The sequence below is a fragment of the Clostridium bornimense genome (assembly GCF_018917145.1).
Lineage (GTDB): Bacteria > Bacillota > Clostridia > Clostridiales > Clostridiaceae > Clostridium_AN > Clostridium_AN bornimense_A.
This window is the reverse complement of the sequence record NZ_JAHLOD010000005.1, coordinates 1-106,558: the sequence shown is the minus strand read 5'-3', so window position 1 is coordinate 106,558 and position 106,558 is coordinate 1. Positions and strand designations below refer to the sequence as shown.

Annotated in this window: 101 protein-coding genes, 2 pseudogenes and 1 riboswitch; of the genes and pseudogenes, 18 read left to right on the top strand and 85 right to left on the bottom strand. The window is 28.0% G+C overall.

The genetic code is table 11. The features are described from left to right. Nucleotides 1-137, top strand: a pseudogene (locus KQI30_RS17000) (IS110 family transposase); the annotation flags it as partial. A 753-nt stretch (nt 138-890) separates the two neighbouring features. Beyond that, complete coding sequence (locus tag KQI30_RS03180) at nt 891-2,273, top strand: methyl-accepting chemotaxis protein (protein WP_216461730.1); 1,383 nt, start codon at nt 891-893, stop codon at nt 2,271-2,273. Between the two features lie 56 nt (nt 2,274-2,329). Here KQI30_RS03180 and gshAB read toward each other — a convergent pair whose 3' ends face one another. From gshAB to KQI30_RS03160, 4 genes are all read right to left on the bottom strand, one after another. Continuing rightward, nucleotides 2,330-4,627 (bottom strand): bifunctional glutamate--cysteine ligase GshA/glutathione synthetase GshB, encoded by a 2,298-nt coding sequence (gene gshAB / locus KQI30_RS03175; RefSeq protein WP_216461729.1) that lies wholly within the window; start codon nt 4,625-4,627, stop codon nt 2,330-2,332. A gap of 302 nt (nt 4,628-4,929) precedes the next feature. Next, entirely contained in the window at nt 4,930-5,562 is a 633-nt protein-coding gene (locus KQI30_RS03170; protein WP_216461727.1) for an alpha/beta hydrolase, read from the bottom strand. 72 nt (nt 5,563-5,634) lie between these two features. Continuing rightward, a complete protein-coding gene (locus KQI30_RS03165) occupies nt 5,635-5,913 on the bottom strand; it encodes a hypothetical protein (protein ID WP_216461725.1) in 279 nt (92 codons plus the stop codon). Nucleotides 5,914-6,005: 92 nt separating this feature from the next. Beyond that, nucleotides 6,006-6,239: a hypothetical protein gene (locus KQI30_RS03160; RefSeq protein WP_216461723.1), complete on the bottom strand. Its 234-nt coding sequence runs from the start codon at nt 6,237-6,239 to the stop codon at nt 6,006-6,008. 195 nt (nt 6,240-6,434) lie between these two features. On the opposite strand from KQI30_RS03160, the gene KQI30_RS03155 reads away from it, so the two are divergent. Next, on the top strand, nt 6,435-6,641 hold the full coding sequence (locus tag KQI30_RS03155) for a hypothetical protein (protein ID WP_216461735.1): 207 nt from the start codon (nt 6,435-6,437) through the stop codon (nt 6,639-6,641). 96 nt (nt 6,642-6,737) lie between these two features. On the opposite strand, the gene KQI30_RS03150 is transcribed toward KQI30_RS03155, so the two are convergent. The 4 genes from KQI30_RS03150 to KQI30_RS03135 form a co-directional block, all read right to left on the bottom strand. Further along, a complete protein-coding gene (locus tag KQI30_RS03150; protein WP_216461722.1) occupies nt 6,738-7,205 on the bottom strand; it encodes a chemotaxis protein CheX in 468 nt (155 codons plus the stop codon). Between the two features lie 313 nt (nt 7,206-7,518). Beyond that, nucleotides 7,519-10,278 carry a penicillin-binding transpeptidase domain-containing protein gene (locus KQI30_RS03145; RefSeq protein ID WP_216461721.1) on the bottom strand — a complete coding sequence of 920 codons (2,760 nt, stop codon included), beginning with the start codon at nt 10,276-10,278 and terminating at the stop codon, nt 7,519-7,521. A 197-nt stretch (nt 10,279-10,475) separates the two neighbouring features. Next, on the bottom strand, nt 10,476-10,613 hold the full coding sequence (locus KQI30_RS03140) for a hypothetical protein (RefSeq protein ID WP_216461720.1): 138 nt from the start codon (nt 10,611-10,613) through the stop codon (nt 10,476-10,478). A gap of 78 nt (nt 10,614-10,691) precedes the next feature. Continuing rightward, nucleotides 10,692-11,174, bottom strand: coding sequence for a flavodoxin family protein (locus KQI30_RS03135; protein ID WP_216461719.1), 483 nt, complete (start codon nt 11,172-11,174; stop codon nt 10,692-10,694). Nucleotides 11,175-11,308: 134 nt separating this feature from the next. On the opposite strand from KQI30_RS03135, the gene KQI30_RS03130 reads away from it, so the two are divergent. Continuing rightward, a complete protein-coding gene (locus tag KQI30_RS03130; protein WP_216461718.1) occupies nt 11,309-12,199 on the top strand; it encodes a DMT family transporter in 891 nt (296 codons plus the stop codon). 69 nt (nt 12,200-12,268) lie between these two features. Further along, the gene (locus tag KQI30_RS03125) at nt 12,269-13,546 is read left to right on the top strand and encodes an LCP family protein (protein WP_216461717.1); all 1,278 of its coding nucleotides are present in this window, start codon (nt 12,269-12,271) and stop codon (nt 13,544-13,546) included. Nucleotides 13,547-13,684: 138 nt separating this feature from the next. On the opposite strand, the gene KQI30_RS03120 is transcribed toward KQI30_RS03125, so the two are convergent. The 15 genes from KQI30_RS03120 to KQI30_RS03050 all read right to left on the bottom strand — a co-directional run bounded on the left by KQI30_RS03120 (nt 13,685) and on the right by KQI30_RS03050 (nt 31,942). Next, nucleotides 13,685-14,293 carry a class I SAM-dependent DNA methyltransferase gene (locus tag KQI30_RS03120; protein WP_216461734.1) on the bottom strand — a complete coding sequence of 203 codons (609 nt, stop codon included), beginning with the start codon at nt 14,291-14,293 and terminating at the stop codon, nt 13,685-13,687. After that, the gene (locus KQI30_RS03115; RefSeq protein ID WP_216461716.1) at nt 14,293-15,267 is read right to left on the bottom strand and encodes a WYL domain-containing protein; all 975 of its coding nucleotides are present in this window, start codon (nt 15,265-15,267) and stop codon (nt 14,293-14,295) included. Before KQI30_RS03115 ends, KQI30_RS03120 begins: the two co-directional genes overlap by 1 nt. After that, entirely contained in the window at nt 15,254-16,519 is a 1,266-nt protein-coding gene (locus KQI30_RS03110; RefSeq protein ID WP_216461715.1) for a helix-turn-helix transcriptional regulator, read from the bottom strand. The genes KQI30_RS03115 and KQI30_RS03110 overlap by 14 nt, the downstream gene beginning before the upstream one ends. A gap of 109 nt (nt 16,520-16,628) precedes the next feature. After that, nucleotides 16,629-17,852, bottom strand: a complete 1,224-nt coding sequence (locus KQI30_RS03105) for an RtcB family protein (protein WP_216461714.1) — start codon at nt 17,850-17,852, stop codon at nt 16,629-16,631. Between the two features lie 225 nt (nt 17,853-18,077). After that, on the bottom strand, nt 18,078-19,160 hold the full coding sequence (locus KQI30_RS03100) for a mechanosensitive ion channel family protein (protein WP_216461713.1): 1,083 nt from the start codon (nt 19,158-19,160) through the stop codon (nt 18,078-18,080). A 248-nt stretch (nt 19,161-19,408) separates the two neighbouring features. Continuing rightward, nucleotides 19,409-20,065, bottom strand: coding sequence for a TIGR00266 family protein (locus tag KQI30_RS03095; protein WP_216461712.1), 657 nt, complete (start codon nt 20,063-20,065; stop codon nt 19,409-19,411). A 38-nt stretch (nt 20,066-20,103) separates the two neighbouring features. Beyond that, nucleotides 20,104-21,360: a sensor histidine kinase gene (locus KQI30_RS03090; protein ID WP_216461711.1), complete on the bottom strand. Its 1,257-nt coding sequence runs from the start codon at nt 21,358-21,360 to the stop codon at nt 20,104-20,106. After that, the gene (locus KQI30_RS03085) at nt 21,350-22,033 is read right to left on the bottom strand and encodes a response regulator transcription factor (protein ID WP_216461709.1); all 684 of its coding nucleotides are present in this window, start codon (nt 22,031-22,033) and stop codon (nt 21,350-21,352) included. Before KQI30_RS03085 ends, KQI30_RS03090 begins: the two co-directional genes overlap by 11 nt. 68 nt (nt 22,034-22,101) lie before the next feature. Then, nucleotides 22,102-24,588, bottom strand: a complete 2,487-nt coding sequence (locus tag KQI30_RS03080; RefSeq protein WP_216461707.1) for an ABC transporter permease — start codon at nt 24,586-24,588, stop codon at nt 22,102-22,104. A 12-nt stretch (nt 24,589-24,600) separates the two neighbouring features. Then, nucleotides 24,601-25,266 carry an ABC transporter ATP-binding protein gene (locus KQI30_RS03075; protein WP_216461705.1) on the bottom strand — a complete coding sequence of 222 codons (666 nt, stop codon included), beginning with the start codon at nt 25,264-25,266 and terminating at the stop codon, nt 24,601-24,603. 99 nt (nt 25,267-25,365) lie between these two features. Further along, complete coding sequence (locus tag KQI30_RS03070; protein ID WP_216461704.1) at nt 25,366-26,790, bottom strand: polysaccharide deacetylase family protein; 1,425 nt, start codon at nt 26,788-26,790, stop codon at nt 25,366-25,368. A gap of 13 nt (nt 26,791-26,803) precedes the next feature. Continuing rightward, nucleotides 26,804-27,775: a glycosyl hydrolase family 18 protein gene (locus KQI30_RS03065; RefSeq protein WP_216461703.1), complete on the bottom strand. Its 972-nt coding sequence runs from the start codon at nt 27,773-27,775 to the stop codon at nt 26,804-26,806. 1 nt (nt 27,776) lies between these two features. After that, nucleotides 27,777-28,763: a polysaccharide deacetylase family protein gene (locus KQI30_RS03060; RefSeq protein ID WP_216461702.1), complete on the bottom strand. Its 987-nt coding sequence runs from the start codon at nt 28,761-28,763 to the stop codon at nt 27,777-27,779. Between the two features lie 20 nt (nt 28,764-28,783). After that, complete coding sequence (locus KQI30_RS03055) at nt 28,784-30,604, bottom strand: glycosyltransferase family 2 protein (RefSeq protein WP_216461701.1); 1,821 nt, start codon at nt 30,602-30,604, stop codon at nt 28,784-28,786. A 27-nt stretch (nt 30,605-30,631) separates the two neighbouring features. Then, nucleotides 30,632-31,942, bottom strand: coding sequence for a nucleotide sugar dehydrogenase (locus KQI30_RS03050; protein WP_301281797.1), 1,311 nt, complete (start codon nt 31,940-31,942; stop codon nt 30,632-30,634). Between the two features lie 317 nt (nt 31,943-32,259). On the opposite strand from KQI30_RS03050, the gene KQI30_RS03045 reads away from it, so the two are divergent. Beyond that, nucleotides 32,260-32,565, top strand: coding sequence for a FlxA-like family protein (locus KQI30_RS03045; protein ID WP_216461700.1), 306 nt, complete (start codon nt 32,260-32,262; stop codon nt 32,563-32,565). A gap of 198 nt (nt 32,566-32,763) precedes the next feature. Here KQI30_RS03045 and KQI30_RS03040 read toward each other — a convergent pair whose 3' ends face one another. The 7 genes from KQI30_RS03040 to KQI30_RS03010 form a co-directional block, all read right to left on the bottom strand. Further along, a complete protein-coding gene (locus tag KQI30_RS03040; protein WP_216461699.1) occupies nt 32,764-33,333 on the bottom strand; it encodes a CHAP domain-containing protein in 570 nt (189 codons plus the stop codon). Between the two features lie 136 nt (nt 33,334-33,469). Further along, nucleotides 33,470-33,727 carry a hypothetical protein gene (locus tag KQI30_RS03035; protein WP_216461698.1) on the bottom strand — a complete coding sequence of 86 codons (258 nt, stop codon included), beginning with the start codon at nt 33,725-33,727 and terminating at the stop codon, nt 33,470-33,472. Nucleotides 33,728-33,826: 99 nt separating this feature from the next. Then, nucleotides 33,827-34,288: a hypothetical protein gene (locus KQI30_RS03030; RefSeq protein WP_216461697.1), complete on the bottom strand. Its 462-nt coding sequence runs from the start codon at nt 34,286-34,288 to the stop codon at nt 33,827-33,829. Between the two features lie 201 nt (nt 34,289-34,489). After that, a complete protein-coding gene (locus tag KQI30_RS03025) occupies nt 34,490-36,388 on the bottom strand; it encodes an ABC transporter ATP-binding protein (RefSeq protein ID WP_253287359.1) in 1,899 nt (632 codons plus the stop codon). Beyond that, a complete protein-coding gene (locus tag KQI30_RS03020; protein ID WP_216461695.1) occupies nt 36,378-38,114 on the bottom strand; it encodes an ABC transporter ATP-binding protein in 1,737 nt (578 codons plus the stop codon). The genes KQI30_RS03025 and KQI30_RS03020 overlap by 11 nt, the downstream gene beginning before the upstream one ends. Before the next feature lie 50 nt (nt 38,115-38,164). Beyond that, nucleotides 38,165-38,596, bottom strand: coding sequence for a MarR family winged helix-turn-helix transcriptional regulator (locus KQI30_RS03015; RefSeq protein ID WP_216461694.1), 432 nt, complete (start codon nt 38,594-38,596; stop codon nt 38,165-38,167). A gap of 121 nt (nt 38,597-38,717) precedes the next feature. Further along, complete coding sequence (locus KQI30_RS03010; protein WP_216461693.1) at nt 38,718-39,074, bottom strand: hypothetical protein; 357 nt, start codon at nt 39,072-39,074, stop codon at nt 38,718-38,720. Between the two features lie 206 nt (nt 39,075-39,280). Here KQI30_RS03010 and KQI30_RS03005 point away from each other — a divergent pair, with 206 nt between their 5' ends. After that, the gene (locus KQI30_RS03005; RefSeq protein ID WP_216461692.1) at nt 39,281-40,069 is read left to right on the top strand and encodes a MerR family transcriptional regulator; all 789 of its coding nucleotides are present in this window, start codon (nt 39,281-39,283) and stop codon (nt 40,067-40,069) included. 183 nt (nt 40,070-40,252) lie between these two features. Here KQI30_RS03005 and KQI30_RS03000 read toward each other — a convergent pair whose 3' ends face one another. Next, nucleotides 40,253-40,474, bottom strand: a complete 222-nt coding sequence (locus KQI30_RS03000; RefSeq protein ID WP_216461691.1) for a YdbC family protein — start codon at nt 40,472-40,474, stop codon at nt 40,253-40,255. 504 nt (nt 40,475-40,978) lie between these two features. Here KQI30_RS03000 and KQI30_RS02995 point away from each other — a divergent pair. Together KQI30_RS02995 and KQI30_RS02990 are read left to right on the top strand one after the other, a co-directional pair. Beyond that, on the top strand, nt 40,979-41,569 hold the full coding sequence (locus tag KQI30_RS02995) for a hypothetical protein (protein WP_216461690.1): 591 nt from the start codon (nt 40,979-40,981) through the stop codon (nt 41,567-41,569). 66 nt (nt 41,570-41,635) lie between these two features. Beyond that, nucleotides 41,636-42,268: a hypothetical protein gene (locus tag KQI30_RS02990; protein WP_216461689.1), complete on the top strand. Its 633-nt coding sequence runs from the start codon at nt 41,636-41,638 to the stop codon at nt 42,266-42,268. A 253-nt stretch (nt 42,269-42,521) separates the two neighbouring features. Here the strand turns inward: KQI30_RS02990 and KQI30_RS02985 are convergent, their stop codons facing one another. Next, on the bottom strand, nt 42,522-42,875 hold the full coding sequence (locus KQI30_RS02985; RefSeq protein ID WP_216461688.1) for a TIGR04076 family protein: 354 nt from the start codon (nt 42,873-42,875) through the stop codon (nt 42,522-42,524). Between the two features lie 388 nt (nt 42,876-43,263). Between KQI30_RS02985 and KQI30_RS02980 the strand changes: the two genes are divergently transcribed. Beyond that, nucleotides 43,264-43,911 (top strand): YidC/Oxa1 family membrane protein insertase, encoded by a 648-nt coding sequence (locus tag KQI30_RS02980; RefSeq protein WP_216461687.1) that lies wholly within the window; start codon nt 43,264-43,266, stop codon nt 43,909-43,911. A 199-nt stretch (nt 43,912-44,110) separates the two neighbouring features. Continuing rightward, complete coding sequence (locus KQI30_RS02975; protein WP_216461686.1) at nt 44,111-45,544, top strand: alanine/glycine:cation symporter family protein; 1,434 nt, start codon at nt 44,111-44,113, stop codon at nt 45,542-45,544. Nucleotides 45,545-45,692: 148 nt separating this feature from the next. Here KQI30_RS02975 and KQI30_RS02970 read toward each other — a convergent pair whose 3' ends face one another. The 9 genes from KQI30_RS02970 to KQI30_RS02930 all read right to left on the bottom strand — a co-directional run bounded on the left by KQI30_RS02970 (nt 45,693) and on the right by KQI30_RS02930 (nt 54,249). Then, nucleotides 45,693-46,616, bottom strand: a complete 924-nt coding sequence (locus KQI30_RS02970) for a DMT family transporter (protein WP_216461684.1) — start codon at nt 46,614-46,616, stop codon at nt 45,693-45,695. A gap of 94 nt (nt 46,617-46,710) precedes the next feature. Further along, the gene (locus KQI30_RS02965) at nt 46,711-47,163 is read right to left on the bottom strand and encodes a metallophosphoesterase family protein (RefSeq protein ID WP_216461683.1); all 453 of its coding nucleotides are present in this window, start codon (nt 47,161-47,163) and stop codon (nt 46,711-46,713) included. A gap of 296 nt (nt 47,164-47,459) precedes the next feature. Next, entirely contained in the window at nt 47,460-47,624 is a 165-nt protein-coding gene (locus KQI30_RS02960) for a hypothetical protein (protein WP_216461681.1), read from the bottom strand. 235 nt (nt 47,625-47,859) lie between these two features. Beyond that, nucleotides 47,860-49,926: a family 43 glycosylhydrolase gene (locus KQI30_RS02955; protein ID WP_216461679.1), complete on the bottom strand. Its 2,067-nt coding sequence runs from the start codon at nt 49,924-49,926 to the stop codon at nt 47,860-47,862. Between the two features lie 74 nt (nt 49,927-50,000). After that, a complete protein-coding gene (locus KQI30_RS02950) occupies nt 50,001-51,698 on the bottom strand; it encodes an endo-1,4-beta-xylanase (protein WP_216461678.1) in 1,698 nt (565 codons plus the stop codon). A gap of 364 nt (nt 51,699-52,062) precedes the next feature. Next, nucleotides 52,063-52,224, bottom strand: a complete 162-nt coding sequence (locus tag KQI30_RS02945; protein ID WP_216461676.1) for a hypothetical protein — start codon at nt 52,222-52,224, stop codon at nt 52,063-52,065. Between the two features lie 195 nt (nt 52,225-52,419). After that, nucleotides 52,420-53,028, bottom strand: a complete 609-nt coding sequence (locus tag KQI30_RS02940; RefSeq protein WP_216461674.1) for an ABC-2 transporter permease — start codon at nt 53,026-53,028, stop codon at nt 52,420-52,422. Next, complete coding sequence (locus KQI30_RS02935) at nt 53,028-53,873, bottom strand: ABC transporter ATP-binding protein (RefSeq protein ID WP_216461672.1); 846 nt, start codon at nt 53,871-53,873, stop codon at nt 53,028-53,030. Before KQI30_RS02935 ends, KQI30_RS02940 begins: the two co-directional genes overlap by 1 nt. Nucleotide 53,874: 1 nt before the next feature. Continuing rightward, the gene (locus KQI30_RS02930; RefSeq protein WP_216461670.1) at nt 53,875-54,249 is read right to left on the bottom strand and encodes a GntR family transcriptional regulator; all 375 of its coding nucleotides are present in this window, start codon (nt 54,247-54,249) and stop codon (nt 53,875-53,877) included. A gap of 241 nt (nt 54,250-54,490) precedes the next feature. On the opposite strand from KQI30_RS02930, the gene KQI30_RS02925 reads away from it, so the two are divergent. Together KQI30_RS02925 and KQI30_RS02920 are read left to right on the top strand one after the other, a co-directional pair. Beyond that, nucleotides 54,491-55,390, top strand: a complete 900-nt coding sequence (locus KQI30_RS02925) for a hypothetical protein (protein WP_216461668.1) — start codon at nt 54,491-54,493, stop codon at nt 55,388-55,390. A gap of 13 nt (nt 55,391-55,403) precedes the next feature. Further along, nucleotides 55,404-56,180, top strand: a complete 777-nt coding sequence (locus KQI30_RS02920) for a hypothetical protein (RefSeq protein WP_216461666.1) — start codon at nt 55,404-55,406, stop codon at nt 56,178-56,180. Nucleotides 56,181-56,269: 89 nt separating this feature from the next. Here KQI30_RS02920 and KQI30_RS02915 read toward each other — a convergent pair whose 3' ends face one another. The 20 genes from KQI30_RS02915 to KQI30_RS02820 all read right to left on the bottom strand — a co-directional run bounded on the left by KQI30_RS02915 (nt 56,270) and on the right by KQI30_RS02820 (nt 77,334). Beyond that, a complete protein-coding gene (locus KQI30_RS02915; RefSeq protein WP_216461665.1) occupies nt 56,270-56,770 on the bottom strand; it encodes a GNAT family N-acetyltransferase in 501 nt (166 codons plus the stop codon). A 66-nt stretch (nt 56,771-56,836) separates the two neighbouring features. Then, complete coding sequence (gene amrS, locus KQI30_RS02910; RefSeq protein ID WP_367397824.1) at nt 56,837-57,754, bottom strand: AmmeMemoRadiSam system radical SAM enzyme; 918 nt, start codon at nt 57,752-57,754, stop codon at nt 56,837-56,839. Continuing rightward, nucleotides 57,735-59,132: an AmmeMemoRadiSam system protein A gene (gene amrA, locus KQI30_RS02905; RefSeq protein ID WP_216461664.1), complete on the bottom strand. Its 1,398-nt coding sequence runs from the start codon at nt 59,130-59,132 to the stop codon at nt 57,735-57,737. The genes amrS and amrA overlap by 20 nt, the downstream gene beginning before the upstream one ends. Before the next feature lie 157 nt (nt 59,133-59,289). Then, the gene (locus KQI30_RS02900) at nt 59,290-59,829 is read right to left on the bottom strand and encodes a GNAT family N-acetyltransferase (protein WP_216461663.1); all 540 of its coding nucleotides are present in this window, start codon (nt 59,827-59,829) and stop codon (nt 59,290-59,292) included. A 53-nt stretch (nt 59,830-59,882) separates the two neighbouring features. Then, the gene (locus tag KQI30_RS02895; protein WP_216461662.1) at nt 59,883-60,956 is read right to left on the bottom strand and encodes a hypothetical protein; all 1,074 of its coding nucleotides are present in this window, start codon (nt 60,954-60,956) and stop codon (nt 59,883-59,885) included. Nucleotides 60,957-61,058: 102 nt separating this feature from the next. Continuing rightward, on the bottom strand, nt 61,059-61,316 hold the full coding sequence (locus tag KQI30_RS02890) for a TfoX/Sxy family protein (protein WP_216461661.1): 258 nt from the start codon (nt 61,314-61,316) through the stop codon (nt 61,059-61,061). A gap of 26 nt (nt 61,317-61,342) precedes the next feature. Beyond that, complete coding sequence (locus KQI30_RS02885; RefSeq protein WP_216461660.1) at nt 61,343-61,663, bottom strand: hypothetical protein; 321 nt, start codon at nt 61,661-61,663, stop codon at nt 61,343-61,345. Nucleotides 61,664-61,916: 253 nt separating this feature from the next. Then, a complete protein-coding gene (locus KQI30_RS02880) occupies nt 61,917-62,339 on the bottom strand; it encodes a hypothetical protein (RefSeq protein WP_216461659.1) in 423 nt (140 codons plus the stop codon). Nucleotides 62,340-62,440: 101 nt separating this feature from the next. After that, complete coding sequence (locus tag KQI30_RS02875) at nt 62,441-64,279, bottom strand: DUF6020 family protein (RefSeq protein WP_216461658.1); 1,839 nt, start codon at nt 64,277-64,279, stop codon at nt 62,441-62,443. A 130-nt stretch (nt 64,280-64,409) separates the two neighbouring features. Beyond that, complete coding sequence (locus tag KQI30_RS02870) at nt 64,410-66,923, bottom strand: cation-translocating P-type ATPase (protein ID WP_216461657.1); 2,514 nt, start codon at nt 66,921-66,923, stop codon at nt 64,410-64,412. 130 nt (nt 66,924-67,053) lie between these two features. Beyond that, a riboswitch (NiCo riboswitch) is annotated at nt 67,054-67,150 on the bottom strand. A gap of 141 nt (nt 67,151-67,291) precedes the next feature. Continuing rightward, nucleotides 67,292-68,839, bottom strand: a complete 1,548-nt coding sequence (cls, locus tag KQI30_RS02865) for a cardiolipin synthase (protein ID WP_216461656.1) — start codon at nt 68,837-68,839, stop codon at nt 67,292-67,294. Between the two features lie 21 nt (nt 68,840-68,860). Next, entirely contained in the window at nt 68,861-69,868 is a 1,008-nt protein-coding gene (locus tag KQI30_RS02860; protein ID WP_216461655.1) for a putative ABC transporter permease, read from the bottom strand. A gap of 157 nt (nt 69,869-70,025) precedes the next feature. Further along, nucleotides 70,026-70,457, bottom strand: coding sequence for a cupin domain-containing protein (locus tag KQI30_RS02855; RefSeq protein ID WP_216461654.1), 432 nt, complete (start codon nt 70,455-70,457; stop codon nt 70,026-70,028). A gap of 9 nt (nt 70,458-70,466) precedes the next feature. Then, nucleotides 70,467-71,030, bottom strand: a complete 564-nt coding sequence (locus tag KQI30_RS02850) for a TetR/AcrR family transcriptional regulator (protein WP_216461653.1) — start codon at nt 71,028-71,030, stop codon at nt 70,467-70,469. A gap of 238 nt (nt 71,031-71,268) precedes the next feature. Next, nucleotides 71,269-71,862, bottom strand: a complete 594-nt coding sequence (locus KQI30_RS02845; protein WP_216461652.1) for a hypothetical protein — start codon at nt 71,860-71,862, stop codon at nt 71,269-71,271. A 174-nt stretch (nt 71,863-72,036) separates the two neighbouring features. Further along, nucleotides 72,037-72,597 (bottom strand): hypothetical protein, encoded by a 561-nt coding sequence (locus KQI30_RS02840; RefSeq protein WP_216461651.1) that lies wholly within the window; start codon nt 72,595-72,597, stop codon nt 72,037-72,039. A gap of 166 nt (nt 72,598-72,763) precedes the next feature. Then, on the bottom strand, nt 72,764-73,420 hold the full coding sequence (locus tag KQI30_RS02835) for a hypothetical protein (protein ID WP_216461650.1): 657 nt from the start codon (nt 73,418-73,420) through the stop codon (nt 72,764-72,766). Between the two features lie 365 nt (nt 73,421-73,785). Beyond that, nucleotides 73,786-75,105 carry an MATE family efflux transporter gene (locus tag KQI30_RS02830; protein WP_367397827.1) on the bottom strand — a complete coding sequence of 440 codons (1,320 nt, stop codon included), beginning with the start codon at nt 75,103-75,105 and terminating at the stop codon, nt 73,786-73,788. 191 nt (nt 75,106-75,296) lie between these two features. Then, nucleotides 75,297-76,664, bottom strand: coding sequence for a sensor histidine kinase (locus KQI30_RS02825; RefSeq protein ID WP_216461649.1), 1,368 nt, complete (start codon nt 76,662-76,664; stop codon nt 75,297-75,299). Beyond that, complete coding sequence (locus tag KQI30_RS02820) at nt 76,648-77,334, bottom strand: response regulator transcription factor (protein WP_216461648.1); 687 nt, start codon at nt 77,332-77,334, stop codon at nt 76,648-76,650. The genes KQI30_RS02825 and KQI30_RS02820 overlap by 17 nt, the downstream gene beginning before the upstream one ends. 510 nt (nt 77,335-77,844) lie before the next feature. On the opposite strand from KQI30_RS02820, the gene KQI30_RS17490 reads away from it, so the two are divergent. Continuing rightward, entirely contained in the window at nt 77,845-77,931 is an 87-nt protein-coding gene (locus KQI30_RS17490; RefSeq protein ID WP_367397826.1) for a hypothetical protein, read from the top strand. A 64-nt stretch (nt 77,932-77,995) separates the two neighbouring features. Here KQI30_RS17490 and KQI30_RS02815 read toward each other — a convergent pair whose 3' ends face one another. The 5 genes and pseudogenes from KQI30_RS02815 to KQI30_RS02795 form a co-directional block, all read right to left on the bottom strand. Then, nucleotides 77,996-79,669, bottom strand: a complete 1,674-nt coding sequence (locus KQI30_RS02815; RefSeq protein ID WP_216461647.1) for a metallophosphoesterase family protein — start codon at nt 79,667-79,669, stop codon at nt 77,996-77,998. Between the two features lie 319 nt (nt 79,670-79,988). After that, a pseudogene (locus tag KQI30_RS02810) lies at nt 79,989-80,174 on the bottom strand (PadR family transcriptional regulator); the annotation flags it as partial. Between the two features lie 135 nt (nt 80,175-80,309). Beyond that, complete coding sequence (locus KQI30_RS02805; protein WP_216461645.1) at nt 80,310-80,657, bottom strand: cupin domain-containing protein; 348 nt, start codon at nt 80,655-80,657, stop codon at nt 80,310-80,312. A gap of 214 nt (nt 80,658-80,871) precedes the next feature. Continuing rightward, entirely contained in the window at nt 80,872-81,570 is a 699-nt protein-coding gene (locus tag KQI30_RS02800; protein WP_216461644.1) for a tyrosine-protein phosphatase, read from the bottom strand. 2 nt (nt 81,571-81,572) lie between these two features. Further along, the gene (locus KQI30_RS02795; protein WP_216461643.1) at nt 81,573-81,824 is read right to left on the bottom strand and encodes a kinase to dihydroxyacetone kinase; all 252 of its coding nucleotides are present in this window, start codon (nt 81,822-81,824) and stop codon (nt 81,573-81,575) included. 411 nt (nt 81,825-82,235) lie between these two features. Between KQI30_RS02795 and KQI30_RS02790 the strand changes: the two genes are divergently transcribed. Together KQI30_RS02790 and KQI30_RS02785 are read left to right on the top strand one after the other, a co-directional pair. Next, on the top strand, nt 82,236-82,784 hold the full coding sequence (locus KQI30_RS02790) for a GNAT family N-acetyltransferase (protein ID WP_216461642.1): 549 nt from the start codon (nt 82,236-82,238) through the stop codon (nt 82,782-82,784). A gap of 103 nt (nt 82,785-82,887) precedes the next feature. Continuing rightward, nucleotides 82,888-83,097, top strand: a complete 210-nt coding sequence (locus KQI30_RS02785) for a cold-shock protein (RefSeq protein WP_367397825.1) — start codon at nt 82,888-82,890, stop codon at nt 83,095-83,097. A 113-nt stretch (nt 83,098-83,210) separates the two neighbouring features. Here the strand turns inward: KQI30_RS02785 and sdaAA are convergent, their stop codons facing one another. From sdaAA to KQI30_RS02695, 18 genes are all read right to left on the bottom strand, one after another. Then, the gene (gene sdaAA, locus KQI30_RS02780; RefSeq protein ID WP_216461640.1) at nt 83,211-84,113 is read right to left on the bottom strand and encodes an L-serine ammonia-lyase, iron-sulfur-dependent, subunit alpha; all 903 of its coding nucleotides are present in this window, start codon (nt 84,111-84,113) and stop codon (nt 83,211-83,213) included. 40 nt (nt 84,114-84,153) lie between these two features. Beyond that, the gene (gene sdaAB / locus KQI30_RS02775; protein WP_216461639.1) at nt 84,154-84,813 is read right to left on the bottom strand and encodes an L-serine ammonia-lyase, iron-sulfur-dependent subunit beta; all 660 of its coding nucleotides are present in this window, start codon (nt 84,811-84,813) and stop codon (nt 84,154-84,156) included. Between the two features lie 488 nt (nt 84,814-85,301). After that, nucleotides 85,302-85,619: a hypothetical protein gene (locus KQI30_RS02770; RefSeq protein ID WP_216461638.1), complete on the bottom strand. Its 318-nt coding sequence runs from the start codon at nt 85,617-85,619 to the stop codon at nt 85,302-85,304. A gap of 223 nt (nt 85,620-85,842) precedes the next feature. Then, on the bottom strand, nt 85,843-86,310 hold the full coding sequence (locus tag KQI30_RS02765) for an Imm30 family immunity protein (RefSeq protein WP_216461637.1): 468 nt from the start codon (nt 86,308-86,310) through the stop codon (nt 85,843-85,845). A 15-nt stretch (nt 86,311-86,325) separates the two neighbouring features. Further along, a complete protein-coding gene (locus KQI30_RS02760; RefSeq protein WP_216461636.1) occupies nt 86,326-86,571 on the bottom strand; it encodes a hypothetical protein in 246 nt (81 codons plus the stop codon). A 10-nt stretch (nt 86,572-86,581) separates the two neighbouring features. Beyond that, nucleotides 86,582-90,052 (bottom strand): RHS repeat-associated core domain-containing protein, encoded by a 3,471-nt coding sequence (locus KQI30_RS02755; RefSeq protein WP_216461635.1) that lies wholly within the window; start codon nt 90,050-90,052, stop codon nt 86,582-86,584. A 224-nt stretch (nt 90,053-90,276) separates the two neighbouring features. Further along, the gene (locus KQI30_RS02750; protein ID WP_216461634.1) at nt 90,277-91,185 is read right to left on the bottom strand and encodes a GNAT family N-acetyltransferase; all 909 of its coding nucleotides are present in this window, start codon (nt 91,183-91,185) and stop codon (nt 90,277-90,279) included. Between the two features lie 99 nt (nt 91,186-91,284). Further along, on the bottom strand, nt 91,285-91,545 hold the full coding sequence (locus KQI30_RS02745) for a CD3324 family protein (protein WP_216461633.1): 261 nt from the start codon (nt 91,543-91,545) through the stop codon (nt 91,285-91,287). A gap of 27 nt (nt 91,546-91,572) precedes the next feature. Next, complete coding sequence (locus tag KQI30_RS02740) at nt 91,573-92,616, bottom strand: hypothetical protein (protein ID WP_216461632.1); 1,044 nt, start codon at nt 92,614-92,616, stop codon at nt 91,573-91,575. A gap of 118 nt (nt 92,617-92,734) precedes the next feature. Then, nucleotides 92,735-93,997: a hypothetical protein gene (locus KQI30_RS02735; RefSeq protein WP_216461631.1), complete on the bottom strand. Its 1,263-nt coding sequence runs from the start codon at nt 93,995-93,997 to the stop codon at nt 92,735-92,737. A 10-nt stretch (nt 93,998-94,007) separates the two neighbouring features. Further along, nucleotides 94,008-94,991 (bottom strand): Gfo/Idh/MocA family protein, encoded by a 984-nt coding sequence (locus KQI30_RS02730; RefSeq protein WP_216461630.1) that lies wholly within the window; start codon nt 94,989-94,991, stop codon nt 94,008-94,010. Nucleotides 94,992-95,006: 15 nt separating this feature from the next. Then, the gene (locus tag KQI30_RS02725) at nt 95,007-96,179 is read right to left on the bottom strand and encodes a radical SAM protein (protein ID WP_216461629.1); all 1,173 of its coding nucleotides are present in this window, start codon (nt 96,177-96,179) and stop codon (nt 95,007-95,009) included. A gap of 16 nt (nt 96,180-96,195) precedes the next feature. Further along, nucleotides 96,196-97,278: a UDP-glucuronosyltransferase gene (locus tag KQI30_RS02720; protein ID WP_216461628.1), complete on the bottom strand. Its 1,083-nt coding sequence runs from the start codon at nt 97,276-97,278 to the stop codon at nt 96,196-96,198. Nucleotides 97,279-97,308: 30 nt separating this feature from the next. Further along, nucleotides 97,309-98,634, bottom strand: a complete 1,326-nt coding sequence (locus KQI30_RS02715; protein WP_216461627.1) for a hypothetical protein — start codon at nt 98,632-98,634, stop codon at nt 97,309-97,311. 28 nt (nt 98,635-98,662) lie between these two features. Beyond that, nucleotides 98,663-98,896 (bottom strand): acyl carrier protein, encoded by a 234-nt coding sequence (locus KQI30_RS02710; RefSeq protein ID WP_216461626.1) that lies wholly within the window; start codon nt 98,894-98,896, stop codon nt 98,663-98,665. Between the two features lie 22 nt (nt 98,897-98,918). Then, nucleotides 98,919-99,842: a 3-oxoacyl-[acyl-carrier-protein] synthase III C-terminal domain-containing protein gene (locus tag KQI30_RS02705; RefSeq protein ID WP_216461625.1), complete on the bottom strand. Its 924-nt coding sequence runs from the start codon at nt 99,840-99,842 to the stop codon at nt 98,919-98,921. Next, nucleotides 99,839-100,990, bottom strand: a complete 1,152-nt coding sequence (locus KQI30_RS02700) for a glycosyltransferase family 2 protein (RefSeq protein WP_216461624.1) — start codon at nt 100,988-100,990, stop codon at nt 99,839-99,841. The genes KQI30_RS02705 and KQI30_RS02700 overlap by 4 nt, the downstream gene beginning before the upstream one ends. A gap of 21 nt (nt 100,991-101,011) precedes the next feature. Continuing rightward, nucleotides 101,012-101,980 carry a radical SAM protein gene (locus KQI30_RS02695; protein WP_216461623.1) on the bottom strand — a complete coding sequence of 323 codons (969 nt, stop codon included), beginning with the start codon at nt 101,978-101,980 and terminating at the stop codon, nt 101,012-101,014. Between the two features lie 147 nt (nt 101,981-102,127). Here KQI30_RS02695 and KQI30_RS02690 point away from each other — a divergent pair, with 147 nt between their 5' ends. Continuing rightward, complete coding sequence (locus KQI30_RS02690) at nt 102,128-103,864, top strand: ABC transporter ATP-binding protein (RefSeq protein ID WP_216461622.1); 1,737 nt, start codon at nt 102,128-102,130, stop codon at nt 103,862-103,864. Nucleotide 103,865: 1 nt separating this feature from the next. After that, nucleotides 103,866-105,647, top strand: a complete 1,782-nt coding sequence (locus KQI30_RS02685; RefSeq protein ID WP_216461621.1) for an ABC transporter ATP-binding protein — start codon at nt 103,866-103,868, stop codon at nt 105,645-105,647. Between the two features lie 115 nt (nt 105,648-105,762). On the opposite strand, the gene KQI30_RS02680 is transcribed toward KQI30_RS02685, so the two are convergent. Then, nucleotides 105,763-106,296 (bottom strand): GNAT family N-acetyltransferase, encoded by a 534-nt coding sequence (locus KQI30_RS02680; protein WP_216461620.1) that lies wholly within the window; start codon nt 106,294-106,296, stop codon nt 105,763-105,765. Between the last annotated feature and the right edge of the window lie 262 nt (nt 106,297-106,558).

Sequence of the window (106,558 nt, the reverse complement as noted above, 5' to 3'; positions counted from 1 at the left end):
ATGATGAAGCATTAATTCACAAACATAAAAGGGCACTCGCACTAACTGGACGAAAACTTGTAAGATTGATTTTTTCATTGCTACGAAATAATCAACTCTATACCTCTAACGAGGTAGTTGATAAAGTAACAATTTAATAGTCACTTTTGCCGTTCGGTTCCCTGTAAAATTTTGGAATCAGAATGAGCTTTATTAAAGTTACCCTTTTTTTAATAAGACAAACTAGAAAATTTCCAATTTTAAAGTTTTTTTATCTTGACATATTACCAGTCGTCTTTCTCTAATTTTAAACTACATTTTCTATTCTACGCTTCTATAAATTACCTTGTCAAGTTTTTTTTGTAATTTAAAAGGTGCTGTATATTAATTATTGTAACAGCACCTTCTAATGGTTTATACAGCAACAATTTTATAACTATAAAAATTAAATTCTGTTTAATATCAAATAATAAGGTACATGGGAGATACAATTAAATAAATACTAAATGTATTTATAATAATATTAAACAAGATATTCTATAAATTCTTATAAATGGGTCTAAGAAAGAGTAATTCATAAACATTTTAAAATAGTTATTTCTAGTGCTATAATAAATCATCTTATTTTATTATAGCATAGAAAAAAATGTTTTACATAAAATAAAGTATTTTTGTATAGTTTTACAATTTTTTATTTTCTAAATGTGACTATATACAACAATATAAGTGTATTTTTTTATGCGTAATTCATATATATAAAATATTATTAAAATATTTTTTGTTTTTGATATATATATATATCAAAATTTGTTTTTTCTTTTATTTTATGTAGTTATTGTTAAAATTAAAGTTTTTTACTATATATCGATAATAAATTTAGGTACATATAATTTATATACGGGGGAGATATTATGGAAAGTTATAACTTATTAGAAAAAAACAACAGGAAAATAGATAAACAACTTTATAAGGTTTGTCTTATTTCATCAATAATGTTATTCTTAGATTTCATTTTTGTTTTATCTTACAAAGGTACAAAAATATTAAATTATAGAGATATGACGTTTTTTGTATCAAGTCTTATACTACTTTGTCCTATAATATATTACAAGCTTTCACTTGATAAAGAAAATTTTAAGAAAGTAGTTATCTATACTTTCAATTTTGCATGTATATTTGGTTATTTAACTATGTGGGTATTAATACCTTACTTATTAATTACACCACTTTTAATAGCTAGTCTATATTATGATAGCAAACTAGTTAAAAATCTATTGATATATGATGCAATACTAATGATTATATGTAATTTATTACAACCAATTTGTTTTGGTGAATATTCTCTTCACAGGTCTTATATGGAGGTTACCCATATTTCAGTGTATTTTACTATTCAATTAATTATTGTAGGAGCCTTAATTATATATAATACCGAAAATTCTAAAGAACTTTTATTTAAAAGTCTTGAGTCAAATAAAAATCTTGAATCTATGATTAGAAATACAAATGGGTTGATTACTACTCTTAATACTTCATTATCAGTTCTTAGTACTAGTGTTTCTGATTCTAAATGTTCAATGGAATATATTCGTAACACAATACAAGAAATATCATCTAACTCATACGATATACTAGATTCTGTTATTCTAACAGACGATTCAGTAAATGATATAATTTCAGATATTGATACTACTTTAAGCAAAAATGAAGAAATTCATTATTACAATTTAAAAATAACGAACATATCTAATAAGATAAAAGGTAAGTTCGATAATATATTACCTTACTTTAATAATATAAAGAAATCTATACAAAATTCTAAAGATAATATTGAATCTTTACAAGATAAAGCAGTGCTAGCTCTTGAGGCAATAAAACTAGATTCATTAGATACTAATAATGCTATAGAATATGGGAAAAGGGTCATGGAAATAACAGAAGAAATCAAATCTACTTTAAATCAAATTACTAAAGAATTTTTTGCTGTTATAAACGAGGTGGAGAAGTCTACTAATAGTTTTGATAAAGTTTTTTCTGTACAATACGAAATTATTAATCATTTATATGCTATACATGAAATAATGAACAACTTACATTCCAAAGGATTCCTGATAAAAGATAATATGAGTAACTTAAAAACAATGAATGAAAAGATAAATGAATCATTGATAAAAATTACTAAAAATATTGAAACATTAAGTTCTAATTTTTCTGATATATCAGATCAAGTAACCTATATAAATGATAATGCTAGAAAAATTGGAAATCATAAATTAATGAGAACTGTAAATTAAATTATATAGTTAATGGTGGTGTCGAAGAAATGAGTGTGACACCACCATTAAAGTTATTATATCAAATTTAATAACTTTAGTATATGAACAGCTATATTTCTTTCTTTTCCTTTGTATGGAAAACTATGAATATGGATAGCCGGATTAAAGTTTAATTCAATTATTGAATAGTTAGACTTAGCATTATTATAATCTTCAATAATCATATCTACACCACAAATTTTAGCCTTAACAGCTTTTGCAGAATTTACTGCTATTTCCTTAAATCTTTCATCTATTTCGTCTGTATAATCTATACTGTCACCACCAGTGCTAATATTGGAATTTTCTCTTAGGTAAACTACTTCTTTATCAGTAGGTACATAATCAAAATTCTTATTTTGTTGCGCTAGAAACAATTCTGCATTAGAATCTAATCTAATCTTTTCTAAAGGTGTTCTATATTTAATTCCTCTCAAGGAATCTTTATTTTTCTCTTCTACTAATTCTTTTATAGAGTGTTTGCCATCACCAATAACATTTGCAGGAACTCTATGTAATATTCCTACTACTTCATCACCAATTACTAAAAATCTATATTCTTTTCCTTTTATAAACTCTTCAATAAGTACTGTATCATCATGATTAAAAGCAATCTCTAAAGCCGTAACTAAATCTTTTCTATTTGCTCCTTCTGTAAATATACTTATTCCTGAACCAAAATTAGTAGACTTTGGCTTTACAACTATAGGCTTATTTACAAACTTTCTAGCAACATCATCAATATCATCTATAGATGTAATTTCAATTCCTTTAGGTACATTGATACCACTATCTTGTAATACCTTTTTTGTGACTACTTTATTTTCCATAATAAGAACTGATATATAGTTATCAGCTGCTGTTTTTGTTGCTTGTTTTACATATTGTTTTATTCCATTATTCTCTAGTAAAATAAAATTATCATTATTATCAATAACTTTGGTTATTATTCCTCGCTTAATTGCTTCTTTCATAAGTATTTGAGTAGATAATTCTAAATCTTTATATCCACATAAAGTAAATCTATTTTTATAAGCTAAACTCTTATATTTAAGTGATAAATTTAAATTAGCATTAACATATCCTTCTTTTTTAAACTTTTCTCCCATTCTATATGCATAAGTTAATTTACTATCTTTAATTCGATTTATAATATCATCAATAATTTTATCTTTACCTAAACATAATACATCATTTATCTTCTTAATTTTAATTAATATATCCATTGCCCATTTTTCTTTTGAAACAGACTTACCATTATTCTTTAAAACTACATCATTTTGACCATTGTTAGCAATGAGATTCTTATTTTCAAGAGCTTCTTTTTGCCAGTCTTCACAATAATATTCATCATCGAGTAATGAAAATATATTAAATATTTGTAAGAAGTATAAATCGTTTAATGCTATTCCGCCTTTTTCAAATGGATTTATATCAATGCTTCTGTATTCAATATAGTTAATTCCATCTTCTGTAAGAGACTTGAAAAGATCCTTATTATCTTTTGCCTTCAATCTTACAGGATTATACAACTCTTTATATGTATCTATTATCTTATCATCTATAAAAGACTGTATACTTGATATATATTCTTCAACAGTTTCATAACTTGGAAATAAATCGATTTTATTTTTATATCCACATTCACCATTTCTAAAAGATAATGCACCATTATTAGAAAAACTATCATGAGATAATTTTTCTAAATTCTTAACACATTCACATACATAGCTTTTATGTACAGCTGCAGTACCACCTAATATATAGATTAGCAACCAATTATATTTTATGTAACTTTTAGCAACTTTAAGATAAATGCTATTTTTGAATTCTTTAAAACTTATATTAGTATTATTAGTTTCATAAATTTTATATAAGAACTCCTCTGTAAATGAAAAATTGAAATGAATACCTGATATAAGTTGTTTTTTCCCACCATACTTTTCTAAAAGTCTTTCTCTATATCTAGTAGCATTTTCATCTTCGTCACCAAAGTTTGCAATTGGTATCTTTTTATTCTTTGATATAGCACATGGCATAGATTGTGGCCATAAATATTCATCACTTATTTCTGTAGCTACAATATCGTAAAGTGCATTTGTAAATTGGTATAACTCCTTAAGATCTTTAAAAGTAGGTGTTATAAGTTCAATTTGACTTTCTGAAAAATCTGTTGTTATATATGGATTTTTATTTTTATTCCCAAAAACTATTGGGTGTGGAGTAGAAGCTAAGTTTCCATCCTTGTCTATTCTTAGCATTTCACGCTCAATAGCATAATTTCCTGACAATAATTCTTTATTCGTAAACAATTCTTTGAATTTTTTTAACATTTGCTTTCACCTTTTCCATAATAAATAGCATTATTTTTATAAAATTAGCATTATATAAGTTATAGTTATCAATATTCTATTATATAGATACTTATCTATATATTATAAATGAAACTATGTTATTGTACAATAAATTAGATAAACCTTAACAATATGTTTCACAATTTATATGCAATCTATTCTAATAGATAGGCTTAAGGTTATAATAAAAAGTGTGATGATAATAATTTCTAATCTCATCACACGTAACATCTTAAACTTATGTATTATTTCTAAAGTATATCTAAATACAAATAAATTTTCTATATAGTATCTTTTAAAAACTTGTCTACTTCCATAATAGACCTTTTGAGCATATCGATACTAAGAAATACATCACAGCATTCTAGACTATGATTACCATTTTCTATTTTAATTACTTTTATATTTTCATCTTCAAACATTTTATCAATATGATACTTATTAATCATTGGGTCATTAGTACCTGTAATTACTAATGTTTTATAGTTTTCCTTATTTTCATATGTAGCATCAACTGGTGTTAGTAAAATATGTACTTGTTCAAAATCATCAAATTGATTACATATTCTTGTTATTACCACTGTTCCTATACTTTTTCCAATAAAAACAAGCTTTTTGTATCTTTTATTTAATATTGATTCAATAGCTTCTATAGTTTCTTTCAGTAAATTGCTAATTTCTTCATCATTATTTGTATCAAGAGGTTTTTTTGCTATTTGAAAACCATATTCGATAGAAAATATATCAAATCCTTTATTAATACATAGCTTAGATGTAAAATTCAATAAAGGCTTATCCTTTGTATAACCCATGCCAGGTAATATAATCGCTAAAATATCACTATTTTGATCTATTAATAAGTTTTCTAGTGATACACCCCAAGTAGAAGATATTTTTACAATTGTTCTTTCCATCTAAAACAACTCCTTAATTTAAAAAGGCTTATATGCAGTTAACTGAAATAAGCCTTTTTATCATTAAATCAATTATAGTATTTTTCTTACATAAAAACCATCATTATAGATATCTTTGTCGTATCTAATCTCAATATTGTCAATAATTTCTCTGTCTTCTTTACTAAAAACGAAGTTAATATCATTAATTTTTTCCACATCATCCTTTTTACCTTTAAAACTTATAGATATTTGATATGCAGGTTTGCCACATCCTCTAAAAGGCTTAATTCTAACATAATCAGCACTTGTGTCTTTTAATAATTTTAATAATGCTTCTTTTACTTTCTCATCAAATTTTATATTCAACATTATCCCCCCAATAAATTAATACTATTTAGGATATATCACATATTACATGAAATAGTATAATAATTTATAGCATGCTAGTATTATATAACTTGCTATTTATCCTTTTTCTCAACTTCTTTAAAATTTTCAAGTAGTTTACTATCGCTATTATATTTATCCATTACATATTCATCATATAATTGATCTTCATTTGAAAAATCATCATCAATTTTAAGATCTTTTAAATCTTTAGCTATATTTATTGATGACGGGTCACTTTCTTCCATATGACTCAAATTGTTTTTATGACTTTCTAGAATTTCTAATACTTTATGTTTTTCTTTCATTTTATATCACCTCTTATGAGGTTATTCTTTGTTAATTACCTGTCTTTTTATACTATATCACTTTATGCTCTAGATTATTCCCAATTAATAAACTTTTAACAAAACAAGCATCTTTTACTTTATTTTTATTGAATTAGTCTATTAATATAGTTAGTTTAATAAAATATATTGAAGTATTTATGGAGGTATATTATATTGACAAATAAGAAAGGCAAAGCTAAACCTAATAAACCTAAAAAAGTAACTGTTATAACTTCTGAAAAAAGAATAAAACCTAAGAAAGAAACTATACTTTTGGAAATAAGAAAAGACGAAATTTTAGGAGACTTTTATAACGGCTTTGAAGTTATAAAGCCTGTTAAACATTATGGCAAATACTATGTATTAGTAAAAAATAAATAGACAATTGAATAAAATAAGTATTTGTAGGGCAACAGGTATTATATACTATATTTTGTCTATGTTCTATTAAATACCTGTTCCCTAAATACTATATGATTATGCTACTGGAGCTTCTAATGCTATATTCACTTCCATTAGCATATCTTCTATTCCCATTTCTAAAGATAATACTTTATCAACATTTGTACTAACTGATACATCACCATGAATTAGTACTGGTGGTGAAATATCTATACCTATACCGCTATTTGCAAAATTTGTAGCAGCATTAGCTGTTAACATATTAATAAGTTCTGAAACAGCACTTTTAGACATTTCATCTAGAATATCTACAGGCATTCCCATCATCATTTTTGATGCAATACTTTTAGCATCATCTTCAGATAATAGGTAGATAATATTTCCTTTTATATCTCCTATTATACTTATAACTATACCTACTCCTTCTCCTTCAATTATTTTACCTTTTAGTGCCATTCCTTTTTTCTCTACATTATTTATGCCTAATTGAGGCATTATATTATTAAAAGCTTCTAATATCAAATTTATATGATTTGCATCCACAATTATCCCTCCTATTTTTGAATATATAATAATTATCGTGTAAATTTAAAGTTAACTTAATATTAATTAATATTAATTATTTTTTATTTACTTAATATAGAAAGAATACTATTGTTTTTTGTCATAGATTATTCATTTTGTGTTATATATTTTTCAACAACTTTTGAATTCTCACAGTAAAGATAACGTTTCCTATGCCCTATTATAGTAAATAATCTTATAAACAAATCAAATTTCAAATTAATTTCATCACCATTATACGCAAAAAACCAGTAGATTTGATCTACTGGCTTATAAAATTTATTTAATCCATTCAGTTATTAGTATCAGTGTTATCTTTATTACCATTAAAATATGCATCCATAACAGCATAATTAATTGATCCGTTTTCTTTACCAAAGTGACCATTAAATACTACGGATACCACAACTATTTCAGGATCTTCTACTGGTGCAAAAGTTGCAAGCCATCCATAAGCTTCTCTGTCATAACTTGCTTGATCATTATCAAAAGTAGCAGTACCAGTTTTACCAGCAACAGTTACTCCTAATTTGCTAAATATTCCATTTAATTCTGCATTTCCGCTGATAACTTGCTTAAGTCCCTCATTAATTGTACTCATTATTGATTTATCAAGATTAAGTTGATCTAATATTTCTGGTTGTTGTTCAAATACTACATTATCAGAAGCATCGGTGATTTTATCAAGTAAATGAACTTTATATCTTGTTCCCCCATTAGCATAAGTTGCATAAGCTGATGCTAATTCTAAAGGGGTTACGTTTGTAAGACCTTGCCCGATAGCTGCATTATATGAGTTGAATTTTGCAGTTATTTGAGAATACCCATTGGAAATAATTTGACCTTTCATAAAATCCATTAAAGATAAATACTCTGAATTAGAAATATTTCTTCCTTTATATAAAGGATCATTAGCATTCAATTTTTTAAATAACTTAGTTAAAACATTACTATCAAAGTTTCCTGTCTTAACTTGTCCAAGTATAACATCCCTTGCCTCTTCTCTTAACTTTTTAACATTATCACTTAATCCATCAGTTTTAAGTGATAAATCAAAATAAGGATAAGTATAACTATATTTTCCTTCTGTATATTTTCCAGTCTTTAATCTATTTACTATGTTAATGTAGATAAGAGGTGCTTGACTTTCTACTGCAGAGTAATGATTATAAACTTGACCAAAATTTTCACTTATTTCTATTCCTGTTGAAGTAATAGCATTTTTATTTTCAGGATCAGCTCCAATTCCAAATCTCCATGCATAAGCAGCAATACCATTTTCCGTATAATTAACTTTAAATTCGTCACTACTTTTAGCTTTATCAATATTAGCAAATTTTCCATAAAGAAGTCTTGAAGTTTCCATGAAATAAGCATTTGAAGATTTAGCTAACGCGCTTACAATATTCATATTCCCAAGATACCCGTCTTCAGGGAACGGTCTATTAAATCCATCACCATCATAATAGAAACCAGCATCTTTTACAGTAGAACTAGTAGTAATTACACCTTCATTTAAACCAGCATAAGCAGTAAATGTTTTAAAGGTAGATCCAGGTGGTATTAATGATTGAGTAGCGTAGTTAACCATTGGTTTTGCAATCATATCTTTTAAGTCTTCCCTTTGCTTATTTTCATTCATTGGAAAAAGACCATCAAGATACGTCATACCATTTAAACTGTTGCTCGGATCGCTTGTAACTATAGTTTTACCAGACCATCCTTTTTCTTTAATAAAGTTTTCGTAAAACTCATTAGTAAATCCGTAATATTCATTATACTTTTCTTTACTTAATCCATTAACTTCTGCAAAGTCATTAGGATCAAAAGTGGGTTGTGACACCATTGCAATTACTTCACCTGTCTTAGCGTTTAATGCTACAACGGCACCTCTATCAGGCATTGTAGTTTTACCAGTTGTTCTATTTGATCTAGGCTTTTTCATATTTTCTTCTAAAGCATTTTCGGCAGCTTCTTGTACTTTCCAATTCACAGTTAAATGAACATTTTGACCTTGATATGATTCTCTTTTTGCTAATTCAGATATAGCTCTACCAAATCTATTTACTTCTACTATTGATGCACCTTTAGAACCTCTTAATCTATCTTCAAAAGCTTCTTCTATTCCAGATGCACCTTTTGTATCCGTACTAGCATCATATCCTTTTTCTTCATTTTTCTTATCATCATTTACTTTAGAAACATATCCAATAAATGCTGCCCCCATTTTTTTGAATGGATAAACTCTTTGTGGCTTTGTTTCAATATTTATACCAGGCATTGTTTCTAATTGTTGTTCAAAGACAAAAGCAATATCTCTATCTAAACTTGAGGCAATTGTAACAGGTTTATAACCTTTATAACTTTGTAACTTTATTGCATACTTTACAACTACCATTCTTCTTTCATCTTCTTTTGAATATACACCTGTTGGTATATTATACATCTCTTTTGAAGTTAAAAAATCATATGTATCTTTTGCATTATATTTTTCAGCTTCTTTAATAATCTTTTTTGTTTGCTTATCATCTAACTTTGAATAATCTTCATCATACTTTTTATTTGCTAGATGATCCATAAGACTTATATCTATTTTAAACTGCCTTTCTTGAAGTTTACGTCCTTCATCGTCAACGGCATTAAATTGAAATTCATAATTATCTCCATTTAGTTTAATTGGAAAATCATCATCGATATCAAGGTTATTTTCTTGTAATATCTTAAAAACCTTTTTCATAGTGTCATAAAACTTATCTGTACTTTCTTCAGCTTCAGTAAAAGTAAGTGCAAACATTTGTTTATCATAAGCTAGTAACTGACCATCTTTTGAAATAATATTTCCCCTTGGAGCTTGTTCCTCCACAAGTCTATGAGAACCGCTTTTAGCACTTTCACTATAATATGTGTGATTACGAACTTGTAAATTAATAAGTCCCATTCCTATATATGCACATATTAGTACTACTGAAATTTTTAATGCTCCATATCGTGTTATAGATTTTTTGAATTTGTGTCCGTAATTATCATTTCTTATTCTATAACTATTTTTCACTTTAATTTCTCCTTATAGTATTTTTTGTTATAACAATAATATTATAACAATAATATGAAATTAATAGAATATAATTTTTATCATTTTTTGTAACTTACAAAGAAAGTGTTTTTACGAAACAAAGTAGTTCATTTTTTAGTAAAAAACTGCTCTATAGTGAACGCAACTAGTAAAAGTTATCAAAACTCCACAGTCAACTATACAAGATTAGATAACATTACAAATCCAGTTAGTACAATTCCAATATTCCTTTCCCATTTATTTCTATGTTTGGTGCCATCTATAATTAATACTATATCAATAATTAATGTTAATAATACCAATAAAATTATCATAAGACTCACTCCTATAAATCCATATATTTTATTAAAAATCATCTTATTCATATAGCAAGACTATCACTTGTTCTATATTTAATATAATTCTATTACCTTATTTGCAATACGTTCACCAAAAACTTCAAACATATATTTACTCTTTTCATAATTTTCTTTAGTTGCTACTGGTCCTAGATGTAAAAATGGTTGTCCTAAGGCTGAACCTCCGGAATATACCAACATTCCTTTTACCATTAAGTGATTTATAATAGTTAACATACCTGTCGCAGCTCCACCTTGAATATAGTCCGCAGTAGCGAATACTGCACCGATCTTTCCCTCAAGATTGTAGTTTCTTGATTCATCAAACCACTTTTTCATTTGCCAACAAGTATTCGCATAGTATATTGGTGTGCCAAAAACTACCGCTTTACTTTCATTCAAAAAATTTTCATCAATATTATTTATATCAAATACGCCTACTTCAATATTGTTAACATTTTTCATACCTTTTGCTACTATCTCGGCCATTTCTTTAGTTTTACCACTCTTGGTAAAATATAATATAGAAATTTTCATAATACATCCCCCTAAATATTGTATTTACTACTATAATTATATCACCTTGTTTAAATATTTTTTGTATTAGCTTAATTTTACAAAAGTAATATATTATAATTATAACAATGACTTTATACCTTAGGAGGATTTTTATGAAAAACAAAAGATTTTGTGGAAGCATCTTGCTTACTTTAACTGCTTTAATATGGGGAACTTCTTTTGTTGCTCAAAGTGTAAGCAACAATTATATTGGCTCTTTTACTTTTAATGCTATTAGATTTCTAATAGGAGGTATTGTGCTTATCCCAATAATATTTACTGTAAATAAGTTTAATAAAAAAGATGATAAAATTGATAAAAAACATGATTTATTTCTGGGTGGATTTTTATGTGGAATTGCTTTATTTATTGCCAGTACACTCCAACAATTTGGTATATCTTCAACATCAGTAGGTAAAGCAGGTTTCATAACTGCTCTTTACATAGTAATAGTTCCATTTCTAGGTGTATTCCTGAAAAAAAAGCTATCTTTTAAAACTTGTATTAGCATTTTAATTTCTATTATTGGACTGTACCTTCTATGTGTAAAAGAGAATTTTTCTATTGGAAAAGGAGATATACTAGTGCTTTGCTGTGCCTTTTTCTTTGCTATTCACATTCTTCTTATTGATTATTTTTCTTCCAAAATAGATAATGTTAAATTATCTTCTATACAATTTTTCGTAGCTGCCATTTTATCTATAATTTTTATGTGCATTTTTGAGAATCCTAAACTTTCTTCAATATTATCTGCATGGTTTCCAATATTATATGCTGGTATTCTTTCCTGTGGTGTAGCATATACCCTTCAGATTATTGGTCAAAAAAATACTGATCCAACGATAGCATCTTTATTACTTAGTTTAGAATCAGTTTTTGCTACTATATCAGGTTGGCTTATTCTTGGTCAATCCTTAACTTTTAGAGAACTTATAGGATGTATTTTAGTATTTACCGCAATTATATTGGCACAACTTCCTAATAAAAAAAAATATAGTCAATGACATATTTTTTATGCATTTAACATTAATTTAGTGTATTATAATTATGTTTGAAGAAATGGTGGTGAATTAATGAATAAGAAAAATAGAAAGAAAATGAGAAAATTTACTAAAGTAATTAAACGATTATTTCTTTTATTTTTAATATTAGTCTTAGTGGGCTTTGTATGGACTTATGTAAAATTATCATCTTTGAATAATGGTAATGAATCAACAGCTACAGCTAAAGCCAGTTTAAAAGATCCAATAAATATACTTATATATGGAATGGATAATGTGCCAGGTTCTCCAGCTAGTAGAACTGATACTATTATGATTATGCATTATGATCCAAAAACAAAAGATACCACTTTAGTTTCTTTACCAAGAGACACAAAAATTTCTCAAGATGTTTACGAGCCTCAAGTAATAGGAAGAACTGCAAAACTAACAGAAGTACATTATGATTCACAACTTGCTTATGATATTAATACTGCTCGTGATAACTTAATTAATACAGTAAAGAACTTTTTTGGAATTTATAATATAAATTATTATGTATCTATCGATTATAGTGGATTCTCATCAATCATTGATGCTATTGGTGGTGTAGACGTAGTACCAAAGTATAATATGAAATATCATGACCCTGTAGATAATTTAGTTATAGATTTTGATAAGGATAAAAAATATCATTTAAATGGCGAAGATGCACTAAAATTTGTTCGTTGGAGAAAAAATGATGCAGGTATTGATAGCGGCGCTGATGGTAGTGACTTAGGACGTATTGATAATCAACGGTATTTTATTGATTGTCTTATCAATGAACTATCTTCTCCATTAGGAATGATTAAAACGCCAATACTTATTAGTAAAGGCTGTCAATATGTAAAAACTGATCTTCCTGCTAACAAAATCCTTATATATGCTTTATCTATACTGAAATCTGGTAGCGATAGTTTAACTTCAGAAACACTAAAAGGAACAACAAAATATGTAGATGGAGCTGATTACTTTATTTATGATTCTACCGGGAATAAAGAAATTATTGATTTGCTAAATGATGGTGAAAGTGAAAGTACTGTAGACATAAATAAGGATAATATATCCATAAAAATCATAAATTGTGCTGGTGAAGATGGTTTAGCAGGAAAGTTAAAAGAAAAGCTTGCAAATAATTATGGATATAACCGAGATAATATCATAACAAAAACTGGTTCTTCTTTAGAAAAAACTAGTTCAATTATTGTAGATAGTAGTAGTTCAATCTCTGATTTTGATTCATTATGTGATGAAATAGGTATTGAAAATATATCCACTAAAAGCGGCTATGACAGTGACATTACAATTATCATAGGTAATGATTATTGATTGAAACTATATATTTCCCATAAATATACAAATGTTAAAACAAAAGGACATACGGCAACAGTAACTTTATATCACCTGCCTTATGCCCTTTTTTTATGTACTATATTCCTCAATCTTCAACATTCATATTTATTAATTCTACTTTACTGCTAATAATATAAATAAAGAATATTCCACAACTTCATCATCTATATTTTTCATTCCGTTATAAAATGTATATGATGTAACACTTTTAAAACCAACTTCTTTTATAATATCTCTTAACCATTTCTGATTAAATCCATTATGACCATTAAAATCTTTTTCATTTTTATGAAATCGTCCATCTTCTTCATTGAGGTCTACAATACATAAAGCCCCATCTTCATTTATTAGATTATATAACTTATTAATTAAATTCTTAACATCAACTATATGATGTAACGCCATTGAACTATAAATAATATCATACTTTTCCTTTATCGATACATTATTAATATCACAACATTTAGAGTTAATATTTTTTAAGCCTAAATTACAAATTTTCTTATTAACAATATCAATCATTTCTTCTGAGCTATCTATAAGCGTTATATTTTCCATTTTATCAACTAAGTTAAATGAAATAAGTCCTGTACCACATCCAAATTCCATTGCATTTTTTCTATCCAGTCCATTCAAGTTTGATAACATTTCTTCTGATATTATCTTTGCCCTTTTGATTCTTCTAGGAGTATCCCATTCCTTTGCAATATTATCAAAATACATCAATCCACATTCCTCTCAATAGCATTTTTTACTCTTTCTACAATCTTTTCTTTAATAGTAGTAGGCTGTAACACTGTAATGTATGATCCTAAACTTAGTATCTTGCGTATTATTTCTTCTTCCTGAAATGTATAATAATACAAGGTGATTTCATAAATATTATCTTTTAATATCTTACTAGTTCTTTCATAGGATGCAAAGGTCATAAAACATCTTTCCATTGCTTGACGTTGATCTTTTACTTGAAAAATAATAGGCTCCCTACAACGTTTATCTTTTCTTAATTTCTTATATATTTCTCCTCTTTCTAATTTACACTCATTATTATTTGCAATTCTTATATTAGACATAGATGAAAGATTAACAATAACTACTCTTTCTTCCTCAATGTAATACATGGCTATTCTCAATACATTACTTCTTATGTCATATTCTATTTTAAGAGGCATAGCTCTCTTATTTTTACAGCTTTTATTATCATATATTATTTCTTTATTGTTTTTTATAGCGTTTAATAAAACATTAAAATTTTCAATAGGATATTTACTTTTAAAAGTATCCTCTATGTTAGTTTTTTCAATTATAGAGGTAATATCAATTTCTTCATCGATATCTAATTCTTTATCTAGTTTTCTTGCTAAGTCTTCTCCTAACAATTCTCTACACACCGTATCCTTTAACATTTCATTTATCCATATCTTCTCAACTCTTGTAAATCGTATAGGAACTTTTCCTCCTACAGAGTAAAACTTATCTTCTTTCTTTTCTAATAGATTAAAATTATCATTACTTTCATATTGATTCAGCATTAATCCTTGAAAAGATTGTTGATTTTTACCGATGACTTTTTCATCATATTCTCCATCATTAATAATCTCAATTATTTTCTCTTCTTCTAATCCAGATACTGATGAATTTAATATTTTAGTTATTAACGAAAAATATCTGTTTTTACTTTCTTCAAATAGCTCCATAATTTTTTAATACCTCTATCCAATCATATTTAATCTTCTTTTTAAGCCATTTAGGTTCTAATATAGTGATATAACCACAATATTCACGAAACCAAGGTATCATTTCCCATGAATCATTAACTTCTAAATTAAAATAGTATTTTCCTTCAATAACTTCCATTTTATAATTTATCAGTTCACTTTTTATTTTATTCAATATATACTTTTCTTCACTTTTAACATTTACAACAAAACGTAGTTTCTCATAGCATCCATCTCTATTATTAGGAACGGCAGACCAACTTTTATTCATTGTTTTTTTATATAATTCATCTTTATTAATTATTTTTTGATCACCTTTTACAATCTTTAAATCCGATATTCTATCCATTCTAATATTTATACATTTACTTTTGTTATTAAAAGCTATTATATATAATCGTCCTTGCTTTGTATCATATCGTATTTTATATGGATATAATATTTCTTCTTTATCAGTATTTCTTCTTTTTATTGTAGACTTGTACTTTATTCCAAAGCCTTTACTGATAGCTTTAATAATATTCCATAATATCTCTTCTTCTATAATTGGATGGCAATGAAGATTTTTATACTGAAATATTTCTTTAAAATCCATAGCAAGTTTTCTTTCCTGAACTATATATTTCTTTAAAGTTTCCTCCACATAATAACCAGCTACAATAGGCATTTTTATGTTTTTATACAAACTTATAACATAATATAGTCTCTCTAACTCATCTTCTGAAAGAGATTTTAATACATCATTTGCAATAGAGTAAAAATGTGTTCTACCTACCTTTTCTATCTTTATAATACCCAGTTTTTCTGACATCTCTCTCAATTTTCTTTCTATAGTTTTACTTGAAATATTATCTATACTCCAACGAGAACTTAGATTATTTTCTATATCATTTAAAGCCTTTTTATTATCATCAATAATTGATAGTATATAAAAATATAATAGCAAAGATGTTTTTGTAAAGCTTTTATTATAATAAGTATTTACTAGAAAATTTTTGTTGTTAGTTATTGGATCGTAGCTCAAATTTAAAAGTTTATTCCTTCCATCCTTATCTATTTTTATAAAGTCCTTTTCTATATATTGACGTATTCTTCTTAGTTCATAACTTATCTTCCTAGAACTTAATGTAGTTTTTTCCTCAAGTCCATCTAAAGAAAAACATCCATACAAAAATATACTTCTAAGAATAACTCTTATATTATCATAATGCTTTATAAAATCGCTGAACATATAGTACTCCTCTTTTCAATCTATGAAACTTAGATATATACATTAACATAATTATACAACGCCTTAACCATATTGTGGATTCTCGTAAAGTTTTTCACCTAAAAATATACTATTTGCTTGCCTTAAAATTATAGACAGGTTTTATTATTTCAATGTCTTTAACAGTTTCATCAAGATATTTTAAAATCTCATCCATTGACTTATAAGCCATCGGTGCTTCATCCAGAGTATATTCATTTATTGATGTAGTATATATACCTTCCATGGATCTCTCAAACTCTTCTAAAGATAATACTTCTTTAGCCTTCTTTCTACTAAAAACCCTTCCAGCTCCATGAGGGGCAGAATAATTCCACTGTTCATTTCCTTTTCCTTTGCAAAGTATACTTCCATCACGCATATTAATTGGAATTAATAACTTCTCATTTTCATAGGCAGATATACTACCTTTTCTTATAATATTATCTTTAAAATTAATATAGTTATGAACAGTATGAAAGAACTCAAAATCATCTAATTTCATATTAAAAAGTCTATCTAAAATAATATTAGCTATTGTTTCTCTATTAAGTGTTGCATATTCTTGACAAATTTTCATATCATGTAGATACTCTTCACGATATTTTCCTGTTAAAAAACATAAATCTTTTGGATATTTTGGCATCAAATCTAAATATTCTTTTTGTAACTCTTTTAGTGCACTTTGTATCTCCTTTCTTCTCCCTTCTGACTTATATTTTAATATTAATTCATCACGGTCTTTAAAATATTTCTCCTTGCCACTGCATAAATCTATAGCTAATGATTGATAATATTCTGCCACTTGCTTACCAAGATTTCTACTTCCAGAATGAATTACTAAAAAATACTCTCCTTTATCATTTTTATCTATCTCTAAAAAATGATTTCCTCCACCTAAAGATCCAATAGCTCTTTCGATACGGCGTGTTTTATTAATTTCTCTAATACATTTAAGAGATGCCAATTTTGGAAAGTTTGTTACCTTTCCTTGATGCACTTCAATTCCACATGGTATATATTTTCTTATTATTTCATCTAACTTTCTAAAGTTAATATCCACTTTTCCTAATTCAACAGTTAACATACCACACCCAATATCAACACCAACTATATTCGGAATAACTTTATCGCCTAAATTTGCAGTAAAACCAATAACACATCCAGCACCAGCATGGGTATCTGGCATTATTCTTATTTTACTTCCTTGTACAAAACTTTGATCACATAATGTTTTTATTTGACTTTTCGCTTCTTCTTCTATCGTGTCTGTAAAAACTAATGCGTCACTATACTGTCCTTTTATTTCTATCATTATAATTCACCTTTCCTCTGTTAAGTTATATTTTAGAATATATTGTATCAATATTACAGACAAAAACATTGCAATATTTAATAATTAGTTTTATTAGTAATATAATAAATAGGAACATCTGTTTGCATATCGATGTATTTAGTGGTAGAATTTATAAATGAATAAATGATTTTCCAAGAAAAAGTATAAAAGGTGAATTTATAAAATTCACCTTTTATACCATATCTATTTTTCTGTATTTTTTGATGGATCTGAAATATAAATAGTTTGACTTGGAAATGCAATTTCTACGCCTTCACTTTCTAATATCTTCATAATTGCTATATTAATCTTTTCTTTTTCTGCTAAATATTCAACCCATTCACTTTTATTAATATAAAAATTTAAAAATATATTCAAGCTACTATCACCAAAACTATCAAAATGACATATTATAGAGTCATTGTCTACTTCCTTACTTTTATATAACATATCCCTTATTTTATCTACTACAATTGTAATTTTGCTAATCTCAGTTTCATATGATATACCAACAGTAAATGTTGCTCTTCTAGAATCACGTCTTGAATAGTTAATGACTGGATTACTTGACAGTTTTGAATTTGGTACTGTAATTATTGCTTTATCAAAACTTCTTATTTTTGTTGTTCTAAAAGATATATCTTCTACTATTCCAACACCAAAGTCTGTTTCTATATAATCACCAATAGAAAATGGTCTATCCGCTATAATAATCAATCCGCTAAATACATTAGTAAGATAATCTTTTGCAGCTAAAGCTATAACTGCTGAAAAAACACCAAAACTTGCAACAACTACACTTATATCGTAATTCCATGTTTGAAGTATTAAAGTAGCTCCAATTATCAACACAATAAGCTTCATTAATCTTGAAATTAAAACGCTGGCACCTTTATCAAGATTAAAGTTAAATATTCCTTCTGCACGTTCTAAAATAATGGAATTAACATCACAAAGATTCTGACCTGCCCACACAAATATACAAATATTAATGCTTATATATACTTTATTAAAAATATTACGTTTTATATAATCAAAGGTAAATGGAAATATGTATAGTGCAACAAATACACCAAACACTAAAACAATAAATATTAATGGTTTTTCTATTGCGGAAACTACCTTCTCCTTTATTCCAAGTCTAGATCTACTAGGAAATTTTAAGATAATTTTAAGAACCAATTTTACTACAAATTTACTTAACGCTAATGATACTATAAGTATTAAAATAGAAATTAATATATTTATATTTTCTCTTGAAAATAAAAAGTCAATAATATCCATCATGAAAATTCTTATCCTCCTTAGAAATCTTAATGATTTCACAATTCAACTTTTCTTAAGTGTATCTAATTTATTGTCATAATCAACACTACAATCCCCATATTCATGACCATCCATCATAATTTCACTAATCTTTATTTTATCCATAGGTTTCGGATAAAATCATCTATCCATTAATTAAACTATTCTATATACAATTTTATATTTTCACCATCTAAGTCCTTAAATTTTTGACGATTTTACACGACTCCTTACTTAGACTGAGATTGCATAATGTTTGCTGGATTTCTTGTTTGCAACCATATCTCTCCAGGTCCTTGAAATTTACATACCAATCCTTCGCCACCAGCTATTGATCCAAAGAAACCTGTCGCTAGTTCTGTAGTATATCTTAAGTTGCTATCCCATAATACTAAATGATTTGAATCAACAATATATGTTTCTCCATCATAAAGTGTTTTCTTATGAATAGCACCATATGAACTTATAAAAAGTGTACCCTGTCCCATAGCCTCCATTTGTATTAATCCTTCACCTGATAACATTCCATTAAGTCCACCTGATTTAGTTCTAACTTCAATTTCTGATGTAGAAGCTAGAAAACTGGATTTACCTAATCTATAAGTTTTACTTCCATCCATTTCTATTATTTCAATATCTCCAAGAAATTGAGGAGCTAATAGTAACTCACCGTCTGCCTTCGCGGTAAAATGTTGTATAAACATTGATTCTCCTGAAAACAGTCTACCTAAAGTTTTACCTAACCCTCCTGTTTTAGCTTTAATATCAAATACATCACTCATAGATACCATAGCTCCGGCTTCTACTGTGTACTTATCCCCGATTTTTGCATTAATTTTTAATACTTTATTTGTATTTCCATACATCAGTTGAAATTTCTCTTCCATTAATAATTAACCCCCTTTTGTATATTATATCATGTAAATTACTTCCTGAAAAAACTAATTATAAAAGCGGTTCCTTTTCCTTCCTCGCTTTCAACTTTAATTTCCCCATCTTGTCCTTCTATTATAGTCTTAGCTAAAGATAACCCTATACCAATACTTTTAGGATCTTTACTACCTTCGCCTTTATAAAACCTTTTAAAAATGTTCTTTTGCATTTCCTTAGGTATACCTTTACCATTGTCTCTAATATAAACTTTAGTAATTAATTTGCCATTTTCAACTTCAATTTCTATTTTTCCACCTTCTTTTGTATTTTCAACAGCATTTTTAATAATATTAGTAAAAGCCTCTGCAAGCCAATCTTTATCATGAAGTACCATTGATTGTACATCTCCGGAAACTATAATTTCTTGATTTTTATTCTTTATAGTTTCTTTAAGTGGTGAAATTGCAAGTTTTATTGTATCTTCTAGCGATTCTAATTCTCTATGAAAAACTACAGCTCCAGCTTCTAATCTACCTACTTTAAGTAAATTCATAATAAGCCATTCCATCCTGCTAAGTTGTTCATCACACTTATTTAGAAAATTTACTCTATCAGTATACGGCATATCTTCATTTTCTTTTAATAAGTCATTTAACATTATTAGTGATGCTAGTGGCGTTTTTAATTGATGTGAAATATCAGAAAGATAATCCTTTAGGTTTTCCTTTTCCTTTGTTAATAAATTTATAGAATTATTTACTCTCTCACCCATATAATTTAATGATGAAATTAATATTGCCATATCACCTTCATCGTAATTACCATCAATACTTTTATACTCTCCATAAGACATAGCTGAAACTCTATTTACTATTTCATTCATATTAATATAAATTCTTTTAAGCTCCTTTATGTAAAATAAATATAAAAGACTTAAAAAAAGAATAAAAACTGTCCCAAATATAATAAATAGTTTCTTTTCTAAATAATTGCCTACCTCATTTGTACCTTTGGACATTTCTTCACTGTAACCATAACTTCTAAGTAACTTTTTTGCTTCATTAAACTCATCTTTATTATGTTTTTTAGGTAATTCTTTTATAATATCAGCTACATCTATATCCTTATTAAACTTTGAAATAATAATTGTATTATTCTCAATAATTTTTCTATTAATATCTTTAGTTATTAAAATAGCACTAGCACCAATAACTATAATAGATATTACTAATAAATAAAAATATTTTTTTGTTATTCTTCTTACTTCTGGATTCCTATACAGTGCCTTAATGCTCATATTAACTTTCATCACCAATCCATCTATAACCAATACCACGAACAGTTTCTATATAAGTTATAGTATCATCTTCACCTAACTTTTCTCTAAGTCTTTTTATATACACATTTAAAGTCTTTTCTTCAACAAAGTTTCCTTCCACATCCCAAAGCTTTTCTAAAAGCTGCTTCCTTGTTAATACATTACCCTTATTTTCTATAAGCATTAACATAAGTTTATATTCTATTGAAGTTAATTGTAATTTATATTTTCCCTTATACACTTCATATTTTAACGGCAATACAACCAAATCTTTACATACTATTTTATTAGTAATATCCTTATTGAAACTTTTTCTTCTAACTACTGCATTTATTCTAGCTATAAGTTCCCTTACTCTTATAGGTTTGGTTAAATAATCATCTGCACCAAGATCCAGTCCTAAGACAACATTTACTTCTTCATCACATGCTGTTAAAAATATAATTGGTATATCACTTTTACCTCTTATTTCTTTGCAAAATTCATAACCATTACCATCTGGTAATGCTACATCAAGTAAAATAAGATCCAAACTTTCAGAACTTTCTATACTTCTTGCAGAACTTAATTTATTTGCAACAGCAACGTCATGTCCTTCATTTTTTAATGAATATTCTATTCCCATTGATAAAGTTTCATCATCTTCAATTAACAAAATTTTCATACATTCACCTCATTTATATTATAAAGCATATACTAAAGGGCTGCAAAATTTTGCAGCCCTTTTCCTTATTATTCATCGTCGCTTATTCCTTCAACTACTGTTAATTTACTTAACCTTTTCAATGGTATTAATGTAGACAAATATGTTACTAATATTGCCACAACTATTGAAAGTGAAAAAACTAAATATGGGAACTTAAAAGTAAAATCACCTAATTCACTACCAGAATTAATCATCATCTTACTAAGAATTACTGATAATATTCCACCAACTATAGCTGAAATTATACCATATAATGTTCCTTCTAAAATCACTGTTTTCTTTAATTGCTTTTCAGTCATTCCCATAGCTTTTAATGTTGCAAATTCCTTTTTTCTCAATAATAAATTAGTCGAAATAGTATTAAAAATATTTACTACAGATATTATTGTTATTATTATAATAAAGCAATATACGAAAAACTCAACTTGGTTATATACACCATTTATTTCATCTATCTCTGAACCGAAATCACTGTAATTGAATTTGTCTGAATTTTTATCAAAATATTCTATTGCATTAGCTCTATTTTTTTCATTATCAAACTTAAATCTAATATCATTATAATTAACTTTTTCAAAAGTATTATCATAAACGTCTTTCAGACAATACAACCCTATCCCAGATTCTTCATAAGATCCCATAAATGGATCTTTGTTTAATATAGCAACTACTGTAACTTCAACATAATTATTCTCAATTTCATTCTTTATAGTATTATCATCTTTACCATTTACGTCAACTTGTTCATATATCTTAATTTTATCTCCAACTTTATAGTTAGTTCTACGAATAACTTTCTTATCTCCATTTTTATCTCTAGAACTATATCCATCAACTAAAATTACACCATTATCTTTTAATTTATTATAATCAATTTCTCCATCTACAACATAATCTTTTGCTAAATTCAATTCTTTACTACCTTCACAAGCATTAATATCAAATAATAAATGACCAAAACCATATTTACTATATATACTACTTAATTCCTCATCTTTATTTACAAACTTATCAATAGGAATTAACTTTCCTTCCGCTCTGTTAAATATTTTATAAATAGAAGAGTAAGATATATCTTTTTCTAGTTCATTTATTTCCTCAGTGGTGAAATAATCATTACCTAATCTTGTAACTGAAGAATCAAAAGCTATCCGCATAAATTGATCCTGAGTAAGTTGTTTTGCAAAATACATAAAATTATAGAATACATTAAATATCACTATTGATATAGTTAAAGCTAATAAAGTAACTATAAATCTCATAGGAGTTCTTCTTATATTTTTATATGCCATACTTCCTTCAATACCAAAAACCTTAGTAATTATTCTGGCTTTTCTTCTTTTAATTTTTCCAATGCTAATTTCACTCTTATTTTTCATTGCATCCACTGCAGTGATTTTCTTTACCTTTTTTACTGGAGCAAGCAATGATAAAAAGATTGTAATAGCTACTAAAATTGCTGTAACTAATATAATTACAGGATAAAAATTTATTGTAAGCTTAGTTAACATAACGTTATCACCTAGGAATATTTTTATTCCAAACTTTAAAGAAAAGAATCCTATAATTACACCAATTGGTAGAGCACAAAGCCCCATTATTGCTCCTTCTTTATAAACAATTCTTTTTATTTGCTTATTTGTAGCACCCATAGCTTTTAATATTCCAAAGTATCTAATTCTCTCAATTACAGACATATTAAATGAATTATATATAACTGTCATAGTACACACCATTATTATTGCAATTACAAATATAGCAATATTCTTAATTCCTCTATTTGTATAGCTATTTCCACCATTACCTGTTAGATATAGTAATTGACTATTATCATTTTTGGTTCCTTCTTTTATTTCTACATTTGCATCCTTTAATACTTTATTTATTATCTTTTGTTTGTTTTTTTCACTTTTTAAATTAACATATACAGTATATTCATCTTCCTTATTTATCTTATCTAAATATCCACTAACATATAGTAGATTATCATTATTGCTACTAAAACCATCTAATTTAACAATACCTACTACCTTAAAGTCTTTTTCTACTCCTTCTTCGCTTTTACCCTTTAGAGTATCACCAACATTAACATTAAGCTTTTTCTTTGTCATTGAATCAATGACTATTTCATTATTACTTTTAGGAAAACTTCCTTCTACTATTTTTCCACCATAAATTTTATCGTAATAGCCCTTATCACCATAATTACCAACTACAATTTTATATTTACTATTTTCTATACTATATTGAATTTCACTATCTTGTACTACTTCACTATTTTTTATTTCTACGTTATTTATTACCTTCTCCGCTTCATTACCTGAAATATCAAGCATAAATTCAAAATCTGCAGCTTCTCTTTCACGATCTATCATTGAATCCCTAAAACTTAATATAAATGTACCAATCGCAAAAATTAAAATAGTTGCTAGTGTAATACCCAATATCGTTAAAGTTGTTCTCTTTTTATTTTCTTTCATATATCTATAAGATATATCACTATAGTTTTTCATAAAAACCACCTCCTATTCTACTACTTTTCCATCGGCAATTTTTATGATTCTGTCAGCATTTTCAGCTATTCCCAAGTCATGTGTTATTACTATTGCAGTTTGATTATATTTTCTTATAGAAAACTTAAGCATCTCCATAATTTCTTTTGAAGTCTCACTATCAAGATTTCCTGTAGGCTCATCAGCTAAAACTATAGACGGCTTATTTATTAATGCCCTAGCAATTGCTACCCTTTGTTGTTGCCCTCCAGATAATTGTGATGGTAAATGATTTTCTCTATTTTCAAGACCTAATGTTCTTATTAAATCCTTATAGTACTCTTCATCAACTTTTCTGTGATCTAATAACGCTGGCATCTTTATATTTTCTTCCACTGTTAATACAGGAATTAAATTAAAAGATTGAAAAACAAATCCTATCTTTCTTCTTCTAAATATAGCAAGTTCATTTTCCTTTAAACTATAAATATCAGCACTTTCTATTAAAACTTTACCCTCTGTTGGTCTATCTACGCCCCCTAATTGATGAAGTAATGTACTTTTACCAGATCCACTAGTTCCTATTATTGCAACAAATTCTCCTTTTTCTACTTTTATATTAACATTACTCAATGCTTTAACTAAGTTGTCCTTTTTACCATAAGTTTTTCCTAGATTCTTTGTTTCTATTACTATCATGTTTTTACCCCTCTCATTTATCTTATGTTATTATAATATATCTTCTTTATTACTGTAAGATTAAAGGGATTATTACAAATTTGTAATAATCCCTTTTTATTAATTTAATAGTTCCCCTACTGTAACTATTTCATAACCTTGATTTTGTAAGTTTTCAATAACTCTTGGTAACGCCTCAGCTGTATGTTTCCCGTCTAATATATGTAGTAATGTTATTCCACCACTTTTGCTGTTATTAATCATATAATCTACAATTTCATCACTACTTACGTTAGCCTCCCAATCCTTAGGATCTATACCATAAAGAACTATATCCTTATAACCACAACTAGCTATAGTTTGTCCAACTTCTTCATCAATTATGCCTCTTGGAGTCCTTAAATACTTACTAGGTTCTTTATTAATAGCTTTAGCTATAACTTGATACCCTTTGTTAATTTCCTTTTTCAACTCCTCTGAACTTATAGTATTTACATCCTTGTGACTATAAGTATGATTTGCAATTTCATGACCTCTCTGAGATATTGTATAAGCTAAGCTAGGATTTTCTTCCACTCCTTCACCTATTAAAAAAAATGTAGATTTTATATTATATCTATCAAGAATATCTAATATCTCATCAACAGTATCATCACTTGCCCAATCGTCAAAAGTTAAAGCTATTTTCTTTTCATCTGTTTTATAATCTTTAATAATATTGTATTGATTACAAGGTACATCTATTTGCTTTTTAGGTTTATATTGTTCAACTTTTCTTTTTTCATACAAATCAATTAAATCATCTAAAGAAATTGCTTTATAAGATTTTTCTTTTATTTTTTCAGCAAAATAACTAATGTACTTATATAAATCTGGATTAGAATCTAAGTCTAAAAGTACTAAATTACCACGCTTTCTTTTTTCAAGAAACATTTTTCCTAAGTACTGTTCATCTTCATTAGATAAATCAGTAAATCTTATTGTAGGATTAATGATATATTTATATCCGCAATCCTTAGCAACATCTTTTACTTTTTTATTTATATTATCTTTTCCAACTCTAAGATACTTACACTTTTCTTTTAATACCTTTTCTATTGCTTCTCCTGATCTTTCTATTTCTTTAACTTTATTTTTATAACTTTCTTTTGTTAAGTCAGCACTTGTTAAAGTACTATTTTCAATTTTGTGACCATCGCTTATTATTGCTTTTGCTAGATTACTTTCTTCACTAACTTTAATTCCAGATGCAAAGAAAGTAACTTTTAGGTTATTATTCTTTAACTCTTTTAGTAGCTTTGACAATGAGTCTTCATTTCCCATCCCTTGGATAACTATACTAATAACTTTTTTATCAGTTATTGCACAAGATATTTCATCACAATTAGAAACTTTTATATTTTTATCAACTTTACTAATAACATTTTTACTTACATTTGTAACTTTATCATCCTTAAGAGGATACTTATCTTTTGAACAAGATGTTAATATCATTGTAACTATCATAGATATAACTATAATAGACACTAGTTTTTTATTTTTCATACTTTCTCCTCTTTTAAATATTTCCTCCTAATCTCCATATAGAAAATTTATATATACCTTTTGACTTAGCTATATTCATCCATGACTTTATAGTTTCATCATCTGAATACCATACTTCACAAAAATTATTTTTTTCATCTCTATAGCTAAAAGTTAATGCATCACTTTCTTTAGCCCTAGTAATATCTACAGAATTCCCATTCCTTATTTGGGTAATATCATTTCTACTTAAGGACTTATATTCTCCATTGTCTAGCCATTCTGCACCACTTAATGAAAAAGCTAATTGCAAGTTCTCAAGTTTACCTTTAAATTTATTGCATACGCTTTCTACATAATCTTTGTCAGCTTTAGGACCAGGTTTTGTTTTATTACCATAAAGATTGTACACCATAACTATATATTCATATTCAGTAGGAAACTTTAACTTATTAACTGGAGCTGATGATTGTAATACCACCCTTAACTTTTTACCTTTGTTAGCTAATTTAGTTCCCACTTCGTCAATAAAAGATATATATTTCTTCCAATCACTATCTTGGATTTTTTCATAGTCCAACTCAATTCCTTCAATGATTTTGTCATCTGCAAGATTCAATAGTTCTGCAATATGCCTTTCTTTTTTATCGTTACTATTTAAAATACTATGAATTACATCACTATCTTTTTCTATAGAGTTATCTTCGTTAATAACATCATTCACTACTGTAATATATAATTTGTCATATTCCTTCGCCAAAGTATCTATATTGCTTGAAAAACTTTCATTCTTATATAGTAAACCATCTTTATTAAAGTACACTCCAAAATACGAAAGATTATCCAAATGATGTGAAGAATTTCTTGCTTCCTCAATTCCCCCTTGAAAATCCCAATCAACAATCCAGCCATGGAAGGTTACTTTTCCGTTACTTTTATTAAGATTACAGCCTATTATAGTAATAAATAATGCTATACATAAAACAAGTCCGATAAATCTTTTCATATTACTCCTTATTGCTATCTATTGATTCATTAATTTTTTTTAGTAGCTGATCTCCTGACCACCCTTTTTCAACTCTTATTCTTGTTAAATCATACTTAGATTGATTTTTAGTATTATAACAATCCCCTGTTCTATTAATAACAATATCAAAATACTTTTCTATATTTTCTTCGTTTACCCTTTCCACAGAATCTGTAACTTTGTAGAACAGTTTATCTGAAGGCATTATCATATAACATTTAGGCATACCATTTAAAACTTTATTGTATATTTTATTCATTTCATCATAGTCCCAATTTATTCTCTTTCTCATTTCGTCTTCTGTCTCAATAGGGACATTATCACCATCTCTTAAATAATCCATTAAATAATGATTATATGTGGATTTTTTAGTATCAACACTATTAGAATCAGTATCCTTTCCTTGTACATTTATATATTGAAATCTATATCCACTAGTACCAATATCAAAGTAATCATCATTCTTCAGTTTCTTCAAATCTGATGTGGTTAAATAACTTCTATTTCTACTTGATAAATATCCAGCATAATTCATCGTTATTGCCTTATAATTATATTTTTGCAATACCTTTTTTGTCATTTTTGTAGAAACTTTTGTACCATCTTCGAATACTAAAAATAGCGCTTTATCTGGTAATTTTCCATCATGTTCATAGTAATTTATCACATCATCAATACCTATAGTCACATAACCATCTTTATAAAGAGCACCCAATTGATCCCTAAGCTTTTCTTCTGATATATTCTTTTTCCCATCGCCTAATGATGAATAAGAAATCATAACAAAGCCATCTTCTTGATTCCACAACTTTTTATTAGGTTTTTTATATTTTTCATTAAATAAAACTTGTGAAAATGCACATACTACTACAAAAACGCATATTAACGATTCTAATATTGTTCTAAAAACTTTTCTTTTTTCTTTCCCCTTAACATACTGATTTATAGTTAAATTATCTTTTTTCACAATTAACTCCTCACTAACTATTATTCATTGATACTTGCTGATACCTTAGTTTTCTTACTCTTTCTCTTTTCCTTCTTCGCTTTAGCTTCTAAATCTTCCTTAGTATCTCTAGTTCCCCAAGTAGACTTCCAAAAAGTCACACACGCTATAGGCATTTGCCATATCAAAATAAGTTCATAAAAGATACAAAACCAAATTCCATAAAGCCAGACGGAACTTTTTCTGAACCATAAATACACAAAGCTCATTAAAAAGCTCATTAATACTATTCCTAGTAAAAACACTAAAGGAGTTATTTGATAATATATTGGTATATAAATAAAATTATATAAGAATATTATTGGAGCTAAAATAGGCACTAAAAATCCTGCATAAAAGGATATTGCTTGAAAAGGTTCCTTTTTCCACATAAAACTACCTGCTCGCAAGGATTCTCTAAGCCATGATCTTTTCCATCTCATTTGTTGTTTTAGAAAAACCTTAAATTTAGACGGAACTATTGTCGTACATATTGCATTATCTTGATATACTGTTCTGTGCTCCTTTAATATAAAATTTGTCATACTTCTATCATCACCAAAAGTAGCTGGTTGTCCAAAAAACTTTTGATTGAGCCAATCCTCTTTATACTTTTCAACTAACTCCTTCCTATAACAAGAAAGTGGTCCTGATAAACATGTTACTGCATCAAAAATTGATTCAGCAGCTTTTATTATACGAAAAGAAATGTAATATCTTACAGCTTGCATTTTAGTAATATAATTTGTCCATGTATTTTCAACATCTGTTCTTCCTGTTACACCGCCGACCTTTGGATCTACAAATGGTTTTACAATATTTTTAATAGCATCAGGTTTTAAAAAGCTATCAGAGTCTACAAAAGTTACATAATTATGAGAAGCTACCTCTACACCTTTTACTAAAGCTATACGCTTTCCACCATTTTGTTTCAAAGGTAAAAGTCTTACTCTTTTTGCAATATTATATTGAGGATATTTATTTTTCAATTCTTCAATAGTTTCTTTAATTCTTTCGACGGAATTATCATTTGAGCAATCATCAACTATAATAACTTCTAACTTGTCCATCGGATAATCTTGATCTACACAACTAGTTATAGTTTTGTGTATCCATCTTTCCTCATTAAAACAAGGAATTATAATTGAAACCTCTGGTGTAAAATCAAATTCAGCCGTTACAGGCTTGTACGCACCTCCAAAAATATATCTAGTAACTAAATATAGTGCAGTTATCAGACTATATCCATATAAAACTGGCTGATAAGAAAAGAATTTAATGCTCTCAAATCTCATAAATACAATATTAGCGATTATTAATATTGTGAAAATACTGGAAATCACCAAATTAATTGGCCATTTTCTTTTAGAAAAATATGATTTCAATGTATTCTCAAATAGAAATTCTACATACCTATATTCTTTACTGCTATTTTCATCATTAATCATTGCAATTGCTCTAATCTTGACCCTTCCTTCAAATCCTTCTGGCATATTTCCTTCACTTAAATTAAATTTTAACAATAAAGAATCTTTTCTCTTTATTTGGGCAATGTCATCTTTTTTTAGTTTTATAACAACTCTCTTGTAAGATATTTCTAAAATTTCTCCTCTAATTATTTCCTTTTCTCTAGTTTTAATTTTTACACTTATAGGATCATGACAAATATACATATCGCTACTGTCTTCCCACTTATTAATGTTACATTTTAACTTTTTAACATTTTCTTCATTATCCAGAATATGATTTAAAACTATACCGCCCTCCTTAGGCTTTAAATAAATTTCTTCTTCGTTTTTCTTCTTAGTAAGTATTTTCTTCACCCCATCTCCCTTTGGTATACAAATACTTTATAATCTCCAATATGTTATTCCTCTATCTTCTACGTCCTTTTTATTATAGATACCTTTTAAATCTACTAAAGTCTTTCTATCATCAACATATTTTTTCTCTAATTCATCTAATGATATGTTTTTGAATTCATCATGTGCTACTGCTACAACTATTGCATCAACATTATTTATTTCATCATAATCCACTAACTCAATATTATAGCTCTTATAAGTTTCATTTCTATCAGCTACTGGGTCATACACGAATACATTGATTCCATATCCTTTTAAATAATTAATTATGTCTACAATTTTCGTATTTCTAACATCGGGGCAATCCTCCTTAAATGTTATACCTAATAAAGCAACTCTTGCTCCCTTAACTACTTTCCCTAAACTGATTAATTGTTTAACTACTTCTAATGCTACATACTTTGACATTTCTTCGTTTACTTTTCTTCCTGAAGCAATTATCTGTGAGTCATACCCAACTTCTTGTGCTTTATATATTAAATAATAAGGATCTACTCCTATACAATGTCCTCCAACCAATCCTGGCTTAAAATCAACAAAATTCCATTTTGTTTTTGCTGCATTTAATACAGCATTAGTATCAATATTCATATCATTAAATATGATTGATAATTCATTCATAAAAGCAATATTTATATCTCTTTGAGAATTTTCAATAACTTTTGCAGCCTCTGCCACCTTAATACTTTCAGCTTCGTAAATTCCTGCTTTTATTATTGACCTATAAACTTTTGAAACTTCATCTAAAGTTTCCTCATCACATCCAGATACAATCTTCACTATATCTGTAACCTTTTTAGTATTATCCCCAGGACTTACTCTCTCTGGTGAATATCCTACTTTAAAATCAGAACCATATTTTAATCCTGATATCTTTTCTAAAATAGGAACACAAACCTCTTCTGTTGTTCCAGGATAAACTGTAGATTCATAAACAACTATATCGCCTTTTGTCAAATTTCTAGCAACGGTTCTTGTAGCTTCCTCTACTGGCGTTAAATTAGGCGTATTATCCTCATTAATAGGTGTTGGTACTGCTACAACATAAAACTTTGCACGTTTTAACTCCTCTTCATCAAAAGTGAAATTTACAGAAGCATTTTTCAGCTTATCATCTCCAACATCTTTTGTTGGATCATAACCTCTTTTGTATAAGTTTATTTTCTCACTATTTGTATCAAACCCAATAACTTTAAAGTGATTTGAAAACTCTACAGCAAGAGGTAAGCCAACATACCCTAATCCAACTACTGCTAATTCTTCTTCTTTGTCTAGCATCCTTTCATATAATCTCATAAATTTTTAATACCCCCTTATATGATATTTATTACCTTACATGGGGAATTATACAATATTTACTTTATATTTACAAGTTAATTAATATTTAGTTAAACTTTTCTTAATATTTGTTCTATTTCCTGTAATATTTATAAGTGTTTTCAAATTTTATTATTTCTATTTTAATGATTTCTTTTTACGATTAAAAACAACTATTTCATTTATATTTACTTCACATAAACTTCATATCAATAACACAATAACATCATAAAACCGAAAAATTAAAAAACGATATATCAAATATACAATTATTATATTTTTAAGGAGGCATTATAATGCAAATAGGAAGTATTAATAGTAATTCTAACTATAGCGTTTCATCTACAAATTCCGAATCAACAATAAAATCATTAGAAACTAAAATATCAACTATTCAACAAGAAATTATGTCTTTATCTAGCGATGAAAGTTTATCTGATGATGAAAAAATCCAAGAATTACAATCACAATTGCAACAATTACAAAGTCAATTAGCTCAAAAACAATCTGCATCAGAAAAAACTTCAGAATCAAACAATACTGAAAATACAAAAAAAGATTCAGAAAAAAGTTCTAATTATCTACTAGATACTTATTGCTAAAATATTAATTCAAAAATTCAGGTTTATATAAAAATCGAAACTTTAATGCAAATATAAAAAAGGATGCAGTATTTTATCTTGCACCCTTCTATACATCATATAACAATATTACGAATAATAATCCTAAAATAAGTATTTAGTTATTTATGTAAAACTAATGCTGAATTTTTTAACTCAAAACTAAATATCTCTTTTCCCTTATTCTCCATCTTTTCTAAGCCACCCCACCGGCTTATTTTTCTCACCAACAAAATACTTATGATCCTTTTCCACTAGCTTATATTTTTCTCTTGACTTTCCCCAGATGTTTTGCTGAATAACTTCTATGTACTGATCCGTTACCTTTGTTATAATAGCAACATGTCCATATTTTGTAGTATTAAAAACAATAAGATCATCTTCCTTGGGCTTTACATTGTCGCCATTTCTATATTGAATCAAATCTCTTCGTTTATTTAACTCTCCTTGATTAACGTCTTCATCAAAAAAATCTTTCGCATTACCATACCCATCTGGCATGCTATGATTTTTAGCATCATAATAAAAACGTTTAACATACTCTACACATTGCCACTTATATCCATAATAGTATCCATTATCACTATAATGCTCCCCATAGGATTTAGTATATATCATACCATTATAATGAACATTAACTCCTTTGTACTGATCTATAATTTTACCCACTTTACTACTATCATAAAAATAAGTTATAGCCAATAATAAAGTTATTATTGATATAAATAATACTATATATTTTCTTTTCATAATTACCTCTCCAATTTTTATATTTTACATAATATAGATACTTAAATAGTAACATTTACGTTAATCTATGTATACACATTTACTATTATAAAAATATAAAAGAATGACTTCTTATTTAAAAAGCCATTCTTTTACCTTATGCTCTAATGATATTAATGTCTTCTAATACAGACAGTATATATCTATGAAGTCCTTTCCCTTCTAAACTATTAAACATAAAACCTACTCTTTTTATTTCCATTGAATCCTCAAATTCATAATTTATATATATATATCGTTCGCATTGATAAAGCCATTCTCTATATTCTTCGTTACAAAATTCATCTTCTCTTTTAGTAAAACTCTTACCAATTAACTTTAGTTCTTCCAATTTTTCTCTACTACTTTCATTCATATACTTCAACCCTTTTTTAATTCCTTTATTAATATCTATTTAAACAAATTGAAAATGATTACAGATATTTAGAATTACTTTGTGTTTATTTAAAATAAATTATCCATTATTATAATTATAGTTATCATTTTTCTCTTCTAGAACTTCATTTATTATTGGCTTTTCTTTTTTATCAATATCTTTATTTTCTTTCTTCTCGTCGTCTATTGTTACAGAACAACGTGAAATAATTGTATCTTTATCTGCAAAATAAAATATATTTCCATTTTCATATTTATCTTCCTTTGCATTAATTATTACAACAGAATCTCCCTCGTTAAAATTTATTTTTTCATTACTATTAGACAAAGAATTATTTAGAAAGTTGATAACTATTATATTAAAATCCCAGGTTTGTACCTCTATATAATTCATATCAAAATTTATGTGATTTACATGAGCTTTATAAAAATTAATATTAGTTTCAATAATATTATTACTCTGTTTCATTTCTGCTTTATTTTGAAAACATCCATTAAATATTACTACTAGAATTATTAAAATGCATATAACTTTTTTCATAACTTACACCTCTCAATATAAAATATTTATTATATTTTTGATGAAATTATTTTATAATCTTACATTTTTACTTCTAAATTTGAAATTATTCTTTGTGATGATCTACGTATCTTCTCAGTTTACAATAACATAATTATGATTATGTAAACTAAATTATTATATATTAATTTTAAAATAAAAAAAAGGGCTTTTAGCCCTTTTTTATGAAAGCTCAAAAGCTCCTGTATATAATTGATAATACTTACCTTTTTGTTCTATTAAATCATCATGACTTCCTCTCTCAATTATTCTACCTTGCTCTAGAACCATTATAACATCAGAGTTCTTAACAGTAGATAATCTATGAGCAATAACAAAAACAGTTCTTCCTTCCATAAGTTTATCCATACCTTCTTGAACAATTCTTTCTGTTCTTGTATCTATACTTGATGTTGCTTCATCAAGTATTAACACTGGTGGATCTGCTATAGCTGCTCTTGCAATGGCTAATAACTGTCTTTGACCTTGAGATAAACTAGCACCATCACCAGTAATTACTGTGTCATAACCTTTTGGTAAATGATGAATAAACTGATCTGCATTTGCAAGTTTTGCTGCTGCAATTACCTCTTCATCAGTAGCATCTAATTTACCATACCTAATATTATCTGCTATAGTACCTGTAAATAAGTGAGTATCTTGAAGCACTATTCCTAGTGATCTTCTTAGATCATCTTTCTTAATCTTACCTATATTAATACCATCATATCTTATTTTACCATCTTGTATATCATAGAAACGATTTATAAGATTAGTTATAGTTGTTTTACCGGCACCAGTTGCACCGACAAATGCTATCTTTTCCCCTGGTTTTGCAAATAAACTAATATCATGTAATACAATCTTATCTTCTTTGTATCCAAAATCTACATTTTCAAAAACTACATCTCCAAGCATTCTTGAGTAAGTAACAGTACCATCGCTATGTGGATGTTTCCAAGCCCAATTTCCAGTACGCTTTTCAATTTCTTCTATATCACCATTATCATTTATTTTAGCATTTACAAGTCTAACATATCCATCATCATCTTCCGGTTTTTCGTCAAGAACTTTAAATATACGTTCAGCACCAGCTAATGCCATAATAATTGCATTAAACTGTTGCGCTACTTGTGTTATAGGCATATTAAAACTTCTAGTAAGTTGTAAGAATGATGCTAGACCCCCTAGCGTAAGTCCTCCAACACCGCCTATTGCAAGTAAACCACCGACAATTGATGTCGCTACATAATTTAAGTGACCTAAATTACCCATGATTGGCATTAAAATATTTGCTAATGTATTTGCATTATTAGAACTTTCAAAAAGCTTATCATTTAAAACGTCAAAATCTTTCTTTGACTCTTCTTCATGACAAAAGACCTTAACTACTTTTTGACCTTCCATAAGTTCTTCAATATATCCATTTAAAACACCAAGATCTTGTTGTTGCTTAATAAAATATCTACCACTTTTTCCACCAAGAGTTTTTGTGATATACATCATAATAACGACCATAATAACAACAATTCCTGTAAGTGGAATACTGATAACAAGCATAGATACAAATACACTAACTATTGTAATTATAGATGATAGTAATTGTGGTAACCCTTGACTTATCATTTGTCTTAAAGTATCTGTATCATTAGTATATAAGCTCATGATATCTCCATGAGCATGAGTATCAAAGAATCCTATTGATAACTTCTCCATATGCTCAAATAAATCATCTCTAATAGCTTTTAATGTACCTTGAGAGATATTTACCATAAGTCTGTTATATAAATAAGTTGCTAAAACACCAGTGTAATATATTACTGCCATAACTGCTAACGCTTTTAAAAGTGGTGCAAAGTTAACAGTCGTAGTTTCTTTTAAGAATGGTGTTATATAATCATCAATTAATCTTTTTAAGAATAATGTACCAATTACATTAACGATAGAACTTAAGAATATTGATAACAAAACTATTATTGATTGAACTTTATATCCTTTAAATAAATATCCAAGCAATCTTTTTATAGTTTTCATTGGATTTGTAGATCCTTTTCCAGGATGATTTACTTGATTATTTTTCATTGTTATCATCCCCCTTTACTTGTGATTTATATACTTCTTTGTAAATTTCATTATTTTCTAGTAATTCTTCATGAGTACCAAATCCATTTATTTTACCATCGTCTAGAACAATTATCTTGTCTGAATCTTGTACTGATGATATACGTTGAGCAATAATTATTTTTGTTGTATCAGGTATAGTTTCTTTAAAAGCCTGTCTAATAAGTGCATCTGTTTTAGTATCAACAGCACTTGTTGAGTCATCTAAAATTAATATCTTAGGTTTTTTTAGTAATGCTCTTGCAATACAAAGTCTTTGTTTTTGTCCTCCAGATACATTACTTCCACCTTGCTCAATAAAAGTATCATACTTGTCTGGAAATTTTTCTATAAATTCTTCAGCAGAAGCTTGCCTACATGCTTTCACAATTTCTTCATCTGTAGCATCCTTATTTCCCCATTTCAAATTCTCCTTTATTGTTCCAGAGAATAAGACATTCTTTTGAAGCACCATAGAAACCGCTTCTCTAAGAGTTTCTATATCATACTCTCTAACATCAACGCCACCAACTTTAACAGAACCTTCTGTAACATCATAAAGTCTTGGTATAAGTTGAACTAATGTAGATTTTGAACTACCAGTTCCCCCAATAATACCAATTGTCTCTCCTGAGTTTATTGTTATATTAATATTTTCTAACGCTTCACTATCTTTATCATTTCCATAGCTGAAACCAACATTAGAAAATTCAATTGATCCATCTCTTATTTCATAAATTGGATTTTCTGGATTAGTTAAGTTACTTTTTTCATCTATAACTTCTATAATTCTTTCCGCTGAAGATTTAGCCATTGTAACCATAACAAAAACCATGGAAATCATCATTAAACTCATTAAAATATTTACTGCATAAGTAAATAAACTCATAAGTTCTCCAGTAGTCATAGTGCTTGATACTATCATTTTTGCACCAATCCAAGACATAAGCAAAATACAAGTATACATTGTAAATTGCATAATTGGCGCATTTAAAACTATTAATTTTTCTGCACTTATAAAGAAGTCACGAAGTACACTTGATTCCTTATGGAATTTTTTAATTTCATGCTCTTCTCTTACATAAGCTTTTACAACTCTAATTGCTGATAAGTTTTCTTGAACACTTGCATTTAAATCATCATACTTTCTAAAAACCCTCTTAAAAAGTGGATGAGCATTTGTCATTATAAAGTATAATGATACCCCTAAAACTATTATTGCTCCAACAAATATTAGTGAAAGCTTTGCATTAATATAAAATGACATAACCATTGCAGAAATAAGTGTAAATGGTGCTCTAACAAACATTCTTATTATCATTTGAAATGCATTTTGAACATTTGTAACATCTGTTGTAAGACGTGTTACTAATCCCGCAGTGGAATATCTATCAATATTGGAAAAAGAAAAATTTTGTATGTTATAATACATTTCTCTTCTTAAATTTCTTGCGAAACCTGTAGAAGCATTTGCTCCATATTTTCCTCCAAGAACTCCAAAAGTAAGAGAACAAAATGCTATAACTATCATCATTGAACCTATAATAGCTACATATTTCATATCCCCATTCCCTACACCATTATCAATGATTTTTGCCATTAGAAGTGGAATTATCATTTCCATAACAACTTCTAAAATCATAAAAATTGGTGTTAAAATAGTTGCCTTTTTGAACTCCCCTATATAACTCGATAATCTCTTTATCATATATTCTCCTCCTTTTGCTAGATTTATAGCTTTATATAAAAGAATTGTTTTTATTTTTCAATTCTCTTACTTAATCTGTTAAGTATATCCATGAATTTATCCAGTTCCTCTTTAGTTAATTCACCTTTTACATAGTCTTCAAAGTCCTCAATATCATTATGCACCTTGTTATGTAACTCTATTCCTTTATCTGTTAATACCAACTTTTTTAATCTTGCATCTTGCATAACAGATACTCTTTTTACATAACCATTTTTCTCTAGTAACGTGATGACACTTGTTACTGATGAACGTCTAATATCGAACTCTTCTTCTATATCCTTTTGAAATACATCACGTTTTTCCGACTCAAATCTTATAAATCCAATAATTTTACCCTGTATTCCTGTTACTCCATACTGAGAAACCTTATGATTTATAACTCTCTTAAATTTGTTTGATAGAATGTCTATCTCCTTACCTATATGCAACTCTTTATTCATATAATATACCTCTAAATATTTGTTAGATTCCTAACTAATTTTACTTTAATATTATTACTTTGTCAATGAATAAAGCTACAAGAAAAAAGCTGCGCATTAATATTAATACACAGCTTATAATTTATAGAATTATACTAATTAATAACATTATTATTCCATTGGCACTGATAGCTATATTACTAAAAGTAAGTGATACTGTAGTTTTTATATCATATCCAGCTCTTTTATCAATTTCTAGATTAGCATTATTGACTTGTTGTACATTACTACTACCTAATCCTTGTAATGATAATCCCATGGAATCCCCACTTATAGATGCCCCGATACCAAAAAACAATGATAATATTCCTTCAATAAATAAAATATCTTTCATATTATACCCTTTATAACTCTTTAATAATATAGCAATTAGAAGAGATAAGACTACTAAAAGAACAGTACCCATAATATACTTATAAATGCTTTTCCCATTTTTCATTGTTTTCCCCTTTCTCTATTATGCTTTTTTGTTAAAATATGCTATATATCGCAGTATATCATGCCCTTTAAATTCTTGCAATATATTACATTTCATAACTATAATTGCGTTATAAATATAAAGACTAATTTTCCTATTGACCTTTACGTAATGTAAAAGTTTATAATTAAATAAAGCTAGATAATTAATGTATTTAGGAGGTTAAAATGCTTACAATCGGAGAATTCTCAAAAATATGTAAAGTCAGTTCAAGAACTTTAAGACATTACGATAGTATAAATCTTATTAAGCCAAAGAAAATAAATGAAGATACCGGATATAGATATTATGAAATAGGTCAAGTTAAAGAAATGCTGTTGATTGAACGATTAAAAAAATACCAATTTTCATTAGATGAAATTTCTGAAATATTACACTCAAATCCTAATATTCTTTTGGAGAAAATTCTTGCTAAAGAAGAGCTTATTAAAAATGTAATTTCAGAATATAAAGAAATTGAAAAACAAATGATGGACGATATTGTAAGATTGAAGAAAGGTCTTGATATAATGTCATTTATAGAAGATATAGATATTAAGCTAGTAAATACAGAGGACGTTAACATTTTAAGTAGTAGACAAGTAATGGATGTTAATGAATATGGTAAATATATTGGAAAGTTATTTGAAATTGTAACTAAAAATGATCTAACAGTTCTTGGTGCTCCGATGTCTATATACTATGGATCAGAATTTGATGAAAATGCCAATGATACCGAAATTGCTATACCTATTAAAGAACATTTTAAAGGTACAAGAGTATTCCCTGGTGGATTATATGCTACAGCAACAATACAAGGTGGCTATAGCAATCTTTCAGCAGGATACGGAAAGTTAATTGACTGGATTAATAAAAATAATTATAAAAGTAATGGAGAATCCTATGAAAAATATATAAAAGGTCCCATAAATGGTAATGAAATTATTACTGAAATTTATATTCCAATTACTAAATAATTTAAGAATGAAGTAATGATTGATACAAATAACTTAGTACCTAAAATCAGAAGATAACTATAAAAGAATACTGTAAAAATTAAATTCTTAGGAAATAATTCAAAAGGAACTAAGATTTATTTACATCTCAGTTCCTTTTATTTTAAGCAATAACTACTATATCTCAATTGATTCCATCAAAACCTATATATCCATATTGGTAAGCACCTCTTTTAATGATTTCAATTCATCTACAGTAAGAGTAATACCTTTCCCCATTTTCTCATGTCCTGGAGCCCATTCTCTTAAATCATATTTAGCTTCTCTACCATTCCAACTTATAAGATTTAATTCTTTTTTCCACCCCTTAGCTGATTCTGATATTGATCCTAATTCTTTTTCTATTTCATATTTGATATCTGCCATTAGATGCACCTCCTTTAGATTGTATCTTTGCAATTAATAGTAATGAATCTATGTATCTATAATACTACTTTTACATCAATTCTTCATATTTACTTAAAGCTATTTCTTTAACTTATACGCCTTCGCTTTTTAAAGATTCAATATATTCATCAGATATAAATCTCTTTAGTCCTTTAAATATAGATATTTTGATTTATATTTTTATTGAACTTTTATGTTGTATAATGTAATATCATACATATATTTCATTGATGTTTTATTATATGACTCTTTTACACAAGAGTAAAGAAAGGATTCGATATGAGAAGCAATCTAAAATTTATCATATATAAACTTATCTTTATTATATTCTACTTTTTTACGTTGCACTTTTTTTACAAATCATATTATACAAATTTTCTAACATCATTTTTCTATTTTATGCTGTTTATAATTTGTCTTATTTCAACAATTTCATACTTTCTAATTTCACTTTATATACGATATAAAAGAGAACAATCATTTATGAACATATCATCTAAAATCTTGAAATATTCTTATTTATTTATAATAATCATCATAACATTAACATTCATATATAAAACATTTATATATGATAGTAAATATGAACCATATATTTTAAAAAAATTATCTCATCCTGAAAAAAATATTTATATAAACCTAAGTAATGATAATATTTATACAGATGAATTTAAAAATGTATTCAATGATATTTCTAATAAAGTTACTTTACCTAAGGATTTATATATTTCAGATAGCTTCAAAATATTTTTTAATAACCAAGGAACTATTACTTCAATTAATGGATTATTATATGGAAAGAATGAACGTGGTGGTACAGATAGTTTTTATATTAACTATAACTATAATAAAACAAAGACTATTTCTTTAACAATGAATAAAGATGTAAAAGCAAATTATAACAAAAAATATAGATTATATCCTTTTATCAATAATCTTAGTTCTCTCTCACTGAAATATGCAACTAGTAATTATGATTCACATACATATGGTATATCTTATTCTGGTGAAAGAACATTCTCTGCTAATACAAAAGGAATTGTATATATAGATTCAAAAGGAACTACAAAATAACCAACTAACTTATGTACGTCTTCAGTAACTGGCTATACTATTTCTTTATTTATTCCTAATCAAGAAATGATTGCTCCTTCTTTAAAATATATTATTACTGATAATATTGATACAACTGATGGTGAAATAACTACATCCTTGGATCGTTGCGACTTGTCAAATATTGAAAAACAAATATCTAAACCAGTAAATGATAATGAAGTTGAATTTAGATTAAATGATACTATTATCTACAAATTATTAACTAACGACCAGAGTTCTAATACTTACACTCTATGTAAATATAATCCTACTATTAACGAAAATACTATTATAAATAATGATATTCCCAAAATAGCTGACATAAATAATATTAACTTAACTTTTTTTAATGAGAACCTTGGATTTTTATCTGTAAAATCTGATAAAAAAATTCAATTACTTAGAACAGAAAATGGTGGTAAGAACTTTGAAACTATTTCCTTTGATAACATGCTTTCAAATTTGCTAGAAAAAGAATCTATGAATATCGCACCAATAAAACTAAGTGCACCTTATAAAGAAAGTTATCTTTTATATCTACGACTACAATCAGATCAAAGTTATTATAGCGATAAAAGCTATCTATTATGCCAATCAGAAGATAATGGTAAGACATGGTGTATTATTAAAAATGTTAATTTTGACTTACAAACAGAAAAGAAACTTATTGGAGGTTAACCCTATGTAGTATACTCTGCATAGGGCACCATTATGGGAATATCGAATTCTACACAATCATCAATACACTGCATATAACAATGAAATAAATTATCTCCATCTAGGTTATCAAGAAATAAATTATTTTGTTTTTCAACAGGTGTATGTATATTCTCTATAAATAGTCCTGCTTTTCTTGAATAGTTAACTCCGTCTTTATAATCACTTCCGCGACCAAATCCATCACTCCACCAAATTTAATTTTAGATCAATATTAAGATTCCCCAAAGAATTTGCCTTTATAGAAATTCTCATTTCCAAGATTCTTTGCTGTCAATCTAAAAATAACACAGCCATCCGGACATACAATGTCTTTACTATACCTACTACTTCCGCCTATGCTTTCCAAATCCCCACCACTTCTTACAGCCTCCATAGTTGGAAATAGTATCATCATTACCTTTGAACAAATTCCCTCACCTGCTTCATTTACAGGACATCCATAAGTACAAGTATACTTGTCCCCTATCTCTTCACCATTTCTGCAATAATGTTCTGTATGATCACTGTTAAGAAATCCTATAACTTCAATTTCAAATTCATATTCCTCATCATACCACTTTTTCATAATTTCCACCTTCCTTTATACTCTATACATTTTATCACTGTATTTACATAAAGTGTATATTTGTTTATAATTAAATCATTATCATATTGAAATTTAAGTGAGGTGAATAAATGCGATTAAATTATGAAAATCTGCTAAATATATTTCTATATATAACTTTTATAATATCGGCAGTTAGTTATTTAGCATATATCTTTAAAACAGAATTATCTCATGCAATTCAATATGTACTAATAAAGAATTTATTTCTTAAAAGACTGAAGTACTCTAAAATGCGACAGCCAAAGCAGTATATCAGTTATTTGAAATATGATATATGGAGATATTGTAGTCTATTTTAATTGAAATGAACCATTTAGAATAACATAAATAAAAAGGAGAGAAAAGAATGGATTTCATTTCAAATATGTTACAAAGTTTATTAAATATATTATTAGACTGCACTGGAGATTTGGGAATTGCTATAGTTATAATTACTCTATTAGTGAAGGTATTCCTAATGCCACTATCAATAAAGCAAAAAATATCTATGAAAAATCAACAAATTTTAGGAGAAAAAATAAACAAACTCAAAGAAAAATATAAAAATAATCCTAAAAAGCTTGAGTCTGAATTAAAAAAATACTCTAAAGACAGTTTAAAAGGAATGTTAGGTTGTACTACTCTTTTGCTGCAAATGCCGATAATTTATTCACTATACCATACGTTTGTAAAAATGCCTTATGGATATTCAACTATATTGGTTCCTTGGATTAATAATTTGAACTTACCTGATAACTTGTTTATAATTCCTTGTATATATACATTAATTGTGTTAGCTCCAAATTTGATAAATTATATTCCTTATTTTAAAGCTGCATCTAAAACTTCACCTAACAAAGAAATGATACTAACTACAGTTATAATCAGTGTTCTATTAACATTAAGGACTCCCGTTGCATTAGGTATATATTTCATAACAAGCAGTTTATATTCTTTTGTTGAAGATATTCTTTTTAAGACATATATTATCCATAAAAATGAGGCCATTGAATAATTAATCTACTAAATAGATGCTTCTACATAGTTTTCTTCACTAATGTATAATAATCTAAAAATTCCACCTATGCTTTACATATTATACTAATTGTGATATGATAAGTTAAATCTTAGAAATTCATAGTTTTAGGGCGATGTTGTCTACAATAGCTCTAATGCTATGAATTTTTTCTTTTACTGAAAAGGGGGAATACATTATGGATTTATTTTCAAAAGTTCTAAGTTCTATTGATGATTTTATTTGGGGACCAGTAATGCTTGTATTATTAGTCGGTACTGGAGTATTTTTAACAATAAGGTTGAATTTTCTACCATGGCGTAATCTAGGATACGCTTTGAAAAGTGTACTTAGTAAAGAAGCTCGTAGTAAAAATAGAGGTGAAGGTGATATTTCACCATTTTCGGCACTTATGACTGCCCTTGCAGCAACAATTGGTACTGGTAATATAGTTGGTGTAGCTACAGCTATGGTACTAGGTGGTCCTGGTGCTTTAGTATGGATGTGGATTTCAGCTTGTTTTGGCCTTAGTTCTAAATTTGCTGAATGTATGCTTGCTATAAAATATCGTGTAGTTAATGAAAATGGTGAAATGTCTGGTGGACCTATGTACACTATGAAACATGCTTTCAAAAATAAAAAAGTTGGTAATATACTTGGTTTTCTTTTCGCACTATTCACAGTCCTTGCTTCTTTTGGCATAGGTAACTTAACACAAGCCAATTCAATATCTGCTGCTCTAGAAGAAACATTTAATATACCTTTATGGATAACTGGTATTATCATAACTGTCCTTGCATTACTTATCATTGTTGGTGGTATCAAAAACATTTCTAAAGTTTCTCAAGTAGTAGTGCCAACAATGGCTGTATTCTATGTATTAGCAGGAATTTTAGTAATCTTATTTAATATAAAAAACTTACCAAGTGGAGTTGCTACTATTTTTAAAATGGCTTTTAGCACAAAAGCTGCAGCTGGTGGCGTAGGCGGAACTATTATGGTAAGTATGATGCAATCATTAAGATGGGGTGTTGCAAGAGGTGTATTTTCTAATGAGGCTGGTTTAGGTTCTGCGGCTATAACTGCAGCCGCTGCAACAACTGACAACCCTGTACGTCAAGGATACATAAACATGACTGGTACCTTTTTTGATACCATTGTAGTTTGTACAATTACAGGTCTTGCTATTGCAAGTTCCGGCGTTTTAGGAACATTAGATGCTTCTTTAGAATTAGTCACAGGATCTGCTTTAACAATAATGGCATTTTCCTCAGTCCTTGGAAAATTTGGTGGTATACTAGTTAGCATTTGCATCGTACTTTTTGCATTTTCAACTATTATTGGTTGGGAATATCATGGTGAAAAAGCTTTTGAATACTTAGTAAAGAAACCTAAATATTGCATCATATACCGTATCATCTTTTCATTAGTATCATATATAGGAGCAACAACAGCTCTTAAAGTTGTCTGGTCCTTCTCAGATATTATGAATGGACTTATGGCTATTCCAAATCTTATTTGCCTTTTAGTTCTAAGTGGTGTACTTGCTAAAGATGTTAAAGAATTTCAAAATATCATTATAGCTGAAAAACAAGAAAAAGACTCCTCCAAAACCTTGCAATCAAAAATTTAGAAAGTAGCTTTGTACTATAAAACCCTCTTAAAAATTAAGTTTAATTTTTAAGAGGGTTTTATTCTTGAAGTAAGCCATTCTTCTAATCACTTCTAGATTTAGTACGTAGAGCAACCTGCTTTAACATAATAATATAAAGCTAATAATTTTAATCCTGACATCTATATACCGCAAATATACCACTGCAAACTAACATTAATGATGCTAATAATTTAATATCAAAGATATTCTCTCCTAAAAATACTGCGCTTAATATTGCTCCGAAAACAGGTACTAAAAAGTTAAACATGGATATAACTGCAACCTTATTGTACTTTAATAATATAGTCCATATAGAAAATGCTACTGAGGATAATAATGCCATATAAATTAATAATATTATTGACTTAAAGTTAAAACCTACTAATTGTCCACCTAATCCATATCCTAAAATCACCAATATGAATCCTCCTATTGCTAATTGATATCCTGTGACAATAAACGCATCCAATTTTTGCGTAATCTTCTTACCATAAATTGAAAATATGGACAACGATAATGCTGCAAGCATTATTAACCCCTCTCCCTTAAAAGAAAAGGAACTTTTAAGTAGTGAACCGTTATTAAGATTTGCAAGAACAACACCTGTAAATCCTACAATGCAGCCCAATATCTTGCTTTTGTTAATCTTATCATTTTTATAAATAAAATGTGCCAATATAATACTAAAGAATGTACCTGACCCTGTTATTATAGATCCCGTTATTCCTGTAGTAAATGTCATTCCTATATAAAAAAATATGTACTGAAGGGATGTTTGTCCTAAACCCAAAAAAGAAATTCTAAGTATATCTTTTTTACTAAATGAAAATATACCTTTTTTCATCACTACTGCTATAGCAAGAACAATTAATCCTGCTAAAAAGAACCTTATACCTGCAAAAACAAATTTTGATGCTATATCATTAGTAGGTATATTAAATAGTTTGTATCCTATCTTTATACATGGATAAGCACTGCCCCATAAAAAGCAACATAATGTAGCTAATAAAACAATATTTCTTTTATTTGTATAAATTGATCTTGTATCCATTATCTTCACTCCAAAATAAATTGCTCTCTAACTATTGCAACATAAAATGCATCTAATATTAGTAACTACTAATCCTTTACTTGCAACAGCCTCTTCATTCTAAAATTATTTTCTCAACACTTATATTATCCTTATCTCCCTTTACTATTGCCATAGTAAGTGGCAACGAAAATCTTCTTCTACCACAAGAACCTGGATTAATAAAAGTTATACCTCTATAATTTTCCTCATTATATTTATGAGAATGTCCATATACAACTATATTTACATCATCTAATTTCTCATACTCTATGTCTTTTTTATCATGAACAACATATACTACAAAATCATCTAAATTTACTTTCTTAGATTTAGGTAAAGTACATCCCCAAGGATCTTTATCATTATTACCTTTAACAACAATTGTACCTGCAATATTTCTTAAATTATCTATAATTTCTTTTCCGCCTACATCACCACCATGAATAATATAATCGCATCCATTAAGGTTTTCTATTACTTCATTTCTTAAAACACCATGAGTATCTGATATTATTCCTAATTTCACTGCGACCTCTCCTTATACAAAATTTAAAAATGTTAAATCATTTAATGCATGTAGTATAATTGATAGTATTAAAGATTTTGACTTCATATCATAACAGTTTTATCTTCTTCATTGTTCCAAACAAAATGTGAAATCTTACCTTCAACTAAAAAAGCTTCGTGCTTTTATATTAATTTTGTATATTATATCATAAAGTATGATATAATATTAGTAAGGATTAAGGTCAAGTGTTATCGTTGACCTATAACTTAAATGAGTAATTTAAAGATCGAAGTAGCTAACTTTGCGAGGGTGAGCTACTTTTTTCTTTTAATATCATTATCTTCATTAACTGATATTTCAGCCTGAATTGAATCATCTTTTTTATCTACTCTAGTTGAAAATTTCTTTCCATGTACTATAGAAGTTAAGGCTATTATCGTAAATGATAATATAAAAAGTGCCTCGATAAACTCTGTCATGATATCACCTTCTTTCTATCCCTAATTGCTATAGGCAATTGATAACACCTGACCTTGAAAGAAGGATAACCCATATAAGTTTCCTTACATTAGTTATTATATCATAAATATGCCATTTATACCTTTTATCTCATCTAATAATAAATGAAGGTATCGCAAGCAAATTTTCATCTGCTAATGCGACACCTCCTTAAAAAAGACATCTTTTTATTTACTTAAATCAATAACAAACTTCTTAACTAAACTGCCATCCTGCTACATGATATCCTTCACCACGGAATACAAAGTATAGGTCATGTATATTACTTACTGATTTATCTAATGTTACTTCGACCTTTTTATATTGATCTTCATTTGAATCTGATGCAAGAGTTACAGTTAACTTTTTCGCATTTGATCCAAAGTTTACTGATTTTATACCTAACCAATCTCCTGTATTTATAGAATCTATTACCATAGATTTTTGTGAATTAGAATACTTAGTTTTTAATCCACCATTCCATGCCATTGTTGATGCATTAATATATTTGCGTCCATCTAAATTTCCCACACCATTAGTAATTCCATTATATGTGCCTTTAGCACTTAAAGTCTTACTACCTGTATTTACTGATAATTGATCTAATTGTACACAACGATATCCTTTTGTACTACCATAAGCTCTCTTTTCAAGGACTATAGTATGATATAAAATGTAATATTTCCCTTTGAATTCTATTAACTTATGATGATTGTTTCCGCCTAAGCCATTAAATTGAGAACCTGTACTAGCAAATAATTGTCCTTTTTGCTGCCATCCTGACATAGGATTTTTACTAACCATGTAATATATAGATCCTTTATTTACAGAACTTGTGCTAAAATTTGTGCAATATGAGTAATAGTACGTATCCCCAATTTTATTTATTTCACTATCTTCAAATAATCCTGCTGGACTCATTTTTACAGGATTTGATGCAAGACTTACCATATCATTACCTAATTTCACAACTCTAGCTGTACCTGGATTATTTTTATCTTTACCATCAGTTCCACCACCAAAATAAAGATAGCCAGTACCATCATCATCAACTAATACTGCTGGATCAAATAGCCATGGTACTTCTGATCCGGAACATCCTGGCGTACTTCTTGATACTAATGCTGAAGATCTTGGAGATTTCCAAGGACCCGTTGGCGAATCAGCTGTTAATACACCTATTCCGTTAGCACCATTAGCAAAGTATAAGAAAAACTTATATGATCCATTAACCTTCTTTTTACAAATAGATGGTGCCCATGCATTATTTGCCCACTTAGTAACTGCTTTTACATCTATAGAGCCTTCATCTCTCCAGTTAACTAGGTCTTCTGAAGAAATTACCTTTAAAGTATGCGTTGGATAAGAATTATTTTTAACATTCCCATTAGCATCATAAGCAATAACATCTTCTGTGCCATACACATATAATCTACCATTATATTCAACGGCAGTAGGATCTGCCATAAATCCTTGAGTTATTAATGGATTATTTCCTAAGGAACCATTTGATTCCTTAAAACTCTTTGTCAATGACAAATTAGAAGTATTTTTATCTTGTTTCGTTTTTGGAGAATATGGATCTTTAGCACTTGTCGTTGTTTTGAATCCATTTCCCCTTACAGGTACACTACCTATCTTATTCGCTGAACCATTTAATTTATCTACATACACATCAATAGATCCAAGATTATTCTTACTACTTGATGGGTCTGATTCACCTCCAGAACTGTCACTATCAGCAACTTCAAATTTCCATTGTTGATTTTTCTTATCTTTACCTAAAGTATATTGAATTACATTTGTTCCATCTTCTTTCTTAGCTCGCTCAGCATCTAGACCTCTTTTGGAATTACTAACTTTTGTAGCTATAGTATATACATTTTTTGTAGCTGTTGATTTTATTTCAAATTGTTGTGCCTTTCCTGAATAGGCACTATATATTTGTACATTTATGCCATCTTTATCAGTTCCATTTGCAATATCAATCATGTATTCTCCTAAAGCACTTTTTATTGTTACATATCCATTTTCAAGATTCTTTACATACCATTTTTGATTGTTAGCTTTTGTACCTCTTGATATATTTACATTTTGTGCATTTTTCGCTTTACTGTCTTTTACTTGTAAATACTTTTGTGCGTTTACATTCTTTATATAATACCATCCATCAGCTATTGTATTACTTGCTGCAAATGCAGTACTTGGTATATTTCCAATTAACCCTAACATCATAAATGTTACAATTAAATAATTAATAATCTTTTTGAATAATCTATTCATACATACACCTCCCCTTTAAATTTTATTATAAAGTTTCATATAAGTTACAATAATTTTGAAACATATAGGCATATTTAATAATTAGAACTAGCTTCAATTACAGAATAATACGCTTTTTTAGGCTTATTAATATCTGAAAACAATAAAGGATATCCGTTTCTTATCCATGATACATTATCAGATAATCCCCAAAAAGTTATACCAGTAATATTAGCACCATTCTTTTTCTTTCCATTAAGCATTTTCATTAAATCTGAATAATATTTTGCTTGCTCACTTTCCTTGGCATTTATACTATTTCCATCTCCAATTTTGACATCCAATTCAGTAATTTGAATTTCTAGTTTAGCATTTTTAAACTTTTCTACTGCCTCCCCAACATAAGAAACACTTGGCCATGTTAATCCAAGATGACTTTGCATTCCTACACCATCACAAAGAGTTCCATTTGAATTAACAAACTTAATCATATTTACTATCTTATCTGGAATTTGATATGTGTTGTAATCATTATAAAATAGCTTAACTCTATTACGAACTTTGTAATAGTTCAACATATCATTAGCATATGTAAATGATTTTTTAACTAAAGTAGATTTTTCTCCTTCATTTCCATAAATCTTAATCCAGTTAGAATTATTATTTGAACTATGTAGATATTCATTGACGACATCCCATGCATATACAACATCACTGTATTTGCTAGAATGAACATGTGCCATAACATTCTTTATATAATACTCAAGACGCCCATCCATAGTAGACTTGCTTACAAGCCCCTGACTATTTGAAAAATTATTCTTAAAAAACCAATCTGGAGTTTGTGAATGCCATACTAATGTGTGAAATCTAACACTTAAATTGTTATCTTTCGCTATTTGTAAAACTTTATCAATCTTTGCATAATTAATTTCTGGAACATATTGTTCTTTATAACCATCAGGAATTATATAGCCCTTTTTCTTAGCTTCTGCTACGGTTATCTTTGTTGGATTATATCCTAGTAGTGCATCTGGCTTCATTTCGTTTTCCATTGTTATACTATTATAATGTTTCTTAATAAACTCTAATGTCTTACTATCTTGTAATTGATTAAGATTTACTGCACTTCCCACTTTACCATAAGTATTACTATAAGCTCCTTTTAAGCTATCTTTAGAATATACGCTATTATTAGTAGAATTCGAATTATTATTTGAATTGCTATTAGAATTATTGTTATCATTCGAATTATTATCATTAGCTGATTCAAATTTCCATTCCTGATTTTTTTTATTTTTACCTAAAGTATATTGAATTACATTTGTTCCATCTACTTTTTTAGCTCCTGCAGCATCTAAACCTCTTTTACCACTACTAACTTTTGTAGCTATTGTATATACATTTTTTGTAGCTGTAGCTTTTATAGCAAATTGCTGTGCATTTCCTGAATATGCACTATATATTTGTACATTTGTATGATCTTTATTTGTTCCATTAGCAATATCAACCATATATTCGCCTAAAGCACTCTTTATCGTTACATAACCATTACCAAGATTCTTTACATACCACTTCTGATTATTTGCCTTTGTTCCTTTTGATATATTAACATTTTGAGCATTCTTAGCCTTACTATCTTTTACTTGTAAATACTTTTGTGCGTTTACATTCTTTATATAATACCATCCATCAGCTATTGTATTACTTGCTGCAAATACCTTAATTGACAAATTACTAAAAATACCTGTCAACATAAAGATTATTAAAATAAAGTTAATTACCTTTTTCATTCCATTTCCTCCTCATAATTTCATAAACTTTTTCTTAAACACAACTCTTGTTTACTATAGTGTATTATACTAACTCTTCTGTGTAGTTTGTGTGATTTTGTCGTAAATGCACATTTTCTACTCTTAAATGTACTATTTTATTAACTAAAATTAAAAAGATAGGTTAAAAGTAACTAATGACTACTTTTAACCTATCTACCTTTTTATTAATCCCTATTGATACCACGCTTAAGTTAACTATTAAAATATAATAAGCCAACAAAGATTTTTTCTTCATTGACTTATTATAAAATGACTATAAAATTTTTACTTCAACTCTTAACTAATATGTCCATTAACTTGCTATATAAACAATAATCCGTAGCTATTTCTTTCTATTTTGAATACCTGTAAAGATTAAGAAAAATCCAGAAAAAACTAATAAGAAATCTAAAAATTTAATTCCAACCAATAAACCTAAAGCTACAAGAACCACTCCTATTAATATTGATATCTTCCATGGAATTGCATCTATTTTTTCTAACACATTACGTCCCCCCATATAAATTATGTATATCTATTATATAATATTTTGTAACCCTTTTCTACTAAATTTTCTTTACTATCTAGCACCATATACTGATTCATAACACCTTATCTTGGAAGAAAAATAATTCATCTTAAGTTTCCTTACATAATAATTATATCATAAATATATGTTGATTAATTTAGATTATATGCTTTAAAATTCTTTCTTACTATATATCATCTTCGATACTTCTATAGAGCAAATAATAATTACTAACACTATCAATGGTAAAAAATAAAGAAATTTCATTATTACTTCTTCACTTGGCATAGTTATGTTAAACTCTGAAGCAAAAGTTAACAACAATGTAGGAATTACAAATAAGATAACCATAATTATCCTAGCTTTCTCTACGCCATACTTAAATATAAATGGAAAAGCAAATGATATAAATAAAAGACATACTGATATAACTGACATATTAGTTAAAAGCACTTCTTTAATATTTGTTGAAATTAATAGTCCTGCTATTGTTGAAAGAACTCCACCAAGAAGAGAAATACAAATGGTAAGTAAATACCTAGATATTACTATAGTATCTTTTGATATAGGCATAGTTAACGCATATCTTTCCCAGTTTGCTTTTTCATCATAAGAAATTGCAGTCACAGGTATTAGCAGTGTCACCATTGCAATTAACCCTGATAAATAAGATATATCCTTATTTCTAATTCCCATAAAAAACCATAGTGCTATTAAAAAAATATATATTAATCCTTGTTTCTTCAAATTAAGTATATCTTTTAAAAGTAATCCCTTCATTATTCTTCCCCCTTCACAAAATATAACATTATATCTTCAATATTTACTTTATCGGTTATTATGTTATTAGATATCTTTTCCTTCAACGCTAATGCTTCAATTCCAAATCTACTTTTTCTTCTTCCGATGATAGCAGATTTATCTATAGTTGAATATTCAGCCTCTGAGCACTTAATAATTGTATATTTATCTAATAACTCATCCTTAATTTCACTTAATATAATTTTTCCATTATGAATAAATGTAATATAATCACAAATTTTTTCAAGGTCACTTATGATGTGAGATGATATAAAAATGCTGTGGCTTTCATCTTGAATAAAATCTAAAAAAACATCAAGAATTTCATCACGAACAATAGGATCAAGACCGCTAGTGGCTTCATCTAATATTAACAATTTGCTATCATGAGAAAGAGCAACGGCAATAGATAACTTCATTTTCATTCCTCGGGAATATTCTTTCACTGGCTTTTTTAATGATAATGCAAACTTATCTAAATACTTCATATATTTTGTTCTATTCCAAGTTTTATAACAATTATTCATTACTTTATCTATTTCTTTAGCATTTAAATTTTCTGGAAAACTACATTCATCCATTACCACACCTATATGCTCTTTTAGTTTTTGATTTCTAGATAAATTAGTTTGTCCAAATATTGTTACTTCTCCACTATCTTTCTTTATCAAATCTAGAATTGCTTTAATTGTTGTACTTTTACCTGCTCCATTTTCACCAATAAACCCCATAATACATCCTGCTGGAAGAGTAATATTAATATTATCCAATTCAAACTCAGGATAATGCTTTGATAAATTTTTTACTTCTAATGCATTTTCCATACTAATCCTCCTCATAAATAATTGAAATCATTTCTATTAAATCCTGCAATGATAAATTACATCCCTTGGAAAGTTCAATAATACTTTGCATATGTTCTTCAATTTTTCTCAAATTATCTTCTCTAATAAATTCTGTATTTTTCCCCGATACAAAACTTCCTTTTCCTGTGATAGAAGTTATAAATCCATCTCTTTCTAGTTCTTCATAAGCACGCTTCGTCGTTATTACACTGATTCGTAATTCTTTTGCCAATAGCCTCATAGATGGCAATGGATCTCCTTCTTTTAATTCTCCAGATATAATTTTTGATTTTATTTCTGTGTAAATTTGATCGTATATTGGTTTACCACTAGAATTGCTAATTATAATATCCACAGCTTTTTCTCCTTTATATATATTGTATATATTCAATATATACAATATAAACTTTCTTGTCAAGGCCACTTATATAAAGAAATCTCTGTATGACTTATTATCCTACAGAGATTTTGCTCATTTTAATTAAACTCTATTTTGTATAATTGATAGCATATCACTTTTATTTTTCTATATATATGTTATATAATTAATTGCATCTATTTACAATAATTACCATAAATCTGAAAGGATGATATTTTTGAAAAGAATACTTACTATATTTTTTATAATTACTTTTACTATTTTACTTAATGGTTGTTTTAACAATGGAAACTTAGATGAAGGAGAATGTATAGGTCATGTTACCTTAGAAAACATTCCTGATAAGCTTCTTAATGAAAAAAAGGATTATGATACTGTCATATCTATTGGTTTAGAAAACGTTATAAGTAAAAGATCCTATACGATACGATTAACAAAGGATAACTCTTTTTATCAGAAATTAAGTATTCCGGCTGGAACTTATTCAGTTAATTCAACATATTTTTATTCTAGAAACTACAAAAACGTAGAAGTTGCTTCTAGAGCTAAAAAAGTAACTTTTACTAAAGATAATGAAAGTTTCATAAATGTATACCTTCTTAATGGTGATAATTTAGTTAATCTATCAACAAAAGAAACTCCTTCTGATAAGATACTTAATTGTGATAAATTCTCAAATATGATGCAAGTTAATGGTAAAATTTTTTCTATGTTTGATATCTTAAATTATATTCATTTTAATTGTGATAAAAATATTTCACCTCATGAAGAAGTGACCTTATATACTGAAGATCATACTATATCCGTTACTCTCTTTAATGCTGAGGATTATCCACAATATTGGAATCAATGCAAGGTGAAATCAATATCAGCAAGAAGAAATAATGTAGTTTTTAGCGGTGGTTTAAATGTTGATATGACTATACCAGAAATTGTTCATGCAAAAAAAGGTATCTATGGGAAACCCGATAAACTTAGCGGAAATATCTTTTGGAATTCCGATTTAAGTTCAACAAGAATAATTTATAACGATAGTAATACAGGTAATTCAATAACCATAAATGCAAATACTTCGAATTATATAGCAAACATTACATTTGACTTTCAACAATTCTAATGAGGAGGCTATTATGAATATTCCATTAAAAATTATTAAAATAAATATACTATCTTTAGTTGCTATACCATTTTTACTAATTAGTGCTATAACGAAAATAGTTGTAACAATTGTAGAAAACCTTCTTCTAATTATTGGTATAGCAGTTTTAACACTGGTTACAGCCTTCGTTTTTGAATTTTTAAGAAATCCTGGTACAATACTACGATTCCTTATCTTTATTGCAATTTTTATTGTTATTGCAGCTATATTTATATATATAATGTCAATTATATTCACAATGTTAGTTGGAATCTTTTCCATGATAACATCATTTTTATTACAAGTGCTCGAATTTATATCCGATATAACCGCCACCATATATGGTAAAATAGTTTCTATTTGTTCTTATGATTACAACATAATTTATAAAAATTACGGAAGTAAAATAAAAAGCAATTCTTTCTGCTTTTGCTATACCATAACATATATATTAAATAAGCTAATTATATTCATTCTATATAACTCTATCTTTATATTTATTCTAGGCGCAATAGTAACATTTATTACCCCTATTATTCTAATTGCCTCTAAAATAAATAAAGATTTTGGTATTAATCTATTCAGCTTCTTGCAACTATTTCATTGGTATACATTACTATATGGAATTGTAATATACATTATTGCACTAGGTGGTTTATCACTAATAATAGTAAAGCTTGGTATAGATGTATCAAAACGGATTGAAGAATTTAAAGATTTAATAGATGACTATACTGAAGAATTGAGTGCTACTATCGATGTATCATAAACTTGCAAATTTAAATAATCTAAAGCTAATAAATTTCAAACCTCTGTTTGAGAAAAGAGGTATAGCTACTTACCGTACCTATACCTCTCTTATCTCCTAATTTCCTTTTCTAAAATATATTTAGAATCATATTTATTCATAGGATTTTCAATTTTTACAACATGAAATCCGCACTTATTAACATAAAAATTATGATTTCTTGTAGAAAAACCTGGTGTTTCAGTACGCCATATAATAGTATCTGGATACTGACTTTCAACAAACTTCCAAATCTCTTGACCTATTCCTTTGTTTTGCACCTTAGGATCTATAAATATATTACCTAAAAAGTTTTGATGTGTCTCATTATTTATCCATAGGATAATGCAACCTATTACTTCATTATTCAAAGAGATTTTATAGGCAGTGGAATCCTTATGTAACCCAAACTTTTTAAGAAGCTCTCCATTATCGTATCCCTCAGGTCCACCTTCTAATTCATTTAGGTGAATTTTTGTATCTTCATCAAATGCTCTTTTCATTATTGGAGTTAATATCTCAATATCTTTTTCCTCTAAAATTTCAAACGTTAGTTCATTAAATCTTTTCATAATACACTCAACCCTTACATATTATTTTGTTATATTGTACCATAAAGAAAAAGATAGATGTAAAATCTATCCTTCAACACAATATTTGTACTCTTCTTCACTTAAATTTCCTAAATATATATTATCTAAATATTTTTTTAGTAACTTATAACTTTTTCTCATCTCTTCTAATGGTGTTGGTGGTTCCTCCATCTTGTATCTTGGAAAATATCTTGAAACATGTAGAGGTATTGATTTGTCTATAGAACTTAAAAACTTAGCTATTTCTAATAATGTTTCATCATCAGTATTTTCTTTTGGTAATAACAAAGTAGTTACTTCTATATGCTTTTCATAATCATTAGCTATCTTTATCGTTCTTTTCACTTCTTCTATAGAACCAAAGCAAAGTCTTCTATAATAACTATCATCACCTTTTAAATCTATATTTAATGCATCTATATATGGTAATAATTCTTTTAAAGGCTCTTCACTAATATATCCATTAGAAACTAATACAATTTTATGATTTTTATCAATGGACTTTATTGTTTTCGCTACATCTAATACATATTCAAACCATATAGATGGTTCATTATAAGTAAAAGCTAATCCAATATTATCTTTAATATTTAATGACATCTCTGCCATTTCTTCAGGTGAAATATACTTACTTTCAGCCCTATATTGAGATATACTATAGTTCTGACAAAATGAACATTTAAAATTACAACCAAAGGATCCAACTGACAATATTTTACTTCCTGGATAAAACTGATACAGTGGCTTCTTTTCTATAGGATCTATAGCTATTGATGTAACTTCGCCATAATTTAAGGAATATAATTTAAGTAATCCATCGTCATCTTTATTTGCCTCCCTAACATTACAAGCTCCTCTATGTCCCTCTCTTATAAGACAATTATGTGGACATAAGCTACATCTAATCTTTCCATTTTCCTCTCTATAATATAATGCTTCTTTCCTAGTCATCTTCCACTTCACTAAACCTCTCTACCATGAATCTTTCCAATGTATATTCTTCATTTGGTAGTATATTACCTTTGCTAATAGCAATTTCTACTTGCTTCTCCTTAGTATCTATCCCTTCTAGATTTGGTAAAAGTAATCCCTTTTTATTGCCACTTGTTACAATTACTCCATATTTTGATGGATCTAATTTATCAAAAGTTGTTTTCTCTGGAGTATATAATAAATCTACTGATATATCTACCTGTTGCAGTTCTTCTTCTGTCAATGGATGAAATCTTGGATCATCAAGGGCAGCGCTAAGGGAATTTCTAATTATTTCTTCTCCAACACAACTAGTAACGGGATAAATAGTTCCTATACAACCTCTAAGTTCACCATTTATTTTTAATGAAACAAAGACACCTTTTTTATCACTTAATAGTCCTTCATCTTTTATATCATTGATATCAACAATAGTTCCATTAGTGAAATATCTATCTAAATTTAATCTAGCAAGAGATGTATATATATTGCCACCTTTTAATCTTTCTTTATGCTTACTTTTTCTTTCTACCATTAATTCATCAAGTAAGTTTCCACTACCTTCACTAAACTGAAAAATGGAATATCCAACGCCAAAATTACCTTCATAACTAAAAAACTTGCTATTAACAGTAGAAGTATTTATTATTCCAGCTAAAATATATAATGATCTTAATCCACATTGACCGGCTTCTGTAATAAGTTTTTTATCTATGTTAAAAATATCTTTCATTTTCCCCTCTGATAATATTTTTATAAGTAAATTGTCAAATTCTCTACCATGAGGATTATATGGATATGGTCCATTTTCTATAAGTGTATGAGATAAATCACCTGATGCTATAACTGCTACTTTTTTATCTAATTTTTCAATTGCAGTTCTTATTGATATTCCAAATTTCAAAAGCTCTATTGGTGACAACATACCATAAGTTATATGAACCAACTTATGATTTCTTTTTTTATCAGCATAATATAATGGAACCATAGCACCATGATCAAGATTTAAATCTATATTGTACAATTTTGATGTTTTTTCATCTATAGATGCCACAGCTATTTTATTCTCCGAAGCAACTTCTATAATCTCCTTTGTCAAGGCTAAATCTATATCATAGGTCAACGTCACCTCTGGAGCCTCAAAATTACTGAAATCACCACTAATTGTATCTGTATTAATCATTGCAACGGCATCTCTAAATACTGTACCATGAGGAGTAATTATAACTATAGTCTCTGCATCACTTTGCTCTATTATATCCCCTACCTTTCTACAGCTTTCTATAGTTTTACTAACTTCTTTTTCTGCACCTTTTCCCACTTCAGGAATTATTATCGGCGGATGTGGCATTAAAAAATAATCTATCATCTTATCACCTCGTCATTATTTCCACAATTAAGTTAATCTCTACTTTTTAATTAAAAATTATCCTTATTAGTATATCCTATGAATAATTTAATATAAAAAAAGATAGCATTAAAACTATCTTTCGTCTATCTTTAAGTTATATGACACAAACCATATTTTACATCAAAATATATTCTAGCTGACAATCACAAGGCTCGTCTTCTACTAACTTTTTATTATATTCAATAGCTTCAACACAGCCAACAGCTTTGTAAAACTTTTGTGACTCCTCAGATGAATGAGAAGAAATATATAGTTTCTTAGCACCTAGATCTTTAGCTCCATCACAAGCTATAGAAAATAACTGCTTTCCTATACCATTGCCTCTATATTCATATGATGTATGTAAACTGGATAATTGTAAATACTGATTTTCACTTCCGAAAAATTTATTTTCAACAGATGCAAACCCCACTAAAGAACAATCACAAAATGCTCCCAATACTACTCCACCAGTTTCAATTGTATTAATTAGACATTTTACTAAGAAATTGTACTCATTTTCTCCCCATTGCTCTATAAATGAAATATCCTTTAAAATCCATTTATTATTCTCTTTTCTCCAGCATTTTTTAACTTCTTGATATCTATTAAAATCGCTAAATAATGATAGTTTAATATCTTCTTTATTAAGTTTTTTATACACTACTTTTTCCAAAATTCATACCACCTATTAATATTATTCATAATTATACTAGTTCATAAAGTACCTCATTTATCTATTGGAAAACCAACTCCAAAAGCTGTTCCCAAGGATATACAAACAGAGTTTGGATACTCCGAAAATGCAGCTGCCATTGCTGTTCCATCATGAACCATAGTTATTTTATATTCTGTTCCTAATTTCTTATATAAAACTTCTTTCAAATGCTTCTCATAATTATCAGCAATTAGTCTTAGTTTGCCATAGCCGCCTCTATTTTTAAGTTTTCCATTTTCCACATAATTAGCTATACTTATTACTATTTCTTTACCTAATTCATAATTATTTTCCATGCAAAACTGAATTGTATTAGTAATACAATCTACTATATACTGATCCTCTTTTTTAGCTTCAACTTCTTCCTCTAATTTAGTATTAAACTCCCATGTAACATACTTAGATTTTATCTTTTCTAATGTATGAACTTCATTAATACCACTTTTATCAACACTTATTATGCTTCTTTTTATGAAGCTTTGTCCAAAATCCAAAGCTAAATTATATTTATTATCTTCTATAGTAGTAATATATTTTGATAACCCTCTAATGGCTGCTTCTGCTGGATTCTCTACCAAAATAATATTATAGCCTTCTTTTTCCAATTTAAAAACTTCATTTATAGCATCTTTTAGTATCTTTCCAAATTTATTATTGGCAAGACCTCCCACCAAAATAACATTTTCTATCTTAGACCAGTACTGCCAATGTTCATCTTGCCAATCTATCCTCTTTAACCTATTTTCTTTTTCACCTTTCTTTAATGTTAGTAAAATCACTCCTAGTCGTCTTCCAAATAACTTTAAAATATTTATAGCTAACTCTCTAATCGATTCATTATTACTTTCTAAACAACTTGTAAAATTTTGTGGTAATTTAGCTTCCTCTATACTTTGTAAATCTAATCCTAATTCTTTGCTGTTTTTCTTAATTTCTTCTATAAACAACTTTGTTGAAAATAATTCTAAAGCAGATTTTCCTTTAATATCTTCATCTACTATATGTTCTGGTACCTTTTCTATTATAAGTTTATTTATTGACACATTAGGAGATAAAAAATTATCTTTTATAAAAGGATTTTGCATATTATATTCCCCCTCTAAAATATCCTAGATAAATAATACTTATATAAATTATATCCAAAAAATATAGAATTATAAACTCAAATCCACCTTATATCTTTCTTCTTAAAGTTTTTCATTATTATAAAATTCTCTAAGTTCATTTTTCTTATCTTGAGATAAACAACTCTTTTTAATACCCTCTATAGCACCTTCTAAAGCATATAATCTATGTATACATGCCGAAGGATCTATTGATTTTATTCTAAGCCATGCTTCCTTACTACCTATAGATTTAAGCTCTTCATATGATGTAATTCCAACTTCATTTAGTTGTTCTTCTAATACCTTTCCAATATTATTTAATTTTAATAAGTCACCCATCCCTGTTTCTCCTTCACCTAAATTTATTATTTTAACAGCATTGATTGATATAATATATTTCCAATAGCAGTAGAAATACATGTAATACACATAATATAAATTACCTTAGAGCTAATCTTAGATATACTTTTTACTTTGTATACCGAAATAACTATGATTACTATTACTACAATACTAAAAAATAATTTTGTAAAGTCATTAGCATCTATTACTCCTCTACAAATATCATCTGTTGAGCAACTACATCCCAAAATATTAATTAGTACTGTTTCATTCAATATTCTGTATGGTATATATAATATCGGTAGAATTGCTAATTGCCAAAATAATTTCACAACCTTTCGCATTATCTATACCCCCATATACAACCCTTTACCATATCATAATACAAAAGTCTCAGTACTACTGTCTTATTTACGAACGCTTTCATCTATAAAATCCACTGCTTCATTTTTCTTCTAAATACTTAACATTACAAAATTCCGAATTAAACTCATTACTTCCTATACTCATAATTATTACCTCCAATATAAAAGTATAGACTAGCTTCATTTTAAATCCACTAGTCTTTTTTAATCTATTTTGTCATATTAATTTATCTTAACTTTCCCTATTACTTAAATAGTTTTTGTACCATTCTCTACCTGAGTTCCATTGAACATTGTTGCCATCTTCTCCTAGAATGTCACAACAAGCTACTGCCATAATATATTCTTTTAACCCATCTTCATTACTTTTATTAAATTCATTAAGCATATATTCTAAAGCACCCTCACTGGAAACAATATCAGCATATTCTTTCTTATTATTTGATATATATTCATATGGATTTGATGCTAATTGCACATTAATATTACTTGTGCTAATAATTTTACTTAAGTTTTTTTCTACAATACTATTTTTTGTCTCATTACTCTTTTTACACCCCACTAATGTAAGGAGCAAAATAAACATTAAACAAAATATACTCATTTCATTAAATTTCTTTTTAATTTTTGATCCCTCCTGAAATAATCGTTTCATACTTAGAATTATAACACACGTTCCATATTTTTACATAGAATTTCTATTATTAAAAAAATAAAAGACAAGCCCTAGTAACTATAGGTACTTGTCCTTATTTTTTAAAGTTTATTTTTAGATAATGAATTTAATAATAACGGTACTAAAGCACAATTTGCAAAAATATATGGCATAGCATATCTAAAATAAGTATTTGCCGGTGATGCAATACAAATCAATACTGATGCATATAACGGCATTAACACTATAAGATATTCATTCTTTTTAAATATAATAAGATATACTCCCATCACTAACAAAATCCATATGCCAAATCCAATATTTGATATTAATCCTATAAACGGTATATGAGGAAATATTCCTTGATATACTACTAAGTTATCCCTTAATCCTTGTAAATCATTATAACTGTAATCAACTAAATTGTCTTTTGTTACTCTTGAATCATACTTATGGTAAGTATACCACTTTATAGCATTAGGATAGAAATACCCATAAGTATTGTTTATTGTTGCTTCAACATAGGTCCCTGGATGATTTTTTAATCCTCTATACCAAGCTTTAAAATATTCTTTTAAATCTTCACTGGTAGCATATTTATTATATTTATTTTTAACTGGATCAGAAAGTTCTGGCTGATACCTCTCTGCTATAGTATCATAAACCAAAATTTTATCTATCGCCTTTTTATCTTCTTCTGATACCTCATCTCCATGTTCTTTTACATATCTCGCTGTTTGCTGAAATGGTATAGATAACATTTCTCTAATACTACCACTGGTAATTTTAAAATAAGGTAATATAACCTTAGAATAACACGTTGTTAACGACATAAATATTACCAATATTGTTATAGTTTTAGCCATATTCTTTTTACTATAAAAAATTATGAATGGAAAAGATAAAAGTATTACATATATCCCATTATTTCTAAACAATGAAATTAATAACAATAAAAAAATTATAGCTATAGCTTTAATATTGGAAAGTTTCTTCTCTTTATTGAAGGTTACAAAATCATAAAGAAATATTACATACAAAACCATAAACGAGGTATAAATAGTATCTTTCACTGCTGACATAGCATAAAGCGGGAACATCGGTACTAAGGAATATATCATTAAAAGAATTAATCTAACCTTAAGGGATATTTTTACTTTCTTAAGATATTTTATAGTATAAGCTAACGTTGATGATAATATTCCAATTTGAATTATGGAGTATATAAATAATCCAAAATTATCACTACCAAATAACCTTCCTAAATTTATACATCCACCTAACAATAATGTATGAACTACAGGATGGTGATTAGTAAGATTAACATTTTCATCTAGCTTTATTACACCTTCTGCATATTTCGTATCAACATTATAAAACTGCCTAATTTGAAAACTAGGATCTGGTGACAAAATCACTGGATAAAAAGCTATTATATAAACAAGCCAAAATGTAATCATAATTATAATACTTGATAAAAACGGCTTTTCATCAATGAACTTTAATATTCCTTTTAATTTTCCCATAGTTTCTAATTTGAAATCTTCAACTCTTATATTCTGTATTTTAATATTTATAAAGTAAAAAATTCTTTTAAAAAACTCATAAAATCCAATATATATAATTATTGAAATTAAAAACATTCTTAAGCTTCCAAATACCAACTGCCAAGAATTTGTCTTTTCATAACTAAATCCCAATGTCATGAATATAGAAAAAATCATTGATAGAATCTTTTGTAATATATTAATATTATATCCTCTTGATCTTTTGTAAAATAAAATTAACATACCACTGATAATGCAAACAGTCATTAGCCCCACTCTAAAAGGATTCTGAATTTTGGTTAAATCTAAATAAAACTTTTCTGGGTCTAAACAAATTGCTATCGTAGTAAATAACACCATTGTATACATTATTATTTTGTCTTTTAACTTCATAGTATCATTCTCCACAAAATTCCATATAAAATCTACCTTTACTATTGTATCAGATTATTGTTAAGATTTATATTAACATTTCTTAATATTTTATGAAGAAATATAGTCAATCTACAAAATTAAATTTGTATTACCTATTTTTAATAAACTTTATTATCTCATACCACATAATAGAGAAGATTGATATTACTAATGCAATTACTACTTCACTTATAGTTAATGGTGCTAATTTCAATATTAAAGATATAGGTGTATAGAAAAGTATCACAATGGAAGCTATTGTTATCACAATAACACTCCATATTACTTTATCCTTTCTAAGTTTAATAAATGACTTATATGCATATTCCGTATTAGAACTATTTACTTGAACTAAAAGTAAATTTGAAATCATTATTATTAGAATAGCCATTGACCTTGCTACCTCAACTGGAGCATTATATCTCATTAAATAAATATAATATATACCAAAAGAAGCAATAAAGAGAACAATACCTTGTACTATACTCTTAAAAAGTAATTTTGCTGTTAAGATATTCTCACTAGAATTTCGTGGTGTCCGTTCCATTATGGAATCTTCTGCTGGTTGCCTTTCAAAAACAATTGAACAGGTTGGATCTATTATTAATTCCAGTAATACTATGTGAACTGGCAATAACAATAGCTGATTAGAACTAATATCAAGTAATGGCGCTAAAAGCGATGATAACGCTATTGGTATATGAATAGTAAATACATATCCTATTGCTTTTTTGATATTGTCATATATTCTTCTACCATCCTTTACTGTATAAACTATAGTAGAAAAATTATCATCTAATAATACCAAATCTGCTGCTTCCCTAGATACTTCAGAACCACGTTTTCCCATAGCTATACCAATGTCTGCTTTTTTTAAAGCCGCTGCATCATTAACACCATCACCTGTCATTGCTACAATTTCTCCATTATCCTGAAACGCTTTAACAATTCTCCTTTTATGCTCTGGTATAACTCTTGAAAATATACTTACACCTTTAACCTTTTCTTTAAGTTCTTCATCACTTAATTTATCAATCATTTCCCCTGTAATTATATTCTCGTTACCAGCGATACCTACTTCTTTTGCAATAGCACTTGCCGTCATTCCATTATCACCAGTTATCATTACGACTTTAATACCAGCATTAGCACAATTTTTAATATCTTCTTTTACAGTGTCCCTTGGAGGATCTTGTAATGCTACAAGACCTAAAAAGTCTAAAGAGCATCCTTCTAAATTTTTAGGTATATCACTTTCATTTTCTATTATCATTTTTGCCACTGCTATAACTCTTAGACCTCTTTTTGACATTTCTCTCATCTTACTACTTACGCTTTTTCTTACCTTATTATCTAAATTGCACAATGCCATTATTCTTTCTGGTGACCCTTTAGCCGCAATGATAATATGTCTATGTTTTTTCCAAACATGTCCCATCATTTTGCTCTCATTAGTAAAAGAATATTCCTTCACTAATGTTCCACTAAAAAGCATATCCTTTGTAATATGATTTCTTTCACAATACTCTATCATCGCCTGCTCCATAGGATCATAAGGATCTATTTCACACGCCATTCCCATAGCTTTATTAAAATCTTCTATATCAGTATTAAGAGTCCATATATCTTTTACTTTCATTTTATTCATTGTTATTGTACCAGTCTTATCTACGCAAAGCACAGATACAGCTCCTAATGTTTCCACTGATGGCAATTTTTTAACTAAAGAATTTTTCTTTGCTAATCTCCATGCTCCCATAGATAAAACTACTGTTAATATAACTGGAAATTCTTCTGGTATCATAGCCATTGCTAAAGTAATAGCTGATAATATACTTTCTATCAACCTATCTTTGAAATTACATTCTATTAAATTCATATAGGTAATTATAACTACTAACATAAACAAAAAAACAGCTATATATGCACAAACTTTAACTAATACTGCCACTTGTTTTTTTAACGGTGTTATTTTCTCTTGTGTTTCCGATACGCTTTTCCCTATCTTCCCATACTCTGTTTCAACACCAATCTTATCTACCTTAATAACACCACTACCTTGAGTAACCAATGTCCCTGCATAACAATAATTTTTCTTTAAATATTCATCGTTACTATTAGTGATTACATCTTTCCATACATTTATTGGTTCTCCTGTTAATGATGATTCATCTATACAAAGATCATTAGCCTTAATAATATACCCATCAGCTGGTACTTTCACACCTTCAGAGATAATCACAAAATCCCCAGGGACTAAATCTTCACTTACGATATCAGTTTCTACCCCATCTCTAATGACGGTAACCTGTGGAGCAGATAAATCTCTAAGAGCCTTTAGCGTTTCATCTGTTTTCCATTCTTGTACAACATCAATGGTAATAACAGCTACTACAAATATCAACATTACTATTCCATCTCTTGGTTCCCCAAGAACAAAATAAATCATTGCAGCTACCAATAATAATAAAAACATTGGTTCTCTTAATACCTCTAGGATTTTAACAATAAAATTCTCTTTCTTTTCTGGTACAATATTATTTTTTCCATACCTTTCTTGCAATAACTTAGCTTCATTACTAGTTAAACCAATAATTTCTACTGATTTTTTTAGATTTTGCATAAAAGTTACCTCCATCTTTTTTCTAGTTTTCTATCTAGAAATTTGGGTTTGATAGCTCTATGGCAATGCATAAACTTAGTTCTTTAGGAGAAAGTATTGTTCCATAAACAAAAATGCCTGTGGAACAATATACTGTCCCACAGGCATCTTTTATGTCCTGTTGCCCAAAATAAGGCCCGGCTCCATGAATAAAATTCTTATTCATCGGCTTGATCAGTTTGTACTGTAGCTTTATATGCAGTGCAAAGAGATTATACATTATACTATGCCGACATTATTTAAAATTCTACTAAAACTTTAAATTTTATCATAAACCGCTATTTATTTTTACTTATAGATTTGTACAAACAAAATTGTATACATAATGTTTACATCAGTGGAGCAAATAACTTTAACACATGCCCCTCCAATCTATGGAATAATGAAAAATTCTTATAATCTTCTAAAGTCATTTCCTTGCACTTTGATAATGTATCTTGAAAATCTTCTTCGATGTCTTTTATCACAGGGCATTTAAACATATAAGCTGCACATTCAAAATGAAGATATAAGCTCCTATAATCTAAATTAATTGTACCAACTACTGCTTTTTCGTTATCTGAAGTAAACACTTTTGCATGGACAAATCCAGGGATATATTCATATATCTTTACACCACTTTCTAAAAGTTGAGGATAATGATTATGTGCTAACGCAAACGCCATAGGCTTGTCCGGTATATGTGGTAAAATTATTTTTACATCTATACCTCTTTTTACTGCATAAATAAGTGTTGTTATCATCTCATTATCCAAAATTAAATATGGCGTCATAATATGGACATATTCTTTAGCTGTATTGATTATATCCATATAAACATCTTTTCCAACATTATCATCATCAAAGGGGCTATCTCCATATGGAGTAATAAATCCTCCACTACAATCTTCTACAGTAACATTACTTTTATTTAGATATTTATCATAGTTTTCTGGCTCCTTTTCAGTAATATTCCACATCTGTAGAAACATCATTGTAAATCCTCTTGCTGCTTCTCCTGTAACCATGATTGCAGTATCTTTCCAATGTCCAAATCTTTCAATACGATTTATATATTCATCACCTAAATTAATACCTCCAGTAAATGCAACTTTACCATCAATAACAAGAATCTTTCTATGGTCTCTATTATTTTGATATGTTGACAATACAGGCATAATAGGTGAAAACATCTTAGCCTTAATTCCAAAAGACTCTAATTCTTTCGGATATGAATATGGTAACATTGCAAGACAACACATACCATCATACATTACTCTAACTTCTACACCTTCTTTTACCTTCTTCTTTAAAATTTCTAGAATACTATTCCACATATAACTTTCTTGTATTATAAAATATTCTAAAAAAATAAACTTTTCTGCTTTCTCTAATTGAGAAAGTAATTCCTTAAACTTATCTTCTCCTAATGGAAAATAAGTAATTTCCTCACTTCTATATGTTGGGTATCCTGCAATATTTGAAATATAATGACATAAGTTTGCCCCTTGAATAGAAATTTCTTTTATTTTACTAATTATTTCTGCATCTTGTTTTAAATAAGGCGCTGTCTCTTTTAAAATATTTTGATGCTTCTTATTAAGAAGTTTTGCCGTTGATTGTATATGAACAAAAAGATAAAACAGACCTCCAAATACCGGTATTAATAATACTGGTATTATCCAAGCCAATTTATATGCTGGATTACTTTTGCTATTAATAATAAATAACGTTATAATTGCAGATATTACGGTAAATCCTCCATAAGTATATATGTGATATTTACTTAACCACTTAAAAGTAAATAATAATACACCTAATTGAATAAGAATCAATGAAATTACTATAATTGTTCTTCCATATATTAAACGCAACGTATTTTTCTTATTTATATCCATTGATTTTTATTACCCCTTTCTTTAAATATCTTGTCCTTTTTCTAAGTCTTTTACCTCATTCATAGCTTCTTCATACTTTTTAGCCCTTGCTCCTGGATTTCTACGTAAAATATTTATAGAATGAACAAAAGCCTTATTTTCCATTTTGCTAACATGATTTTCTTGTTTCTTTATCTTTGCAAGGTATTCAATTAATTCTGCTTTGAACTTTTCATATTGTTGCGTAGATTTATCAGCAACATTTTCTAACTTACCAATATATTTATTTATATTTTCAGACATAAGCTCTAAAACTTCTGCTTTTCTACTATTACTTCTTTCAAGATTCTTCTCAAAAACTTGTCTTCTACTCAATTTCCTAAGTTCACTCTTCTCTTGATTAATAAATACTTTTTCTTTAAACTTCTCTTCTATCTCTTTCACATCTTCATTAATAAAAGCTGCCATTACCTCAAGTCTCTTCTTAATATGCTTAACTGTTTCTCTGCCTTCTGTAATTCTTGCCAAAGTGTCCTTTAAATCTAAGGCATCGTTAACAGATTGTACAATATCTATAGTAAATGCTACAATAATACATAAAATAATTATCTCACAAATAAGCTCCGGTATCAGTAAAACCACATATTCTATCGGTGGATGAATTACTTTTACCATTAATATCGAGAATGCCCCCCATGCAACAGAACACAAAAGACATATATGACCTTGAAAATTAAAAGCTTCATCACTATAATCCCAATACCTTACATGAAAAATCTTTTCCATTAAAACTCCAGTAAAATACTCTAAAGTTGTAGCTGCAACCATTCCAAAAATAAATACTAAAAAAATATTACTTCTCACAGGTATAGTAGCTATTAAAATTATAATTGCACCAAATCCATATATAGGTAACATCGGTCCTCTTAAAAAACCTCTGTTGATCCATTTCTTACTTTTAACTGAAACATAACATGATTCCCAAATCCAACCTACAAAACAATAAATGAAAAAAAATAATAACCACTGATTTAATGAATATCCTTCCAAAAAATCATCCCCTTTCTACTGCAAAAATACTAAGTTATGTTAAATATTATACCATTTAACTTTAGAATATAAAGGCTATGATTAATGAACTTTAACATATTCACTAATATCAGTGTATTATTACATAAATTTATATATCTCTATAATAGTTTTACTTTTACATATAACCATCTGAAACATTATAATTTATTAATGATCCTTCCCTTCCTTGTATCACCATAACTAATAAATCATTATGGGAATTATTTCTCCATCTTCTTTTAGCTTTGGTACTAATTCTAACAATAGACCCTTCTTCTACTGGTATTATCTCATCATCTATTATAAATTCACCATTTCCTTTTATAACAACATATATTTCCTCGTTAATTTTATGCTTATGATCAAAAGGTATTTCACAGCCAGCTTTTAATACCTGAATTGACATTTCAATGGATGTCATATCTAATGCTTCTCCCACAAAGACTTTTCCTGGTATTTTAAATTTTGCTAGTGGGTGATAATATTCATATTGATCTAATTCATCATACTTTCCTAAATTGCCAATTGAATACCTTTCAGTACTTTTTACTATTTTAACCTCTTTCATAATATCCTCCTAATATATATTCTTCAATTGATCTCTTAATGTCTCAAATATTTTAATATCCTTTGTTACCCTATAATACATTACATAACCCTCAAATAATGCAAAAGCCTTCTTTGCACTATCCTCTAATTGTTCTTTTGATATACCAGAAAACTCTAACACATTTGAAAAAACTAATATTAGCTTCATCATTGGTATTGAATATGATTGTACAACTTCTGGATCTAGAAAAGCCATTTCCGATGCTAATGTTGCAAAAGGACACCCATAATATTTTTCATCTTTAGCGTCACTTATTATATCATCTATTAAGTTATCTATAAATTCTCTCCAGGTTTTATCTTTTGAAATTCTAAGAATCCAACTGCCAATTTTATTTTTATAATATTCCGCTACCTCTATAGCCAGATCCTTTTTACTTTTAAAATGATAGTAGAATGAACCTTTCGGTAATTGTGTCTCTTCTAAAATTTCCTTTATGCCAGTATTGTTATATCCATTTTTAAAAAACAGTTCTGCAGCACATTCAATAATTCTTCTTTTGCTTTTCTCACCCTTTGTAACCTCTTCCATAAAGCACCTCCTAATATTATAATAGACCACTCGGTCTATTATTTCAATATTTTTACATAAAAAAATAAGATAGAACAAATGCCTATCTTAAAATATATCTAAAATCCCTTTTAAGCTTCTTCTACCTTCTCATATGAAACATCTACCTTTTTCATCAACATTTCTATCTATCAAATAAATGATGAATATTAAAAGCCATCTCATCTCCCTGAACTTTTTCTCTGCACTTTTATAGATACTATACATTAAAAAAAATACTTGCCAAAGTGGCATTTATGAAATCATTGGTTACATAGGAGTTATCACCAAATAGTAATCCATAGTTACCATAAAATCGATTAAGCATTAATATTATATAGTAGTTTATCTGACTAATTTCTATATATGCACTAAATAAAGGAAGAATGGCATTTGAATTGGATATAATATATGCTAATGTTGGTACTACAGAATTATTAACGCTATAATTATTAGATAAAACACATTTTATAAAATCATCTGCATCATCATCATCATGTATTTTGATATCATTAAAATTATCTACATTACCTTTCTGATACTCATTTATATATAATCCAATAAAAAAAAGATATGGTTCTATCTGTAAACACCCACCATGTATGTTATTGAAAGTAAGTGGCTCTGCAGCATTATATGTTTTGCTTGGGTCACCATTATCATTAAAACAAAGGAAAAAATATAGTCTGTTATTATTTCTATATATAATATTACCATTTCCAATTATAGGGTTAACATTTCCTAAAAATTCTGCGCAAGGAGGTAACTTGAAATCTTGAAATTTACATTTGCAATGTTTTTTATTCTTCTTCACAAACTCCTCCTTATAAATTAATTTTTAATATTGTACTATCTTATCTATAAATATGTTTTCACTTACAAATACTTGCTTAGTTTCTTAAATTATTGTACATAATAAAAGGAACTATCTCTGACAAAAAACATTTGTCATTTAGAGATAGTTCCTATATAAAGCTTGAATAGTATTTTATTTTACTTTTTCATAGACTATCGGATCAACAAATCCAAAAGTTATCTTTCCATTCTTTCTAAATACTTCACTAACATACATTTTATCATCTTCTATTTTTTCTTTTAAAGTAAATTCTGTTTCTGGAGTAAAGTTACTAATACTCTCTCCTTCAAATATTCCATTACTTTCTTCATATATCATAGGGTTAAACTTCATAGAAATTTTTAGATCTTCAAAATTTATTATCAACTTCTCATTATCATTTCTAAAATCTTCTTTTTCTATATTCTTTGGAATTTCATATGAAGTTAAAACAACATTATTACTCTCATCAAGTGTAAACAAGAAAAGATGCGGTAAACTGTTTTTAAAATTTCCATTTTCATAATAGCTTTCTTCAATAACAAAATATCCATTAAAACCATCAGGTAAATTTTTTATCTTGTCATTACATATACCATTAATATGCTTTGCACTTGGATGAAGTTGCTTACCATTTTCCATCTCACCTTTTATTTGGTTGCTATTATCAAATGTTCCACATAACTTACTTACAAATAGGTCTAATTTATTCATGTCTCCCTCTCCTCTTGCTTTAGTAATATTAGTATTGTATGTTCCCTAACTTAGGGATATACTCTCTTTTTAATATTTTGTCTTCATCCAATTTTCACTAGTTAAATTTAGCTGTCCTGCCCCAGCGCCATTTTTACCATTTAATTTTTCCTTTAATGTAGATGGATCATCCATTTTCTGTAGAAATAGCACCATTGCTAGTTAATCCAAACTTATATCCTTTAGACTTTAGTGATGATGATATCTTTGTTGGAATTAGTTTTTTAAGTTCATTTGCATTTTCAGAATCCATAACTATATTGTATACATGTGCATTTTCGCCTCTAAGTCTTGGCATACGATCTTGAGAATCTTTATAGTAATTATGATGTAATGTTATCTCTAAATCTTTATTATCAGCTGCCATTTCGTTTGCACCAATTAAATGAGTTTTCTTTTGAGGGGATGATACTTTCATTATCTCATCTTTAGTTAATCCCTTTTCTCTTATTGCTGCATACATAGGATAGCTTGACTTGTTATTTTCTAATTCATCGAACATAGCTTTCATAAATTCTGGATTTGAATCACCTGACAAGAATTTAGACCATGAGATTGTTAATCCCGTAGTTCCTTTCTTAGAATCTACTACTCCATCATATACCTTTCCAAAAGTACAATGATCTATCCAAACATTATTACATTTTTCTAGTGTTATGTAATCCCAGTCATTTTTATCGTAATTACCTTTAGTTGCTTCATCCCATTCCCAAAGTTCATCAAATTGTATATTTCTAATTACTACATTTTTGGATCTTTTAATTGTTATACCACCATTAGTCAATTTTGATCCGTTTTTTGAATATATAGTAAGTCCATCAAAACCATCAACTTCAATTTCACTTACTCCTGTTTTCTTTAATACAGTATGAGTCTGAGGCTTCGCATTCTCTTTAAAAGGTGCTACCTTTGCCTCACTTGGTATAACATTCCAACCTAAGTCAATATAATTTGCAATTTCAATTACTTTTATTTTAGAATTTTTCTTTAATGCTTGTCCGAGTTCTGTTGCATTAGTTACTTTCTTGTTACAAATCTACTTGTTACATGTTAAATACTACTATAATTTAACTATATTTTAACTACATTTTGCTGTTTTGTCAATAATTTTGTCATAAATAGTGCCTGATTTACCAAATTTCTGTATATTTACTTAATTAAATTCAATTTATTTTCTTGTCTACCCTTCCAAGTAAGATAACACACACATATTATAATAGAAACAAGTGACGATATTGGTGCCGCAAAGCCTAATTCAAAAAGAGTTACCCCTGAAATCTTACTTATTAGTAATGTTAATGGGATTCTAAAACCAAACGTAGCTATTAAGCTATGTATAAGCGAAATTGTAGATTTTCCAAGACCACTTAAATATCCATTTATACAAAATACAAAGCTTACCATTACACAATCAATAGAATAAGACATTAAATACTGACTTGATACTTTTATTACTTCTGTATCATTTGAAAATAGAGAAGTTATTGTTTCTGGATAACTCATAGAATATATCATTGATATAACATCAAAAATCAATGAATATGTTATTCCATAACGAAGTACTTTTTTTGCTCTTGCAGTTTCCCCTGCTCCGATATTTTGTGCTGTCATTGCTGATACGGCAGCTCCAAAAGATGTAGGTGGAAGCATAGCAAATACAATAATCTTTTCAACTACTCCAACAGCAGCTGAAGCAACTAATCCCATAGTATTTATTACAGCGGTAATAATTAAGAATGATACATTAACTAATGCATCTTGCAATGCTAACGGAAACCCTACTTTTAATATTAAAATAACAGATTCTTTATCTAATCTGAAATCTTCTCTTGTAATTTTAAAAGTAAATCCTTTTTTAATAATATAAAATAATGCAATTATAAAACTTAATCCTTGTTCTGAAACTGTAGCAATTGCAGCACCAATAGCTCCAAGCTTAAAAACACCAACTAACACAATATCAACAACAATATTGATTATGCAGGCTATTAATACAAAATAGACTGGTGTTTTAGAATCTCCTAACCCTCTAAAAATAGCGCTTACTGCATTATATCCAATAATAAATGGGATACCTAATGTACAAATAATAATATACTCCTTTGTATATTTAACTGCTTCCATCGGTGTATGCATAAGTGTTATAGCTCCATTAGTAAATAACAGCATTATTGGTGTTAAAACTATAGCAATTAATATAAATAGAACTGTCAGTGACCCTATGGCTTTTGCTGCTTCGCCATGATTCTTCTCTCCTATTCGTCTTGCAATTAATACTGTTCCACCCATTGAGATACCAAGTATTATACCTGTTATAGTTTGCATAACCTGACTTCCAATAGCTACAGCAGAAACAGCTGCAGAATCTGCAAATTGACCCACCACAAATAGATCTGCTGCTCCATATAAAGCTTGCAATAAACTTGCAAATAAAAATGGTATTGCAAACTTTAATAACGTTGTACTTATTTTTCCTTTTGTTAAATTACTCCTCCTAATTTCCTCCTATTTTGCCTTTTCATAAAAGTCTCTAAAGTAAAAAAGCTGGATAAGTTAGTAAGTCTCCACTTACCATCTTATCCAGCGTATAATTCTAAAAATTAGTACACCCTCCGATGAACAAGAATTATTGTACAAGCATTCTTAAAGTATGTCAATATTTAAATATACTTATCATTAATTTTAATACCTATAATAAACTCAAGATCCTTACCTTTTAATTTGCATTCTAAAAATCCATCATGTTCCTTAACAATCTCTCTCGTAATAGATAATCCTAGACCACTACCATTTTCACTTCTTCCCTTATCTCTTTTATAAAGACGCTTAAAAAAGTTATTAAGCTCTTGTTTACTTATTTCTTCTTTCGGAGTGTTTTTTATAGTAAATACTCCATATTTAACGCTACTTACCAATGTTTCTTTTATGGATACTTCCACCTTTGAATTTTCTTTTGAATACTTTAATGCATTACTAATCAAATTAGAAAATGCTCTAGATATCAGTGTTGGATCTCCTAATATTAATAACTTCTTATTATATAAATTAACATCTAACTGTAAACCTTTTTTTATAAATGACGATTCTTCACAATTTACTAGCTGCAATACTAATTCATTTAAATTTATATCCATTTTTTCCATAGGCCAGTCATTAGAATTCAACTTTGAATACTGAAAAAAATCTTCTAACATAGTTTTTAAATAAAAACCTTTATTATTTATTATTGAAATATATCTTTTCAATTCTTCTTCATCTTCATATACCTTTTCTTCAATCATTTTTGAATATCCAAGAATTGTAGTAAGCGGTGTTCTTAAATCGTGGGCAATATTAGTTATAAACTCTTTTTCCTCTTCTTCTTGATTTTGTAACTTATCTACCATATTATTTATATTATCTGCCAGTTCACTAAGCTCATTATTATATTTTATAGGTACTCTTGCTGATAAATCACCTACAGCAACTTTATTAACAACGTTACTAATAGTGGTTAAATATGATACTCTACCTACTATAAGTAATAAAAAGATTATTACTGAAGAAATTACCCATATATATAACATATTCATATCATTAAATACATACTTTTCATTTATATATACAACATAACTTTCATCATTAATTTTCATTATATTAATTGCAGAAAATTTATTGTTTTGCACCGTTAAACCTGTTCCTTCTTTAATTTTCATATCAAATTTATTTATTGGAATTTTACCGGTAGAATATTGTACTATTCCCGTTCTATCAACAATAAAAATTCTATCACAGTCTTCTAAGTTTCTTTCATTTCTTTGAAGATTTTCACATACTTCATTTTCATTATTACTATCAATTTTTAACTGACTTCTTATAAATTTAACATCTTCACTATTGTTTTTCATTGCTAATTCATTAATATGCCCTTTTGTTAAAGCAATTTTTCTATAAATACCTGCTCCAACCATAGACATTATCATTCCAACAGTTACAGCGATTACTATTGCTATTACCAATTCACCTTTTAATTTAATTATCCTTTTCAACCTTATAACCAACTCCCCATATTGTCTTTATGAAAATAGGGTCTTTTACCTTATCCCCAAGCTTTTCTCTTAAGTTTCCAATATGAGTTATCACAGTATTATCATTTTCAACATATGTATCTTTCCAAACTTTGTTATAAATCATTTCAGAAGTATACACTCTTCCTGGATGTTCCATAAGTAAAAGAAGAATTTCAAATTCCTTTTTAGTAAGTTTAATTTCGCCTTTATCTTTAATTACTTTATACTGATCTTTGTCTATAGTTAGCCCCTTATACATTATTAGTGAATTTTTATAATTAATATTATTGCCTCTTCTTAATATAGCAGTAATCCTAAGAGAAACTTCCACTAAATCAAAAGGTTTAACTATATAATCATCACATCCTCTTTTAAAAGCAAGAATTTTATCCATTTGCTGTCCCTTTGCTGTTAACATAATAACTGGTACACTAGAAAATCCTCTTATCTTTTCTAGTACAGTAAACCCATCTATTCCTGGCATCATTACATCTAAAAGAATAAAATCTATAGTATTTTCTTTAAACACTTTTATTCCATCTTCTCCATTAAATGCAGTATATACCTCGTAATCTTCTTTAAGTAAATACTCCTTCATCATAAGCGCAATATCTTTATCATCTTCAACAATAAGTAACCTACTTTTCATAACACACCATCCTTAACATAAGATAATTATAATATTAAGTATCTTCTATTATCAATATAAGGGTCCTTTTACATTTTATTCTTCTTTGATAACCATAATTTTACATAAGAATTCTCTAGAATCTATAATATAAAAATAAAGAAAAAATAAAAAATATACGTGTTATTTAATGTCACTTCTTATCCAAAGCATCTTTGCACTAATATCATATAGATAATAGTTCCACCACCCATACTTATAAACATATTTTTTTCATTTATGCAATATAATAATAAAAAAATAGCAATGAATTCTGGCAATCCATGAATAGAAATTCCATAAAATAAATGACGTGAATTTACCATTAGAGTTAAAAAAACGTATGCACAGGATCAAATGATGTTAATAACAAATTAACAGTAACAAATTCCATTGACCCGGCAAATATAAAACAACTAATGATAATAGGATAAATTATTGATACTTTCTATAAATTCAAAGAATTATACTTTAAACGAGGGAGATTCTTTAATGTTTGATTCAGCTATAAATCACACATATATTAACAAAGAGGATACAATGGTTACTTTCATTATTATTAATTTTTACCCAACATAAAAAGTAACAACTATCCTCCTAGTTATTACTTTATTCTTATAAATCATCATATTTATTATTGTATTTATTGAGCTATAGACTGAACTTCCGCTACGTAATTATGATATAATACTAAATCATTGTCATTAAGATCACTCTTTTCTAACAATGCATCTATTAGACCTGCCAATTTCAAAGAAATTAATTTACCTATAGAAATATCTTCATATATAATTGAATCTAAGAAACTTTTTATGTATTCTTTTTTAATCGCTATTGCTACAATACCAAGCTTTTTCTTATACTTATTTACTATTTCTAATATTGCAGCAGGTATTACCTTTCCTTCTGCAATTATATTTCTAACTAATCTCATTTCATCAGAATAGACTTCATCACCATTATAAACTTCCATAAGACAATATTGAACCACATCCATTAACTTAATATCTTTTGTAATATAAATATTTCTCATTTCCTCTGTTACTGACATTATAAAATCTTTTGCTGCGTTCTTTGTAATATATGTTGAAGAATCATCAATATTGTATTGTTTTAAAGCAATTCTAATAAAATCAGCTATAATAGGATTTGTTAATTCAATTTTATTTATAATATCGCACAAACAAATTTTTTCTTTTGTAATATTAGCTAATAAAACGCTTTGGAATAATGAAATTGCCATATCAGGAATTCCATCTTTTAAAAATTCTTTAGCATAATCTTTAAAGTTATCATTGCCCTCTATTTTCTCTATAAAATCACTTTTTATTACAATACTATAATTGTTCTCTATTGTAACAATTCTTATTGGCGATGGTGATGTTGAAAGAGATCCTGTCATAATATCAAAAAGAGTATTTCCTTCTTCTGTGGTTATAGAAGCTACATCTTGTCCATGAAAATGTCCTGTAAACATATATCTCATTCCTGCATTAGCAAAGATTCTTGACGCTTCTTCCCACCCCTCTACTAAATATGAATGAAAAATCTCTCCCTGTCCTTTAAAATGCTCTATTATACCATGATGCATCATACCTATGACTTCATCGCCAGCATTTTTACCAACTTCTATTTGATCTACAATCCACTGAATAAGCTCCTCTCTGAAATATCCCTCTGTAGCTTGTTCACTTGGATCATCACCATAAGTTCCGCTGTCAATAGCAATTAGTCTATATCCACTTTTTAGTTGTACTACATAAGATAAAGATTCTTCATGTATTGCTATTGCATCACTATAACCATATCTACTGTATATTCTTTTGAAATCTTTAGCTAAAATAGTATCAACAGGAACTCTTTTATCCTGACTTTTATTCTTTGGGTCCTCAATAAACATGCAAGCTTCTGGATTATTAATATCATGATTTCCATTTATAACAAAGACTCTAATACCATTTTCTAATAGAACATTAAGTTTCATTGATAACATATCATGTGCTTCCTTTTCGGAATCCTTTGTTAAATCACCAGTTATCAATACAACTTCCGGTTTTGCTTCTATAATCTTACTTAATGCTGCATCGAGAATTTTCTCACTATCTAATAACATTTTTCTGTCATTACATAAATATCTTTTAAAATTTTCACCTTGTTTCTTTAATAAAGTTTTTGGAAATAGGTGTATATCACTAATTATTGCTAATCTAATTCCTTCACTAATTTTTCTTGTATTATAAATATCCTTTGATGGAGTTTCAACTATAGGAGTTTGGGTTAATAAATCTGAGTGACATCTCTCTACTATTTGTTCCATAGGCATCTCCTTTTGTAATTTATTTTTCTATAGCACCATATTAAATAACAATTGTTTTTTCTATGTTTCATTTTTGTTAAATCTTAATTAAGTTTTAGAAATACATTTGTCGGTAATAATTAAAAGATGTCTATGTATTAAGTAACAAAATGTTTTCTATAGATGAGATATATTATGGTATGATTTTTGAAATTTAAGAATATTGATAAAAATATGTGTCCCCAGGGGACACATATAATCCATGTTTTTATAAACGAAACCTTTTTATTATCATTATTAAAAGCAGTTTTACAAATATATTTAACAATTAAATTAGCAGAGTGGAATTGATCATTTCACTTTTCTGTAATCGTAATATTATAAGGTATATTGTACCTTCCGATATTTCACCAAACCCGTATTTGCTAAGTTTCTTAGATATTTCATATGCATATGTCTCTTGTTTATTAATAATCTCTAAAATACATCCTTCTAGCATACCTTTAAGCATTTGTGATGGTATCACTTTATCACCTCTAACAAAGTATCCTGTATTGCAATATAGTCTATGTTGTAATACAAGATACCCCATTTGTAAATATTGTGCAAAAAAATTAGAGCAGTCAAATGTCTACTCTAATTATACATATTTATTTAATTATCACTTAACTATATTTATTCTTTTTCCACCAAAAGCATGTATTGTTCTAGTACCTGCTTTAACTCTTCCATGATGAGGTGTTCCCTTCGGTATAAAAATTTCATCTCCAGGATTTAATACATGCTCTTCACCATTAAAAATTTCAACATATTGACCAGCAACACAAACAGTATACTCATCAAATTCATGTATCTGTTCTTTTGATTCTCTATCAGAATAACATGTCCAAATAGCCATTTGACTACCATCTTTTCCTTCGTAATAATATCCTTCAATATCTTTTGTATTTTGCTGATCACTATCAATATGATTTATTTCACTTTTCATAAACTCAGGGAAATCTTTCATAATATAACCTCCTCACATTATCTACTTAGAAACTATATACAAAATTAATATCTAGCCATTCGTGTTATGAATTAAAAATAAAACTTCACTATAATTTTTTCGATGAACATAAATATAATATTGGTAAAAATACTTCATATTTTCCCCTATACTACCTACTCTACTTCTAGAAGTATCAAATCCCGATGACGTAGTTCTATTAACTGTTTTGATATCATAAAATTTCGCCTTTCATAAAACTTATCAATTTATTTTTTAATTTACTTATTTCTTCATTACTTAATCCAATTTCAAAAAGATATTCTTCTATTGAATTGTATTTATTAAAAAACATATCTAAAAATTTATTCATATGTTCTGGTTTAGGCGTTACAATATTTATATCTACATTCTTATTATTCTCTGAAAATAACTTTAACAGATTACATAAATATTCTTGTGAAATTTCATAATTAGCTACAATATCATTTCTAGAAACTCCTGCTAACAGTAATAGTAAGGCTGAGATTATCCCCGTTCTATCTTTTCCTGCCGTACAATAGTAAAGAACACCACCTTCTACATTTACAAGTACCTTCATTACTTCTAATATCGTTTTTTTATCATTAATCATATTAAAATATGAAATTGGCACCGATTCAGCATCTTTTGGTATTCTACCATTACCATATATCCTACAATGATAATACTTAAAATTTTCATTAATCTTACAATCGCAAGGTTCGTTTTTAACTTCATCATCACTTCTTAAATCAACAATAGTACTTATACCATTATCTAATAAAAAAACTACGTCTTCTTCTGATAAACTTATTAATGCATCACTACGTATAAATACATTATTCTTGCCTTTATATCCCCCTAAATAACGTGTATTATCTGTACAAGATAATAGAGATTTTACTTTAATCATCATTAACCTTTAAGACCATTTGCTTGTCTTTCCATATTTTCTATAACAATATCATAAATCTCCCCTAAAGATGCACAATACTCAACTACTTTCCATGGAGTGTTTGTATGGAAATGTATCTTTATTAATTCTTCATCTCCCACTGCAAGTAAGCAATCTCCCTTGATATTTTTTGTTATATATTCATTAATATCATCCTCTGAAAGATTTTTTCCTTCAATTAATAATTGTGTATCAAATTTGTATTCAATCATTATTATCCTCCTACATTTTTCTATTTTAAATTTAATATTACAGATATTATAACATATTTACTAGATTTTATCATTTCCATATGGAGGTGTCCATTAACAAGTGAAAAGCTGTTAGCGATACCTCCTTTTATTACAACACAAGATAGAGCACAGGTTAGATGGCACATGGCACAAGTATAGATTCCTACTCCAAGCTACATGAAGGTGCAACCTTCATTAGCCCCCCGTAATGGTTCTGTTCTATATCAAATATAAATATCTTAATGAAACTAATCTACTCTACACTTCTATTTTACTAAAAAAACTGCCGCACTCTGATCTCTAACTTCTTTGTGCTACAGCCCCTAAATATGGTAAAATATTTAAGACTACTATGTTAAATGCAAATGTAACATAAGGAGGCTGAATATAATGGGGTTTAAAGCTAAAAAAATTGTATTAAAAGATGGTACCGAATGTGTTTTAAGAAGTCCAAATAAAAATGATGCAACAAAAATGATTGAATATCTAAAAATCACCTCAGACGAAACAGATTTTATGACAAGATATCCTGAAGAAATTAATCTTACTGTTGAAGAAGAAATAAAAATCCTTACAGAAAAGTCAAACAGCAATGATAGTCTAATGATTGCGGCTTTTATAAATGGTGATCTTGCCGGTAATGCTGCTATTTATTGCGATAATAATTATCTGAAACTTAAACATAGAGTAAGTTTTGGTATCTCCATCAAAGAGAAATATTGGAATCTTGGTATTGGTAATACTCTTATAAAGGAAATTCTGACACAATGTAAATTAATGGGCTATGAACAAGTAGAACTAGGTGTCTTTTCTGATAACTATAAAGCTCGATCTATATATAAAAAACATGGATTTGAAGAATGGGGCATTATTAAAAATGCATTTAAACTTAAAAATGGAACATATCGTGATGAAATTATAATGGGAAAAATATTTTAATTAATGATGACTTTTATTAATTTTATTAGTTATAATTTAATTTCTAATGGATACTCTAATATAGTAATATATTTTATTACTATATTTTCTACGAAGGAGCATCATTATGTCAGTAACTGGTATTGTTAAATGGTATAACAAAGATAAAGGATATGGTTTCATTTCTTGCAATGAAGGAAATGATGTTTTTGCACATCATTCACAAATTAAAGAACAAGGTACTGAAAAAGTTCTTCATGAAGGAGAAAGCGTATCTTTTGATATTGAAGAGGTAGAAAAAGGACCTATGGCAATAAATATACAAAAGCTATAGTGTTCTTATAATATACTTTTTAATTCTGAAAAGAAGCTATTTTATCAACATTGATTCAATAGCTTCTTTTCTTTCCATTCCTATATTTGAAACTTTCTCTATGACTTTCATTTTTAACTATCTAGTCCTATTTTTTCAGCAATTTTCATTGCTGTTGGTGTTACTGCCAATCCTCCTAATGCTGTTTCTTTTAATGATGCATCCATCTTATCTCCTACTTCAGCCATAGCGTCTATAACCTCATCAGGTGGTATTTTACTTTCAATTCCTGCCATAGCCATATCTGTACAAGAAATAGCATTAACTGTGCCTATAACATTTCTTTTTACACATGGAATTTCTACTAGTCCAGCAACAGGATCACATACAAGGCCTAACAATGCTTTAAGGGCAAGAGCTGCAGCATTGCAAATTTGTTTTGCATCTCCACCTTGAAGAAATGTTAATGCTCCTGCTGCCATTGCTGAAGCAGAACCTATTTCAGCTTGACAACCGCCTTGTGCTCCACTAATAGATGCCCTATCTGCTATAACTTGCCCTATAGCTCCAGATACAAAAAGTGATTTTACTATTTCTTCTTTAGTTGCTAAATTAGCTTTATAATATGGTATCAACACCGCTGGAATTACACCACAGGATCCTGCTGTAGGTGCTGCAACTATTCTTCTCATACAAGCATTTGATTCTGCCATCTTTAATGCTATAACCATAGCATCAGCTACAAAGTTACCACATAGTGCCGACTTTTTACCTTGTTTACATAAGTTATCTTCTGATTCTTTTTGATATTTTTCTAAAATACCTCCATCTGATCCTACTAATCCACTAGCTGACATTCGCTCAATTTTGTAAGTTTCAATAGTATCGCACATAGTATCAAAAGCATTCTCCATTTGACGAAAAGATTCCTCAATTGTTATTCCCCGTTCTCTAATATCATCATAAAGCATATATTGCCAAAAATCTTTTCCCTCTTTTTCACACCAATTAAGTATGTCATTTAAAGATATAGTCATATCTCTACCTCCCCTTGCGCTAAATAATTTATATTTTTACTTACATACCATTAAAATACGTTACTTTAAGAATTCCATCAATATTGTCTAGATATTCTACTACTTCATCTGGAATAGGTTGATCAGTCTCTAAAACCATAACTGCATTAGCACCTCTGCGCTCACGATAGAGCTGCATTGTTGCTATATTTACAGAATAGCGAGATAAAGTAGATGCTACCACTGCAACATGACCCGGTTGATCCATATTATGAACAATTAATGTATGAGTTTCACCATTAAAATTTACATCAATACCATCTATCTTATTAACCATAATGCTACCACCGCCAACAGAAGATGATTGTACCTCTATCTCACGACCATTAATCCCTTTCAATTTAATTAATACAGTATTAGGATGGGCATTCTTTATTACTGTTGTGCCTATAGTAAATGAAAATCCCCTTTTCTTCGCTATTTCATAACTGTCCGGTATATGGACATCATCTGGTTTCATACCAAGAAGTCCTGCTACAAGAGCCTTATTAGTTCCGTGTCCTTCTCCAGTTTTAGCAAAAGAGCCATGAAGAAGAATTTCAGCATTAACAGGTTCTTCCTTTAATAATGTTCTAGCCATTAAGCCAATCCTTACTGCGCCAGCTGTATGAGAGCTACTTGGGCCTACCATAATTGGCCCAATAATATTATATAACGCCATATTAACACCTACCTTTTCATATTGTTTCTTTAATTTCTTTATTTCTCCAATTAATCACAATATTCCTTCTTATTTTACTGTTTTCTTATTGTTCCCCACAGTAAAGATTTCAAGTATTTTTCTTAAAAAAATAAAGTTTTAAAGTATATATCTTTCAATTTTATTGATTGTTGCCACCTCATAGTTATACTTTATTGAAAAATTCTTGTAGCTTGCTACCTGGGATTGTTGTAGCTTACCATGGAATTCAACTCCTTTATTACCTATAACCTTAGTATCACTCTAACATAGCTTTCATCTGTTTTAGGACTCTTTCCATCTTCAATTAGACTTATCTTGAAATCTTCTACTATTTGATACATTGTTATTGCTCCTCTCAATTTTCTTAAATAGAAAAGAGTTAATGCTTCCTTGATTAGAAACATTAACTCTGTTATCAGATTTATAATATATATTTACTTTTCTTTTAGTTACATCTTACTGCATTGTTAAACTATATCTTCTGCAACATCTCCAGGATTTTCCCAATACTTTAACTTTTCCATTGCTCTTTCTAAATCATCCATATCATCATCTCCTAGTGTATTATTAAACTTTTCCGATAATATCTCCCTAATTCTTGCCAACCTATGTGTTACTTTCCATTCGTCGATAAACTTGGTGGTTTCTTTTTCATATTCTCTTGTATCTTTATTCATATAATACGCCCCCATATCATGTAAAGATATTAGAATTATTTCAATTTCTTTTAATATTTCTATAGTTTCATCCCCAGATAACACTATTTTTTCATTTTCTTTAATCATAGTTTTATTTTATCCTTTCAAATAAGTAGAATTGTTTAACCTAGGATTTCCTTCACTTATCAGCTTGAAGTATTTTTTCCCTTAGTTACCTTAGTTTTTAAAAATATTTGTGCTATTTCAGTAGCATTTTCTACATTATCTACTATCAATCTTACTGAATATAGAAAATAATGAGCCAATCTATTTTAATTGACTCATTACCTTATTATTAAAATTCCATATATCATTTTATATAAGTTAAAAATTTATTAACTGCTCGAGAAAATCTTTCCGGATTATCTTTTTTCACTTCATTCATTAATTCTATTAAAATCAATTTTAATTTCTCATCACAATTTTTAACTATTTCAATATACTCTTTTAAACTATTTTCATCATTTAGTATTCTTTTATTCATTATTTTTATCCATTCCTTAGCATAAGAATATACACTGGGAATTGAATCTATAAATTCTTTTAAAGTTAACTTAATATCAGCTATACGATCATATGACTCTATCGCATGTATTAGCCCGAACATAACCTCATCATCTTCTGTATTATCATCGAACCCTGTGCATAGGTATTTTATATCCTTATAATCTTCATTACTTAAAATATTTTCAATTGCACATTCAAATTTTTCTATTTCTTCATTAGTTCTTAATAATTTATTTTCATTTAGTATTCTTACTTCATGTAATATATTCATTTTCTTCTCCTTTATCTATTTATTAAATAAATTTGGATGGTCACTTTTATTTCTTTTAATTACATTTAAAAGTCCTTGTCTTATTTCAGGTGTATATATACCTTGTTGAATATATATCTTCCTAGCATTCCATAAGTCATATGCTAATGCATCCCTTGGATTTAGACTATAGTAGTAAGCTTTTTCAGCATCTGTCATATTCCTACCATAAGTATCTGTTAACCTATGACGACCTCCTGTCGCTGGTTGTTCCATATTCATAGAAATTCCATTATTTTTTTGAAACCCCCTTGTTTTTCATATATTCAGCAGATGGCATATGATGTGGTGTTAAGTTATCTCCTCTCTTTCCTTCATCTATTAATTCTTTATAAGTTCCTACATTACCTTCTCCTTTTAATAAAGGATTACCCGCACTCTCAGTACCACCAATAGCATTCTTAAACGTATCTTTAACCCTATTTTCATAAGCCTTAATCCCATCCATAAGGTTCTTACCCTTAGTGGAGTTACTCTCTATCTTATTTGATAATGTTCCTACTCCTGCTAATGATAATTGTGGACCACCAAAGTTTTTTAGATTATTACTTATATTATTTAATCCGTTTGCTACTTTATTTACCTTATTTTCAAGGGCTTCTCCCATCTTGTTCGTTACATCTACAAGATTTGTTTTTACTTTACTTACTGTTTCACTTGCTATCTTCGATGCTTTATTTTTAATAGCTGTTGTCATCTTTGATGTTTTTGACTTTAATAAATCTGATACACCACTTATACCTTTAGATAGTTTTGAGCCATATTTTCCTGATTTAATCTTACTTCCATGACTAAAAAGTTTATCTAATGCCTTAAATCCCTTTCCAGACTTAGTAATCTTTTTAGCATCAATCACCTTATCTACTGCTCTATAGGCTGCTCCTCCTCCTATTACCCCAGGAAGAACAGCACAACCTATATCTAAACCTAGTGCCACCCACTTCTTTATATCCTTTGGATTTTTACATATATCGTATATATCATATCCAATTGATAATACATCTAAAACAGTATCAACCCAATGACCAGTCGGATCATCATATATCAACGGATTGTTATAACAGTAAGTATACAAATTCAAACTTAACGGATCATTTTTATCCCCTGCATATGTATCTTCTTGTAAGAATCTCGCTATTGTTGGGTCATACATTCTTGCATTTAGATAATATAATCCTGTAGCTTCATCATATTGATATCCTGCATATCTTATTGGATTATCTGCTTCTCCGCTACTTTCAACTATTTCTCCAAAAGCATCGTAGTAGTATGATGCTACTTCTTTTCCTTTACTGTTTACAAGCTTAGTTACATCACCATGTCCATTGTATAGGTAATATAAGTTTTCTCCATTTATTGTTCTTAAGATTAGTTTGCTTCCATATACACTTCTAGCTTTTTCGCTATTTTCTCCATCTACTTCTAAGATTACTTTGTCACCTTCGTAAAGGTATCTTATTACTTTATCGTTAGATGTTTTTGAATCTCTATAGCCTTCGCTATTGTAGCTATAAGTTTCATGGACACCACTAGCTGTATTAATTTCTATTAGTTGATTATATACATCATAGTTATAAGTTGTTATTCCTTCATAAGCAACTACGCCATCTACATAAGTAGTTTCCACTTTTGATAATTGATTTCCATTATTATCATAAGTGTAATTTACAACTTCTGTTGTTATAGTTATTAGTCTATTTCTACCATCATATCTATATGTATTTAATGTTGTTTTACTACCTTCTGTTACTGTTTCACTTGCTCTATTTCCTGCTTCGTCATATAAATAGCTTGTTACTTTTCCTGTTGGTTCAGTTACTTTCCATAGTCTGTTTAAGCTATCATAAGCATACGTAGTAGTTCCTTTGCAATCTATCTTTGTTAAGATATTTTTAGCTCCATCATAAGTGTAACTAAAGCTTTCTATTACTGTTCCTTCTGCATTTTTATTTTCTAGTAGCTTTAATGTATTGTCTTCATTATAAGTGTACTCTTCAGAATATCCATTTGAAAGTGTTACTTTTTGAAGACTTCCATTATCATAGTAGCTATATTTTGTAATATCTTCTCCAGCTCTTACTTCTGCTAGTCTTCCTACTTTGTCATAGATTTTAATAACTTTATTTCCTTTTGGATCTACTGTTATTTCACCATAGTATCCATCTTGTAAGTTTTCTATTCCATCTACTACATCATAAGCATAAGTAGTTTTCCCTATATAAGGTACTGTCTTTGATGTTACCCTATTTAACTCATCATAAGTTCTAGATGTAGTTCCTTCGCTGTTAGTGATAGTTAATATATTGTTGTTATTATCATAAGTATATTTTACTACAGAATCTCCTACTTTTTCTTCTATCTTTCTTCCAAAGATATCATAGATATATTCTGCTACAACACCATTTCTATCTACCTTAGTTTTTAGTGAGCCATCACCATAATAAGTATAGATCTCTTCATTTTCTCCGCTACTTATCTTTTTAGATACTTTATTTGCTACATTATATTGATATGTTGTAATATTACCTTTGCCATCAGTTTGAGTTAACATGTTTCCATTACCATCGTATGTATAACATGTATTTTCATCGATGCCGTTATTGCTTACTGTTACTTTTACAAGTCTGTTTAAATAGTCATATTGGTATTTTGTAATATTTCCATTACCATCGGTTTTACTCGATGTATTTCCTACTTCATCATAACTTTCATATGTTGCTACGCCTATTGCATCTATTGTTTTTATTACTCTCTTGTTTTTATCATAGAAATATTGTTTTACATTTCCTAATGCATCTATTGATTTACTTTGAGTGTCATTAATATTGTACTCTAGTTTTTCAATAGTCTTGCCATTTGCATCAATCTTTTCTATAACCCTGTTTAATGGATCATAAACATAAGTTGTTGTATTACCTAACCAGTTAGTTTCAGTTAATTTATTACCATTTTTATCATAGGTGTAAGATGTTTTTTGTGTAACACCATTAACTACTATTGTTGATGATAATAGATTATTTAATGAATCATAAGTATATGTTTTTGTAGTTCCATTTCCATCAGTTTCACTTAGTTTGTTGCCATTATTATCATAAGTATTTGATGTTGCAACTTTCTCAGTGCCTTCTTCATTTTGTACTGTAGTAGAGAGTTCTCTTCCTTCATTGTCATAAGTAACAACTATTACTTTTCCTCTAGAATCTACCTTTCGTACTACTCGTCCTAAAACATCATATTGATGAATAATATAATATGCTTCAATACTGCTATCACCGGCATAAGAAACTATCTTTACTTTTCCAAAGTTATTATACTTATATGTTGTAATAACTCCATTACCATCGCCTTCTGATAATGCTTCACCTACTAGATTGTATGTTGATGTTGCCACTGTTTTTTCTTCGCTAGTTGTATCTGCTTTAACAGTTTTCTTAGCTAAATTTCCATTTTCATCATAATAATAGATTGTAACATTTCCCTTAGCATTAATTTCCTCTGTTACTCTATCTAATGCATCATAGTTATACTTAACAGTATAAGCTAATCCTCTCTCAGCACCATCAGCATCAAGATAAGTTAATACTTTGTTTGTACTATTATAAGTATAAGTTGTTCCATATCCATTATCTATCTTATCAGCTAGAGTAGTTCCTTCAGCACTTTCATAACCCAATGCATCAAGTTCCTTAATAATATTTACCATAGCCTTTTATCACTTGAGAAATTTATATATTTTTTACTCATTATTTTTTCTTCATAAAATCTACTTATTATTTAATTAAAATATCATATATAATAACTTGTTTTCATATTTTTCCTTTTGACGAAAAAAGGTAGCTTTTGTAGCTACCTTTTTTTATTGCCTCTTTTTATATGCTCCTCCTTCTGGAATAAAGAACTCATCTATCTAAGTCACTTTATATTTAATTACAAATACTTTGCTACCTGATAATAATGAGAAGATTTCTCAAATCCAATTGTATAATAAAAATCCATATCAGATATTACAATTGCTCTTTTAGCGCCCAAATCTGCACATCGATTCACTGCTTCATAGATTGCAGCTTTTGCCAGGCCTTTTTTTCTGTATTTAGGTATTGTTACAACAGGTTCAATATAAGCTGTTACATCACCAGGTGTATACCAAATGCCACAATGTGAAGCCCATTCTCCATTGGGAGACTTAATAAGTATTTTTAGTGAGTCATTCCAATGTGGTTCTCTAAATGCTACTGAATCATATGTGACATCAGGTTCTTCTTCTCCTTCATGATCAAATCCTTTATACAATAATTCAGCATATTTTTCATAATTCTTTTCAGTATCAAATGTTGTCACTGAAAACCCTTCTGGAAGTGAATAATTGCATTTATCATTTGCATTACATTTTAACTCCAGGATATCCTCTGGATAACCATCCATAACAAATCCCTTATCTTTTAAAAATTGTACTTGTACAGTATCTTCATCTTTAATTGCTGTTTTTACCCAGTATCCATTTTCACACCACTTATCAGTTTTGAATGTCTTTTCAGCATACTCATACATGTCATTATAAAGATGTTCATATCCTGGTTTGCATAGAAAATAGACAGGTGGATAATCAATATCAAAAATAACTACTCCTACTACTTCGTCCTCTTCCACCCACATTCCTATTAATGGTAATAATTCTGGATTGGTATAATCATGGTTGAGCATCCAATCAAGTCTGCCAATATGCCAATTTTCTTGCAATCCATTTCCAGTGTACTTTTCAAAAAAATGAGAAAGCATCTGATAATTTTCGCTAAATCGTTCTCCATTTGAATAACTTAAAAACTCAATTCCCCCCATAATTTTTCTCCTTCATGCTTATTTTTATTATTAAATGAACGTCTTCATGTTCTTCATAACTGAATCTCTCCTAATACAAATTCATTTGTTATCTTTTTACTACTTCTTATAAATTATCTTCCTTATAGTTTCCACAGATAAATTAAAATCTTCTGCTAACTCTTCCATAGATACACCTATTTTAAATTTTTCACATATTTTCTCATTTCTTTCTTCATAATATCGTCTAGCGCCAGAACCTTCGCCCCATTTTTGTCTTTCCTTTACTTGTGGAATATAAATCGCTTCCCCTGATGTATATTTTTGTATTTCTCGCAATAGCTTGTCCGGCAATATCTCTGAAGCATTTCTATATTTCATAAATATCCCATCCTATATAAAAAAGTATTATTGTTGTTCTCTTAAAAATTCATCAAAGGTACTATATTTTCTTAATTGAACATTATGATTCTTTATCTCAGAGACAATATATTCTTCTATCTCTTTACTATATTTAGCAAAGTTACTTAAATCATTATCATCAAAAGCTCCTAATAAATTCATTGGTTTAAGTCCTGCTTCCTCAGATAAAATATCAAACTCTATTTGCAAATAGCATCCCCATGAAAAAGCCTGTTCAACATTATTGTTTTTGCAAGCATATTCAATACGTCTAAAAGTATATCTACTTTCTTCATACCACCCTGCAAGTTCATCAAAATTATAACTTCTTGATACTTCTTCTACCTTAAATTCATTAAAGAAATCCCTTGTTTCATCTATTATATCGTGAGTCACTTTTAATATATCATCAACATCTTTGCCACCTATTATCTTTTCATAGTTTTCTATAAAATTCCTTGGCACCTTTTTTAATTCCTTAATTTGACTAAGTCTTTCTCCATAACCATAGTCCTTTTTTATATAAGTTCCATTAATTATTACTATAGCCTCACATAAATACTCAATAATTCCACCTGCTGCTTTTCTTACACTACAAAGTGACTTTTCAAACATCATAGTCTTATAAATATCCATTACATAATTTATTTTTTCTAATGACTTTTTATAAGCATATTCTTTATTTTTTAAATTATCGTATAAAGTCTTTCTTAGTATTTCAAAACGTTCTCTATCTGCCTCATTTCTAGCATATAAAATTTCGCTATCTGCTAAACAGAAAATTATTCCTTCATTTAATGCTGCTAATCCTTCTATTCTCTCCCAAGACATAGGAAATAAGTCGTATCCCATATCACCAATTATAAATGTTTTTGCAAGACCATATCCTCTATCTGTAGCAGGAATAAAAAAGTCAAAAGCCATTTCTTCTCCATCACTAGGTACTTTGCATGCCCCTTTTCTTCCTAATAATAAACTAACATCATCTTTATATTCATTCTCTATTTTCTTAATAGCCCAGTCAATTAAATCTTTATCTATATTTTTCATAAATTCTACCTCACCTATTTATTTCTAGAATAACAGCTGCTTTCTATATCTTAATTTTATAGAAAAAAAAGACAGCTAACAATGCCGTCTTTTTTTCTAATATATTTTATACCTTTTTTTAATAATCTATATAGGTATTAAGAAGTTCAGTAAATTCTACTGATCCTTTATAATTGAAATGTCCAGAATCAAAGTAATAATCTCTATTGGTATAAAGTTCTTTGTATTCCTTAAAATCTAATACTGTAAACTTAAAATCTTCCCTGAAAATCTCTAGAGTTCTATAAAAACTTTCCTTCCAAAACTTCTCTTGCTTTTGTAGATATAATTCTCTTTCATTATATTCTGGTATTAAAACAAGATATATCTTTATATCTTCATTAATTTCATTTAACAATTGAAGTAATTCTCTAAATACTGTTCTATTTTCCGCTAATGTTTTATTAAATTGTAATGTTTGTAAACTACTTGGTGTCTCAATTCTTTTTAATTCTTCTATTTCTTCATCAGTTATTATCTTTTCTCTATCACTTTTTAATGGAAAATCAGCACAATAATCCTTATATATATTTATATCTTTATAGTCATATGTAACATCTATTGCATCTACATCAAATAATGAGCAAAATACATCCATCTGATGTTGCCTAGCTTTATCTTGAAAAGAAGCATCATGATTTTCTTCATACATATGTTGCTTTTTATCAAGCTCTTCCATAATTGTCCCATTAAAGTTCTTATTATCATCAAAATTATGTTTTTCATCATCTCTATATCCACTGTTCTCGTAGTAAGATACTGCATTATTTGTCATTGAGATATCATAATTAAAATACGTATATGTATACATATCGATAATAGCATATTTAATATTTTTAATTTTTTCAGGATACTCATACACTAATGTCTTCAATTGTTTTAAGTTATAATATAAATCTTGCATTGGAATTGCTAGATTACAAAATTTCTTATCTAGATACTTAGGGTTAATCCCAACCGCACCATGACTTATTCCTAAAATCACACCTTCTATGTCATTTTCCATATTTGATAATATTCTATGACTTCTTTTCAATGGTAGCTCTAGGCGAAATGTCATTATCTCCTTATAAAATGAAAAGAACTTCCATATTTTATTCTCTTCTATACCAATGTCTATTAACTTTTTTCTTATTTTTTCTTCTCTTTCTTTATCCATAGATGAAATAATAATATAATCAAAATCAATATTTTTAATTTCATCTATGGAAATTAGATTTTTATCACTATATGTTCCCAATTTATAAAAGTCATCACAATAACCTACAATCTCACAATTGTCTCTTAAATTCCTTTCGATAACTTTTCTACTTCGATCTAAACCATATATTATTACTTTCATATCTTTCCCCTTAATTCACCTTATCATATGCCTTCTTATGAATTCTTTCACTTATATAAACTGTTCTTTTAACAGTTTCATATGGTATAATTTCTATCTCATTCTTCAACATCTTAACAAAATTAATTAATTGATTTTCATAAAAATTCTCTGCTTGAAATTCAACTTTCTCTTCTGTTTCTTGTGAAGAAATCTCTATAACAAACTTTCTTTTTCCAACATTACAAGCAAAAATATTTGGAACTACCATTTTCCCATTTTCAAATGTCAGTATATGATTGGCTTGATACTCTTTTTCAAAAGAAGCTATTACTTTTGCATTGACATCATTTTTGAATTTAACATTAGCTATAAATGTAGAATCTATTCCATTTGGTCCATTAAATTCTGATTCTCCATCATAAGATACAATATTCTCTACACCTAATATCTCATCTAAAAATTGTAGCCAATATATTGCAACATCAAAAAAACATCCTCCACCATACTCTAAATGAGATCTATAATTCTTATTTAAATCATAACTTGGTATAAACGTTATATTAGTTTCGATATCTAAAAGCTTTCCTAATTTCTCTTCTTTTATAAAATTGCTAATATACTTTTCCCAAGGATGGTTTCGTATCATAACAGCTTCCATAAGCTTCACATTATTTTTTGTACAAACTTCTATGATCTCATCAATATCAGATGATTTCGTACAAATTGGTTTCTCCACTATTATATGCTTTTTATGTTCTGCTGCTTTTATAATAAATTCCCTATGTAAATGATTAGGCAAACATATATAAACAGCATCGATATTTTCATCTGAAAACAATGCATCATAATTTTCATATACATTTGATATTTTGAACTTCTTTCCGTATTCCTTTGCTTTCTCATATTTCCTTGAGGCTATGCCATATATACATAAATCACTAACTTTTCTTGATGGCCAAATCATTGAAAGATATACTAAATTAGAACATCCCACTATTCCTAAATTAATCATCTTAAAACTCCTACCTTACTTTCCATGTAGATATAATAATATACATTTTGAACATATAGGCATAAGACCACAACCTATCTTTTCTCTACATTTTGTTATGATATCATTGTGCCATATTTCTTTTACAGTGCCTTCATTTATATTACCAACTCTAAATTCAGGGAACATTTTGCACATAACTACATTTCCATTAGCTTCTATATTCATTCTATTGGACATAGCAAGACACGTAGTTCTATGTTGAGCTGGTAACTCTTTTCCTAATGCAAATGGTCTTATCTCATTAGGTTCAACAGCTGGTTGTATTCTTATCCTTATCTTCCAAACTCTACTTTCGATTTTTGCTAATTCCTTCTCTAGTGTGTCGATAAGATCACTATTTAACCCATATGTATAGGAATGCCAACTAGCTGTACTTTTCTCATCTAAAGTATTGAGCCAAGCAAAGTTCTCTTTAAAATATACATCCATTTTTTCTGCTGTTTCCTTTGGTATATACCATGGGAAACAGAAATATACTGTATTTACACCAATTTCTTCGAAGTATTCCATAAAATCATATAACTTATCCACCATTTCATCGGTAATAACACAGTTTACAGAAACTTCTCCCTTATATATGCCTTTCTTTTTTAAATCTACAAGCATCTTTATGTTTTCTATAACTTTATTAAATGTACCTTTTCCTCTTACATTATCATTTTCAACTTGAAAACCATCAAGACTTATTAATAATGCTAAAGTATCAGAAATCTTTAATATAGAATCTAACTTTTTATCAAGCATTGTTCCATTAGTACATAATACAGTCCATCTTTTATCTTTTGATAAAATCTCTACAAACTTGTCCCAATTACTATAGCAAAAAGGTTCTCCACCCCAGATATACATATTGGATTTTCTATCTTTTGTTTCATCAAAAATCCTTTGTAATACATCTATATCTATTTCACTTAGTTGTTCTTTTTTATCAAGTTTTGTACAAAATCCATCTTCACTCCACTCAAAACAATGCTTACATCTAAGGTTACACTTGTATGTTAGTTGTATTCCTACTTCATCAGGCACATCTGTAGCATACGTACTGTCCATATGTCTTTCTTTATCTGTAACAGACATATTTCTTATTGTTCTTTTTAATCTATTAAAACTCTCTTCATCAAATTTAATTTTAGTTTTTGGTTGCATAATCTAATCACCTCTTTTACTTTAATTTCTTACATAATTCATCTACATAAAGGTTTCTATTTCCCCTAGCTTTACATAAATTATTGTGTAATTCTTCTAAAATATCCATTTTAAAACCTGACTTTTTAAATTCCTCATAACTTATAGCAAAGCCAAGTTCAATCCATAAATCTGCATTTTTTTGTTCATGTTCTCCAAATGGTTCCAATGTAATTATTGGTGTAGCTGCTGATAGTGAATCTACTAAAGTTGAACCTCCTGGCTTACTTATTACAGCTTTAACATTTCTCGTAACATCATAAAGTCCTGGGTATTCTTCCTTAAATTTAAATTTTGGTGTTTCATTATATTTCACTTCAGCAAATGGTGGAAATTCATATAGTCCCTTGGAATTTTTTATCCAAGGAGACCAATTTTCATCAAGGGCATAATATTTATTGTTACTATTCTCCTCTATTTCAGATACATTATAAGCAACAATACCTAAATAAATATCATGGTCTATAAGTTCAGGTATCTTACTTTGATATGTACCCATTCCCCATCCACCACCATGGATTAAAAGTCTATCCTCTCTTTCCTTAAAAGGTACAGGTGTCTCATCACTAACTACTATATCTTGAACAAGTTTCTTTTCATCATAGCTAAAAAGATATTCACTAGTACAGTACTCTGGATTTATATTTACTTTTTTCCATGATGGAGATATACAACTATCTATATGAAGACAATGGCATTTCACATCTACTTTTTTAACTCTTTCCCTATACTTTTCTATAACTGAAAGCCAAAATCCTGAAACAACAATAAATTCATGTATATCTTCTTCTATCCATTTATTTAGCAACTGTTCTAATTCATAATCGCCTACAGAATCCATTATATCTCCTGCTATTTTTTGCCCCATTTTTGCTACCTTAAAACTTTTATGGAAGGCTTCCTTGTTCTTATTTATTTTATTCTTTTTACTTTCTACTATTAGATTTTCAAGAACAAACACTTCAGAGGATACTCCTCTTTTCTTAAGATCTCTATTAACCAATAAACCGGGTATGTATACACCTAATGCTACTCCTGAGCATAATATTCCAACCTTCATAAATACAGATCCTTTCTCTTAATATTTTTGTTAATTATATACATTTATGAATAATCTTCTAAAAATATTTCTAAGTTCATTTTCAATATTAGCTACTTCACTAATACTTTTTGTAGCTATTGATAGATAAAACCGTCCTTTATATACCTTCTCTTCATCAAACTCTTTATCTATATCTCTATTTATAAACACAGTATTTGCAGACATTGGAATAACCCCTGATTCTCTTGCTGGATTAAATAACAATTTTTCTTCATCTAAATACTCAAAAATTTCATTAAAAGTTATTTTCCCTTTATATCCAATATTAAAAAAACATAAATGACTCTTTAATCCAAACTGCTCTAGATATTTATCCATAGCATTATTTATAAAGCCCATAGATTTTCTCCCATTAATCTCGATAATAGGGACTATTTCTCCATTTTTAAGAATCATAGAATCTACACAAACATCTCCAAAATATCCATCATTATATAGAGCTATTCCTACTTTTTTCATCATATCAATATAACCTTTATCTTCAAGCCATTTAATAAAATCTTCATCAGCTTTATAAGATCCACCATAATTAAACTTAAAATTAAGCATTTTTTGTACACTAACTAGGGAAAATTCTCCATCTTCCCTTATATTAAATTGGCAAGAAAAGTCCTCTTCCTTTTCCAAAAATGGTTCCATTATCAAACTAGTTTTTAGACCTTTTTTTTCTTGACTGGATATAAATCTTACCACTCTATTTAATATAGCTTCCGAATTGATAAATAAATTTCCCTTTCCAGAAACTCCATAAGGTTCTTTTAAAACTACACCATTACCTTTGTTAAGAATCTTATATTGTTCTAATATTTCATTAGAATTACTTATAATAGCCCCTTCATAATTTGCCTTTAACTTTTTGTTTAATTGATATGAATATACTTTAGAATTAATGTTTTTTATAACATCACAATTAATTTCTTTACACTTTATATTTAGTAATTCAGCTACTTTATTGTAACTAGGTATAATAGAATAACTAGATAAAACTGTATCTTCATCTATATATTTTTTTATTTCATCTATTGTGTCCTTATTTTCACTTATCTCCTCAAAAATGTTCCCATTTCCCTCAATATGCATATCCTCAGTACAATTAAATTGAAACCCTATGCTATTTAGATAAGTTTTTAAAATATTATTAAACTTAAACCGAGTTACTAATAAATCACCTTTATTCAAAAATGGGAACATAAGCTCGTCCATACATAAAATTATGTTATTAGAAGTACTATCACTTATTGCTGGAAGCTTAGTATATCCCTCTGTTTCCCAATATTTCTCTGAATTAAATTCAGCTGCTACAACATGATTCATATCTAAACAATACCTTTCAGTTAGGATTTTATAATGTTTCTAAAAATGCTGCGAATTTATTTATACTTGCTAAATTTGCATACTCTAATCTTTCAAAATTTATTTCTTTTCCAAACTCTTCTTCAATCATTAAAAGAAAATTTATCATTTCTAATGAATCTAATCCAACATCATCTATAATGCTTGATTCTCCTGTTAATGTATCTTTTAACTTTTCATCTTCCTTAATATCTGCTAATATTGCAATTATCTTTTTATCCATCTTAAACAACTCCTTAATATTTTTAATTATTTTCAAGTAATACAGCTACATATGTCAAGCTTGTACCTATTGCCCCCGATGTTACGAGCAAATATTTTTCTCCTTGCTTTACAAGGTTTGACTCATAAAAATCCTTCAAGTTCATAACAGTATCCACATCCCCTATATGACCACATCTTGATATGTTATTAACAAAAAAGTTTTTATAATCAATTCCTAAGTTTTTAGCATCTAATTTTGATAACATCTTATTTAAATTTTGAGGAATTATATATTTAATTTCATCAAAATCAATGTTATCTCTTTCAAGTAATTCTTTTATTGTTTCCTTCATATAAAAAGAAGCATTAGTTTTTTGCAAGTCTGTAAGCTTGGACATATCTAATGTATTAGTTTTTCTTTTAAAACTTCTTGAACAAGCATCAATAACTTTTATATTTCCCTTTTTCTCTAGTATCATCATTGCTGCTCCATCGCCTAATAATGTTACATTCTCAATTCTCTTTTTAACATCATAGGATCTACTAAAGGTAAACATCAAAATTTTCTTACCTTTATTACTACTTATTAGTGCATCTGCTAATTCCATAGAAGAAGACATTGTAGAACATTGTTGATTTACTGGAATAATAGACACATTTTTTATATTATATTTACTTGCTATTTCATGTGGTATAGATCCTGATTCCCAAAAAACTCTATCTGCACCATTACAGATAATATAATCAACATCTGATATATCATTGCCTTTTTCTATATATTTTGTTATTAGTGAATCTACCATTTCAAAATTTGACAAGTAATATTCGATAGCAACATTATCTAGTCCTCCAAAATCTATGAGAGACTTGCTATTTATCTCTTCATCATTAATAGCTACTAATAAATCTGCTGCTTTTTCATAATGGTTTGGTAAATAGTAATCTAAATAACTAATATCTATCATACCAATCCCTCCATCAGTTTCTTATCATATTCACGTTCTCTTGTCTTTTCTTCTTCTAAAAATACTTCCATATCTTCTTTATCTAGTCTTCTAGACATTGGATAATATAAAATTGTTCCATCTGTATATCCTAAAAGCTGAATCCATATATCTAAGTTAGTATCTTCTACATAATCATGTACAATAACTTTAGACATTGGCATATTTGATAAAATAAGAATTGCATCCTTCACAAGTTGGTAATCCTTTTTGTTTCTAAACTCTACCACATTACTAGCAACTTCAAGTTTTTCTAGCAACTTATAAGCTTTGCTATCACCTTCTAAAAATCTATAGGCGCTTTTCTTATGCATATTTAAAGCTTTAGGATGTTTACTTATAAAATAATCTATATTTTTTTCATATCCTGGTATCTTTTTAGCAGATATTATAAGATCATTTCTCATTCCATGATATTGATGATATACCTCTAATTTATTATTTATTACTATTTGAATTTTCTTTTTATATGCAGAGTATCCAAATTCAATATCTTCAATGCCCCATTCCTTGAAATTCTCATCAAAGCCTCCAATTTCTTCTAAGGTTTCTCTCTCAACAGCAAGATTGCAAGAATAACAAAGTAACCAAGGACACATTGAAGCATTGGCATTATAAGATGATGATTCATACATAAAATATCTACTTTCTAGCATAGGAAAATTCTCTTTATCAAATTTATATTTCTCATATATTTCTCCTGTAGCTATATCATCAAATTTGATAGATTCATTTAGCATAAATCTATTTCCTAATACCAATATATCTGATGCTTCTTTAAAGCATCTTTCTAATTCTTTTAGATATGTTCTTCCAACAATTATGTCAGAATCTATATAAGCAATTATATCGCCTTCAGCATTTTTCCATCCATGATTTCTAGTTCTTGCCCTGCAAGAATCTTCATTTCTTTCAAGATAATAATACTTTAACTTATAATTCTTATTTATTCCTTTTATATAACTATATGTGTCGATGCTTGATCCATCATCCACTACAACAACTTCATAATCATTCTCATCATAGCCTTCTTGATAATTTAAAGCTTCTAAAGTATTTCTTAACAATTCTGCATTATTATACGTAGGCATAATTACTGTAAACTTCATGGGAATTTCCTCCTCTGACGATTAATTATAGATTCTATCGTAACAAGTATTAAGACATCCTTCACACTTTTTATTTAATGCATCTTTACAAAATTCTAAATAATGTTTGCAAGACACTATCTTTTTAAGCGATGTTTCTCTTATATTTCCTGATAACTCTTTATCACCCCAACAAGCATGTACTCCACCTACAACATCTATAGCACAGCTATTTTGAGGCACATCACACCCGTATAACGGCATTAGTTTTTCTCCTTTAAAGAAATCTATAAACTTCCTTAAATAGTTCTCATGACTAAAATCTATATCCTTGCTCTTTACATAAGTAATAATTTCTTCTATTGTATCTTTTACTTTATCCATATCTTCATCTTTTATCTTTAGATCATTTACGTACTTATTCTCTGGTCCAAACATATAAGCATTATATGGATTTATTGAGATAGATTTTACATTAAGCTCTTCTACTAGATACTTTATAAAATCTAATGTAGTACTGTAATTTAATCTATTTAATGTTATATTGACTCTTATACAATTAACTGAATTATATTTTTGAAAAAGCTTTATTGCATTTACTGTTTTCTTAAAGCTTCCTTCTCCCCTAATATAATCATTTAACTCTTCATTGCCTTCTAATGAAAATACAACATCATCTAGTCCAGCCTCCACTAATTTTTTAGCCTCATCTTCGCCTATTAATACTCCGTTAGTCATCATAACAATTCTTTTTACACCAATTGACTTTGAATATCCAATTATGTCATAAATATCCTTTATCACCATAGGTTCTCCACCAGACAACTCTAATCGTTCTAATCCGAGTTCTCTCGCTTGTGAGATTACACTTTTTAGTTCTTCTGTAGTCATAGCATCTACATTCTGTGTACCAACGGTATATTCACACATTTTACATTTTAGATTACAAAATGGCGTAACCAACAAATTGATAGTTTTTAAGTCTACTTTAAGTTTTTTCTTAAAAATCATTTTTTCCCCTCCTTTTTATAATACATATAATACCACTTCTTACATATTAATTCTATATTTTTTTGTATTTTTTTATGTTTATTATATTTATTTTGTCAGTTTTTTAGTATATTATATAAATATATATAATTTCTAGGAGAACCATTTATGAAAAATTCAAAATTAATACGAAATTACTTAAAACCATTCAGGAAGGAATATATATTTCTTTTATTTGTAGTAATTATAACTTCACTAGCGAATATGATTAATCCATTTCTCTCTGGAAAACTTGTTGATGAACTAGCAGGTAATAAAAATTTATCACTATTACTTTCAATACCAGTTATTATGTTTTTTGTTGTAGTAATAAAAGGAGCATTAAATTATTTTTATCAAATGAGATTTGAAAAAATTTCTCAAACTGTTTCTTTAAACTTAAAATCAGATCTTTATAAAAAGCTTCTTGATTTAGATTTTTACTACTATAACAATACCAATACTGGTGAGATTATGACTCTAATGACCAATGATGTAGGTACAATAAAAGAATGTATATCATCAATGATTTATACAATATTATCAAACTTATCTTTATTTGTTTTCGCCATAATATCTATGGGAATAGTAAACTTACCATTAACATTATTGATGTTTATAGTTTGTCCATTTATCTTGTATTTGACTTTTAGAATGAATACAAGTCTTGCTACACCTTTTTATGAAATACGTGATTGTTATGCGAAATTAAACTCTGTTATAGAAGAAAACCTTAGCGGAAATAAAACTGTTCGTGCATTCAATCGTGGTGATTATGAAATTAAAAAGTTCAACATTGAAAATAACGACTATAAAACTAAAAATTTAAAAGTAGCAACTATAATAGCAAAATATATATCTCTTATAGAAATGTTCTCTAACTTTCTTAGTTTGATATTACTTCTAGTTGGTGGAATATTTATCATTAGAGGTTATATGACAATAGGAGATCTTACAGTTTTCAGTAGCCTTATATGGGCTCTTAATACTCCTATAAGTGTTATTTCTTCTTCATTAAATAACATTCAAAGATTTATAACATCATACTCAAAGATAAGTGAATTATTTAATTATGAATGTAAAATTAATAATATTGAAAATCCAATACCATTCTCAGGTATGAATGAATCAATAGTTTTTGATAATGTTTCTTTTAAACTCGGTGATACATATTTACTTAAAAACATATCCTTTGAAGCAAAGGCAGGAGAACAAATAGGAATAATAGGATCTACAGGATGTGGTAAAACTACATTAGCCAATTTAATATGTAGATTTTACGATCCTTCCGAAGGGAATATTTTTATCGATGGTAAAAATATAAAAGATTTTGATTTAAAATTGTTTCATAAATCAATAGGAATTTCAATGCAAAATCCTTTTCTATTTTCTGAAACAATAAAAACTAATATATGTTATGGAAATCCATCAGCTTCTGATTCAGAAATTGAAGAAGTAGCTAAAACATCACAAATTCATAACTTCATTGATAGCTTATCAGATAAATATGAAACAATAATAGGGGAAAAAGGGGTTGGACTTTCCGGCGGTCAAAAGCAACGTATATCTTTAGCTAGAACTCTTTTGACTAAACCATCTATTCTAATTTTAGACGACACTACTTCTGCAATAGATGTAGTAACAGAAAGTAAAATACAAAAAGCCCTTAGAAAAAATGAAAATAGAACAACCTTTGTAATTTCTAATAGAATTTCTTCAGTACAAAACTCTGACATCATTTTAGTTTTGTCTCAAGGGAAAATTATTGAACAAGGTACTCACGATGAGCTAATACAAAATGGCGGATATTATTATGATACTTATAAACAACAAATGGATAATATTTCAGAAAAGGTAGGTGTATAAAATGTCTAAGAATAAATACGATGTAGATGAAGTGCTAACAAAAGAATTTCATAAAGGTCATTTAAAGCAATTATTAAAATATATACTTCCTTATAAAAAATCTCTTTTTATATCACTTTTCCTTATGCTAATATGTAGTTTTATGGGATTAATCTGCCCATATCTTTCTAAGTTAGCAATAGATACAGCTATTCCAAATAAGGATATTAAATACTTATTTATATTATCTGCAATTTTCTTAGTTGCCATGATTGTATTACGTTTATGTATAAAGTATAGAATATTATATATGGAGAATTTTGGACAAACAATACTAACTGATTTAAGGAAAGATTTATTTACTCATTTACAATCACTATCACCCAATTATTATGATTCAAGACCAGATGGTAAAATTCTTATTAGAGTGGTTAACTATATAAACTCTCTAAGTAATCTACTAACTAATGGTTTAATTGATCTTATATGTAATATTGTTACTTTAGTTATTTCTATCGGTTTTATGTTTTATCTAGATTTAAAACTAACACTTATCGCATTAATTAGTGTTCCTCTTGTTGTTATAATACTTACAGTAATAAAAACCTTTCAAAGACCTCTTACTCAAAAACTTAGCATTAAGGACTCTAATTTCGTTGCTTTTATAACTGAACAAGTAAATGGCTTAAAAGTAATAAAAGCTTTTGTTACTCAAAATAGAAACATTAACATATTTAATAAACTATCCACTGATGTTGTTGATATATCATTAAAATCTGCAAAATTGAACTTTTTAGTATGGCCATCAGTAGAAAATATTTCTGTTTTTATTGTATCTACTATATATATTGTTGATGCTATATATTTTGATTGTTCCATAAAGCTAGGAGTTCTTTCTGCTTTTATAACTTACTTTTGGAGCTTCTGGTCACCAATTATGAATATAGGAAACTTTTATAACTCATTTGTAATTGCCATGTCACAAATTGAAAGAATTTTTGAAGTTTTTGATGAAAAACCATTAATTTATGATACAGAAAACTCTAAAGATATTGATATCACTAAAGGTAGTGTAGAATTTAGAAATGTTAACTTTTCTTACGAAGAAGATACACCACTTATTAAGAATATGAACTTTTTTGTTAATCCGCATGAAACCATAGCCCTTGTAGGTCCTACTGGTGCTGGAAAAACAACAATTACAAACTTAATAAGTAGATTTTATGATGTACAATCTGGTGAAGTTTTGCTAGATGGTGTTAATATTAAAAACTTTAAAATATCATCATTAAGAAAACAACTAGGGGTTATGCTTCAAGACACTACTATATTCTCTGGTACTGTAATGGATAATATAAGATACGGAAACCTAGAAGCCAGCGATGATGATATAGTAGAAATCTGTAAAATTATGAACATTCATGATTTCATTCTCGGCCTTAAAGATGGATATAATACTGTAATAAAAGAAGGCGGCTCAGAACTTTCTCTAGGTCAAAAGCAATTAATTTCTCTAGCAAGAACACTAATTGCAGATCCTAAAATACTTATATTAGATGAAGCAACTTCAAATATAGATACTAAAACTGAAACCCTACTGCAAAAAGGACTGCAACCACTTTTGAAAAATCGTACAACATTTATAATAGCTCATAGATTATCCACTATAAAAGAAGCATCTAGAATAATGTATATATCAAATGGTGATATCATTGAATTTGGTACACACGAAGAATTAATGAATAAACATGGTGAATATTATACTCTTTATACTTCACAAAACATTAAATTGCAATACTCTTAAATATTTATTATAAAAGTAGTGATTTTCGTACAAGCTACTTATGGTATATAAATACATCGATAAAATAAGCTGTCACATGTGAATCTTAATCGTTATTGTGACAGCTTATTAGTATTTATATTAACTTTCCCATCAAAATTGAGTTATAGTATTTTTCCTTCACCAAAACATCTCTTATTAATATACCTTCCATTACAAAGCCACATTTTTTATACAAATCTATCGCTTTTTCATTGTCATCTCTTACAATAACTGAAAGTTTTTTTGTTACTCCATTATTAGTAGCCCACTCTATAACTTCATTCATAAGGAAGTGTCCAATTCCTAAATTCCAATATTTTTTCATTACGCTAATAGATACTGTTGATACATGATGTGTTCTCTTTCTTTTGGTGGATCTTACCATGGTTACAGCTACAATTACATTATCTATAGTTCCAACTATTATAGTTTCATTGTCACAACTAATGATATTTTCAATTATCTTTTCCTCTTCTTCTATTGAAATACCAAACTCATTTTCTCCAAAACTTAAAAAATCACTCTCACCTGCAACTTTATTACAATACTCTACTATAGCTTTTGAATCCTCTTTTACAACTTCTCTTATAACTAATTCCTTATTATCCTTTAATATGGCTCTTTTCATAATATCCCCCCTTTATATTCTAAGATAGTGTAAAATTTATTTACACTTCTTTCTTTAAAAATCTTTATATATCAAGGTTTTAGAAGTTTTTTTGCATAAAAAAACAACGACCCCCTGATTTCTATGTTAAAATTGAATCTACCAACAAACAAAAATAACTTAGAAAGGTTGTCGTTATTGTGGATTCAATTATAACTTATTTACTAGCATATAATCAATATTTAATTAATATAATTTTTCAATTACTCATATTTATTTCTAA

What these genes read in the sequence shown, in the direction of transcription:
- KQI30_RS02955 (WP_216461679.1), bottom strand. Translation starts at nt 49,926, where the DNA reads ATGAATAGATTATTCAAAAAGATTATTAATTATTTAATTGTAACATTT.
- KQI30_RS02760 (WP_216461636.1), bottom strand. Translation starts at nt 86,571, where the DNA reads ATGAATATGGAACAACCAGCGACAGGAGGTCGTCATAGGTTAACAGAT.
- KQI30_RS02800 (WP_216461644.1), bottom strand. Translation starts at nt 81,570, where the DNA reads ATGATTAAAGTAAAATCTCTATTATCTTGTACAGATAATACACGTTAT.
- KQI30_RS03125 (WP_216461717.1), top strand. Translation starts at nt 12,269, where the DNA reads ATGAATAAGAAAAATAGAAAGAAAATGAGAAAATTTACTAAAGTAATT.
- KQI30_RS03110 (WP_216461715.1), bottom strand. Translation starts at nt 16,519, where the DNA reads ATGTTCAGCGATTTTATAAAGCATTATGATAATATAAGAGTTATTCTT.
- KQI30_RS02770 (WP_216461638.1), bottom strand. Translation starts at nt 85,619, where the DNA reads ATGATTAAAGAAAATGAAAAAATAGTGTTATCTGGGGATGAAACTATA.
- KQI30_RS02990 (WP_216461689.1), top strand. Translation starts at nt 41,636, where the DNA reads ATGATTGCTCCTTCTTTAAAATATATTATTACTGATAATATTGATACA.
- KQI30_RS02885 (WP_216461660.1), bottom strand. Translation starts at nt 61,663, where the DNA reads ATGCGAAAGGTTGTGAAATTATTTTGGCAATTAGCAATTCTACCGATA.
- KQI30_RS03160 (WP_216461723.1), bottom strand. Translation starts at nt 6,239, where the DNA reads ATGAAAGAAAAACATAAAGTATTAGAAATTCTAGAAAGTCATAAAAAC.
- KQI30_RS03105 (WP_216461714.1), bottom strand. Translation starts at nt 17,852, where the DNA reads ATGATAGAAATAAAAGGACAGTATAGTGACGCATTAGTTTTTACAGAC.
- KQI30_RS03025 (WP_253287359.1), bottom strand. Translation starts at nt 36,388, where the DNA reads ATGAAAAATAATCAAGTAAATCATCCTGGAAAAGGATCTACAAATCCA.
- KQI30_RS02935 (WP_216461672.1), bottom strand. Translation starts at nt 53,873, where the DNA reads ATGGAAAATGCATTAGAAGTAAAAAATTTATCAAAGCATTATCCTGAG.
- KQI30_RS02735 (WP_216461631.1), bottom strand. Translation starts at nt 93,997, where the DNA reads ATGAAAGTAATAATATATGGTTTAGATCGAAGTAGAAAAGTTATCGAA.
- KQI30_RS02745 (WP_216461633.1), bottom strand. Translation starts at nt 91,545, where the DNA reads ATGAAATATAGAAATGCTTCAGAGATATTGCCGGACAAGCTATTGCGA.
- KQI30_RS03065 (WP_216461703.1), bottom strand. Translation starts at nt 27,775, where the DNA reads ATGAAAAGATTTATCGGACTTGTTTTATGTATAGCATTATTTATTACT.
- KQI30_RS03165 (WP_216461725.1), bottom strand. Translation starts at nt 5,913, where the DNA reads ATGTTGAATATAAAATTTGATGAGAAAGTAAAAGAAGCATTATTAAAA.
- sdaAB (WP_216461639.1), bottom strand. Translation starts at nt 84,813, where the DNA reads ATGGCGTTATATAATATTATTGGGCCAATTATGGTAGGCCCAAGTAGC.
- KQI30_RS03115 (WP_216461716.1), bottom strand. Translation starts at nt 15,267, where the DNA reads ATGGAGCTATTTGAAGAAAGTAAAAACAGATATTTTTCGTTAATAACT.
- KQI30_RS02715 (WP_216461627.1), bottom strand. Translation starts at nt 98,634, where the DNA reads ATGAATCATGTTGTAGCAGCTGAATTTAATTCAGAGAAATATTGGGAA.
- sdaAA (WP_216461640.1), bottom strand. Translation starts at nt 84,113, where the DNA reads ATGACTATATCTTTAAATGACATACTTAATTGGTGTGAAAAAGAGGGA.
- KQI30_RS02695 (WP_216461623.1), bottom strand. Translation starts at nt 101,980, where the DNA reads ATGATTTTTAAGAAAAAACTTAAAGTAGACTTAAAAACTATCAATTTG.
- KQI30_RS02875 (WP_216461658.1), bottom strand. Translation starts at nt 64,279, where the DNA reads ATGAAGTTAAAAGACAAAATAATAATGTATACAATGGTGTTATTTACT.
- KQI30_RS02820 (WP_216461648.1), bottom strand. Translation starts at nt 77,334, where the DNA reads ATGAAAAGTAGGTTACTTATTGTTGAAGATGATAAAGATATTGCGCTT.
- KQI30_RS03075 (WP_216461705.1), bottom strand. Translation starts at nt 25,266, where the DNA reads ATGATAGTAATAGAAACAAAGAATCTAGGAAAAACTTATGGTAAAAAG.
- KQI30_RS03035 (WP_216461698.1), bottom strand. Translation starts at nt 33,727, where the DNA reads ATGAATGAAAGTAGTAGAGAAAAATTGGAAGAACTAAAGTTAATTGGT.
- KQI30_RS03180 (WP_216461730.1), top strand. Translation starts at nt 891, where the DNA reads ATGGAAAGTTATAACTTATTAGAAAAAAACAACAGGAAAATAGATAAA.
- KQI30_RS02980 (WP_216461687.1), top strand. Translation starts at nt 43,264, where the DNA reads ATGGATTTCATTTCAAATATGTTACAAAGTTTATTAAATATATTATTA.
- KQI30_RS02890 (WP_216461661.1), bottom strand. Translation starts at nt 61,316, where the DNA reads ATGGGTGACTTATTAAAATTAAATAATATTGGAAAGGTATTAGAAGAA.
- KQI30_RS02805 (WP_216461645.1), bottom strand. Translation starts at nt 80,657, where the DNA reads ATGAAAGATTTCCCTGAGTTTATGAAAAGTGAAATAAATCATATTGAT.
- KQI30_RS03005 (WP_216461692.1), top strand. Translation starts at nt 39,281, where the DNA reads ATGCTTACAATCGGAGAATTCTCAAAAATATGTAAAGTCAGTTCAAGA.
- KQI30_RS02920 (WP_216461666.1), top strand. Translation starts at nt 55,404, where the DNA reads ATGAATATTCCATTAAAAATTATTAAAATAAATATACTATCTTTAGTT.
- KQI30_RS03100 (WP_216461713.1), bottom strand. Translation starts at nt 19,160, where the DNA reads ATGATGGATATTATTGACTTTTTATTTTCAAGAGAAAATATAAATATA.
- KQI30_RS02880 (WP_216461659.1), bottom strand. Translation starts at nt 62,339, where the DNA reads ATGAAACGATTATTTCAGGAGGGATCAAAAATTAAAAAGAAATTTAAT.
- KQI30_RS03020 (WP_216461695.1), bottom strand. Translation starts at nt 38,114, where the DNA reads ATGATAAAGAGATTATCGAGTTATATAGGGGAGTTCAAAAAGGCAACT.
- KQI30_RS02720 (WP_216461628.1), bottom strand. Translation starts at nt 97,278, where the DNA reads ATGAAGGTTGGAATATTATGCTCAGGAGTAGCATTAGGTGTATACATA.
- KQI30_RS03140 (WP_216461720.1), bottom strand. Translation starts at nt 10,613, where the DNA reads ATGATAATTTTATTGGTATTATTAACATTAATTATTGATATAGTATTA.
- KQI30_RS02680 (WP_216461620.1), bottom strand. Translation starts at nt 106,296, where the DNA reads ATGAAAAGAGCCATATTAAAGGATAATAAGGAATTAGTTATAAGAGAA.
- KQI30_RS02700 (WP_216461624.1), bottom strand. Translation starts at nt 100,990, where the DNA reads ATGAAGTTTACAGTAATTATGCCTACGTATAATAATGCAGAATTGTTA.
- KQI30_RS03130 (WP_216461718.1), top strand. Translation starts at nt 11,309, where the DNA reads ATGAAAAACAAAAGATTTTGTGGAAGCATCTTGCTTACTTTAACTGCT.
- KQI30_RS03120 (WP_216461734.1), bottom strand. Translation starts at nt 14,293, where the DNA reads ATGTATTTTGATAATATTGCAAAGGAATGGGATACTCCTAGAAGAATC.
- KQI30_RS03045 (WP_216461700.1), top strand. Translation starts at nt 32,260, where the DNA reads ATGCAAATAGGAAGTATTAATAGTAATTCTAACTATAGCGTTTCATCT.
- KQI30_RS02850 (WP_216461653.1), bottom strand. Translation starts at nt 71,030, where the DNA reads ATGGAAGAGGTTACAAAGGGTGAGAAAAGCAAAAGAAGAATTATTGAA.
- KQI30_RS03000 (WP_216461691.1), bottom strand. Translation starts at nt 40,474, where the DNA reads ATGGCAGATATCAAATATGAAATAGAAAAAGAATTAGGATCAATATCA.
- KQI30_RS03040 (WP_216461699.1), bottom strand. Translation starts at nt 33,333, where the DNA reads ATGAAAAGAAAATATATAGTATTATTTATATCAATAATAACTTTATTA.
- KQI30_RS02870 (WP_216461657.1), bottom strand. Translation starts at nt 66,923, where the DNA reads ATGCAAAATCTAAAAAAATCAGTAGAAATTATTGGTTTAACTAGTAAT.
- KQI30_RS03170 (WP_216461727.1), bottom strand. Translation starts at nt 5,562, where the DNA reads ATGGAAAGAACAATTGTAAAAATATCTTCTACTTGGGGTGTATCACTA.
- KQI30_RS02970 (WP_216461684.1), bottom strand. Translation starts at nt 46,616, where the DNA reads ATGGATACAAGATCAATTTATACAAATAAAAGAAATATTGTTTTATTA.
- KQI30_RS02960 (WP_216461681.1), bottom strand. Translation starts at nt 47,624, where the DNA reads ATGACAGAGTTTATCGAGGCACTTTTTATATTATCATTTACGATAATA.
- KQI30_RS02750 (WP_216461634.1), bottom strand. Translation starts at nt 91,185, where the DNA reads ATGGGGGGAATTGAGTTTTTAAGTTATTCAAATGGAGAACGATTTAGC.
- KQI30_RS03135 (WP_216461719.1), bottom strand. Translation starts at nt 11,174, where the DNA reads ATGAAAATTTCTATATTATATTTTACCAAGAGTGGTAAAACTAAAGAA.
- KQI30_RS02730 (WP_216461630.1), bottom strand. Translation starts at nt 94,991, where the DNA reads ATGATTAATTTAGGAATAGTGGGATGTTCTAATTTAGTATATCTTTCA.
- KQI30_RS02985 (WP_216461688.1), bottom strand. Translation starts at nt 42,875, where the DNA reads ATGAAAAAGTGGTATGATGAGGAATATGAATTTGAAATTGAAGTTATA.
- cls (WP_216461656.1), bottom strand. Translation starts at nt 68,839, where the DNA reads ATGGATATAAATAAGAAAAATACGTTGCGTTTAATATATGGAAGAACA.
- KQI30_RS02755 (WP_216461635.1), bottom strand. Translation starts at nt 90,052, where the DNA reads ATGGTAAATATTATTAAGGAACTTGATGCATTGGGTTATGAAAGTGCT.
- KQI30_RS17490 (WP_367397826.1), top strand. Translation starts at nt 77,845, where the DNA reads ATGTTTGATTCAGCTATAAATCACACATATATTAACAAAGAGGATACA.
- KQI30_RS03080 (WP_216461707.1), bottom strand. Translation starts at nt 24,588, where the DNA reads ATGAAAAACTATAGTGATATATCTTATAGATATATGAAAGAAAATAAA.
- KQI30_RS02795 (WP_216461643.1), bottom strand. Translation starts at nt 81,824, where the DNA reads ATGATTGAATACAAATTTGATACACAATTATTAATTGAAGGAAAAAAT.
- KQI30_RS02790 (WP_216461642.1), top strand. Translation starts at nt 82,236, where the DNA reads ATGGGGTTTAAAGCTAAAAAAATTGTATTAAAAGATGGTACCGAATGT.
- KQI30_RS02725 (WP_216461629.1), bottom strand. Translation starts at nt 96,179, where the DNA reads ATGCAACCAAAAACTAAAATTAAATTTGATGAAGAGAGTTTTAATAGA.
- KQI30_RS03015 (WP_216461694.1), bottom strand. Translation starts at nt 38,596, where the DNA reads ATGAATAAAGAGTTGCATATAGGTAAGGAGATAGACATTCTATCAAAC.
- KQI30_RS02765 (WP_216461637.1), bottom strand. Translation starts at nt 86,310, where the DNA reads ATGAATATATTACATGAAGTAAGAATACTAAATGAAAATAAATTATTA.
- KQI30_RS02855 (WP_216461654.1), bottom strand. Translation starts at nt 70,457, where the DNA reads ATGAAAGAGGTTAAAATAGTAAAAAGTACTGAAAGGTATTCAATTGGC.
- KQI30_RS03070 (WP_216461704.1), bottom strand. Translation starts at nt 26,790, where the DNA reads ATGAAAAATAAAAAACTAGTGTCTATTATAGTTATATCTATGATAGTT.
- KQI30_RS02815 (WP_216461647.1), bottom strand. Translation starts at nt 79,669, where the DNA reads ATGGAACAAATAGTAGAGAGATGTCACTCAGATTTATTAACCCAAACT.
- KQI30_RS03050 (WP_301281797.1), bottom strand. Translation starts at nt 31,942, where the DNA reads ATGAGATTATATGAAAGGATGCTAGACAAAGAAGAAGAATTAGCAGTA.
- KQI30_RS03090 (WP_216461711.1), bottom strand. Translation starts at nt 21,360, where the DNA reads ATGAAAGTTAATATGAGCATTAAGGCACTGTATAGGAATCCAGAAGTA.
- KQI30_RS02995 (WP_216461690.1), top strand. Translation starts at nt 40,979, where the DNA reads ATGAACATATCATCTAAAATCTTGAAATATTCTTATTTATTTATAATA.
- KQI30_RS03030 (WP_216461697.1), bottom strand. Translation starts at nt 34,288, where the DNA reads ATGAAAAAAGTTATATGCATTTTAATAATTCTAGTAGTAATATTTAAT.
- KQI30_RS02950 (WP_216461678.1), bottom strand. Translation starts at nt 51,698, where the DNA reads ATGAAAAAGGTAATTAACTTTATTTTAATAATCTTTATGTTGACAGGT.
- KQI30_RS03010 (WP_216461693.1), bottom strand. Translation starts at nt 39,074, where the DNA reads ATGAAAAATGGGAAAAGCATTTATAAGTATATTATGGGTACTGTTCTT.
- KQI30_RS02940 (WP_216461674.1), bottom strand. Translation starts at nt 53,028, where the DNA reads ATGAAGGGATTACTTTTAAAAGATATACTTAATTTGAAGAAACAAGGA.
- KQI30_RS02685 (WP_216461621.1), top strand. Translation starts at nt 103,866, where the DNA reads ATGTCTAAGAATAAATACGATGTAGATGAAGTGCTAACAAAAGAATTT.
- KQI30_RS02740 (WP_216461632.1), bottom strand. Translation starts at nt 92,616, where the DNA reads ATGAAAAATATAGATAAAGATTTAATTGACTGGGCTATTAAGAAAATA.
- KQI30_RS02840 (WP_216461651.1), bottom strand. Translation starts at nt 72,597, where the DNA reads ATGAATAAATTAGACCTATTTGTAAGTAAGTTATGTGGAACATTTGAT.
- KQI30_RS02975 (WP_216461686.1), top strand. Translation starts at nt 44,111, where the DNA reads ATGGATTTATTTTCAAAAGTTCTAAGTTCTATTGATGATTTTATTTGG.
- KQI30_RS03085 (WP_216461709.1), bottom strand. Translation starts at nt 22,033, where the DNA reads ATGAAAATTTTGTTAATTGAAGATGATGAAACTTTATCAATGGGAATA.
- KQI30_RS02895 (WP_216461662.1), bottom strand. Translation starts at nt 60,956, where the DNA reads ATGCAAAATCCTTTTATAAAAGATAATTTTTTATCTCCTAATGTGTCA.
- KQI30_RS03095 (WP_216461712.1), bottom strand. Translation starts at nt 20,065, where the DNA reads ATGGAAGAGAAATTTCAACTGATGTATGGAAATACAAATAAAGTATTA.
- amrA (WP_216461664.1), bottom strand. Translation starts at nt 59,132, where the DNA reads ATGATAGATTATTTTTTAATGCCACATCCGCCGATAATAATTCCTGAA.
- KQI30_RS02705 (WP_216461625.1), bottom strand. Translation starts at nt 99,842, where the DNA reads ATGATAGATATTAGTTATTTAGATTACTATTTACCAAACCATTATGAA.
- KQI30_RS02710 (WP_216461626.1), bottom strand. Translation starts at nt 98,896, where the DNA reads ATGGATAAAAAGATAATTGCAATATTAGCAGATATTAAGGAAGATGAA.
- KQI30_RS02690 (WP_216461622.1), top strand. Translation starts at nt 102,128, where the DNA reads ATGAAAAATTCAAAATTAATACGAAATTACTTAAAACCATTCAGGAAG.
- gshAB (WP_216461729.1), bottom strand. Translation starts at nt 4,627, where the DNA reads ATGTTAAAAAAATTCAAAGAATTGTTTACGAATAAAGAATTATTGTCA.
- KQI30_RS02915 (WP_216461665.1), bottom strand. Translation starts at nt 56,770, where the DNA reads ATGAAAAGATTTAATGAACTAACGTTTGAAATTTTAGAGGAAAAAGAT.